The organism is Streptomyces sp. NPDC008137 (genome assembly GCF_042957035.1).
Lineage (GTDB): Bacteria > Actinomycetota > Actinomycetes > Streptomycetales > Streptomycetaceae > Streptomyces.
Map to the genome: position 1 here is coordinate 287,242 of NZ_JBIBHN010000005.1, position 111,651 is coordinate 398,892.

The window sequence follows — 111,651 nt, forward strand, 5'->3', positions numbered from 1 at the left end:
CGACGAGACGGTGGTCTGTCTGACGACCCTCGACGAGTCGTCGCCGGGCCTGGCGATCGGCACGGCACAGGGGGTGGTCAAGCGCGTGGTGCCGGACTATCCGTCCCACAAGGAAGAGCTCGAGGTGATCACCCTCAAGGAGGGCGACCGGATCGTCGGAGCGGTGGAACTGCGGACCGGCGACGAGGATCTGATCTTCATCTCCGACGACGCCCAGCTGCTGCGCTTCCAGGCCTCGGTGGTCCGTCCCCAGGGCCGGGCGGCGGGCGGCATGGCGGGCATCAAGCTCACGGAGGGCGCGAAGGTCATCTCCTTCACGGCGGTGGATCCGGCGACGGACGCCGTCGTCTTCACCGTCGCGGGCTCGCGCGGCACGCTGGACGACTCCGTCCAGACGACGGCCAAGCTGACCCCGTTCGACCAGTACCCGCGCAAGGGCCGTGCCACGGGCGGCGTCCGCTGCCAGCGGTTCCTGAAGGGCGAGGACTGCCTGTCCCTGGCCTGGGCGGGCCCGGTCCCGGCCCTCGCGGCACAGAAGAACGGCACTCCGGTCGACCTTCCGGAGATCGACCCGCGGCGGGACGGCTCGGGGGTTTCCCTGACGAAGACCGTGTGGGTGGTGGCGGGCCCGGCCTAGGCGGACTCCGGCGGGTCCGGAACGCGCACCTAGGCAGACTCCCCGAGATCCTCCTCGGTGCCCGGTACGTACCGCAGGACGCCCCACATGCCGTGCTCGTCGGCGTGTGGGGCCCCGCTCCGGCACGTGTCGAGCTGCTTGTCGAGGGCGGCCGTGTCGATCCCGGAACCGATGAGCACCAGCTGGGAGAGGCGTTCGTCGCCGGCCGGCCAGGGCTCCGGGTAGAAGCGCAGGAACCGCCCGACGGCGTGGACGGCGTAGCGGTTTTGGACGTCGTGGGGCCCGAAGTCGACGTACCCCTTGATCCGGTACAGCCCCTCGGGCCGGCTGTCGAGGAACTCCATCAGCCGGCGTGGGTCGAGGGGCTCCCGGGAGACGAACGACAGGCTGTCGTACGCGCTGTGCAGATGCCCGGCATGGCCGTCCGCACCGATCTCGTGCAGGTCGTCGAAGGACAGCTGCCCGACGCGTTCCTCGCTCGGCCGGCAGTCGAAGAGGAACTCTGGGTCGATCCGGCCGTAGGTGGCCAGGACGACGGCCGCGCGGTCGACCAGGGACCGGACCAGCCCGAGGACGCGCTCGCCGTCGGCCGCCCGGTCGGCCTTGTTGACCACGACGAGGTCGGCCAGCGCGAGATGCCGGTCGATCTCGGGATGCCTGGCCCGGGTGTCGTCGAACTCGGCGGCGTCGACGACCTCGACGAGCCCGCCGTACACGATCCGCGGATCCTCGCTCGCGAGCACCATCCGCACGAGTTCCTGCGGCTCGGCGAGACCGCTGGCCTCGATGACGATGACGTCGATACCGAGGGAGGGCTCCGTGAGCCGCTCGAGGTAGAGATCCAGTTCGCCGGCGTCGACGGCGCAGCACAGGCATCCGTTGCCGAGCGAGACGGTCGAATCGCCGAGCGCGCCCGCGACGGCCATCGCGTCGATCTCGATGGCCCCGAAGTCGTTGACGACCGCGCCGATCCGGCTGCCTCCGCTGCGGTGCAGGAGATGATTGAGCAGCGTGGTCTTTCCGGATCCGAGGAAACCGGCCAGGATCACGACCGGGATCTGCCGCGTCGTCGGGCTCGGACTCGGGCTCGGCTGGCTCACCGTGCGACCTCTCTCACGCCGACGCGTGCACCGGCTCGCGTTCTCGGCACAGGGACGAAGAATGAATGCCGAACCAGGATACGAGCCGCAGGAATCGCGCCGAAGTGAACGATTGTTAGCAGCACTTGCGGGGCAGACGTTCGGCAAGGCGCCGGATCGTGCGACCCTCGCTTCCCTCCGTGCGCCGCCTCTCCGCCTCCCCGCCGATCAGAGCCGCTCGGCACTCTGGGGAGACGGCAAGCGCCGCCCACTGCTCGCCGGTCCCCTCCAGTCGACCCGCATCCCGACGACCGGCGGACGGCCGCCTGACCCGGGGGTTGACATGGCCACACGGAATATTGGGATACAGGGACTGCGGTCCGCCGCCGCGGCCGGACTCGGCATGGTGGCCGGTGCTCTCGTCGCCATGGCGGCACAGAAGCAGGCGATGGACACGCTGCACGAACGGCTGGACCAGCTGGAACGGCAGGCCCGTACGCAGCAGCGCTCCAATCTGGCCAGGCAGCAGCGGCAGCACTGGGAACTGCTGAGCAAGGCGATCGACGACCCCGAACTCGCCGAGGTCCTGGACATCTTCGAGAGGCCCGTCACCCCTGAGCGGCGCCGGCAGTACCTCTTCGCCAATGCGCTGTACACCAACCTGCTCTGCTACTACCGCATCGGCAACATGGGAAGGGACGAGTTCTTCAAGCACGTCCGTGGCATCTTCCAGAACCCGATCGTCAGGGAGTACTGGTACGCGACCCAGCAACAGCGCGCGAGCCTTACGGGCACCGAGGAGGCGGAACTCGGCCGGCTCGTCGACGACCTGCTCCTGCAACTCGATGAGGCGGACACCGATGAGTGGTGGGTGGTCGGCGAGCCTCCCACCGACCCATGACGGAAGGAGCCGACCCGCACGGCATCGCACCGAGACGGGCCCGGCTCCTTCACGACCACTCCTTCACGACCACGACATCGTCAGGCGTCGGGGATGTCCTTCTTCGCCTTGACCAGCGTCTCCCGGGTGATGACGACGATGCGTTCGTAGTCGGCGCGTCCGGCGTCGTCGGGCAGTTGGGTGTCGAGGGAGTCGGTGACATCCGTGCCGATGACCGCGAAGTTCCCGTCGGCCAATTCAAAGATGTCGGGACATGTCCCGCCACCGGCACTGCCTCGATAGCGGGGAGCGACACCAAGGCGGCGGATGATCTGACTCACTGTTGAATTCCCTCTGTTCTCAAGGCACAAGCGCCTGCGCCCGCGGCCGCGCGAGCGGTGGCATCCTCGCAGGCCCGAGCCTTGGCCGCCGCGCGACACGCACACGGCCCGCCCCCGCGCCCCAAGGAAGCAAGGCATCTTCGCGGCCCTGTTTTATCACCCGCGAGGGTGGGGCCACTCGCGTTCCTGAAGAACATCCGCAAGAGTGACGGAAGGCAGTGAAGAATCGATCATCATCCCGTTTAAGACGGTTGTGACTTTTACGCAGTCGGCACCGATTACGCAGTCGGTACCGACTCGGGCGCCGGTGGCCCGACATACCGCGCCACCGGCCTGATGATCTTCGTGTCCTCCGCCTGTTCCAGGATGTTGGCGCTCCAGCCCACCGCTCGCGCCGCGGCGAAGGTCGGAGTGAACATCTCTCGGGGCAGGCCGCACAGTTCCATGACCACGCCCGCGTAGTACTCGACGTTGGTGTGGAGCTCACGGCCGGGCTTCAGCTCCGCCAGGATCGCCTCGACGTGACGCTCGACCTCCACGGCGAAGTCCACGCGCGGCCCGCCGAACGCCTGGGCGACCTCGCGCAGCATCCTGGACCGCGGGTCCTCCGTGCGGTAGATCGCGTGCCCGAAGCCCATGATGCGGTCCCCCGCGAGCACCCGCTGACGCACCCAGGAGTCGATCCGGTCCGGGGTGCCGATCGCGTCCAGGGTGTCCAAGGCGCGGCTGGGCGCACCTCCGTGCAGGGGCCCGGACAGCGCCGCCACCGCACCGGCGAGGCATGCCGCCACGTCCGCGCCGGTCGACGCGATGACCCGGGCCGTGAAGGTTGACGCATTGAATCCGTGATCAATGGTTGAGATCAGGTATTGCTCGATCGCCCGCGCGTGCTGCTCGGTCGGTACCGAGCCGGTCAGCATGTAGAGGTAGTTCGCCGCGTACGACAGATCCTCGCGCGGCTCCACGGGCTCGAGCCCCTGCCCGAGCCGGTGCAGCGCGGTGAGCAATGTGGGTACGGCGGCGGCCGCCTCGAGCGTGTCCCGCAGGCGCTGCCCGGCATCGACGTCGTACACGGGACGGAACCCCTTCGCGGCACCCAGCAGCGACAGTGCCGTACGCATCCCGGCGAGCGGGCCGGAGCGCCCGCCGGCCGCCGCGATGGTCGGCAGAGCGGCTCGCACCTCGTCGGGGAGCCGCCGCAGCGCGGCGGTCTCGGCCGCGAAGGCGGCGCTCCGCCCGGCGTCCGGCAGTTCGCCGTGCACGAGCAGGTGCCAGACGTCCTCGAAGCCGCGGGCCCGCGCGAGGTCGACGGCCGAGTACTGCCGGTAGTGGTAGAAGCCCTCGAGACCGCGGACGTCACCGATCCGGGTGTCGGTGACGACGACCCCGGCGAGTCCCCGTGGCGCGTCGAGAAGAGTGGCTGCGGACCTGTTGACGGACATGTCTTCCTCCCTGGACTTGATTCGACTGTCCATGATTGACTTTAGCGGTGTCAATATTGATTCAATCAATGCATCAATCAATGAGCCGCTAGGCGGATACGGTGACCCCCATGCGCGATCAAGAACCCGTCCCCCGCGATGCGGACATGCGGCTGAGCACCAAGGAGGCCGCCGAGCTGCTCGGCGTGAAGCCGGAGACCGTGTACGCGTATGTGAGCCGCGGCCAGCTCAGCAGCCGGCGGGTGACCGGCGGCCGGGGCAGCACCTTCGACGCCGGGGAGGTCGAGGCGCTCGCCCGGCGCAGCAGGCGGGAGAGCGCGGCCGGTTCCGGATCCGGCGGCGAGCTGTCCGTGCGGACGCGCATCACGCTCATCGAGAGCGACCGCTACTACTTCCGCGGTGTCGACGCGGCCGAGCTGGTCGCACAGCACACCTACGAGGAGGTCGCCGAGTGGCTGTGGACCGGCCGGATGCACCCGGGCGGCACGTTCACCGCGCCCCCCGCCTCTGTGGCCGTGGCCCGCCGCGCCGTCGACGCACTGCCCGAGCACGCCGCGCCCACCGACCTGCTGCGCGTCGCGACGATCGCCGCGGCGACCGCCGACCCGCTGCGGTTCGACCTGTCCGAGGAGGCCGTGCTCGGCACGGCGCGCACGCTCATTCCCACGCTCGTCGCCGCGCTGCCACCCAAGAGGCACGACCGCCGCGACGAGGGGCCCCTGGCCCACCGCCTGTGGGACCGGCTGTCCGGGCAGGACGCCGACGAGGCCTCCCTGCGCGCCCTGGACGCCGCCCTCGCCCTCCTCGTCGACCACGACCTGGCCGCCTCCACGCTCGCGGTGCGCGTCGCCGCGTCGGCCCGTGCCCACGCCTACGCGGCGGTCTCGGCGGGGCTGGGCGTGATCGAGGGCCCGCTGCACGGCGCGGCCAGCGGGCTCGCCCACCGGCTGCTCCTCGACGTGCTCGACCAGGGCGACGCGGCGCCCGTGATCGCGGACGAACTGCGCGCCGGCCGCCGTATCCCCGGACTCGGCCATCGGCTCTACCCCGGCGAGGACCCACGCGCGCGTGCCCTGTTCACCTTCCTGGAACAGATCCCACGCGCGGAGCCTGCCCTGCTCGCGGCCCGCGACATCGTCGAGACCACCGCCCGCCACGCCCCGCTGCACGCGAACGTCGACCTGGCGCTCGCCGTGCTCACCACGTCCTTCGGCATGCCCGCGACGGCCGGTGAGACGATCTTCGCCGTGGCCCGTACGGCGGGCTGGATCGCCCACGCCCTGGAGGAGTACGGCGAACGCCCTCTGCGCATGCGCCCGAGCGGTCTCTACGCGGGTCCGAAGCCGCCTCAGCCACTGCCGGAGTAGGGCAGGGCGGGCCCGGCCGCCGCCGCACGCCAACTCAGGTTAGGCTCACCTGTGTGAGTACGTGCACGAGCGTCTCCCGGGACTTCGACGAGCCCGTTTCGGCGACCGCCGCCACCGCGAGGACCTGGCTGTTGCTGGAACAGCCCGGTCCGTGGGGTGCCAAGGCGCTCACCTCCAGCCATCTGGACCCCGCGCTGGGCCGCGCCCTGGAAGCCGCGGCGAAGGACACGGGCGTGCGGATCGCGCTCATCCGCCGCCCCGGGCGCCACGCGGACCGCCGTATGCCCGCCTCGCGCCGGGTGTACGCGGCCCACACCGTGCCAGGAAACGTGTGGCTGCACGGCGCGACGACCTCGGACCCGGAGTCCCTGCTCGATCTCGACTTCGCCGCGCTCGGCCGGGGCGACCACCACACGTTCGACGGGGTGCTGGGCGGCCGGCCCCACGACGGTGATCCGCTCGCCCTCGTCTGCACCAACGGCAAGCGGGACCGCTGCTGCGCCCTCCTGGGCCGGCCCCTCGCGGCCGAACTCGCCACGTCGGGGGTCGAGGGCGTCTGGGAGGTCACCCATCTGGGTGGTCACCGCTTCTCCCCGACCGTACTCGTGCTGCCGTACGGATACGCGTACGGCCGGGCCGAGGCCCACACCCTCAAGGAGGTCCTGCACGGCGCCGGAGAGGGGCGGATCGTCGTGGCGGGCTGCCGGGGCAGCTCGGCCTGGGAACGGCCCGGTCAGGCGGCCGAGCTCGCCGTGCGCACCCGGACCGGCGAGTATGCCGCGGAGGCCCTGAGCGTCGTACGGACATCGGGCGCCGCCCCGCGCTGGGAGGTTACCGTCGCCCATACCGACGGACGCCAATGGCAGGTCGAGGTCGCCCAGGGCGCTGCCCTGCCGCCCCGCCCGGAGAGCTGCGGGGCGTCCGTGCTCGGTTCGCCCGCGCGGATGGACGTCGTGGCCATCCGCGAGATGCGGGTGACGACGGCACTGGCGAGCTGACCGGCCGTCCCCGTCCCCGTCCTTGCCCCCCTCAACCATTGATGTCACCCTCGCTCGGCCCCACTCCGGGCAAGCATTGATCAAGAGATCCACGCCACACCCGTTACGGCAGGTAGCCGGCCGCACGTACCGTCTTGGGTATGAGCCCCACTCCCTCCGCCCGCCGCCTGCGCCTCGGCCTCCCGCGGCGGGTGTTCTCGCAGGTGCTGCTGATGCAGGTGGCGATCGCCGCGGGAGTCGCGGTCCTCGCGACCGGGCTGTTCCTCGCGCCTCTGAGCAACCAGCTGGACGACCAGGCGATGCGCCGGGCGCTTGCGATCGCGCAGACGACCGCCCAGCAGCCGGATCTCGCGCAGGACCTGAGGGACACCCCGCCCTCCCCGAACGGTCCGGTGCAGCGGGAGGCGGAGCGGATCCGGAAGGCCACCCAGGCCGAGTACATCGTGGTCATGGACTGGCGCGGTGTGCGCTGGTCGCACACCGACAGGAAGCAGATCGGCGGCATCGTCTCGACCGATCCCGGCCAGGCCCTGGCCGGCAAGGAGGTCATGGAGATCGACAGCGGCACCCTGGGCCGCTCCGCCCGGGGCAAGGTGCCGCTGCGCGACAGCGACGGTTCGGTCGTCGGCGCCGTCTCGGTGGGCATCGCCTACGACAGCGTCCGGGCCCGGCTGATCCACGCCATCCCGGGGCTGCTCGCGTACGCCGGCGGTGCCCTGGCCGTCGGTGCGCTCGCCGCGTGGCTCATCTCCCGGCGGGTACACAGGCAGACCCGGGACTTGGCCTTCTCCGACATCGCGGCGCTCCTGTCGGAACGCGAGGCGATGCTGCACGGCATCAGGGAGGGCGTCGTCGCCCTGGACCGCACCGGCCGCATCCGTCTCCTCAACGACGAGGCGCAGCGGCTGCTGAGCATCGACGACGCGGCGGTGGGGCGTTCCCCGGACGAGGCACTGGGCGCGGGCCGCACGGCCGATGTACTGGCCGGGCGCGTGACCGGCACGGACCTGCTCACCGTGCGCGGTCAGCGCGTGCTGGTCGCCAACCGCATGCCCACCGACGACGGCGGCGCCGTGGCCACCCTGCGCGACCGCACCGAGCTGGAGCAGCTGGGCCGCGAACTCGACTCCACCCGTGGTCTGATCGACGCCCTGCGCGCCCAGGACCACGAACACGCCAACCGGATGCACACGCTCCTGGGGCTGCTCGAACTGGAGATGTACGACGACGCCGTCGAGTTCGTCGGCGAGGTCGTCGGGGATCACCGGGCCACCGCGGAGCAGGTCACCGAGCGGATCGAGGACCCGCTGCTCGCCGCCCTGCTGGTCGGCAAGGCGACCGTCGCGGCCGAGCGGGGCGTCGCCCTGGGGGTGTCGGACCGGACCCGGCTGCCCGACCGGTTGATCGACCCCCAGGGGCTCGTGACCGTCGTCGGCAATCTGGTGGACAACGCCCTCGACGCGGTGGCGGGCAAGCCGCACGCGCGCGTGGAGGTCGAACTGCGCGCCGAAGGGCGTACGGCGATCCTCCGGGTGCGGGACACGGGCCCGGGAATCCCTCCGGAGCACCGGGAGTTGATCTTCACTGCCGGATGGTCCACGAAGAAGCCTCCGGCGCACCGCGAGCGGGGCATCGGCCTCTCCCTGGTGCGCAGGCTCGCCGAGCGGCAGGGGGGCAGCGCGACCGTCGACGAGGCCTACGGCGGGGGCGCGGAGTTCACCGTCGTCCTGCCCGAGGCGCTCACCGAGCCGGGCCCCGAACCCGCCCTGACCGCGCCGTCAGCTCCGCAGACCGCCAAGAAGGAGTCGTGATGATCGAGGTCCTGGTCGTGGACGACGACACGAGAGTCGCGCGGGTCAACGCCGCCTACGTCGAGAAGGTGCCGGGCTTCCATGTCGCCGGCGCGGCCCACAGCGCAGCCGAGGCGCTGCTCCAGCTGGAGACGCTGCCCCGGCTGGACCTGGTGCTCCTGGACCACTACCTGCCCGACGAGACGGGTCTGCAGGTCGTCCAGGAGATGCGGCGTCGCGGCCACCAGACCGACGTGATCATGGTGACGGCGGCCCGGGACGTGTCCACCGTGCAGGCGGCCATGCGGCAGGGCGCGCTGCAGTACCTGGTCAAGCCGTTCGCCTTCGCCGGCCTGCGCGCCAAGCTGGAGGCGTACGCGGAGCTGCGCCGCACCCTCGACGGCGGCGGGGAGGCCGAGCAGGCCGAGGTGGACCGCATCTTCGGGGCGCTGTCGACCCCGTCGGAGCCCGATCTGCCCAAAGGGCACTCCCCCACCACCGCGGAGCTGGTCCGTCAGTCCCTGATGCACGCCGACGGGCCCCTGTCCGCCCAGGAGATCGCCGAGCGCACCGGGGTGAGCCGCCAGACCGCCCAGCGCTATCTGAAGCTCCTGGAGCGCACGGGACGGGCCAGACTGACCCTCAAGTACGGGGACGCGGGCCGCCCGGAACACCGCTACGTGTGGGCGACCCGCGCCTAGCCCGAAGGGCAGGCCGTGGAAGGCACCGCCCCTACGCCGCTCCCGCCCCGGTCAACGACCGCACCTCGGTCTCGGCGTGCTTGGCCTCGTCCGGGGCGTCCGCCGAGGTGACCGTGCCCAGCCAGCCCGCGAAGAAGCCCAGCGGGATCGAGACCAGGCCCGGGTTCCGCAGCGGGAAGTACTGGAGGTCGACGCCCGGGAACAGCGAGTCCGGGCTGCCCGAGACCACGGGCGACAGCACCACGAGCACCACGGCCGGGACGAGACCGCCGTAGACGGCCCACACGGCGCCACGTGTCGTGAAGCCGCGCCAGAACAGGGAGTAGAGCAGCACCGGGAGGTTCGCCGACGCGGCCACGGCGAAGGCGAGACCCACCAGGAACGCCACGTTGAGATCCCGCGCCAGCAGGCTGAGGGCGATCGCCACCACCCCCACTCCGACGGCCGCGACGCGGGCCACCGCGACCTCGCTGCGCGGCTTGCCGCCCCTGCGCCGCAAGGACGCGTACAGGTCGTGCGCCACCGAGGCCGAGGACGCGAGCGTGATGCCGGCGACCACGGCGAGGATCGTGGCGAACGCGACCGCGGCGACGATCGCGAAGAGCACCGTTCCCCCCGTGGTCCCGGCACCGCCGCCCAGATCGAGCGCGAGCAGCGGAACCGCCGTGTTCCCGGCCGCGTTCGACCCGCGGACGGCATCCGGCCCCACGATGGCGGCGGCGCCGAAGCCGAGCACGATCGTCATCAGGTAGAAGCCGCCGATGAGTCCGACGGCCCAGACGACGGAGCGGCGTGCGGCGCGGGCGGTGGGCACCGTGTAGAAGCGGGACAGGATGTGCGGCAGCCCGGCCGTACCCAGCACCAGGGCCAGTCCCAGACTGATGAAGTCGAAGCGAGCGGTCCAGTCCCCGCCGTACTTCAGCCCGGGCGCCAGGAACGCCGCCCCGTGACCGCTGCGCTCGGCCGCCGTGAGCAGCAGCCGGTCCAGGTCACCGTGGAAGCGCATCAGGACGAGCACCGTCAGCGCGATGGTGCCGCCGAGCAGCAGAACGGCCTTGACGATCTGGATCCACGTGGTCGCCCGCATCCCTCCCAACGACACATAGATCACCATGAGCGCGCCCACACCGATGACGGTCCAGGACCGCGCCGCCTCGCTCGTACCTCCCAGCAGCAGCGCCACCAGGCTGCCCGCGCCGACCATCTGCGCCACCAGATACAGCACGGACACGGTGACCGAGGAGGTTCCCGCCGCGATCCGCACCGGCCGCTCCCGCATCCGCGCCGCCACGACGTCGGCGAGCGTGAACCGGCCGCAGTTGCGGACCAGCTCGGCGGCGAGGAACAGCACCACCAGCCAGGCCACGAGGAACCCGACGACATAGAGCAGCCCGTCGTAGCCGAACAGCGCGATGAGCCCGGTGACCCCCAGGAAGGAGGCGGCCGACATGTAGTCGCCCGCGAGGGCAAAACCATTCTCCATCGGTGAGAAGAGCCGCCCGCCCGCGTAGAACTCCTCCGCCGAACCACGCCGTTTGCGGCTCACCCACGTCGTGATCGCCAGCGTGACCGCGACGAACGCGCTGAACAGCAGCAGGGCCAGCGTCTGGTGTTCGCCCGTCACGAGACACCGCCGTTCGCGCCGCGCGTCAGTTCCTGTGTGTCCCAGCGCAGTTCGAGCGCCGCCCGGTCCCTGCGCAGCCGCGCGTGCCGGGCGTACGCCCAGGTGAGCAGGAACGTGGTGAGGAACTGCCCGAGCCCCGCGGCCATCGCCACGTTGGCCGCTCCCGCCACGGGCCGGGCCATCAGCTCCGGCGCGGTCGTGGCGGCGACGACGTAGCCCACGTACCAGGCGAAGAAGGCCACGAAGGCCGGCACCACGAACCTCCGGTACCGCCGCCGCACCTCCTGAAAGGCGGCGCTGCGCTGCACCTCCAGGTACACCTCGGCCGACGCGGCCCCGGTCTCGCCCTCCCCTCGCGCCGCCGGCACCATCGCCGCAGCGGGCTCCCCGGCACCGGCCGACTCGCCCCAGCCGGAGGCGAGGGCGTCGTACCAGGGGTCGTCGTACCTGAGATGCCCGGCCTCCTCGGCCGGGACCGGGTCATGAGCGTCGAGAGTCTCGACCCAACTGTCCTGCCCGGCCCCGCTGTCATGGGGACGGTCCTTGCTTGGCTGCATGCCCAAGGATGGACAGAACGGGAAGATCCCCGACTCTTCTTCCCCTCCCGCTTCACCCCTTCAGGTGACTCGACCCGCTGGTGGCCGCACCGGACCCTGTCCCTTGGCGTAACGCATCGCCTGGTCAGGGTCCTTGGCCCCCGGCTCGGTGCGGCGGCTACGCGTCGATCCGCGACCGGTCCAGCGTCGCCGCCGAGTTGGAGATGAACTCCTTGCGCGGTGCCACGTCGTTGCCCATCAGCAGATCGAAGACCTGCTCGGCCGACTCCAGGTCGGTGAGGTTGATACGGCGCAGGGTGCGGTGGCGCGGATCCATGGTCGTCTCGGCCAGCTGGTCGGCGTCCATCTCGCCGAGACCCTTGTAGCGCTGGATCGAGTCCTTGTAGCGGATGCCCTTGCTCTGGAACTCCATGAGCTTGTCGCGCAGTTCCCGGTCCGAGTACGTGTAGACGTACTTGTCCTGGCCCTTCTTCGGCTGGACGACCTCGAGGCGATGCAAGGGCGGCACCGCCGCGAAGACCCGGCCGGCCTCGACCATGGGCCGCATGTAGCGGTGGAACAAGGTCAGGAGCAGGGTGCGGATGTGCGAGCCGTCGACGTCGGCGTCGGTCATCATGATGATCTTGCCGTAGCGAGCCGTGTCGATGTCGAACGTCCGGCCCGATCCGGCTCCTATGACCTGGATGATCGCGCCGCACTCGGCGTTCTTCAGCATGTCCGACACGGACGACTTCTGGACGTTGAGGATCTTGCCCCGGATCGGCAGCAGGGCCTGGAACTCGGAGTTCCGGGCGAGCTTCGCCGTACCGAGCGCGGAGTCACCCTCGACGATGAAGAGTTCACTGCGGTCGACGTCGTCGCTGCGGCAGTCGGCGAGCTTGGCCGGCAGCGAGGAGGACTCCAGGGCCGTCTTGCGCCGCTGCGCGTCCTTGTGCTGGCGCGCGGCGATACGCGTACGGGCCGCGGCGACGGCCTTCTCCAGCACGACCCTGGCCTGCTGGGCGGCGTCCCGCTTCGTGGAGGTCAGGAACGCCTTGAGCTCCTTGGTGACCACGTTGTTCACGATCCGGCGGGCCGCCGAGGTGCCGAGCACCTCCTTGGTCTGGCCCTCGAACTGGGGCTCGGCGAGACGCACGGTGACGACCGCGGTGAGGCCTTCCAGAGCGTCGTCCTTGACGATGTCGTCCTCGGCGACGCGCAGGAGCTTCTTGGTACGCAGCACCTCGTTCATCGTCTTGGCGACGGCCTGCTCGAAACCGGCGACGTGCGTACCGCCCTTGGGGGTGGCGATGATGTTCACGAACGACTTGAGCGTCGTGTCGTAACCCGTGCCCCAGCGCAGCGCGACGTCGACGCCGAGTTCGCGAGTGACCTCGGTGGGCGTCATCTGGCCGTGGTCGTCCAGGACGGGGACCGTCTCCTTGAAGGAGCCCTGCCCGGAGAAGCGGAGGACGTCGCAGACCGGCTTGTCGTTCGCCAGGTACTCGCAGAACTCGCTGATTCCGCCGTCGAAGCGGAAGGACTCCTCGCCCTTGCTGCCGCCCTCGCCGAGCCCGTACTCGTCGCGCACGACGATGGTCAGGCCGGGCACCAGGAACGCGGTCTGGCGGGCGCGCTGGTGCAGCGTCTCCAGGGCGAGCTTGGCGTCCTTGAGGAAGATCTGGCGGTCGGCCCAGTAGCGCACACGCGTGCCGGTGCGGCTCTTCGGGATCTTCCTGGCCTTGCGCAGCCCGCCCTTGGCCTCGAACTTGGCGTCCGGGCCGTTCCCGGCGAAGGCGCCCGGGACGCCGCGCCGGAAGCTGATGGCGTGGGTGTGCCCGCCGCGGTCCACCTCGATGTCCAGGCGGGCGGAGAGGGCGTTCACCACGGAGGCGCCGACGCCGTGCAGGCCGCCGGAGGCGGCGTACGAGCCGCCGCCGAACTTGCCGCCGGCGTGCAGCTTGGTCATGACGACCTCGACACCGGAGAGGCCGGTCTTGGGCTCGACGTCGACCGGGATGCCCCGGCCGTTGTCGCGGACCTCGACGGACCCGTCGTCCTGGAGGATGACCTCGATGTGGTCACAGTAGTTGCCCAGGGCCTCGTCGACGGAGTTGTCGATGATCTCCCAGAGGCAGTGCATGAGACCACGGCTGTCGGTCGACCCGATATACATGCCCGGGCGCTTCCGCACGGCCTCGAGCCCCTCAAGGACGAGCAGGTGCCGCGCGGTGTAGTTGGAACCGTCCCGGTCTGCTCCTGCCAGCAGAGCTGTGGACGGCACGGACGTTTCGGCGGTCACGCGGTTCGCTCCTCGCTGAATTTCAGATGGGGCCCTCATGGGTAAGGGCGCGGCTTCAGTCACCGGTGAGAGGGTACCGAGGCCTGGTAGAGCCGTTGTAACGCCACCCTCGTCAGAGACTCAGACTAGTCCAGGCTCGCATGCGTGTTCGATCCCTCGATGGAGTGAAGTACACATCACGTTCCCTTCCAGGCATGAACCATTTAGGCTCCGGGCACGTCCTCATGAACAACCGGCAACCCAGCCGGGAGGACCGACCACCGATACAACGCGAAGCCCCGTAAGACACATAGACACGCAATACGGCACATTCGCCGCCAACCGGCAGCAGACAGCCGCCTCGCAAGATTTTTTCGAGGAAAAGCCACGAGCGGGAACGTTTTATGGCTGGTTGGATGTTGACCCTGGTACGACAGCTCGTCGAGCTAGAGAAGAGGCGACGTGACTACTGTTCTGACCCCCGCGAGCCCGTTGACGGCCGCTGATCGCTGCGACCGCTGCGGCGCCCAGGCGTACCTGCGCGTCGTCCTGCTCAGCGGCGGAGAACTGCTCTTCTGCGCCCACCACGGTCGCAAGTTCGAGCCGGAACTCAAGAAGATCGCCGCTGAGATACAGGACGAGACGGAGCGGCTCACGACCGTTCCCGCGACCGCCTCCGAAGAAGAGCGCTGAGACCTCGCGTCCGACGACGAGCCAGCACGGCACAGGCCGGTGAACGGGCGGCTGCCTCTGAAGAGCAGAGGCAGCCGCCCGTCCTCGTCCCCACAAGCCCCGCTCAGGCTCCATCGGACGCCCTCCGAGTCCCTTCGGCTCCCCTCACCCCCGTGTCCAGCCGAGCGTCCGCATGACCTCGGACACACGCGTGTACACCCCGGGGCTGCCGGCCCGCCCGCAGCCGATCCCCCAGGACACGAGCCCGATCACCCGCCCCCGGGCCACCAGCGGCCCCCCGCTGTCGCCCTGGCAGGCGTCCCGGCCTCCTTCCCTCTCCCCCGCGCACAGCATGCTCTCCGCTTCGTACGTGCCGTCGGAACCGCCCGGATAGGCGTCCTCGCAGAGATCGTCGGAGAACACGCGCACACGCGCGGCGCGCAGACTGTTCGGGTACTCGCCGGCGCCGGACGTGTCGCCCCACCCGTACACCGTCGCGACCCCGCCCACGGCGTACGCGGGATCACCGTCGGCCGCCATACCGATGACCGAACCCGGGGGCAGAGGTTCGGCCAGAGTGAGTACGGCGTAGTCCCCGAAGTTGCTGACACCGTCGTACGCCGGGTTCACCCAGGACCGCCGCACGGCGATCTCCCGGCCGCTGCGGTCCGAGAGCAGGTCCGTGCGTCCCGCTATGACCTTGAGGTCGCGTACGCGCTCCGGCGCGACGCCCAAGACCTCCTTGTCCAGGCAGTGGGCCGCGGTGAGCACGGTGCTGCGACCGACCGCCACACCGCCACAGAACTGCCCCGCGCGCGTACCCCCGAACCGGTCACGGCTGGACAGGGCGACCGTCCACGGACTCTCGGACACATCGACCGGGAATCCGCCTATGACCACGCTGTCGGCGGCCACAGGGGTGCTGGAGGCCACTGATATGGCGAACGCCGCGGCGGCCAGGGCCAGCGATCGGGCCAGGGCCCGGGCAAGGCGACGACGCATACGTACTCCTCACTCTGGGTGTTCACTGAACACCCAGAGTGATTCACCCGGCGCCGCGCCGCACCCGCGGAAGGACACGGAGAGACGCGGCACGACGCGGAAGGGCCCGGGCCCCCCGGGGCCCGGGCCTTCCGCGTCGTGCGACCGGCGACTAGTCGAGGTAGTCGCGCAGCACCTGCGAACGGGACGGGTGACGCAGCTTCGACATGGTCTTGGACTCGATCTGGCGGATCCGCTCGCGCGTGACGCCGTAGACCTTGCCGATCTCGTCGAGGGTCTTCGGCTGACCGTCGGTGAGACCGAAGCGCATGGAGACGACGCCCGCCTCGCGCTCGGAGAGCGTGTCCAGGACGGAGTGCAGCTGCTCCTGGAGGAGCGTGAAGCTGACCGCGTCGGCCGGGACGACCGCCTCGGAGTCCTCGATGAGGTCACCGAACTCGCTGTCGCCGTCCTCGCCCAGCGGGGTGTGCAGCGAGATGGGCTCGCGGCCGTACTTCTGGACCTCGATGACCTTCTCGGGGGTCATGTCGAGTTCCTTGGCCAGCTCCTCCGGGGTGGGCTCGCGGCCCAGGTCCTGGAGCATCTGGCGCTGCACACGCGCGAGCTTGTTGATGACCTCGACCATGTGCACCGGGATACGGATGGTGCGGGCCTGGTCGGCCATGGCGCGGGTGATCGCCTGACGGATCCACCAGGTGGCGTACGTGGAGAACTTGTAGCCCTTGGTGTAGTCGAACTTCTCGACCGCGCGGATCAGACCGAGGTTGCCCTCCTGGATCAGGTCCAGGAAGAGCATGCCGCGGCCGGTGTAGCGCTTGGCCAGGGACACCACCAGACGGAGGTTGGCCTCCAGGAGGTGGTTCTTGGCGCGGCGGCCGTCCTCGGCGATGATCTCCAGCTCGCGCTTGAGCTTGGGGGCGAGCTTGTCGGCGTTGGCCAGCTTGTCCTCGGCGAACAGACCGGCCTCGATGCGCTTGGCGAGCTCGACCTCCTGCTCGGCGTTGAGCAGCGGGACCTTGCCGATCTGCTTGAGGTAGTCCTTGACCGGGTCGGCGGTGGCACCGGCGGCCGCGACCTGCTGTGCGGGCGCGTCATCCTCGTCCTCGTCGGACAGTACGAAGCCCGCGTTCTCCGGCGTGCCCTCGGGCTCCTCGCCGGGCTTGCCGGGGGCTGCCTCCTCGAGCACCTCCTCTTCGAGGAGTTCGGCGTCGTCCTTCTTGGCGCTGGTCTTCTTGGCCGCCGTCTTCTTGGCGACGGTCTTCTTCGCGGCCGCCTTCTTGGCGGTCGTCTTCTTGGCGGCCGCCTTCTTGGCGGGCGCCTCTTCCTCAGCGGCGGGCTCGGCTGCGGGCGCCGCCGGCGTGGCGGTGGCAGTGGCCTTCCTGGTGGTCACCGCCTTGGCCGCGACCGTCTTGGTGGCGGTGCGCTTGGCGGGACTCTTCGCTGCGACGCTCTTTCGGGTGCGCTTGGGCTCTGCGGCACTGACCATCAGCGTCACACCCTCTTCCTCGAGGATCTGGTTGAGGCTGCGCAGTACGTTCTTCCACTGAGTGGCCGGAATCTGGTCAGCTTCGAAGGCCCGACGCACGTCATCGCCGGCGATCTGCCCCTCAGCCTTTCCCCGCTCAATGAGCGCCATGACAGAGACGGACTCGGCGATCTCCGGCGGGAGCGTACGGGATGTGCTGGCCGACACGAACAACCTCTCGGAACGTTGGAAAACGGCTTCCGGCCCCGTCCACAGTGGACAGGAGCCGACCGCCGGCTTGGGGATGGGCCGACGGCGCGGGCGGGGGCCGGGAAGATGCACAGCGCCGTGAACGGCGTCCGTATTCCCTCCGCGGCTGTCACCTCTTAGGTCATCGCGTTCTTCCCGCGAGCGTTACGCCCAATCCGCGTGGCCCGAGTCACACCCCGTAAGCGGATAAAAACGGTCAGATACGGATAGAGGCTGTCACTCCTGGACGTGATCTTACCGCTGCTGCGGATGGGCGACCCCTTCGCGCCGTCGGACCCCGCGGGATCGCGAAGATCCCGCGGGGTCCGACGGGAGGCGGTTCATCGATCGGGCGCTGCCACAGGAGGGGGGTGGCACACCCGGCCGCGCCGCCCGCGGAACGCGGTCAGTGCTCGCGCGGGGCGGGCACCACCCGTTCCACCTCGGGGTGGACCGTGAAAAGTTGCCGCATCGCCGTCTCGGCCGCGGCTCCGTCACCGGCGGCGAGGGCGTCACAGATGCGTCCGTGATGCGCCAGCGACGTCTCGTTCGGCCGGTCACAGCCCGTGACCGGACCGCCCGAGACCTGGAGGGCCGCGGAGACGATCCCCGACAGGTGCTCCAGCATGCGGTTGCCCGCGACCTGGATGAGCAGCGAGTGGAACTCGGAGTCGGCTCGGGAGAACGTGAGCGCATCACCCTGGGCCATCGCGTGCCCCATGATCTCGACCATGTCCACGAGGCGCTGCTGGACGTCCTCGCGCCCGTGGCCGGCTGCCAGGCGGGCGGCGAGCGGCTCGATCGTCCAGCGCAGCTCGCTCAGCTCGCGGCGCTGGTCGTCGCGCTGCGGCCCGAAGGCCCGCCACTCGATGATGTCCGGGTCGAGGAGGTTCCAGTCGCCGACCGGGCGCACGCGCGTGCCGACGTTCGGTCGGGCGCTCACCAGGCCCTTGGCCTCCAGGACGCGGAGCGACTCGCGGACGACGGTGCGGGAGACCTCGAAGCGCTGGCCGATCTCCTCGGGCACCAGCGGGCGGTCGGCGCCCAGGTCGCCGGAGACGATCATCTGACCCAGTTGCTGGACGAGTTGGCCGTGCAGCCCGCGTCCGCGGCTGCCCGCGGCACGTCGGCCCACACGGCCCAGCTCAGGGTCCGCGCCGTCCCAGGCAGAGGCCCCGACGCGGTCGACGGCGGGCGCCTCGGCGTACGGGTAGCGGTCGAGTTCGCCCGGGCTCGCGAGGCCGGAGTCAGCGGAGCGGGCGGCGGTCATCATGGTGTGCGCAAGGGTACTCACGCATCCTTTGTCGGCGCCGTCTCCAACTCCCTTGAGGTCTTTGGTGAAAAGCACACGAAAGGGTGATCGCTCACCCCGTCGCAATTGACGCCTTATCGGAAAGAAATGGGCGTTCTGCGGGGAGTTGTGGGCATGGCTGGACGGGGGGTTACGGACAGTCGTCAGCGGAACCTGCTCCGGAGGGTGGTGAGCAGGTACGCGCAGAGCAGCGCGGCCAGCGACAACGTCATTGCGCCACCGACAGGTTGGGACAGCACGCCGAGCGCGGCTTCCAGGTAGCGCTCTCCCCCGAAGGGCCAACGCGGCACGAGGGCCTCGCGCAGTCGCAGCGGCAGTCCGGCCGCGGTTCGAACGGACGGTCCGTCCAGGACCTTGTGAACGACAGGTACGACGAGTAGGGGCACGGCGGCCACCGCGGCGAGGCCGGCCGTGGTGGACCGGAAGACACCGGCGGCCAGTACGCCGGCCCAGGCACAGCCGACGACGAGACCGACCCAACTCGCACTCAGGGGCAGCCAGTCGGCGGAAACCTGCGCGAGTTCCCGTCCGTAGACGAGATAGAGCACCTCGGCGTCGCAGCCGACGGTGAGGACGGCCAGTGCCAGCGCGGCGGCTGACGAGACGAGCAGTTTGGCGACCAGCAGCCCCAGCCGGCGGGGCACGGTGCCGCGGTCCGCGGCCAGGGCGGGGTGGCGGAACTCGTCACCGAAGGACAGCGCGCCGAGCAGTCCCGCGCCGAGGGCAGCGGGCGGCAGGGGCAGCTCCCGCGGCCACGCCGCCAGCAGGCGCGGCTGCGGGGTGTGCCCGATGCGCGCGAGCACGACGGCGGTCACGGCGGACACGACGAGTACGACGGCCCCGGTGACAAAGCCGGTGCCGATCCCGGCGGCTCGGCGGATCTCGTAGCGGAGGGGGCGGAGGGGACTGGGGGCTGGGCGGACGGAGATGGGAGGCGGCAGAGGGGGCAGCGCGTCGAGGGTGCGAGCCGCGCCGCGGGCTTCGACGGGGTGCGGCTCGGGGGCTGGGGAGGAGGCGGACCGGGGAGGGGCCGTGGCATGGCCCGAGTGGTCGGCCGCGGACGCGTCCGGGCACTCGTGGGACTCGACGACCGGCTGCGCATCGCCGGAAGCGGGCAGCAGCTCGTCGGCGACCGGTTCCGGGGGATCAGCCGTGGGCTGCGGCGCGAGGGTGGGTTTCAGCTCCCGGGAAGGTTCGGCCTGGACAAGGGCCGCCGCATCGCCCGAGTGGTCGGCCGCGGACGCGTCCGGGCACTCGTGGGGCTCGATGGCGGGCTGCGCATCGCCGGAAGCGGGCAGCGGCTCGTCGGCGACTGGATCCGGGGCGTCAGCGGTGGGCCGCAGCTCGAGGGTGGGGCGCGGCTCAGGGGCGGCGGCCGTGGGGTCCGGCGTGGCCGGTGCCGACACGTCCAGCGAGGGCTCCGGCTCACCGGCCCGGGGCACGGCGGTTGGGGAGAGGGCGTTGGTGATGCATGCCGGCTGGGCCGGGACTCGCTCCGGCTCGGCGCCGGCTCCGTCCTGCTCGACGCTGCCGTCTTCCGGCTCGACCCTGTCGCGATCCGGCTTGTCGGCGGAGGCGCGCGCCGTGTCAGCCCACTGCCGCTCCTCGCCCGCCGGCTGCCTCGATCCGGCAAGGCCCTCATCCAGACAGCCGTGTCGATCACCTGGCTGCGAGACTCCTGCCCCAGGGCCCATGTCGCCGATCTCGTCGGCGAGTTGGTGGACGACGATGTCGTGGCGGAACGCGGTCTCCCCGACGTCCGCGCAGGTACTGCCGTACACGGAGAGGCGGTTGTCGCCCTCTCGTACGACTTCGACGGAGCGCTGGGCGGTGCGGGCCTGCTTGGTGAGGAGAGCGCCGAGACGGGCCGCGTGGGGGCTGCGTACGGCCACACGGGGGCGCAGGCGGGTGCGTGAGAACTCCACGGCCTCCTGGTCGGCCACGAGCCTGCCCTGCTCCAGCGTGACCACACGGTCGGCGGTGCGCGCGGCCTCCTTGGGGTCGGCCGTGGTGAACAGGACCGTGCCGCCATGACCGGCGTGCGCGCGAAGCATGCCGTGCAACCAGCCGCCCTCGCGGACGGAGAGCCCGTCGGCCGGGTCGTCGAGGACCAGGGTGTGCGGGTCGGCCAGGAGGACACAGGCAAGTCCGAGACGGCGGTCCATGCCGCGCGAGAGGGCACCGAGGCGTTCGTCGCGCAGACTCACGAGCCCGACCGCCTCGAGGACTTCGTCCGCACGCCGGACCGGAACCCCCGCGGCGGCACACAGCATGCGCAGATGGCCGCGGACCGTGCGGGCCGGGTGCCCCGGCACGTCACCCAGCAGCACGCCGACCTCGCGTGAGGGATGGGCGATCCGGTGCAGGGGGCGGCCCCGGAAGTAGGTGATGCCACGACCCTGTTGGAGCTCGAGCATGAGCCTGAGGACTGTCGTCTTGCCGGCACCCGGGGCTCCGAGCAGTGCGGTGACGCGGCCCGCTCGCGCCTCGAAGGAGACGTCGTCGGCCGCGGGCGGAAGCTCTTTGCGAGGGTTGCTGGTCAGTCCGAAGGCCTGGATCACTCGCAGCAAGATAGCGCGCTATGTCCGTTTTTCCGGGCAGCGCAAGGCCGTCTCGGGTGGGGCAATCACCCGTGCTCGGGCTGCGGGCGGATCGCGTTCCAGGCCCGGCGTCACACCTCGGGGCGCAGCATCGGAGGGTTGAGCAGCGTCGCGCCACCCGCCCGGAAGAGCTGTGCGGGGCGGCCGCCCTGGCGGGTGGTCGTCCCACCGGTGGGTACGAGGAAACCCGGGGTGCCCGTGACCTTGCGGTGGAAGTTGCGCGGGTCGAGCGCCACCCCCCACACCGCCTCGTAGACACGACGCAGTTCTCCGACCGTGAACTCGGGCGGGCAGAAGGCTGTGGCCAGCGACGAGTACTCGATCTTGGAGCGGGCTCGCTCCACTCCGTCCGCCAGAATCTGCGCGTGGTCGAAGGCGAGCGGGGCGACCGGCTCGGCGTCACGCCCGTAACCGCCCTGCTGCAGCAGTTCCTCGACCGGAGCCCAGCGCGCGTTGCTGGCGTCGCCGCCGGCTCTGGGCGCGGGCAGGTCGGGAGCGAGGGCGAGGTGAGCGACACTGACCACCCGCATCCTGGGGTCCCGTTTGGGGTCGCCGTAGGTGGCGAGCTGCTCCAGATGTGCGCCGTTGTCCTGGGCGGGGACAGCCGGGTCGTGGACGCGCAGCCCCGTCTCCTCGGCCAGCTCGCGCGCCGCGGCCTGGGCCAGGTCCTCGTCGGCCCGTACAAAACCGCCGGGAAGTGCCCAACGCCCCTGGAACGGTGGTTCGCCCCTGCGTACCGCCAGCGCGCACAGGGCATGGCGACGCACGGTCAGTACGACCAGGTCCACGGTGACGGCGAAGGGCGGAAACGCTGACGGGTCGTAGGGCATGCGGCGATCATAGTCGTCTGCCTGACGATAAACACTCCCTTCTCGGCTCGCTTCGCTTATTGATCCACTTCGGTCGGGTATCGGCTTCGGAGTCGATCCCCGGTGATCCGGCGATGTTCTGTCTTGGCAGGTCAAGCCCCCAGCTGCAGTCCGTCGGCCGCCTCCTCGACCATGACGAGGCCGAGCCGGCTGACCCGCACGGAGAACGGGGCGCCCGCCACACGCAGTCCCGTGAAGCCGACCTCGCCCAGGGGTGCGCTGCGCACAGGGCGCAAGGTGACGGTCCCGGCCGGGGCGTCGGGGCGGATGCCGGCGAGCGTGGTGAGCAGCAGGATTCCGGCCCCCGCCGGGGTCGCCGCGGGGCGGCAGGCCGCCGGGTGCGGGAGGGGAGCGCTTCCCTCCGTACGCTGTTCCCCCGCGTACATCTCGGGCAGGCGATGGGCGAAGCTCTCGGCGGCCTCGAGTACGCCGCGCAGCAGCGAGCTCGCCTCCTTCTCGTAGCCCGCCGCGGCCAGACCGGCGACGGCGAGTGCCGTCTCCTGGATCCGTACGGCGCCGGCGCGGTGGCCGAACGGATTGAATCCCGGTTCCTTCGCGCCCAGTCCACGCAGGCCCCAGCCCGAGTCCATGACCGGGCTGCCGAGCAGCCGGGCGAGCTTCTCGGTCTGGACCTTGTCGAGCAGACCGGGTGCCACCGTGCCCCCGCCCAGCAGCCCGGTGTCGAGAAGATGGACGGCGGACGCACCCAGGTGAGGCACGGGCCTGCCGTCCGGGGCACGGGCTGCCGCGGGCCTGCCGCCCCCGCGGTCGTCGAGCCAGAAGTCCTCCCGGAACGCGGGCCGTAAGGCCTGCGCCCACTCCCGGAGTGCCGCTCCGCCGGTACGGCCGCAGGCGTCGAGCAGCTCGGCACCGAGCAGTGCGGCACGGTGGGCGTGGGCCTGTGTCTCGCAGCGGATGGGGCCGCCGGGGTGTGGGTCGCCCAGATACGTGCTGTCGCCCACGGTGGTCCGCAGCCAGGTCAGGCAGCGCTCGGCGGCGGGCAGCAGTTCCTCCGTCTCCTGCTCGCCGAGCCCCCAGCGTCGGGCTTCGGCGAGCAGTACGGGGAAGAGCAGCGTTGCCTCCGTACCGGTGCACTGCGGCGGCAGGTACGGCCCGGCGTCCCGTCTCGGGCCGGGGATCATCCCGGACTGCGGCCCCGGTCCGGTGAGTTGGGTCCGGGCGAGGATCCGGAGCGTGCCGGCTGCCAGGCCCGTGCCGAGCGGTAGGGCCATCCGGGCGGCGACGAGCGCATCGGCGGGTGCCAGGCCGCAGCGCCAGGGTGCCCCGGCGGCGAGATGGGTGTCGGCGGGGTTCGCGGAGTCGCGCAGCAAGAGGGCCTGAAGGTCCTCGATACTCGTCCGCAGGAGGGCGGAAACTCCGGGGTCGTCGCCTTCCGCACTCGCCGCGGCCAGAGGGCTGGTCGCGGCGCGGCCCACAGCTCGGACAGGCCCCGCGCCGTCCGGCCGCACCCGCAGTTCCACGCTTCTGCTTCCGCCCGGCGGCAGGTCGAGCTCCCACCGCAGCAGTCCGGCCGAGGCCAGGGCGTCCGAGGGAGGCGGTTCGGCCGTCACGGACGCGTTGCCGGTGGGGCTGGACCAGCGCAGGCCGGAGCCGCAAACGCTGGCGGGGAGTTCGGGTCCCGCGGTTCCCGAAGCGATCGAGCCGAGGTCGGCCAGGTCCGTGCCCAGGACCACCTCGACCGGCAGGCGCACCGGGCGGGGAGCCGCATTGTGCAGAGTGATCCGCTCAGTGCCGTCCGCGAAGCGGTTGCGTTCCACGACCACATCCGGGTCCGGACCGGCCTGCGGGGACGTACGGAGCGTGCCCACGAACCTGGCGCGGTCAGCCGAGGCCATGCGGGCCTGCACGGCGAGGGGTTCCCGTCCGCCCACGCGGATCTCGCACCGGGAGAGCACGCGCCGGCCGCCGCGATAGAAGCCCTCCAGCCCCTGGCCGGTCATCTGCCCTTCCTCCGTCGAGATGGCCAAACCGGGAAGGGCGACGCAGATCATCGCTGTGTGGGCGGGCGGCAGGTCTGCGGACCAGCGCAGTCCGGGGATCGTGGCACCCCGGGGTGGGGGCGGGGGCGCGTGTTCGGTGGGCGACGCCGCCCTGCCAGGAGCCGAGGGCGATGCGGGTGAGCCGTGCCCCGACGTGGATCCGGGGCGACGGCTCTGGCCGGCCCACCGGGGCGACGAGCGGCCCGGGCCCGGCGGCGAGGGGGTGCGGGAGTCCGGGCCGGTGGGCGACGAGCCATGTGAGGCCCCTGCGGGGAACCTGGGCCCGTAACCGTCGACCCGCGCCACTGGCCGAGGAGGGGCATCCCGGCCCCCCGACCCCGGTGCCCCGGACAGGCCGAGGCCCGGCACGAAGGGCGGCAGAGGCCTGTCTGCGGAGCGGCGGTCGCCGGCAGCGGAGGAGGGCGGAGTCGGCTGATGCATGGGGAGGCTTCCTCTGCGCTCTGTGCGCCTCGGTCGGGTTCGGCGCGGGTGCCGGAGGGCTCCGACGGGACAGGGGCAGTGCGGCGTCACACCCCGTTCGGGCGTTCCGCCACTCAGGTGAACGCCGTGGGCGTCCTCCGGGTCACGCCCGCGCCCCGGCCCTTGTGCGTCAAGGCCACCCGGCGGCTGAGGGGGGCGGCGAATCACTCCTCCCCCTCCGTACCGTGGCCGGGCTGCGCACCGTCCTGCCCCGCGTCCGGGCAGGGCATGGCCGCTTGCCGTGAGACACGCGCACGTGTGCCGCCCCCGCGCGAGCTGCCGGACCGCGCGGGCCCCGTCGTCGCACGCGCGGGAGGCGTGCCGGCTTCCGCGGCACCCGCCGGGCGCCTGGCATCCGGCTGCTTACGCCCGAGCGAGACAGGCCCGCTCGCCTCGCGGCCGGCACGGGTACGGCCGGAGGAGGTGTCGGGAGCAACGGCGGAACGAGAGCGGCGGCGTCGGCGTGAGGGAGCCGCTGTGGGCGTGGGCCCGGGGTCGGTCTGTGGCACCGCAGTCTCCCGCCCGGCAGCCTCGGCGACGTGCGCACGAATCATGGCGTGGTCGACCACCGATCGCCCACGGCCTTCGCGCTCGGCTCGCAGGCAGGTGCGGATCGACTCCGGGTCGAGGCCCTCATTGCAAGCCTGGTGCAGGAGACGGGCGAAGAGGTAGTCGGGATCCGCGCCCAGGGCCATGGCGAGGGCCTCCCGGGCCTCCAGTTCGTCACCGGTCGACCAGGCGACCCAGCCCGCGAGGGTGAGCGGCGCGGCGGCATGTTCGCCGTAGGGGCCGACGCAGCGGCGGGCCAGCGTCCGCCAGAGACGAAGGGCACGCGCGGCCTCGTCGCCCTCCATCCACTCGGCCGCGCGGTCGCGGGTCGCGCGGTCCTGGAGACCGAGGATCAGCCGGGCGGCCTCGTCGTGCCCGAGAAGTTCGTCGTCGCGGAGGTCGGCCAGGAGCATGCCGGAGACGGGCCTCGCCTCGGCGAGGCGGTCCAGGATCCTCCCGGCCAGTTCCAGTGTCTCGTCGGCCACGCAGGCGCGGCCCACCTCGTCCAGGAGCCTCGGTACCAGCGTCATACCGGCGGTGTCGAGGGCGGCCTCCTGTTCGAGGGCGGCGGCGTTCTCCCAGGGCAGCAGCCGGGCCCGAAGCTCCCGCAGCGTGCCGCGTACCTGGATGCCCGCGTAGGTGGCCGCGGCGGCCAGCACGGAGGTGCCGGGCAGGCCCATGGGGGCTCCCTCGGGCGAGCAGCATGCCGCGTTGTCACAGCAGTACGACCAGTAGCGACCCTCCGAGATGCACAGGGCCTCGACCACCACCACGTCCCGGGAACCGCACTCGACGCGCAGCCTCTGGGCCAGTGGCCTCAGCCGCTCCATGACCTGCTGTCCGGACTCGCCCTTCCGCGGTTCCTGGCAGAGGAAGGCGACCATCGACTCGGGCCTGGCTCCTCGGCGCTCGCTGCCCGTCACCAGGCCGTGGGCCAGTTGTCCGGCCGCGGACGGCCAGTCGTCCGCGTTGGCCGGGATGCCGAGCCTGGCCCGCCCCCCGAACCGTCCGCGGCCGTCCCTGTCATGCAGGGCGACGAGGACGATACTGTCCTCGGGGCGGTACCCGAGCAGGTACGGCAGGGCGTCGGCCAGTTCGGCCGGGGTGCGCAGCGTGACCTGATGCTCGCCGCCGTGACCGTCGTGCGCGGGGCCGGGAATGGGCGGTCCGGGCGGGCCGTCCTCGTTCGCCTGCCGCTTCTGCTGCCCACCGTCCTTGTGCCTGCCGGGTGCGTCGGGTCCGGTGATGTCGCCGCTCTCAGGGGATCCAGTGGCTTCGCTGTGGTTCGTCATGTGGAGACGATCTCGCGGAATCCGCAGCTCCGCTTTGCCCTGTGGATAACTCCAATCAGGGGCATGTCACCAGGAACCTCCCGGCTCTCGCGTCTCCCCGGGCACCGCTCCCGTTGTCACTGCCGTCCTGTTTCATGGAACGCATGGAGCACACGAGCAACGCGGATCTCCGGGCGGCGGCCGACACGGTCCTCGCCCGTCTCGTCGGGGACGTCTCAGGGGCGGCCCGGCTGCGCGAGGACCAGTGGCGGGCGATCGAGGCACTGGTCGCCGACAGACGACGTGCCCTGGTCGTCCAGCGCACGGGCTGGGGCAAGTCCGCGGTCTATTTCGTGGCGACCTCGCTCCTGCGGGCGCGGGGCAGCGGTCCGACAGTGATCGTCTCCCCGCTGCTCGCCCTCATGCGCAACCAGGTCGAGGCGGCGGCCCGGGCCGGCATCCACGCCCGGACCATCAACTCCTCGAACACCGAGGAGTGGGAGGCCGTTCAGGAGGAGATCGCCGCGGGTGAGGTGGATGTCCTGCTGGTCAGTCCGGAGCGGCTCAACAATCCGGACTTCCGGGACCAGGTGCTGCCCCGGCTCGCGGCCGCCACCGGGCTCCTGGTGGTGGACGAGGCGCACTGCATCTCCGACTGGGGTCACGACTTCCGGCCGGACTACCGCCGGCTGCGCACCATGCTCGCCGACCTTCCGCCCGGTGTGCCGGTGCTCGCGACCACCGCCACCGCCAACGCGCGCGTGACGGCCGATGTCGCGGAGCAGCTCGGCACCGGCGGCAGCTCGGACGCCCTCGTGCTGCGGGGCCCGCTGGACCGCGACAGCCTGAGTCTGAGCGTGCTGCGGCTTCCGGACGCCGCGCATCGGATGGCCTGGCTCGCCGAGCACCTCGACGATCTGCCGGGGTCCGGGATCATCTACACGCTCACCGTGGCCGCCGCCGAGGAGGTCACCGCGTTCCTCCGGCAGCGCGGGCACACGGTCTCGTCGTACACGGGCAAGACGGAGAACGCGGATCGTCAGCAGGCCGAGGAGGATCTGCTCGCCAACAAGGTGAAGGCGCTGGTCGCCACCTCCGCGCTCGGCATGGGCTTCGACAAGCCCGATCTGGGATTCGTGGTGCACCTCGGCTCGCCCTCCTCTCCCATCGCCTACTACCAGCAGGTGGGCCGCGCGGGACGCGGTGTGGAGCACGCCGAGGTGCTCCTGCTCCCGGGGAGGGAGGACGAGGCGATCTGGAAGTACTTCGCGTCACTCGCCTTCCCCTCGGAGGACCTGGTGCGCCGCACGCTCGATCTCCTCGCGCACGCGGAGAAGCCCTTGTCGCTGCCCGCTCTGGAGCCCTTGGTGGAACTGCGACGGTCCCGTCTGGAGACCATGCTCAAGGTCCTCGACGTGGACGGCGCGGTCCGGCGGGTCAAGGGCGGCTGGGTCTCGACCGGGCAGCCGTGGACGTACGACGCCGAGCGGTACGCGTGGGTGGCGCGCCAGCGGGAGACCGAACAGCAGGCCATGCGTGCGTACGCGTCGACGACAGACTGCCGCATGGAGTTTCTGCAGCGTCAGCTAGACGACGAGGCCGCCAAGCCGTGCGGTCGCTGCGACAACTGCACGGGTCCCCGCTTCGTCGCCGACACGTCCGATGAGGCACTCGACGCGGCACGCGTGGACCTGGGCCGGGCGGGGGTCGAGGTGGAGCCGCGCCGCATGTGGCCGACAGGGCTGCCGGCGATCGGGGTGGACCTCAAGGGACGTATCCCGGTCGGCGAACAGGCCGCGTCGGGACGCGCCTTGGGCCGTCTGTCGGACATCGGCTGGGGCAACCGGCTACGGCCCCTGTTCGCACCCCAGGCCCCCGACGGGCCCGTTCCGGACGATGTGGCGAAGGCCGTGGTGGGGGTGCTGGCCGACTGGGCCAAGGGTCCCGGCGGCTGGGCTTCCGGCGCATCGGACGCCCAGCCGCGCCCGGTCGGCGTCGTCACTGTGGCGTCCCGCAGCCGCCCCGCGTTGATCCACTCCCTGGGAGCGCGCATCGCGGAAGTCGGCCGGCTGCCGCTGCTGGGTGCCATCGAGTACACCGACGACGCGCACCCGGGTTCCCGGAGCAACAGCGCCCAGCGGCTGAAGACGCTCGACGGCGCTCTGACCGTGCCGCCCGCCCTCGCCTCCGCTCTGGCCGAGGCCCAGGGCCCGGTCCTCCTCGTGGACGACTACACGGAGACGGGGTGGACCCTCGCGGTCGCGGCCCGCTCGCTCCGACGCTCCGGCGCGCAGGGGGTGTTGCCGCTCGTACTGGCCTTGCAGGGGTGACGACCGAGTCTCCGGTGCGAGGTGTCGGCACCGGAGTACAGGGCACGCGCCATCTGGTACCCCGGCGGAGCGAGTCGCGCACCCCTCTGGACGCCGCACACCCCTGTGACGTACGAACGTGTCGTGCTCGAACGCCCCATGGGTGGCCCGGCGGCGCACTGGGTAGGGATATTAGCCGCGCATCATCTGATAACGGTCGACGCCCTCAATTGCTCGTTGCCGCATTCAAGTTCGACAGGAAGAATTGAAGTCCGCTCCCGCACGGCGCGCCCGCCGATCCGGTAGGGCTTCGCTGCGGTGCGCGCTCCCAGGAATCCGACCTCGCCCGCAGTGTGGGCGCGTAGCCGAAGGGAGGACCGTGACCTTCGGATTCGCTCCGGCATCGGCAGCGGCGTCGACGTCCGCCGCTTCCGCCAACCGCTTGCTCGAACCCGCGGAATGGGCCGCCGCCGGGATCCCACTGTTGCGCGACCCCCGTGAGGTCGTCAGCGGACTGCACGCCCGGCACCACCCGCAGCCGGCGACCGCTGTCGTCGCCGTGCTCGACCCGGACGAGCGGCTGCGGGCGAGCGCCTCGTTCGTACGCCGCCCGGCCCCGGCCGACGGCTGGATGTTCCGCAACGTGCTGCTCGCGCAGCTGCGCCGGGTCATCCCGCACGATCTGCGGCGTCGCACTCCGGTGCGGACCGCGGTGCTGCTCTACTGCCGTGAGGGTGACGCCCGTTGGACGGAGGAGGACGGCGCGTGGATGTGGGGCCTGCGCGACGCCTGCACCCTGCACGGGCTGCGCTGCGGGGCGTACATCACGCTGACGCGTGACGGCTGGCAGGTCCTCGGCGAAGGCCGCGGCGGACGCCGCCCCCACTCGGCTTCGGCACCGGAGCCGTTCGCCACGTCCGAGGCGGCGCCACCCCTGCCGCGCACCGGTGGCGCCGCCTCGGAGGTCCTGCGCCGCGCGGCGGCGGCACGCTGAAGCCCTCTGGCCCGGCTGTTTCGCGCGGGTGCTGTGCCGTTCCCTCGGGGGCTGTGCCCTCAAGGCGCGGCATACGAGCCCGTGTACAGACCGGCGCAGGGCCGCCGTGCGCGTCTCCCAACCCTGCGGAGCACGCACGCAGCCACGGCGTCCGGTCCTCCGGGCACGCGAAACCGCACACCCCGCGGCGCCGCCGTAGCGGCGCCTGAAGCCCTCCCCAGCGCCCGGCCGGACGCCGGGGAAGCGGCTCAGACTCCCGCGCCCAGCACCGAGTTGATCTGCTGCGGGTCGCCGCAGACGATCAGCAGGGTGCCCGCCCGGGAGTGGGCCAGGGACAGCGCGCTCGCGGCCGCGGCCTCGGAACCGCCGTTGACGGCGACCACGACCACCGGACGCGACGTGGCGCGGGCCGCGATGGTGGCGTCCGTGTAGAAGACGTCGTCGAGGGCGTCGTGCTGGGCCCAGTAGGAGGCTTCACCGAAGGACAGCTCGTGGGTGGCCCACGGGTGCTGTTCGCCGGTCGTGATCACCAGGACATCACTGGGGGCGCGACCTGAGTCCAGGAGCAGGTCCACGGCCTCCTCCGCGGCGTCGAGCGCGCCCTGCGCCGAAGCCGGGATCAGCTGGATCTGCGGGGCGGCCGGAGCGGCGGCACCGACGGCGGGCCCGGACGGGCCGGGCTTGGCGGCTGCGTCACGCGGCGTACGTTGCACCGGAGGCGCGGGCCGGAGCGGGCCTGGACGACCGGGACGCGACGGAGCCGCGGGACGGGGGCCGGGTACGGGACGGGGGGTCGGCGCGGTGCGGCCGCTGGCCGGAGTGGCGCGGGGACCCTGGGCACTCTCGTGAATCTGAGGCTCCTCGGGAATGAGAGGCATGAGTTGATATCTATCAAACGTTGGTACGGCCCGCGTCGGCGGGTAGCGCATGAGTGCGAACGAAACTGTCAGAAATCGAAGCCGAGCTGACCCTCGATTTCCGGAACACTGCCGTCCGCCCAGCTGCGGACCTTCTTGAGGTGCCGCCACTGGGGCAGCGCATCAAGATACGCCCATGACAACCGGTGGTAGGGGGTGGGGCCCCGCTCCGCCAGTGCGGCCTTGTGCACAGGGGATGGATACCCGGCGTTGTCCGCAAAACCGAAGTCTGCATGGTCGACACCCAGTTCGGCCATCATTTTGTCGCGCTGAACCTTGGCGATCACCGATGCCGCCGCCACCGCCACGCAGGACTGGTCGCCCTTGATCACCGTACGGACCCGCCAGGGCGCACCGAGGTAGTCGTGCTTGCCATCGAGGATGACCGCGTCCGGGCGGACCGGCAGGGCATCCAGCGCACGCCCCGCCGCGAGGCGCAGCGCGGCCGTCATCCCCAGTTCGTCTATCTCCTCCGGGGAGGCATGACCCAGGGCGTACGACGTCACCCACGTCCGCAGTGTCTCGGCGAGTTGGGTGCGTCGCTTGATGGTGAGCAGCTTCGAGTCCGTCAGACCCTCGGGCGGCCTGCGCAGTCCGGTGATCGCCGCGCAGACAGTGACAGGGCCGGCCCACGCGCCGCGCCCCACCTCGTCGACACCTGCAACGATCTTCGCCCCGGTCGTGGCTCGAAGGGAGCGCTCGACGGTGTGAGTAGGTGGTTCGTACGGCATGGCGCCCCTAGGTTACGCCGCCCGGAAGCGCCCGCGACACCCCGGCCCGCCCTCGCGGCGTCACACCCGTCGCGAGTCCCCGGCGGGAGCCGCGCGGCCGCTGCAGCGGAACCGTCAACTGGTCGATGATCTCCTCGATTTCATGATCCTGCCATTCGCAGCCGCACACCTTGGAGCGGTGGGAATCAGCATCGCCGGGACGACCTCAAGGGCAGGGCCGTTCGCGGCGCCGGAACACATCTGCCCTCGCCGAATTCCCCGCCGATGACCCCTCGCATGATCTCGATGGCGGGCTCCCCGACCCCTGAAGATCACGACATGAACCGCCCTGCCGACCTCGTATCGCATTAGCGAATCACTGAGCGAAGCGCGACACCGGGGCGGACGAACGAGCGGGCAATTACGGAGCGTTCCTGCCGTCCACTGTGAGTTCTCGAAGAGACGGAAGGGCTCTCGCGGCTAGACCGAGGCGGGCACCCAGTCCGGGAGCGGTTCCGTCCGCCCTACCCACTCGGCGGGCGGCGCCCCGGCCTTGCCCGCGGCGATCACGCCGCCGACGATGGCACAGGTGGTGTCGACATCCCCGCCGACCTGCGCGGTCGTCCAGAAAGCCTGCTCGTAGTCACTGAGGCTCCTCGCCGCCGACCAGAGGGCGAAGGGCACGGTGTCGTGGGCGGTCGTGCGCCGGCCGCATCCCAGTACCGCCGCGACCGTGGCCGGGTCGCCGTAGTCGAGCATGTCCCGGGCCCGGCGCAGCCCCGCACCCACGGCGCTCTTCGGCACGAGGTCGATGACCCCGTCGAGGAGGGCCCCGGCACCGGGCGGCCCGCCGGGGGCGGCCGCGAAGGCTGCGGCCGCGGCGACGGCCATCGCACCGACGACCGCCTCACGGTGCTGGTGGGTGGTGTAGGCCGAGATCTCCGCCTGGTGGGTCGCCTGCTCCGGGTCGCCCGCGTACCAGGCACCCAGCGGGGCGATCCGCATCGCGGCGCCGTTGCCCCAGGATCCCTGTCCGTTGAAGAGTGCCGCGGCGAGTTCGCGCCAGTCCCCGCCCTCCCGGACGAGTCGCAGCAGCCGGTTGACCGCGGGGCCGTAGCCGCGGTCGAAGTCGTGGTGCTCGGCGAAGGAGCGGGCCAGGGCGTCCTGGTCGACGCGGTGGTGGGCGGCCAGGACGGCGACGACGGAACCGGCCATCTCTGTGTCGTCGGTCCACTGCCACGGCCCGGAGGGCACCTCGCGGCGCTTCAGCAGCGGGTAGTTCACCGGCACGAAGTACTGGGAGCCCAGGGCGTCTCCGACGGACAGTCCGCGCAGACTGGCCAGGGCGCGGTCCAGACGCCCTTCGGGGGAGGAGTCAGCGGTCATCGCCCTGCCACTCTATCCGGTGATCCCGTAGGGTTCGGGATCTCGCCAGCGGTCGAACGGCCGGTCAAGCGTGTACTTGCCGTCCTCTCCCAGAACGAGCATCCGCACCTCGCCGTTCCCCGGGTTCGACAGCGATTCGAACTCCGCGACCGTCCAGTGGAACCACCGCATGCAGAACAGTCGCATGGCCAGACCGTGGGTCACGATGAGGACGTTCGGCGGATGATCGGGGTCCTCGAAACTGCGGAACAGACTCTCCAGGAAACCGCCGACCCGGTCGTAGACGTCGGCGCCGGACTCGCCCTGGGCGAAACGGTAGAAGAAGTGGCCGTACGCGTCCCGGTAGGCCTTCTGGAGACGGACCTCGTCCCGGTCCTGCCAGTTGCCCCAGTCCTGCTCGCGCAGCCGGGGCTCCTCACGTACGCGTATGAGATCGGGGTCGAGATGGAAGGAGCGCAGCGTCTCGTGCGTACGGCGGTACGGGGAGACGTACACACTGACGCGCTCACCACCGAACCGATCACGCAGCCGCTCTCCCGTCGCCTCCGCCTGCCGCCGGCCCTTTTCGGTCAGCGACAGGGCGTGGTCGGGTACACGCTCGTACACGGAGTCATCAACATTGCCCGTTGACTCGCCGTGCCGGACAAGGACGATGCGCCGTGGTCGTGCCATGCCAAGACCCTAGATCGGGTGAGCGCTTGCGCAGCACTCATACCCCACCCATACAGCGTAGGTCACACTGATCCCGCACCACAGGTCACACAGATCAGGCCTGTCGCCGACCGCAACCAATCCGAACGAATCATGCCGAAGCAGCCTGTTCCGAATCAGGGCGTCCGGGCCGTCCGAGTCAGGGCGTCCGGGCCGTCCGAGTCAGACGGTCCAGCCCGGTTCCATGCCCACGATGTCCCCGGTGAGCGCCGCCACGTCCGCCTCCGTCTGGGCCCTCAGGGCGAGCCGCTCCACGCGCTCGGTGCGGTACTTGCCGTGTTCGGCGTCGGAGCGCCACATCGACAGCACCAGGAACTCGTGCCCGGGCGCCTCGCCGAACAGCCCGCGCACCATGCCGGGAGAGCCGGCCATGGCCGGGTTCCAGACCTTCTCCTGCATCAGCACGAAATGCTCGGCCCGCTCCTCGTGGACACGGCAGAGCGCCACCCGCAGCAGGTCGGCGTCCGTGAAGCGCGGTTCGAAGCCGGTCTTCACGTCGAAGCGGTAATCGAAGAGCCTGACCTGGGCATCCTTGAAGGTGCCCGACTGGGCCGACGCCAGCCGGTCGTGGGACCGCGCCATGAAGGAGTCATAGAAGGCACGGCTCTCCCAGAACGCGAAGATGTGCGCCACATCCGGCCGCCCCCGGCTCCAGCCACCCCCCTGCCCGCGAAACCCCGGCTCCCCCAGAAGCCCCGCCCACTTCCGCTGCCCCCGCTCGAAACCGCGGCGGTCCACCACGGTGCAGCGAATCCACTTGACCAGCACCGCGCCATGGTAAGGCCACGGAGCGTGGCCCCGGTCACTCTCGGCCGGACCGCTCCTCCGCGCGCGCACCCGCTCCCGTGGCAGGATGGACAAACAGTCGCAAGCGCCCGGCAGTTGGGGCGAACAGGCGGGTCGGTACGGGGAAGGGGACTCTGGTGGACGGGCTCAACAAGGGACTGAGCAAGATCGAGATCGCGATGAGGTGGGATCCCAGTCCGGCGGGGCAGCCGTCCACCGATCTGGACCTCGTCGCGGCGACGTATCCGGCGGACGACCCGCACGGCGACCCCGCCTATGTGGTGCACTTCGACAGCCGCTCCCCCGACGGCACCATCTACCTCAACCGGGACAGCAAGGACGGCCAGGGCTTCGGCTACGACGAGGTCATGACGCTGGAACTCGGCCGGCTCGCCGACCGGTACGCGCGCGTGGTGGTCGGTGTCGTCATCCAGCAGCGCCCGGCGGAGCGCACCTTCGTCAGCGTGATCAACCCCGGCCTGCGGATCCGCGAGGGGTACACGGTCCTCGCGGAGGACGACTTCGGCGGTGTCCTCGGCGCCACGGCGGCGACGGTCGCGGAGTTCGTCCGGGACGGCTCGGGTCCATGGGAGTACCGCCGCGGTCTGCACGGCTTCGAGGGCGACCCGTCCGACTTCGCCCGGACGATGGGCGCCGCACGCCGGCCCTGAGCTTCTCGCCGACCCTGAGCTTCTCCGGCGGCCGCACACGGTCCGCCGCGCCCGCGACCGGGATCCGCCGCCGACGCACGACAAGAGGGGCACCGCCCGAAGGCGGTGCCCCTCCGTCATCGGCTCAGGCGCTCGGCGTCAGCTGCAGCCGCTGGTCGAGCCGCAGCCCTCGCAGATGTAGCACGAACCCGCGCGCTGCATCTTCGTACCGCAGGAGAAGCACAGCGGGGCGTCGGCCTGGATGCCCAGCTGCATCTCCACCAGTTCGGCACTGGTGTGGGCCTGCTGCGGTGCGGGCTGGGGCGCCACTTCGTTCTTCGGAGCGGTGACGGCCTTCAGCTCCTGGGCGCGCGGCGCCGACTGGGCCAGACCCTCGACGTCGACCTCGTCCTCGTTCGGCTCGTACGAACCCGTCTCCAGGTGACGCTGGCGCTCATCGGCGGAGTGGATACCGAGCGCGGAGCGCGTCTCGAAGGGCAGGAAGTCCAGCGCCAGACGGCGGAAGATGTAGTCGACGATCGACTGCGCCATCCGCACGTCCGGGTCGTCCGTCATACCGGCCGGCTCGAAGCGCATGTTCGTGAACTTCGAGACGTACGTCTCCAGGGGGACGCCGTACTGGAGGCCGACGGAGACCGCGATGGAGAAGGCGTCCATCATGCCCGCGAGGGTCGAGCCCTGCTTGGACATCTTCAGGAAGACCTCGCCCAGACCGTCGTCCGGGTAGGAGTTGGCGGTCATGTAGCCCTCGGCGCCGCCGACAGTGAAGGACGTGGTGATGCCGGGACGTCCCTTCGGGAGGCGCTTGCGGACCGGGCGGTACTCGACCACCTTCTCGACCTTGGCCTCGACGGCCGCGGGCTCCTCAGCCTTCTCCTTCTCCTCCCACTTCTTGGCGGAGAGCGGCTGGCCGACCTTGCAGTTGTCGCGGTAGATCGCGAGCGCCTTGACGCCCAGCTTCCAGGCCTCGAAGTAGATCTCCTCGACCTCCTCGACGGTCGCCGACTCCGGCATGTTGACCGTCTTGGAGATGGCGCCGGAGATCCACGGCTGGATCGCGGCCATCATGCGGACGTGGCCCATCGCGGAGATGGCCCGCTCGCCCATGGCGCAGTCGAACACCTCGTAGTGCTCGGGCTTGAGGCTCGGGGCGTCGATCACATTGCCGTGGTCGGCGATGTGGGCGACGATCGCCTCGATCTGCTCTTCCAGGTAGCCCAGGCGACGCAGGGCCTGCGGGACGGTGCCGTTGACGATCTGCATCGAGCCGCCGCCGACCAGCTTCTTGAACTTGACCAGCGCGAGGTCGGGCTCGACACCGGTGGTGTCGCAGGACATCGCCAGGCCGATGGTGCCGGTCGGGGCGAGCACCGAAGCCTGGGAGTTACGGAAACCGTTCTTCTCGCCGAGGCGGACCACGTCCTGCCAGGCCTCGCTGGCCGCGGCCCACACCGGGGTGTCCAGGTCGTCCATGCGGACGGCCTTGTCGTTGGCGTCCGAGTGCTGCTTCATGACGCGCTTGTGGGCGTCGGCGTTGCGGGCGTAGCCGTCGTACGGGCCGACGACCGCGGCGAGTTCGGCGGAGCGCCGGTACGCCGTACCGGTCATCAGCGAGGTGATGGAGCCCGCGAGGGCGCGGCCGCCGTCGGAGTCGTAGGCGTGTCCGGTCGCCATCAGCAGGGCGCCGAGGTTGGCGTAGCCGATGCCGAGCTGGCGGAACGCGCGCGTGTTGTCGCCGATCTTCTGGGTCGGGAAGTCGGCGAAGCAGATCGAGATGTCCATCGCGGTGATGACCAGCTCGACGACCTTCTGGAAGCGCTCGGCCTCGAAGGACTGGTTGCCCTCGCCGTCGTCCTTCAGGAACTTCATCAGGTTCAGCGAGGCCAGGTTGCAGGACGTGTTGTCCAGGTGCATGTACTCGCTGCACGGGTTCGACGCGGTGATCCGGCCGGACTCGGGGCAGGTGTGCCAGTTGTTGATGGTGCCGTCGTACTGGATGCCGGGGTCGGCGCAGGCCCACGCGGCCTCGGCGATCTTGCGGAAGAGCGCCTTGGCGTCGACCTCCTCGATGACCTCACCGGTCATCCGGCCGCGCAGCCCGAACTGGCCGCCCTGCTCGACCGCTGTCATGAACTCGTCGTTCACACGGACCGAGTTGTTGGCGTTCTGGTACTGGACGGACGCGATGTCGTCGCCGCCCAGGTCCATGTCGAAGCCCGCGTCCCGCAGGATGCGGATCTTCTCCTCTTCCTTGACCTTGGTCTCGATGAAGTCCTCGATGTCCGGGTGGTCCACGTCGAGGACGACCATCTTGGCGGCACGGCGGGTGGCGCCACCGGACTTGATGGTTCCCGCGGAGGCGTCCGCGCCGCGCATGAAGGAGACCGGGCCGGAGGCGTTGCCACCGGAGGACAGGAGTTCCTTGGAGGAGCGGATCCGGGAGAGGTTCAGGCCGGCGCCGGAGCCGCCCTTGAAGATCATGCCCTCTTCCTTGTACCAGTCGAGGATCGACTCCATGGAGTCGTCGACGGCCAGGATGAAGCAGGCGGAGACCTGCTGGGGCTGCTTGGTACCGACGTTGAACCAGACAGGGCTGTTGAAGCTGAAGATCTGGTGCAGGAGGGCGTACGCCAGCTCGTGCTCGAAGATCTCGGCGTCCGCGGGCGAGGCGAAGTACTTGTGGTCCTCGCCGGCCTTCCGGTACGTCTTCACAATGCGGTCGATGAGCTGCTTCAGGCTCACCTCACGCTGCGGGGTGCCTACGGCACCGCGGAAGTACTTGCTGGTGACGATGTTGACCGCGTTCACCGACCAGAACTCGGGGAACTCGACGCCACGCTGCTCGAAGTTGACCGAGCCGTCGCGCCAGTTGGTCATGACGACGTCACGGCTCTCCCACGCCACCTCGTCATAGGGGTGGACCCCAGGGGTGGTGTGGATGCGCTCGATACGCAGGCCCTTGTTCGCCTTGGTGCCCTTGGCGCGGGAACTCCGTGCCGGACCGCTCGCCGTCTCTGTCATGCCGCCTCCCTGTACGGGCGAAAACGCCCTGAAGTGCCCCGTTGTTCCCGTGGCACGGTGTTTCTGTCTGGTGCTGCGGGCACCTACTCGCATCGCCCGCAACAGGTCTTCACGTCGCCGCCGCCCGGCCGGGCCCGGAGCTGCCTTCCGGGTCCGGCCCGCCGGTCAGTCGGCGGTGGCCGCGGGCTCGGGGACCTTCGCCGTCCCTCCGGGCCCGCGATCGTCTTCCTGGCCCCCCGCACCCGTGCCCTCGCGGTCGTCGTCGTCCGCGTCGGCGCGTCCCGTCTCTTCCCTCAGTTCCGCGATGGCCGCCTCGAAGTCCTCGAGCGAGTCGAACGCCCGGTAGACGGAGGCGAATCGCAGATAAGCGACCAGATCGAGCTCCTGCAACGGGCCGAGAATGGCCAGCCCCAGGTCATGCGTGGTCAGCTCGGCGCTTCCGGTGGCCCGCACCGCCTCCTCGACCCGCTGGCCGAGCTGGGCGAGCGCGTCCTCGGTGACGGGCCGTCCCTGGCACGCCTTGCGCACACCGGTGATGACCTTGGTGCGACTGAAGGGTTCGGTGACTCCGGACCGCTTGACCACCATGAGCGAGCACGTCTCCACGGTCGTGAAACGACGGGAGCAGTCCGGGCACTGGCGGCGCCTGCGGATCGACGTGCCGTCGTCGGTCGTACGACTGTCGACGACACGGCTGTCGGGGTGCCTGCAGAAGGGGCAGTGCATGAACTCCCAACCCTCCTCACAGCAGACTCAATGGCCTCGCCGGGCATCTTGCGCCCCACGAAGCAGTCCCAAGCATAGGCGATGACCATGGGCACCGAGACCCGGGGGACCACAACTTGTGGGCTACTGCTGCAATCCAACCACTAGATGTGGGGATTGGCTCATACATCCACGGCGTCCACGCGTGTCGCGCGCGTAGGCGCAGGTGAGACGGACAGGCCGACCCGCACCTGCCTCCGCCGCACACCACGACCCCGCTTCCGGCGCGCGAACGAACGCGCCACGCGCGCGTGGCCGCACCAGTTCACGCACGGCCGTATCGCTGCGGCGCATGCGGAGATACGGTGAGCGCCGCGAGGAGGGGGCGTGGGACTCCCGCACAGATGACCGCCGGTCCCAGGGCGGGGGGATACCGGATGACAGACTGGGCAACAGTCCACGAGGCGATCACCCCGGCGGTGAAGAGTACAGCAATGAGCCCTTTTGCCCGCCGGGAAACGCGGCAGCCAATACACGCGGACACCTGATCGCGTCAGTCGATTCGCGATTTTTCACTCGAACGTGTGTTTGGCGCAACCTTTCGAAACCAACTACCGTTGTCCAGCAGGGAGACCATCGAGAGGGGCCGACGTGACCACCACCGCAGACAGTGCCACCATCACTGCCCAGGACCGCTCCCAGGGCCGACTCGAGCCGGTGCACGCGATGAACGAAGTTACGAACCCGGAGGGGCACAAGCGCTCCTTGCCGGGACGACCTCCCGGCATCCGGGCCGACAGCTCGGGACTCACCGACCGCCAACGCCGCGTGATCGAGGTCATCAGGGACTCAGTGCAGCGGCGCGGCTACCCGCCGTCGATGCGGGAGATCGGTCAGGCCGTCGGCCTGTCCAGCACCTCCTCCGTCGCACACCAGCTGATGGCGCTGGAGCGCAAGGGCTTCCTGCGCCGCGACCCGCACCGTCCGCGCGCGTACGAGGTGCGCGGCTCGGACCAGGCCGCCTCCGTGCAGCCCACGGACACCGCGGGCAAGCCGGCCGCGTCGTACGTCCCGCTGGTCGGCCGCATTGCCGCCGGTGGCCCGATTCTCGCCGAGGAGTCCGTCGAGGACGTCTTCCCTCTCCCCCGCCAGCTCGTCGGCGACGGTGAGCTGTTCGTCCTGAAGGTCGTCGGCGACTCGATGATCGAGGCCGCGATCTGCGACGGCGACTGGGTGACGGTCCGCCGCCAGCCGGTCGCGGAGAACGGCGACATCGTGGCCGCGATGCTCGACGGAGAGGCCACCGTCAAGCGCTTCAAGCGCGAGGACGGCCATGTCTGGCTCCTGCCGCACAACGCGGCCTACGAGCCGATCCCCGGTGACGACGCGACCATCCTCGGCAAGGTGGTGGCCGTGCTGCGCCGCGTCTGACGCCACGCACCGCGTCAGGTGGGCCCATCGGCCCGCCCTCTGACCGGGCCCCGGGACCCCTGCGCCGGTTCCGGGGCCCTGTGCTGTCCGGGCCCGATGGCCGGCTCGAAGGTCAGCCGAGGCTGAGGTACGCGGCGGGGGTCGGCGTCTGGCTCCGCGGCCGCGGACCGACCCCCGAGACTCATCCGGCTTCCGTCTGCTGCGCCGCCGCGTCGATCGCCGCCAGCGACTTCCGCACCTGATTGCGGTCGGCCGTGAACCAGAAGTCGGGCATCGACGCCTTCAGATAGCCGCCGTACCGGGCCGTCGCGAGCCGCTGGTCCAGCACGGCGACCACACCGCGGTCGCCCGACGCCCGTACGAGACGGCCGGCGCCCTGGGCCATGAGGAGCGCGGCGTGGGTGGCGGCGACCGCCATGAAGCCGTTGCCGCCCGCGTCCTCCACGGCCTTCTGGCGGGCGCTCATCAGGGGGTCGTCGGGGCGCGGGAACGGGATCTTGTCCATCACGACCAGCTGGCAGCTGGGACCGGGCACGTCCACGCCCTGCCACAACGACAGCGTGCCGAACAGGCAGGTCTTCGGGTCCGCCGCGAAGTTCTTGATGAGCTCGCCGAGCGTCTCCTCGCCCTGGAGGAGGATCGGGAACTCAGGGATCCGGGAGCGCAGTTCCTCAGCGGCCAGCTGGGCCCCCCGCATGGAGGAGAACAGGCCTAGAGTTCGGCCGCCCGCCGCCTGGATGAGCTCCGTGAGCTCGTCGAGCATGTCCGCACGATCGCCGTCCCGCGCCGGGCGTGCCAGGTGCTTGGCGACGTACAGGATGCCCTGCTTGCGGTAGTCGAAGGGCGAGCCGACGTCGATGCCCTTCCACTGGGGGAGGTCGTCGCCCTCGGTGCCCTCGGGGGCGAGGCCGAGGGAGGCACCGACGCCGTTGAAGTCGCCGCCCAGCTTCAGCGTCGCGGACGTCAGCACCACCGAGCGGTCCGCGAAGAGCTTCTCCCGCAGGAGGCCCGACACGGACATGGGGGCGACGCGCAGGGAGGCGCCGAAGCGGTCGTGGCGCTCGTACCAGACCACGTCCCATTCGGAGCCGTTCGTGATCCGCTCCGCCACGTCGTGCACGTTCTCCACGGACGCCAGTGCCTGTTTGCGGATCGCGTCCTCGTCCTGGACGGACTTGTCGCGGGTCGCGCCGATCGCGGAGATGACGGTGCGGCACGCGTCACGCAATGCCATGAGCGCGTAGCCGAGATCCTCGGGGATCTCCTCGAGCCGGCCCGGCAGGGCCAGCTCCATCAGCCGCTCGAACCCCTCGGAGGCGGTCTGGAGCTGGTCCGCCGCCTTCTCGTTGACGAGCTTCGCGGCGCGGCGCACCGCGCGGTTGACCTGGCCGGGGGTCAGCTCGCCCGTGGCGACTCCGGTGACCCGTGAGACCAGCTCATGGGCCTCGTCGACGATCAGCACCTCGTGCTGCGGGAGAACCGGGGCGCCCTCGATGGCGTCGATGGCGAGCAGCGCGTGGTTGGTGACGACGACGTCGGAGAGTTTGGCCCGCTCGCGGGCCATCTCGGCGAAGCACTCCGCTCCGTACGCGCACTTCGAGGCACCCAGGCATTCCCTGGACGACACCGACACCTGAGCCCAGGCCCGGTCCGAGATACCGGGCGTGAGGTTGTCACGGTCCCCGGTCTCGGTCTCGTCGGCCCAGTCGCGCACCCGCAGCAGGTCCTGACCCAGTTTGCTGGTGGGCGCGGCCGCCTCGAACTGGTCGAAGAGGCCTTCTTCCTCGTCCTGCGGGACACCCTCGTGCAGACGGTGCAGGCACAGGTAGTTCGACCGGCCCTTGAGCATCGCGAACTCCGGGCGGCGGCGCAGCAGGGGGTGCAGCGACTCGACCGTCCTCGGCAGGTCGCGCTCCACCAGCTGGCGCTGCAGGGCCAGGGTGGCCGTCGCGACGACCACACGCTCCCCGTGCGCGAGCGCGGGCACCAGGTAGCCCAGCGACTTGCCGGTGCCGGTGCCGGCCTGGACCAGCAGGTGGGAGCCGCCGTCGATCGCTTCCGCGACGGATTCGGCCATGGTCACCTGACCGGGGCGCTCCGTACCGCCGACGGCAGTGACGGCAGCATGCAGGAGTTCGGGGAGTGAGGGCTTCGTCATAGCGCGACCACCCTACGACCCGGCACTGACAATCGGGTGATCAAGGCGGGGGCGGGGGACGGGATCAAGACCTTGGGCTCCTCGGCGGGGTGGGTGCTCGTGGGAACTACAGCGTCACGCGCCGCGTTCAATGAGTGATGGCGCGGTGACACAGTGCTACAGCGAATGCCGGAGAGACCGGTCTCGGACCATGAGGGCGGCCCGCTTCTCGGGCAGGTCGACCTCGGCGGAGAACCGGAAGCCGGCGGTCAGAAATGCGGCGATCGAGGGGGTGTTGCGAATGTCGGGTTCCGCGACGACGCGTGCGCAGGAGGACCGGTGCGAGAGAGCGAGATCGGACACGGCTCTCAACAGCAGACCGCCCAGGCCGCGCCCCCGGTCGGCGACAGCACCGACGAGGAGATGGATTCCCGTGTCATGAGGCCGGGCGGGATAGTGGCGGGCCAGCGGGTCGAGGTCCGCCCGGTAGATCTCCCAGTAACTCATCGGCGTCCCGTCCAGCACGCCGATACAGGGGACGCTGCGTCCGTCGCCGGCGAGCTGTGTCCGAAGGTGCTTCTCGGTCACCTCCTGTGGTCCGGACAGCTCCCAGAACGCCGCGCCAGGGTCGTTCATCCATCGGCTGATGAGCGGAAGGTCACGGCCGACGCGCACGGGGACGAGGTGGAAGACGCCGGCGGAGGTCTCGGCCCGGCCCCAGTCGGCGACGCGGTCGAGGAGGTCCGCCGTGAGGGGAACAGCGGTACCGGGGTCGGTGGTGGGGTCGGTGAAGGGCACCGGACGCTCCTCTCGGTAAAGGAGGTGGGGCATGTCCACAGGGGTGAAGGAGGTCGGTCGTGGTCAGGGACGGTCAGGGTGATCAGGAGTGCAGGGGGTTGGCGATGGTGACGTAGACGGACTGGGTGTCGACCGGGCCGACGAGTTCGTCGAGGCCGTGCAGCCGGGTCAGCAGGTTGGCCTTGCAGCGCAGCACCGGTGAGTCGAGCAGGCGGGCGGGCAGCGACGTGCGCAGCCGGGCCGGACCGGAGGCGACGTTTCCGAGGAAGCAGCGGAAGGCGGCGAGCAGCAGCCGCTCGTCGGCAAGTCCCTGGGAGCCGAACGCGCCGATGAGGCCGAGCACGTTGTTGACGGCGAGGTAGTACGCGAAGCGCTCGTCGACGACCTCGTCACGGACGAACGTGTCGCTCTGTTCTCCGATGCCGGGCAGCCGGTCCTCGAGCTCCGTGCGCCGGGACTCGCGGAAGTAGTAGCCCTGGTTGTCACGGTAGCGGCCGCCCGTGGGCCAGCCTTCGGCATTCAGCACAATCAGGGTGTTCTGCTGGTGCGCTTCCAGGGCGATGCCGGCCTCGGCGTCCAGCCACAGTACGGGGCGCACGACGTGCTGGAGGTAGCGCAGGAACCACTCGGCGGCTACGGCTCCGTGCGGCCGGCCGGTCCGGCGGGCGAGACGTGTGACGACCTCGGCCAGCCTGGACCGAAACACTGGGCGATGGGTCTCCGGGCGGTCCGGAACGGCCTCGGGCCGGGCAGGCCGGCTCGGGCGCGGCGAGACGAGTCCGGCCACGCAGGACACGTCGTCGGAGGAGGTGAACGGGTTGTGGCGGATCACCACGTCCAGTCCGGGCAAGGGAGCACCGTCGGGATCGTCTACAGCCAGCCAGGCCGGGTCACGCACGATGTCGAAGCCCGGGTGCACAGCACTCCACCGCTGGGCGAGTCCGCCGCGGAGCAGGCGGTGGACCTCGACGCCCCGGTGTAGTTCCTTACGGAGGTTCTCGCGGCGGGAGTTGGTGATGCAGAGGCCGAGCGACAGTTTGAGCATCGCGGGGGCATTGGTCCGGTAGACGGTGCGTACGGAGGAGGTGGGATGCCAGGGAGTGCCGTGAGTGCCGAGGTCACGGAGCAGCCCCGAGTCCAGCAGGGCGGCCGTCTCCGGACGGTGCCGGACCTCGCACGCCTGCCAGGGGTGCAGGGGCAGCAGGGCGTACCCGTCCGGCAGTGGCAGGGCGGTGCCGGCCAGTCGTGGGGTGAGCCGGGCGGCGGGGACGGGGCGGCCGCGTTCGGTCCAGGCGGAGTCGGTGGCGAGGACGGAAGGAGCGACAGCCAGCCAGTGCAGGGAGAAGGAGCCGCGCGACTCGGGTGAGTAGTGCCGGGCTTCGGTCTCGGAGAGGCCCTCGCGGCTCTTCGGGGACGGATGCAAGGGGTGTCCGAGGACGAGCGCCTGCTCTGCCGCGAGGAAGAGGTCAGGGCCGTCGGCCGGACGTTCCCGGCGGTCGCTGACGAAGGCGGCGACACGGCGGAGGGAGTCGGCGACGCCCGCGACCAGTGGGACGCCGCCGAGGCCGTCGCAGGCAGCGACACCGACGGTGGAGTTGTGGGCGCCGGTGAGCCCGGGGCCCGGGGCGGGGCTGACGCAGGGGCCCGTGTCGGTGTCGGTATCGGTGTCCGCGCTTTCGGCGAACGTCTCTCTGGTGAGCAGGGCAGCGACCGTGACGGCGTCGGCCGGCGGGGCGTTGTCGGGGGCGTCGGCCAGTTGCGGCAGGCCGAAGCGGTGCCAGCCCGTCGGGGACCAGTAGCGGACCGGGGCGATAAGGGCGGTGCCGCTGGCGGGAAGGGGGATGCGAAGGATTCCGTCGGCGGGGGCGGGCTGGTCGTTCTCGCGCACCCAGCAGCGCAGCAGGTTCTCCACGGCGGCCGCCTGGGCGGCGATGTGCGGGTCGGGGTGGTCCAGAAGTTCGGTGACAGGTCCGGGGTTCAGCTCCCCGGCGGGCAGCGCGCCGGGCCGCTGGCCAGGAACCGCCGACTCCAGGCACGGACCCGGCAGTCGGGCGTCTACATAACCCGTTCCCCGCGTCGCGGCGTGTCCATTGGGCTCGGGAAGGGCGTTCAACACGGTTACCTCGTGGGGTGGTTCAGGGACGCGCGGTCGGGGCGTACGAGCCGAGAAGTTCACTCTGCTTACTGGTTGGAGTCCGAGGGCTCACGGCGTATACGGCGCCGCTGCCGCGTCCGCCTGGCGCCGGGCGGCCGCTCGCACGGCGTCGGCCAGGCGGTCCAGCACGGCGGTCGCCTGTTCGTCGGTGATCGTCAGCGGCGGCAGCAGACGTACGACGCTCGTGTGACGGCCGCCGAGTCCGACGATGAGGCCGCGCCGCAGGCACTCCCGCTGGACCACGGCGGCGAGTTCGGGGGCGGCGGGAAGGGGCCGGCGCGCTCGGTCCGGGATCACCGGTGCCGCCGGAACGGCGGATGCCTCCACCGCGCGGTCCCGGCAGCGTCCCCCAGTCCCATCGGCGCCCGAGTCACCACGTACCGCTTCCCGGGGAATCCGCCCGACTCCCGCGACTTCCCCGTTCTCCCGGGCCTCCCCGTCGGGATCCACGAACTCCACCCCGATCATCAGGCCCCTCCCCCGCACTTCCCCTACGCAGGTGAACTCCCCTGCCAGCGAGCGAAGTTGGCTCAGCATGCGCGCGCCGAGAGCCGCCGCACGCTCGGCGAGGCTGTGCTCCCGGACATGGGCGAGGGTTGCCGTGCCGGCGGCCATGGCGAGCTGGTTGCCGCGGAAGGTGCCGGTGGGGGCGCCGGATTCGCCGGTGTCGAGGTCGTCGCGGTGGACGACGACGGCCAGGGGCAGACTGCCCCCGATGGCCTTGGAGAGGACCATCACGTCGGGGGTCACTCCGCTGTGTTGCACGGCCCAGAAGGCGCCGGTGCGCCCGACGCCCGTCTGGATCTCGTCGGCGATCAGCGGAACGGACCGGTCGGCCGTGAGCTGCCGCATGCGCCGCAGCCACACGTCCGGTGCGGGAATCACCCCGCCCTCGCCCTGGACGGGCTCGACGATCATCCCGGCGGGAAGTGGCACGCCCGACGTGGGATCGCCGAGGACGGACTCGGTCCAGCGGGCGGCGAGGTCGGCCCCGGCCTCACCACCGACTCCGAACGGGCAGCGGTAGTCCTGCGGGTAGGGCAGGCGGGTGATCCGTACGTCGTGGGCGACGGTGGACGCGGCGGGCGGCCCGGCTGCCCTACCGTGGCAGGCGCCGGTGAACGCGATGAGGCCGGTCCGCCCGGTCGCCGCGCGGACGAGTTCACCGGCGGTCTCCACGGCGTCGCCGCCGGCCGGGCCGCAGAAGCGCACCCTGGCCCGGTCTGCGAGGCCTGGCGGCAGGGTGTGGAACAACTCGGTGATGAAGGCGTCCTTGACGGGGGTGGCCAGGTCGAGGACGTTCAGGGGCGCCCCGGAGTCGAGGACCTTGCGGATGGCCTCCAGGACGACGGGGTGGTTGTGCCCGAGCGCGAGCGCGCCGGCGCCCGAGAGGCAGTCCAGGTATCGGCGACCGTCAGCGCCCTCGATGGTCATCCCTCGCGCCCGCACCGGGACGATCGGCAGGGCCCGGGCATAGGTCCGGGCCGCGGGCTCGCGCGCGGCCTGGCGGCGCAAGATGCCCTCCTGTGCGGCGCGCGTTCCTGGTGCCGTGCCGTCGTCGACCGCACCACCCGGGAGGGTTCTCACCGGCGTACGCCCCACAGCGGCCTCCTCTGACGCACATCCCCCACGGGTGGATTCCGCCACGACTTCCCTGACCTCCCACTGGGCACGGGCACAGAGGACCGCACGCAGACAGCAGACCCCCCACCGCTACCAACCCCCGACCGCTCACCTGGTTACGGGTTGCTTCAAGATCCTTTCCGTGACGGAACTGTTGCGGTTCCGTCGGACCGCCCCCACAGCCACCGCATAGTGTGTGGTGCCGTTCCCGGGCGCCGGGAGGCCGGCCCGAACTCCCCGCGAGTTCGACGGACACCGCACCCGAGGCGCCGGTTCGTCCCAGTTCGCCACATCAGGGGGAGTCAGATCATGCGATCCATACGGCCGTCGTCCACCACCAGCCGAGGGGGGTGGACGCGCCGCAGGAACTCCCCCGTGCTGGCCGCCGCCGTCCTCGCCTCGGCGCTCGCGCTGACCGCCACCGCCTGCGAGTCGGGCGACGCCGCGGCGGGCGGTGAGGCCTCCGCAACCGCCTCCGCCTCCGACGACGGCAAGCTCAAGATCCCGGACGACATCAGGGACCGGCTCCGCGAGCACGGGATCGACGTCGACAAGTGGAAGAACGGCGCCTGGAAGAACTGGGACCGGGACGACTGGCTGCGCGAGGCCAACGAGTACGTCAACCCGATCATCGAAGGCCTCTGGAACCCGGACCGCATGCGGGAGGCCGAGGAGCCCGACCAGGGCGTGGACGACAGCGACCTCTCCGGTGACCAGGGCGTCACCGACCCCACGCCCGAGCCCGTCGAGGCGCAGGCCGTGCCGCCGTCCTACCACGCCAACGCCCCCACGGCCGGGAAGGTGTTCTTCGACTCCCCCAAGGGCTCGGCCGTCTGCTCGGCGACGGTGGTGAAGGACCCCGCCCACCCGGGCAAGTCCAACCTGGTGTGGACGGCGGGCCACTGCGTGCACGCGGGCAAGAAGGGCGGCTGGTACCGCAACATCGCGTTCGTACCGTCGTACAACGACGACGGCAAGCCGGTCGCGGAACTGGAGAACGCCACCCGGGAGGATGTGGCACCCTACGGCGTCTGGTGGGGCGACTGGGCGCAGACCTCGGACCAGTGGATCGAGCAGGGCGGTTCGACGGGCGGTGACGGCGCTCCGTACGACTTCGCGGTCATCCATGTGACGCCGGAGAAGGGCAGCGGCGGCAAGTCGCTGGAGGAGATGGTCGGTTCGGCGCTGCCGGTCGACTTCAAGGCTCCCGCCGTGCCGAAGACGAAGAGCGTCACGGCGATCGGCTACCCGGCCGCGCCGCCGTTCGACGGGCAGAAGCTGTACCGGTGCCAGGACCGTCCCGGTCGGCTGTCGGTCACGGCGTCGGATCCGACGATGTACCGCATCGGCTGCACCATGACCGGCGGTTCGTCGGGCGGCGGCTGGATCGGGACAGGATCGGACGGCAAGCCGGCGCTGGTGTCCAACACCTCGATCGGCCCGGTGACGTCGGGCTGGCTGGCCGGACCGCGCCTGGGCGACGCGGCCAAGGGCGTGTACGACTCGGTGAGCAAGAAGTTCGCGGGCCGCTGACGGCAGGCTGATCAGCGCGGTGGTGGCGCCGGGGACTCACGGAAACCTTCACCGGCCCACCGCCGTTCGCCCCCAACTCCACGGGCATAGTGGGGAGTCACGCATCGGAGGCCACACGGCGGCCTCTGCGTGACAAGCACATGACATTCAAGCGCGGCAGCATCTTTCTGCGCGCACCAACGGGGGTCATCGCACCATGCGTTCCACACGTACGCCTGCGGCACCGAGCCGCGGGCGGCGCACCGTCCTCGCCGCCACCGGGCTCGTCGCCGCCCTGGCACTGACGGCCACCGCCTGTGACGGTTCGGCGGACTCGGCGAGCGACAAGCCAGACGCCACCACCTCGCAGGCCGCGGACGGCGGCGGCAAGGTCCGCATCCCGGCCGAACTCGCCGGCAGGCTCGAGGAGCACGGGATCGACGCCGGCCGGTGGAAGGACGGGGGCTGGAAGGACTGGGACAGGGACAAGTGGCTCAGTGACGCCAAGGACTTCGTCAACCCGGTGATCGAGGGCCTCTGGAAGCCGGACCGGATGCAGTCCGCGAAGGAGGCCGACAAGACGGTCACCACGAAGGACGCGTCGGCCGGTCAGGGCGCCAGCGACCCGGATCCGGCGCCGGTCCGGGCACAGGCGGAGAAGACGCCGTACCACCGGAACGCGGCGCCGGTCGGCAAGGTCTTCTTCGACTCCCCCGACGGCCCGGCAGTCTGCTCCGGCACGGTCGTCAAGGACGTCAACCACCCGGGCAAGTCCAACCTGGTGTGGACGGCGGGCCACTGCGTGCACGCCGGAGGCGACGGCGGCTGGTACCGCAACATCACCTTCGTCCCCGCCTACAACGACTACGGCAAGTCGGAGTCGGAGCTGACCAACGCGAACCCGGCCGAGATCGCCCCCTACGGCAACTGGTGGGCGGACTGGGCCTCGTCCTCGAACCAGTGGATCAAGGGCGGCTCGGAGACCGGCGGCGAGGGAGCCGCGTACGACTACGCCGTGCTGCATGTGAAGCCCGAGCGGGGCGGCAAGTCCCTGGAGGAGACGGTCGGCGCCGCGCTGGATGTGGACTTCTCCGCGCCCTCCGCGGCCGAGGCGCGCAAGATGGGCGCCTGGGGATACCCGGCCGCGCCGCCCTACAACGGCCTGAAGATGTTCAAGTGCGTCGACGTCCCCGGCCGGTTCTCACTCAGCCCGACCCTGCCGACGATGTACCGCATCGGCTGCACCATGACCGGCGGTTCGTCCGGCGGCGGCTGGTTCCGGGTGCGGGACGGCAAGTCCGTGCTGGTGTCCAACACCTCGATCGGCCCGGCCGACAACACCTGGCTGGCGGGCCCGCGGCTGGGTCGCGACGCCGAGGCGCTCTACCAGAACATGAGCAAGACGTACGGCGGTCGCTGACCGCACCACGCCGAAGGCCCGCTCCCCGCGGACGGGGAGCGGGCCTTCGGCGTGCTCGAGCGCTTGCGCTTACGTCAGAGCGCCGGCGCCGGGGCGTACGGAGCGAGTTCCGCCGCCAGTTCCTCGTGCACCCGCACCTTGAGCAGGGTGCCCTCCGGGGTGTGCTCCTCGGAGATCACCTCGCCCTCGTCGTGGGCGCGGGCGACCAGCTTGCCGTGCGTGTACGGCACGAGCGCCTCGACCTCGACCGAGGGGCGCGGCAGCTCGTTGTCGATGAGCGCGAGCAGCGTGTCGATGCCCTGGCCGGTGCGGGCCGATACGGCGATGGACCGCTTCTCGACACGCAGCAGCCGCTGCAGCGTGAGCGGGTCGGCCGCGTCGGCCTTGTTGATCACGACGATCTCGGGTACGTCGGTGGCGCCGACGTCCCTGATCACCTCGCGCACGGCGGCCAGCTGCTCCTCCGGGAACGGGTGCGAACCGTCCACCACGTGCAGGATCATGTCGGACTCGCCGACCTCCTCCATCGTGGAGCGGAACGCCTCGACCAGGTGGTGCGGCAGATGGCGCACGAAGCCGACGGTGTCGGCCAGCGTGTACAGCCGCCCGCTCGGGGTCTCGGCCCGGCGCACGGTCGGGTCGAGGGTCGCGAACAGGGCGTTCTCGACCAGCACGCCCGCGCCCGTGAGGCGGTTGAGCAGCGAGGACTTGCCGGCGTTGGTGTAGCCCGCGATGGCGACCGAGGGCACCTTGTTGCGCTTGCGCTCCTGGCGCTTGATCTCGCGGCCGGTCTTCATCTCCGCGATCTCCCGGCGCATCTTCGCCATCTTCTCGCGGATCCGCCGCCGGTCCGTCTCGATCTTGGTCTCACCGGGACCACGGGTGGCGAGGCCGCCGCCCTTGCCGCCGCCCATCTGACGGGACAGCGACTGACCCCAGCCGCGCAGCCTCGGCAGCATGTACTGCATCTGCGCGAGCGCGACCTGTGCCTTGCCCTCTCGGGACTTGGCGTGCTGGGCGAAGATGTCCAGGATCAGGGCCGTACGGTCGATGACCTTGACCTTGACGACGTCCTCGAGGTGGATGAGCTGGCCCGGGCTGAGCTCACCGTCGCAGATGACGGTGTCCGCTCCGGACTCCAGGACGATGTCCCGCAGTTCCTGGGCCTTGCCGGAGCCGATGTACGTGGCCGCGTCGGGCTTGTCGCGGCGCTGGGTGACACCGTCGAGCACGAGCGCGCCCGCCGTCTCCGCGAGGGCGGCGAGCTCCGCGAGGGAGTTGTCCGCGTCCTCGATGGTTCCCGAGGTCCAGACGCCGACGAGGACGACCCGCTCCAGGCGGAGCTGGCGGTACTCGACCTCGGTGACGTCCTCGAGCTCGGTGGAGAGGCCCACCACACGGCGCAGGGCCGCGCGGTCGGAACGGTCGAACTGTTCGCCGTCCCGCTCTCCGTCGATCTCGTGGCTCCAGGCGACGTCCTCTTCCATCAGGGCATCGGCCCGAAGACCCTCGGGGTGGCTCTGCGTGAAGCGCTTGGTGTCCTGGGAGGGGGAAGAAGAGGAGGTCATTGGATCCTTACGTAGCTGGGAAGCCGGTCAATGTTCAGAACGCACGAGCACTCCGGGAGATTCCCGGCGCTCCCGTGCCGCGCCGACCTGTCGATAGTCGCACGGCACGGGGCGTCTCGTCACCGTGTTATCGGGCGGCTCCCGGGGCGGGTGCGGCCTGCTTCGCGGGGGCGGCCTGCTTAGCGGGGGCGGCCTGCTTGGCAGGTGCCTGAGGCTTCCAGTCCGAGTGGCCCGGCATCGGCGGGGTCTTCTCGCCGTACAGCCAGTCCTTGAAGAAGCCGTTCAGGTCGCGCCCGGAGATCTCGGCGGCGAGCCGGACGTAGTCCTGCGTCGAGGCCGTGCCGTCCTGGTGACGGCCGACCCAGGCGCGCTGCAGGCGGTCGAAGGCCGGGCTGCCGATCTCCTGGCGCAAGGCGTAGAGGACGAGCGCCGCGCCCTCGTACACGTTGTGCCGGAAGATACCGGTCTTGCGGCCGGGCTCGGGGGCCTTCGGCGCGGCCGGCGGGCCGCCGACCGTCCGCCAGCCGTCGGAGGAGGCGTAGGCGGCCTTCATCCGGTCCCGCATCGGCTTGCCGCCCCGCGCCTCGGCGTACAAGGCCTCGTACCAGGTGGCGTATCCCTCGTTGAGCCACAGGTCCGACCAGGTGCGGGGGCTCACGCTGTCGCCGAACCACTGGTGGGCCAGCTCATGGACCATGATCGACTCGACGTACCAGTCCGGGTAGGCGGACTGGGTGAAGAGCTCACGCTCGAAGAGGGAGAGCGTCTGGGTCTCGAGTTCGAAGCCGGTGGAGGCGTCCGCCACGAGCATGCCGTACGTCTCGAAGGGGTAGCGGCCGAGCTTCCTCTCCATCCAGGCCATCTGGGCGGGGGTCTTCCTGAGCCAGGGTTCGAGCACCTTGCGGTCCCGGGTCGGTACGACGTCCCGCAGGGGCAGCCCGTGCGGGCCGGTGCGGTGCAGCACGGTGGAGCGGCCGATGGAGACCTGGGCGAGCTCGGTGGCCATGGGGTGATGGGTGCGGTAGGTCCACGTGGTCGAACCGTTGTTCTTGGCCACACCGGCGGGCAGGCCGTTGGCGACGGCGGTGAGGCCCTTGGGCGCGGTGACCCGGATGGTGAACATCGCCTTGTCGGAGGGGTGGTCGTTGCAGGGGAACACCCGGTGCGCGGCATCGGCCTGGTTGGCCATGGCGAGGCCGTCCGTGGTGCGCACCCAGCCGCTCTCGAGGCCCTTGGCGGACACGGGGTCGCTGGTGTGCCGCACGGTGATCCGCATCCAGTCGCCGTCCGGCACGGCTTCCTGGGGCGTGATCACCAGGTCCTCGCCGGCGGTGCTGAACCCGGCGGGCTCGCCGTCGACCTCGACCGAGTCGACCGTGCCGTGGGAGAAGTCGAGATTGACGCGGTCCAGGTCGGCGGTCGTCCGGGCCTTGATCGTGGTGACGGCCCGCAGCGGCCGGCTGTTGCTGCCGGGATAGGTGAAGGAGAGGTCGTACGACGCGACGTCGTAGCCGGGGTTGCCCAGGTACGGGAAGAGGCGGTCGCCGACGCCGAGGGGGACGACGGGGGCACTCGCGGCGACGAGGCAGACGGAGACGGCCGAGGCGAGCAGCGCCGCCGCCGTTCTCCGACGGCGCGAACGGGGGGCCTGGGTCTGGGGGGTGAGGAGCATGCCCCACGGCTATCAGCGCAGGCGAGCGCGGTGGGGACGGCGCGCGTCCGGCCCGCCCGGGGCTCACCCGCCCGGCCGTCCGTCCGTACCTGCTCAGCCGCCCTGAGGCTGCGGCTGCGCCCGGCTGACGTCGTACACCCCGGCCACGTCGCGCATCGCGCGCATGAGGGCGGGCAGGCGGGCCGCGTCCGGGAGTTCCACTGTGTACGTGTGCCGCACCTGCTGCTGGGTCGGGGGCTCGACGGTCGCGGAGACGATCTCGGCGCCTTCGAGGGCCATGGCCTCGGTGAGGTCCGCGAGGAGATGGGGCCGGACGAACGATTCGGCGGTGAGCGTGACCCGGCACTCGGTGGTGTCGCCCCAGCGCACGCCGACCTCCCCACGCCCCGCGTCCTTCATACGGGCCACGGCGGCGCATTCGACGCGGTGCACGGTGACCGCTCCGCCGCGTACGGAGAAGCCGGTGATCCCGTCGGGCGGTACGGGCGTACAGCAGCCGGCGAGCCGGACGGCCGCGTCGGGCAGGTCGGAGAGGACGTGGCCGGTGGCGGGGCGGACGGACGTCTGCTCGGTGGGCGCACCGTCCGGGCCGGAGGTGTCGCCGCCGGAGGGCCGGGGAGCCGCCGCGCGTTCCTCGGCCCGGCGGTCCTCCCGGGTCTCGGTCCGCTGGGCCTCGGCCTGTGCCGGGTGCGCGGTCAGCCACCGCTGGATGGCGATCCGGGCCGCGGGTGTGTGGGCGTGCTCCAGCCACTCCCGGGACGGCTCGGACGCCGGGTCCTGGCCCATGAGGAGCTGGACCGTGTCGCCGTCCTTGAGGACGGTGCTCAGCGTCGCCAGTCGGCCGTTGACCCGGGCGCCGATGCACGCGTGCGCGTCCTCGCCGTACTGCGCGTACGCGGCGTCCACACAGGTCGCCCCGTCGGGCAGGCCGATCGTGCCGCCGTCGGGCCGGAACACGGTGATCTCGCGGTCCTGGGCGAGGTCCTCGCGCAGCGTCGACCAGAAATGGTCCGGGTCGGGTGCCGCCTCCTGCCAGTCGAGGAGCCGGGAGAGCCAGCCGGGGCGGGTGGGGTCGATGCGCTCGCCGTCGGCCGGGTCGTCGGGGGCCGGTGCGTAGGGGTTGCCGAGCGCGACCACTCCGGCCTCGGCGACCTTGTGCATCTGGTGCGTACGGATGAGGACTTCGACGACTTGGCCGTTCTCCTGGGCGACGGCCGTGTGCAAGGACTGGTACAGGTTGAACTTCGGTACGGCGATGAAGTCCTTGAACTCCGAGACCACCGGCGTCATACAGGTGTGGAGTTCGCCCAGGACGCCGTAGCAGTCGGCGTCCTCGTTCACCAGTACCAGGACCCGGCCGAAATCGGAGCCGCGGAGCCGGCCGCGTTTGCGGGAGACCCGGTGCACGGAGACGAAGTGACGGGGCCGGATGAGGACTTCGGCCGGGATGTCCGCCTCGCGCAGCACGGTCCGCACCTCGTCGGCGACCTCCGCGAGCGGGTCGTCCGCGCGGGCGGCGTTGCGGACGATCAGCTCCCTGGTCTGCGCGTACTCCTCGGGGTGGAGGATCGCGAAGACCAGGTCCTCCAGTTCGGTCTTGAGCGCCTGGACGCCGAGCCGTTCGGCGAGCGGGATGAGCACGTCACGTGTCACCTTGGCGATGCGCTCCTGTTTCTCGGGGCGCATGACGCCGAGGGTGCGCATGTTGTGCAGCCGGTCGGCGAGTTTGATCGACATGACGCGGACGTCGTTGCCGGTGGCGACGAGCATCTTGCGGAAGGTCTCGGACTCGGCGGCGGCGCCGTAGTCGACCTTCTCCAGTTTGGTGACGCCGTCGACGAGATAGCGGACCTCCTCGCCGAACTGGTCTCGGACCTGGTCGAGCGTCACGTCCGTGTCTTCGACGGTGTCGTGGAGCAGGGACGCGGTCAACGTCGTCGTCTCGGCGCCGAGTTCGGCGAGGATCAGGGTCACCGCGAGCGGGTGTGTGATGTACGGCTCGCCGCTCTTGCGCATCTGCCCGCGATGCGAGGACTCGGCCAGGACGTAGGCGTGGCGCAGGGGTTCGAGGTCGGCGTCGGGGTGGTGCGCCCGGTGGGCCTCCACGACGTGGCTGATGGCGTCGGGCAGCCGGTCGCGCGCGGCGGAGCCGAGGAGCGCGGCTCTGCCCAGACGGCGCAGGTCGATCCGGGGACGGGCCTTTCTGCGCGGGGCCGTCGGCGTCACCGTGGACGCCACCGCGCCCGGCATCGGGCCTGGGGTCACGGAATTCGTGGCCTCCGCACTCATGGGCACCTCCGGCTGCGTGGACCGGCGGACGGGTGCCCCTGGGCGGACACGGCTCACGGGGCGGCTTCGGTCCCCCGTCCGGGCCGGTGCTTGATGCTACCGAGCCCACCATGCCCGGCTGACCGCCTCTCGCCGAGCGTGAAACTGATCACCCATTCGAGGGATGAATGTGAGGTTTGTGCCCCGTTACGTCGCGACCGCGACGGCTACTTTCCGCCAAGTGGCCGATTTCCACGGCGGTTTCGAGTCGAGTGGCCGAGGGCGAGCGGCTGTTTCGGGCCGATCGCCCCCTGCTCACGCGCCGGTGGCGGTTTCCAGCCAGACCGAGTCGATCTCGCCCTCGGCCACGATCACGGCGGGGCCGGTCATCTCGATCTCGCCGTCGGGCCGCTCGGTGATCACCAGAGTGCCGCCGGGGACGTCCACGGTGTACGTCGCCGGGGTGCCGGTGGCCGCCGGGTCGGCGCCGTCGCGCCGGGCGGTGGCCACGGCGACCGCGCACGCGCCCGTCCCGCAGGAACGGGTCTCGCCGGAACCCCGCTCGTGCACGCGCATCGCGACGTGCCCAGGGCCTCGGTCGATCACGAACTCGACATTCACACCGTCCGGGTAGGCGGCGGCCGGGCTGAAGGGCGGCGGGGAGAGCAGATCGCCCGCGTGGGACAGATCGTCCACGAAGGCGACCGCGTGCGGGTTGCCCATGTTGACGTTCCGCGCGGGCCAGCTGCGCTCCCCGACGCTCACCGTGACGTCGCCCTCGGGGAGCAGCGCCCTGCCCATGCCCACGGTGACGTCACCGTCCTTGGCGATGTGCACGGCCTTCACGCCCCCGCGCGTGGCGACGGCGATGTCTCCTTCGGTCACATGTCCGGCGCGCTGGAGGTAGCGCGCGAAGACCCGCACGCCGTTGCCGCACATCTCCGCGATCGAGCCGTCGCCGTTGCGGTAGTCCATGAACCACTCCGCCTCGGCCGCCAGGTGCCGGGCCTCGGGGTGCGCGGCGGAGCGCACCACGTGCAGCAGTCCGTCACCGCCGATGCCCGCGCGGCGGTCGCACAGGGCGGCGACGGTGGCCGGGGGCAGGTCGATGGTGTTCTCGGGGTCCGGGACGATCACGAAGTCGTTCTCGGTGCCTTGGCCCTTGAGGAAGGCGATCCGCGTGCGCGTGCTCATTCCTCGATCGTACGGGGCGCTCCGCGGGGAGAGCCGGATCGGGGAGGTGCGGTCCCAGTGCGGTCCGTCGCGGGCTGCGGGTGCGTCGTGGCCTGTCGCGCAGTTCCCCGCGCCCCTTTGGGGCGCGTGCCCTAGCGGAGCCTTGCCACTCGCCAGACGGCGAGGATCACGACGACCGCCACTACCAGGGCGTACGCGAGGACGACGCGCCAGTCCGGTCTGCGGCCGGAGTCGCGGGGCGGGAGGCCCGGCCAGGTGTGGCCGACGCGGCGGGCGGCCATCATGCCCCAGCCGGCCGCGCACGAGCAGATCAGCAGGCCGAGCATGGCGATGACGGCTCCGCTGTCGCCGAAGTCGAAGGCGAGCGGGAACGCGAACATCAGGGAGCCGAGTGCGGCGAGGCCCACGATGGGCGCGAGCTGCCAGATGCGCATCCGGCGCTGCGGGCGCAGCTCGACCTCGACCTCCTCCGCGAACATCTCGTCGGGCTCGGGGCCGTCGTCCGTCACACCCTGCGTCTCGTCGTCGGGCCCGTCGGAGCTGAGACGGTCCGTCTCCTGCTCGGGTCCGTCCCGGCGCTCCGGTCCGTCCAGACGCCCCGGTTCATCCCGGTCGGCGGTGATGTGATCGGTGCTATGTGCGGTGTCGCGAGGGCCGGCCTCCATCGCCACGCGCCCTCCCAACTAGGACTCACTCGGTCGATCGAAGCTCGATGATGGCACGCCGCCGGAGGCCCGGATGACGGCCTGGGCGTCCCGATGCCATGACGTGATCAGGCTGTAACCGGTCGTTCGACCAAGGACAGCGCGAGCTGCGGAAGTTCTGTGAGATCGGCCGCGGCCCCACTCAACCAGTGCACCCGCGGATCGCGCCTGAACCAGGAATCCTGACGGCGCGCGAAGCGCTTGGTGGCACGCACGGTCTCGGTCCGCGCTTCCTCGATCGTGCACTCCCCGGCAAGCGCCGCGAGGACCTGCTGGTAGCCGAGCGCGCGCGAGGCCGTACGCCCTTCTCGCAACCCCTGCGCCTCCAGTGCGCGCACCTCGTCCACGAGGCCGGCGTCCCACATGCGGTCGACCCGGCGTGCGATGCGCTCGTCCAGCTCGGGGCGGGCCACGTCGACGCCGATCTGGAGGGTGTCGTAGACGGAGTCGTGGCCGGGGAGGTTGGCGGTGAAGGGCCTTCCGGTGATCTCGATCACCTCGAGGGCCCGGACCACCCGGCGGCCGTTGCTCGGCAGGATCGCGCGACCGGCCTCGGGGTCGGCGGCGGCCAGGCGGGCGTGCAGCGCGCCCGAGCCGCGCAGCGTGAGTTCGTCCTCCAGGCGGGCGCGGACCTCGGGGTCGGTGCCGGGGAACTCCATCTTGTCGACGGCCCCGCGCACATACAGTCCGGAGCCGCCGACCAGGACCGGCCAGCGCCCCTCGGCGAGCAGGGCCTCGATGCGCTCCCGGGCGAGACGCTGGTACTCGGCGACGGACGCCGTGACGGTCACGTCCCAGATGTCCATGAGGTGGTGCGGGACGCCGCCGCGCTCCTCGGGCGTCAGCTTGGCGGTGCCGATGTCCATCCCTCGGTAGAGCTGCATGGAGTCGGCGTTGACGACCTCGCCACCGAGACGCTGGGCCAGGAAAACGCCCAGATCGGACTTTCCGGCCGCGGTTGGTCCGACGACGGCGATGACGCGGGGGGCGGTGGGTGCACTGCTCACCGACACAGTCTCGCAAACCTGGAACCCCGCTCTCGAACGAGTTACGTGACGCCGCAACTCCGGGGTCGTTGCCCGTTGCGAGGTTCCTGCCGCCGGATCGCGGAGGCGGTGGCCCTGGTCGCGCAAACGGACGCACCGGGCAACGCGGGATTTCGCCCGCATGAGTAATGTATGGAGTGGATATGGGCGTTTTTGCACGACTTCTCCGACGATCGAAGGCCACGCCTGAGGCGCCTGCCGCCGAGGCTCAGTCAGATACGGCGAAGGCCGGGTCCGAGGCGGAGGAGGCGGCCGAGTCCCCGGAGGCGAAGGGGGCTGACGGAGCCACGGAAACGGCCGAGGCGAGTGCCGAGGCCGGCGAGGGCGAAGGCGTCGACATCCCCAAGCAGCAGTCCACCGACAAGGCGGCCGACAACGAGGCCGGCGAGGGCGCCCGTACGTGACCGCCCCGCGTGAGGGAAGGTGAAGCGATGGGTCTCCTGGACAACGTGAAGGCCAAGCTGGGCCCGGCCAAGGGCAAGGTCTCGGACCTCGCGCAGCGGCACGAGGGCAAGGTCCACCACGGTCTCGAGAAGGCCGCGCATGCCGTCGACAAGAGGACCAAGGGCAAGTACAGCCACAAGATCCAGTCGGGCACGGGCAAGGCCAAGGACGCCATGGGCCGACTCGCGCACCAGGGCGACCACGGACCGGACGCGGCGGACACGACACCGCCGCGGGACGCGGGTGGCACGACGCCGCCGCCGGCCGCGGGCGGCACCACGCCGCCGGACGGGCCACCGCCCACTTCCTGACGGGCACGGGAAACGGCGGACGGCCGCGGAGCACGAGGGCTCCCGGCCGTCCGCCGTTTCCCGTGCCGTGCTGTCCGGTCTACGACCAGGTGGCCACGACATACCCCACGCCGTACGGCGCGTCCTCGAACAGCAGTGATCCGCCGAGGTCCGTGCCCTCGGCCGCACCCGCCAAGACCTGCCAAGGCGCCCGGCCGGACGCCTTGAGCTCGTGCGCCAGCCGCGTGTCCAGCGCCGTGAGGGCGGCCAGGTCCGCCACGCCGAGCGCTCGCCCGACTTCGGCGTCGAAGGGCGCCGCCCGTTCGTCCAGATAGCCCGGGGCCTTGAGAGTCCGGCACGCACTGGCGTCCCCCATCACCAGCAGCGCGACCCGCTCGGCCCGTGCGGCGATGTCCCGTCCGGTGCGGACACATCTCTCGGGCGTGAGGGATTCCCCCACCCCGAGCCCCTCGACCGGGGAGTCGGACCACCCGGTCCGCTCCAGCAGCCAGGCGGCCACCGCCAGCGAGTACGGCAGCCGCTGTCCTCCTCGCGTGCCCTCGGCCGGTCCCAGCCGTACGTCGAGATCGACGCCGAAGCTCCGGAACGAGCCCCGTGTCCCCTCCGGGTAGGTCTCGGGCCCGGCGCTCCCCGCCGGCCCGACGGCCACGACCCGGTCGGGGCGGGCGGCGGCGAGCACACCCAGGGCGTCCGTGCACGCCGCCCGCGCGGGGTCCAGCTCCGGTGCGGCGCCCGCGGCGACCTCGGGGACCAGAAGGGGCGGGCAGGGGCAGACAGCGGCGGCGACAAGCATGATCGGCAGGGTAACCCCGGGAACCCACGCGCGCGCATCCCGCATCCCGCATCCCGCATCCCGCATCCGGCGAACCGGCTGGGGCCCTCCGCCGGGCGGACCGACGGCGGAAGCCGGGCAGGAACCTGCCCACGACGCGGGGCTGGGAGTTCCCGGGCGGGCCCCGCCCGGCAGACCGCAGACCAGGGAACCCCCGGGCGGGCCCCGCCTGGCAGACCGCCGACCAGGGAACCCCGGGCAGGAACCCAACCACGACACCGGCCGGAAAACCCGGTCCTGACCCGCCCGGCAGGGTCTGCGGTCAGGAGCCCTGAGGTAAGGGCCCGTCCGCCTCACCGGCCAGCGCCGGGGGACCCCGTAGAGAACTGGTCAGTCCAAGGCGCAGCCGCTCGTCGCCGCCGGGAGCGGCTCGGGGACGCCGATCTTCGGGAGGCCGAGGAGGACGCCGGCCGGCTGGGCCGGCTTGCCCGTCTTCTCGGCGTTGCGCTTCTCCCAGGCGTCGCCCGCGCGTGTGCGGCGCACGTCGAGCACGGCGCCCTCGGCGAGGAGGTGGTGCGGAGCGGCGTAGGTGATCTCGACGGTCACCACGTCACCGGGGCGGACCTCCTGGTCCGGCTTGGTGAAGTGGACGAGGCGGTTGTCGGGGGCGCGGCCGGACAGGCGGTGTGTGGTGTCGTCCTTGCGGCCCTCGCCCTCGGCGACCATCAGCTCCAGCGTGCGGCCGACCTGCTTCTTGTTCTCCTCCCAGGAGATCTCCTCCTGGAGGGCGACGAGACGCTCGTACCGCGCCTGGACGACCTTCTTGGGGATCTGGCCGTCCATGTCGGCGGCGGGTGTGCCGGGGCGCTTGGAGTACTGGAAGGTGAAGGCCTGGGCGAAGCGGGCCTCGCGCACCACGTGCAGCGTCTGCTCGAAGTCCTCCTCGGTCTCGCCGGGGAAGCCCACGATGATGTCGGTGCTGATCGCCGCGTGCGGGATGGCGGAGCGGACCTTCTCGATGATCCCGAGGAAGCGCTCCTGGCGGTAGGAGCGGCGCATGGCCTTGAGGACCGGGTCCGAGCCGGACTGCAGCGGCATGTGCAGCTGCGGCATCACGTTCGGCGTCTCGGCCATCGCGGCGATGACGTCGTCGGTGAAGTCGCGCGGGTGCGGGGAGGTGAAGCGGACGCGCTCCAGGCCGTCGATCTTCCCGCAGGCGCGCAGCAGCTTGCTGAACGCCTCGCGGTCGCCGATGTCCGAGCCGTACGCGTTGACGTTCTGGCCGAGCAGCGTGATCTCACAGACGCCCTCGCCGACCAGGGCCTCGATCTCGGCGAGGATGTCGCCGGGGCGGCGGTCCTTCTCCTTGCCGCGCAGGGCCGGGACGATGCAGAAGGTGCAGGTGTTGTTGCAGCCGACGGAGATCGACACCCAGGCCGCGTACGCGCTCTCGCGGCGCGTCGGCAGCGTCGAGGGGAACTCCTCCAGCGACTCGGCGATCTCGACCTGCGCCTCCTCCTGCACGCGGGCGCGCTCCAGCAGGACGGGCAGCTTGCCGATGTTGTGCGTGCCGAAGACGACGTCCACCCAGGGCGCCCGCTTCACGATGGTGTCGCGGTCCTTCTGCGCCAGACAACCGCCGACCGCGATCTGCATGCCGGGGCGGCTCGCCTTCTTCGGCGCGAGGTGGCCCAGGTTGCCGTACAGCTTGTTGTCGGCGTTCTCCCGCACGGCACACGTGTTGAAGACGACGACGTCCGCCTCGCCGTCGGAGCCCTCGGGGGCGCGCACATAGCCCGCGTCCTCCAGCAGACCGGACAATCGCTCGGAGTCGTGGACGTTCATCTGACATCCGTAGGTGCGAACTTCATATGTCCTGGATGTCTGCTCATCCACTGCCGGGCTCCGGTCGCTGCTGATGGTCATGGCTCAAGGGTAGGCGCTCCCGGCCGACGGCCGCGTACGGCCGGTTCAGGACGCCTGCAGGACCGAGGGCCCTTCCTCGGCGACGCGCTCGACGATCGCGGGCGGCAGACGGTCGTCGGTCACGATGGTGTCGAGCCCGTTGAGGGGGGTCACGTTGAACCGCTCGACGATGCCCCACTTCGTGCTGTCGGCGAGCAGGGCGACCGAGGCCGCCGCCCGCATCACGGTCTGCTTGAGCAGCACCTTGTCGGTCGAGGGACTGGTCACGCCGTGGGCCAGATCCCAGGAGCCCGCGCTCAGGAAGCAGAGGTCGATGTTCAGCGCCCCGATGGCGTGGGCGGCGAGCGGCCCGCTGCTCGATCCGCTCGACACGTCGATCTCGCCCCCGGTGTGAATGGCGCGGATCTCCGGGAGGCCGCAGAGCGCGATCGCGGCGTGGAAGTCGTTGGTGACGACGGTGAGGTCCTTGCGGCCGGCCAGGAACGGGACGGTGGACTGGCAGGTCGTGCCCGCGTCGAGGAAGACCGCCATGCCGTCCTCGACGAGGCCCGCCGCGGTCTCGGCGATGGCCTGCTTGCGGGGCAGTTCCAGCTGGGCCCGGGACGCCCTCTCGCGGGGCGGGGCGTGGCCCGTCCAGTCCGCCAGCCTGACACCGCCCTGGACCGACACCACCTGGCCGCTCTTCTCCAGGGCGGCGATGTCACGGCGCACGGTCATGTGGGAGACGTCCAGCCGCGTCATGAGCTCGCGGATGCTCAGCACCCCGGTGCTCCGCAGCAGGCGCAGCAGTTCCTGGTGCCGCTGTTCCGGAATCAGCGGTGCCCTGACCATCACGTCTCCTCCAGACCGGTACCGAGGGAGATCAGATTAACTTCCCGTTCCCGACCTAGTGACAATATGTGAATTCATGTTCTAGCGTGTTCCGCCATGGTAACGAAGTTTCAATCCCTTGACGCGATCGTCCGCACCGGAGCCCTGCTGATCGTCCGGCTGGACAGCGCGGAAGAGGCCCTGGCCGTGTCCGAGGCCGCGATCGAGGGCGGTGTGCGCGCACTGGAGATCACGCTCTCGGTGCCGGGCGCATTGGATGTCATCTCGAAGCTGTCCGAGCGCTACGGCAAGGACGGCGTGGTCATCGGCGCCGGGACGGTCCTGGACGGGCAAGCGGCCCACGCCTGCGTCTCGGCCGGGGCGAACCTGCTGGTCAGCCCCAACCTGAACCCGGCGATGATCGCGGCCGCCAATCGGTATCAGGCGGTCACCGTCAGCGGTGCCTTCACCCCGACGGAGATCGTCGACACGATGCAGGCGGGCGCCGACATCGTGAAGCTCTTCCCCGCCGAGTTCATGGGCCCCGAGTACGTCCGGACCGTCAAGGCTCCCCTCCCCCAGGCACCGCTCATGCCCGCGGGCGGTGTCTCGCCCGACAACGTGAAGGCGTGGTTCGACGCCGGTGTCGTCGCGGTCGGCGTCGGCAGCTCCGTGACCAAGGCCGCCCGGCCCGACGGTGACTACCGCCGGGTGACCGAAGCGGCCCGGACCGTCCTGCGGTCCATCGAAGACGCCCGGGCCTGACGCCCGGGCACCCCGACTCCGCCCACCCCCCACTCCTGACCCTTGCGGTGTCCCGTCCCCCTCCCCAACCCTTGTGGTGATCCCCCCAGGAGCCCCCCATGTCCCAACCGCTCCCTTCAGTCGAGGTTCCCGAGAGAGCCGACACCGATACCCCGCGGTCGATCAGGATCCGCTGGGTGCTGGTCGCCCTGCTGGTGATCGGCGGCGTGGTCAACTACCTCGACCGCTCCAACCTGAGCGTCGCCAACACGACCGTCGCCAAGGAGTTCGATCTGAGCTCCACCCAGATGGGGCTCCTGCTCGCGGCGTTCGCCTGGCCCTACGCCCTGGCCAACCTCCCGGCCGGCTACCTCGTCGACCGCTTCGGGCCCAAGCGCATGTACGCCTGGGCGGCCGCACTGTGGTCACTGGTGTCGATGCTCTCCGCGACCGCGAGTTCGTACGGCTTCATGTACGCGGCCCGGGTGGCTCTCGGTGTCGCCGAGGCCCCCTTCTTCACCGCCAGCCTGAAGGTCAACCAGCGGTGGTTCGCCCAGCACGAGCGCGCGCTGCCGATCTCGATCGTCAACACGGGCTCGCAGATAGCCAACGCGATCGCCCCGCCGCTGCTCACCATGCTGATGCTGCTGCTCGGGTGGCGCGGCATGTTCGTCACCATCGGCGCGCTGGGCGTCGTGCTGGTGCTCGTGTGGCTGCGTGTCTACCGTGACCCGACGGTGCGCGAGCAGGCGGCCATCCTGGGCGAGGCGTCCGCGCCCCCGGCGCCCGAGGCCGAGTCTGCGGCGAAGGCCGGGTGGGGGCAGCTGTTCCGGCAGCGGAACACGTACTTCATGATCCTCGGCGCTTTCGGCATCTTCTACACGGTGTGGGTGTACCTCACCTGGCTGCCCAGCTATCTGGAGACCTCCCGCGGCTTCAGCCTCACCGCGACGGGCTGGCTGGCGTCCCTGCCGTTCCTGTGCGGTATCGCGGGCGTGCTCTTCGGCGGTTTCCTCTCCGGGCGCCTGATCAGCCGCGGGGTCTCCGCCGTCACCTCGCGCAAGATCCCGATCGCCGGCGGCGCCGCCTTGGCGGCCGCGGCCGTACTTCCCGTGGCCTACGTCGAGAGCACCCCGCTCGCGATGGTGCTGCTGTCGGTGGGCTACTTCGCCGCGCAGGTGCCGATCGGCTGTCTGTGGACCCTGGCGTCCGACGTCGCGGAGCCGCACCAGGTGGCCTCGCTGGGGGCCATCCAGAACTTCGGCGGATTCCTCGGCGCGACACTGGCTCCGATCGTCACCGGGAGCATCCTGGATGCCACCGGGGGAAGCTACAACCTCGTGTTCCTGGTCGGCGGAGTGCTGCTGCTGGTCGGCGGCTCCTCGTACCTGTTCTTCGTCAAGGACCGCAGGGCCCCGAAGGAGAGCCTCACATGACCGTTCCACGGGCCTACTTCGTGATCGGGCCGGCCGGGTCGGGAAAGAGCACCGTGGCCAGGCTGCTCGCTCGGCTGACCGGGGCGGCCTACATCGACAAGGACACCGCCTGCACCCGCTTCACGGAGGCGCTCCTGGAACTCGCCGGCACCGACCCGTCCGAGCGGGACCTCAACCCGTATTACCAGTCGGCGGTGATGGACCTGGAGTACCTGACCATCCTGGATCTGGCGCGCGACAACCTCGCGGTGGGCCGGCCGGTCGTCCTGGACGCCCCCTTCGGCCGGTACTTCTCCCGCCCGGACTACCTCGCCGAAGTGGCCGAACGTCACTCCTGGCCCCGCCACGCCGAACCGGTGGTGGTGCGGGTCGAGAGCGATTCCGACACCGCCCGGGCCCGCGTCCGGGCCCGCGGCTGCGCACGGGACCTGTCCAAGCTCGCCGACTGGGACGCCTTCTGGCAGAAGTCCCAGGACAACACGTGCCGATGGTCGAGCCGTCACAGCCTGGTGTTCGACAACCGGGCCGACGGTGTCACCCCGGAAGCGGTCGCTCGCGCGCTGGGCGGACTCGCCGAGGACGACGCGAGAGAGCCCGGACTCACGGCTCGATGAGCCCGGCCCGGATCGCGTACCGGGTCAGCTCCAGGCGGTCGCGCATGCCGAGCTTCTGGAGGAGGTTGGCGCGGTGGCGTTCGACCGTCTTGGCGCTGATGAAGAGGAGTTCGCCGATCTCCTTCGAGGTGTGGCCCTCGGCGACCAGCTTGAGGATCTCCTCCTCGCGTTCGGTGATGGCCCGTTCCGGCAGGCCGTCGCCCCGGTGCAGCCGCTCCAGGTAGGAGCGGACGAGTGCCCGCTCGGCGCCCGGGTAGATGAACGGCTCGTCGCGCACGGCCGCCCGGCAGGCCTCGACCAGGTCGCGGTCGGCGACGGACTTGAGGACATAGCCGCTGGCTCCGGCCCTGAGCGCCTCGAAGAAGTACTCCTCGTTGTCGTACATCGTCAGGATCAGGATGTGCAGGCCGGGGAGCCGGCGGGAGAGTTCGCGGGCCGCCTGGAGGCCGGTCATGCGGGGCATGGCGACGTCGAGGACGGCCAGGTCCACGGCAGTGTCGCGGGCCCGGGAGACGGCCTCGGCACCGTCCCCGGCCTCGGCGACGACCGTCAGGTCCGGCTCGCCGTCCAGGATGAGGCGCACTCCCCGGCGTACGAGGGTGTGGTCGTCGGCGAGCAGGACACGGATGGGATTCCGGTCCGTCGTCCTCGTCACCGGTGCGGACATCAGTGAGCTCCTTCCGTCACCGGTACAAGCAGGCGTACGTCGGTGCCTCGGCCGGGGGCAGGCTCGACGGTGAGGGCGGCGCCGATCAGGAGGGCGCGTTCGCGCATGCCCGTGATGCCGGCGCCCTCCGGGACGTCGCCGACGCCCGTGCCGTTGTCGCGTACGAGGAGTTCGACGCCGCCGGGTACCTGCTGGAGGCGGAGTTCGGCGCGGTCGGCGCCGGCATGGCGGGCGGTGTTGGTCAAGCCTTCCTGGGCGACCCGGTAGACGACGAGTTCCGCTTCCGGGCTCAGGGCGGGGAGGTCCCCGGTGACGTGGTGGCGCACGGTCAGCCCGTGGGTCGTGAACTCGGTGGTGAGCGAGCGCAGGGCACTGGCCAGCCCGAGTTCCTCCAGGACACCGGGGCGCAGCCGACGGGCGATCCGGCGGATCTCGTCCAGACCGGCCCGGGTCGCCTCCTGCGCCTGGCCCACCTCCTCGCGCAGATCCTCGGGCGCCCGGTCGGCGACGCGCTTGAGCTGGAGCAGGACGGCGGTCAGGGTCTGCCCGACCTCGTCGTGGAGCTCGCGGGCGATCCGGTGCCGTTCGCTCTCCTGTGCGGACAGGGCCCGGGCGGCACCCGCGGCCCGCTCGGCCTCCAGCCGGTCGAGCATCGTGTTGTACGTCGTGATCAGCGCGGCCGTCTCCGCCGGTCCGGCGACCACCGGGCGGGTTCCCGGGCGCAGCAGGTCGGCGGTGGCCATGGAAGTGCCGAGCCGCTGCAGGGGCGCGAGGCCGAAGCGCAGTACGAGCGCGTTGCCCGCCAGCAGCAGCACCAGCCCGACGAGCAGGACGAATGCCTCGCCCGCCAGGACGGGGGTGGACACGGTGACCGGGCCGAGCAGCAACGCGGTGGCCACGACCAGGCCCGCGGCGTTGAGCGAGAAGATCCGCCAGAACAACGACACGTTCCTGGATCCGCCCCTTCCGGCCTTCGCGTACGGCACCTCCCGCTCCACCCTCTCCGGCGACCGGCCGCTGTGTATATCCGTCACAACACCCATGTCGTCACCGTACGGGTGGATGGCAGCATGCGGACTTGACCCGTCCGTTGATCTACAGCGTTCACGACACCGACACAGCAACACCAACAAGACAAACAAACCAAACAAGACGAAAAAGGGGAAGCAACGTGTCAGCTCCGCGCCTGAGGGCGACGCCGCTGCCGGGTATCGGGGTCCAGTACGACCTGGAGACCCGGGACCACCGCCATCTGTCGGTGGTGGCGCACCGCGACGGCACGCGCACGGTGAACGTGTACCGGGCCGACGATCCCGACTCCTGCGCGCATTCGCTGCGGCTGACCAGCTCGGAGGCGGGTTCGCTGATCGACGCGCTGAAGCCGTCCCACCACAGCCCGAGCCTGCTGTACACCACCGATCTGGGGCTGGTGGCCGAGCGGATCGAGGTGGCCGCGACCTCGCGCTGGAACGGGCGGGTGCTGGGCGACATGAAGATGCGGACGGAGACCGGCGCCTCGGTCGTGGCGGTGCTGCGCCGGGCCGAGGCCATCCCGTCGCCCGCGCCGGACTTCCGGCTGGCGGGCGGTGACACGCTGATCGTCGTCGGGACCCGTGAGGGCGTGGACGCCGCCGCGTCGATTCTCGGGCGGGAGTGAACCGGTGCACTCCGCGGTCCTGCTCATAGAGTTCGGTTCCATCATCCTCGGCCTCGGCCTGCTCGGGCGGTTCGCCGCCCGTTTCCGGCTCTCGCCGATCCCGCTGTACCTCCTGGCCGGTCTGGCCTTCGGCGAGGGCGGGCTGCTGCCGCTGGGCGCGAGCGAGGAGTTCATCGCCACGGGCGCCGAGATCGGCGTCATCCTGCTCCTGCTGATGCTGGGGCTGGAGTACACGGCGAGCGATCTCGTCTCCAACCTCAAGACGCACTACCCGTCCGGTCTGGTCGACTGCGCGCTCAACGCGCTGCCGGGCGCGGCGGTGGCGCTGCTGCTCGGCTGGGGGCCGGTGGCCGCCGTCGTCCTGGCCGGTGTCACCTGGATCTCGTCGTCCGGCGTGATCGCGAAGGTGCTCGGCGACCTGGGCCGGGTCGGCAACCGGGAGACACCCGTCATCCTCAGCGTGCTGGTGCTGGAGGATCTGGCGATGGCCGTGTACCTGCCCATCGTCACGGCACTGGTGGCGGGTGTCGGGCTGATGGCCGGCAGTGTGACCCTGGCGATCGCGCTGGGCGCCGCCGGGCTGGTGCTCTTCCTGGCCCTGCGCTACGGCCGGCTCATCTCGCGGTTCGTCTCCAGCGACGATCCGGAGAAGCTGCTGCTGGTGGTGCTGGGCCTGACGATCCTGGTCGCGGGTGTCGCGCAGCAGCTCCAGGTGTCCGCTGCGGTGGGCGCCTTCCTGGTGGGCATCGCGCTGTCGGGCGAGGTGGCGGAGGGTGCGCACACCCTCCTCAGCCCCCTGCGGGACCTGTTCGCGGCGGTCTTCTTCGTCTTCTTCGGACTGCACACCGACCCGTCCAGCATCCCGCCCGTCCTGCTGCCCGCCCTCGCGCTGGCCCTCGTCACGGCCCTGACGAAGATCGCCACCGGGTACTGGGCGGCCCGGCGCGCCGGGATCTCCGTCAAGGGCCGCTGGCGGGCGGGCGGTGCGCTGGTGGCCCGCGGCGAGTTCTCGATCGTCATCGCCGGTCTGGCGGTCTCGGCCGGCATCGAACCGTCCCTCGGCCCCCTGGCCACGGCCTACGTCCTCATCCTGGTCGTCCTCGGCCCCCTCACCGCGCGCTACACCGAGCCGGTGGCGATGTGGTGGAGCGGACGCCGCGTGGCCCGTCGGAAAACCCCGGAACCCGCGCCCCGGAAGGCCGAGGCGGAGGCGCAGGTGGGCGACTGAGGAAGGGTGGGCCACCCCGGGAACCTTGGGTCACCCGGGGGGCCCTTACTCACCGCCCGAAGCCCACCCCTGCCTCCGCAGCACGCCCGGCACATCCGGTGCCTCGTAGTGCTCGCCCTTGAGGACCTTGCCGTCCTCGCGCCGGGAGACCGAGCCGTCGGGGCCGATCTTGGTCATGTTGGAGCGGTGGATCTCGGTGAGTACCGCGTCGAGATCGATGCCGTGGACGAGGGCGGTGCCGTACGCGACGTAGACGACGTCCGCCAGTTCGTGGGCGAGCTTGTCGAGCGGGCCCCGGACCGACACCTCGGCGACCTCCGCGGCCTCCTCCGCGAGCAGTTCGCCGCGGTGGGCGGCGAGTTCCGGGGAGACCTCCGTCGGGGTACTGCGGGCGTCCAGGCCGAAGGCGAGGTGGAATTCACGGACCAGGTCAGCGGGCGAGGAGCTCATGGGGACGACAGTATCGGCCGCCACTGACAGTCCTCCCCGCCCCGGCGCCGACCGCCGCCCCTGGTCAGCGGGGCACCAAGGCTGGCAGGATCTCGCGCATGTCCAAGATGTTCCCCCGTATCGGCAGGCGCCTGGCCCTGCAGGGCGGCGCCGCCTCCCTCCTGGTCCTCGGGCTGCTGCTGGCGTGGCTGCGCCCCTGGGCCGAGGAGCCTCCCGGCGGGGCGATCACGTTCAGCACGGGCACGCGCGCCGGGGTCTACCACGAGTACGGCGAACTGCTGCGCGCCGAGATCGACCAGGACATGCCGGACCTGGGGGTGCGCCTGCTGACCAGCGCCGGGTCGCAGGAGAACGTCTCGGACGTGGCGACGGGCAAGGCCGACTTCGCGATCGCGGCGGCGGACGCGGTCGCCACGTACAAGCTCGACCACGGCGCGGGTGCCGACCGTCTGCGCGGCATGGCCCGCCTGTACGACGACTACCTGCAGCTCGTCGTACCGCCGGACTCGGACATCCGCTCCGTCGCGGACCTGCGGGGCAAACGCGTGGCCATAGGGCTGCCGAACTCCGGCGTGCGACTGATCGCGAACGGGGTCCTCAAGGCGGCCGGGATCGATCCGGAGAAGGACATCAAGCCCTCCTCCGACGGCATCGACACCGGGCCGCGACGGCTGGGGCACGGCCTGGACGCCTTCTTCTGGTCGGGCGGACTGCCCACGGACGGGCTCAGCCGCCTCGCCAAGAAGTCGTCCTCCGCCTTCCGGTTCGTCCCGATCGACGCCGGGCTCGTCGCCAAGCTGCACGACCAGGGCGGTGCGACGCGGTACTACCGCGCCACCAAGATGCCCGAGTCGGCCTACCCCACCATCCAGCGCGGTGACCCGGTGCCGACCCTGGCGGTGTCCAACCTGCTGGTCACGCGCAGCGACATGGACCCCAGGCTCACCGAGTGGCTGACCCGTACCGTGATCGACAGCCGGGACGGAATCGGCGCGACCGTCCACTCCGCCCAGCTGGTCGACGTCCGCACCGCGATCTACACCGACCCGCTCCAGCTCCATCGCGGCGCCCAGCGCTACTACCAGTCCGTCAAGCCGTAGGCCCCGACCTCGGCACTGCCACCGTCACCCGCAGCCCGTGCGGCTCGTGACGGCCGTACGTGATCGAACCGCCGCCCGCCGCGAGCAGCGCCCGCGAGATGGACAGCCCGAGGCCCGAGCCCTTGATGTTCTGGTGGCGGCCGCTACGCCAGAAACGGTCGCCGACCCGGGCCAGCTCCTCGTCGGTGAGGCCGGGGCCGTGGTCGGTGACGACGATGGTGGAGGTGTCCCCGTTGGAGGCGACGGCCACCTCGACGGTCTGGTCCTCGGGCGTGAACTTCACCGCGTTGTCGATGACCGCGTCCAGCGCGCTGGACAGCGCGACCGGGTCGGCCCACGCGGTCGTGGGCGGGCAGTCGCCGACCAGGCGTACGCCCTTGGCCTCGGCGGTCGGGGCCCAGGCCGCGAGGCGTTCGGCGGCGAGCTCGCCGATGTCGGTGATCCGCAGGTCCGCCTCGGTGTGCTCGGCCAGCGCCAGATCCAGCAGATCGTCCAGGACCTGCGCGAGGCGCTTGCCCTCGGCCTGCACGGAGGCGATCTCCTTGTTGCCCTCGGGCAGTTCGAAGGAGAGCAGCTCGATGCGCAGCAGCAGCGCCGCGAGCGGGTTGCGCAGCTGGTGCGAGGCGTCGGCGACAAAGGCGCGCTGCTGCTCCAGCACGTCCTCGACGTTGTCCGCCATCTCGTTGAACGACCTGGCCAGCCGCCTGAGCTCCGGCGGACCGCCGGCGGCGGCGACCCTGGACTTGAGCCGCCCGGTGGCGATGTCGTGGGTGGTGGCGTCCAGGACACGTACGGGCTTGAGCACCCAGCCGGTCAGCCGCAGGGCGGCGCCGACGGCCAGCAGCATCGCGGCGGCCTCGCCCGCGCCGATGACCAGCCAGCCGTGCAGGGTGCGCGAGCGCATCTGCCCGGTGGGCGAGTCGGTGACGACGACCGCGACGACATCCCCGTCCCGGATGACCGGCGAGGCGACCACGAGGTTGTTCCGCTGCCAGGGCCAGACCTGCTTCGGGTCGTGGCTGCGGCGGCTGAGCAGCGCCTCGTCGAAGGCGTCGCGCACCTCGCCCTCTTCCGGCAGGGACCACTTGGCCGGTGCGTGAGCCATGGCACTGCCGCTGCGGTAGAAGACGCCGGCGCGGATGCCGTAGACGTCGTAGTAGCTGTCGAGTTCGCTGCTGAGCGTGGCCAGGCGTTCGTTCTCGAACGCGCCGGCCGTGCCGGTGGGCGAGTCGGTGACGAACTGGGCGAGGGCGGCGAAGCGCGCGGTGTCGTCGATCCGGTCGACGACGACCTTCTGCTGCTGCGCCCCGGCCAGACTGACGGCGAGCGGGACCCCGAGCGCGAGCAGCACGGCCGCCATCAGGATGATCAGCAGCGGGAGCAGACGAGTGCGCACCCGGCCCCGCTAACCGGCGGGCGCGACGAGCCGGTAGCCGACCCCGCGTACGGTCTCGATGAGCGCCGGCATGCGCAGCTTGGCGCGCAGGGACGCGACATGCACCTCCAGGGTGCGCCCGGTCCCCTCCCAGCTCGTCCGCCACACCTCACTGATGATCTGCTCCCGGCGGAAGACCACCCCGGGCCGCTGCGCGAGCAGGGCCAGCAGATCGAACTCCTTGCGGGTCAGCTGGACCACCGACCCGTCGACGCTCACCCGGCGGGTGGGCAGCTCTATGTGCACGGGCCCGAGGCGCAGCTCGGTCTCGATGCCGCTGGAGGTGTCCTCGTGGGAGGTGCGCCGGCTCACGGCGTGGATGCGTGCGAGCAGCTCCCCGGTGTCGTACGGCTTCACCACGTAGTCGTCGGCGCCCAGGTTGAGGCCGTGGATGCGGGAGCGGACGTCGGAGCGGGCGGTGACCATGATCACCGGGGTGGCGGTGCGTTTGCGGATCTTGCCGCAGACCTCGTAACCGTCCTGGTCGGGCAGGCCGAGGTCGAGGAGGACGACACCGAAGCAGTCGCTCTCGGGAACGAGTGCCTGGAGGGCCTCCTCACCGCTGCGCGCGTGCGTGACGTCGAACCCGTGCCGCGCCAGGACCGCCGAAAGGGCGGCGGCGACGTGGTTGTCGTCCTCGACGAGCAGCAGTCTCATCCGGGCCCCCTTCGGTTCACTGGCCGTACGATCGATCTGTGTACAAAAACGCGTGCACGCGCGCGTGCACGCCTTGCAGTCACGCTGATGGATGAGGACGACGTCAAGAGGGTTCCGGTTGCGGAGAGCTTCCGTTACCCGGCCGATATGAGCGCTGCTCACAAGTGCTACGACACGTGTCCGATTGCTATCGGATCGTGATGCTCAGATTCCCCTCAGATGTAATGACGCAGGTCGTAGAGGTAACTACTGTCCTCCGAAACCGAGGAGGACGGAGCCTGAGAGCGATGACCGAAGTATCGGTGGCCAAGGAAGATGTGGCCGCGACCGGCGAACTGGTCGTCCTGAAGAGCGTCAACAAGCACTTCGGCGCGTTGCACGTACTCCAGGACATCGACCTGACGATCGCCCGCGGCGAAGTCGTCGTGGTCATCGGACCCTCCGGGTCCGGTAAGTCCACCCTGTGCCGCACCATCAACCGCCTGGAGACGACCGACTCCGGCTCGATCACGATCGACGGCAAGCCGCTGCCCCACGAGGGCAGGGAGCTGGCCAAGCTCCGGGCCGACGTCGGAATGGTCTTCCAGTCCTTCAACCTCTTCGCGCACAAGACCGTGCTCGAGAACGTGATGCTCGGCCAGATCAAGGTCCGCAAGAAGGACAAGAAGGCGGCCGAGGAGCGGGCTCGGGCCCTGCTCGACCGGGTCGGCGTGGGCGCGCAGGCCGAGAAGTACCCCGCACAGCTCTCCGGCGGTCAGCAGCAGCGCGTCGCGATCGCGCGGGCGCTGGCCATGGAGCCGAAGGTCATGCTCTTCGACGAGCCGACCTCCGCGCTCGACCCCGAGATGATCAACGAGGTGCTGGAGGTCATGCAGCAGCTCGCCCGCGACGGCATGACCATGATCGTCGTCACCCATGAGATGGGTTTCGCGCGATCGGCCGCAAACCGCGTGGTGTTCATGGCGGACGGCCGCATCGTCGAGGAGGCTGCGCCCGAACAGTTCTTCAGCAACCCGCGCAGTGATCGTGCCAAGGACTTCCTGTCGAAGATCCTGCATCACTGACGGCGTACTCCGCGCGCCACTCGACCGGCGCCGCCGCCCTGACGGCCCGCATCTCTTCATCAGCCAAAGGATGTTCATCATGAAGCTCCGCAAGGTCACCGCCGCCTCGGCCACCGTCTTCGCTCTCGCTCTGACCGCCACCGCGTGCGGCGGCGACAACAGCACGGGCGGCGACTCCGGCTCCGACGGCGGCGGCAAGTCGATCACGGTCGGCATCAAGTTCGACCAGCCCGGCCTCGGCCAGAAGACGCCGCAGGGTTACGCCGGCTTCGACGTCGACGTCGCCACGTACGTCGCGAAGAAGCTGGGTTACAACGCGGACCAGATCGAGTGGAAGGAGGCGAAGAGCGCCGACCGCGAGACCATGCTGCAGCGTGGTGACGTCGACTTCATCGCCGCGACCTACTCGATCACCCCGGAGCGCCAGGAGAAGGTCGACTTCGCCGGTCCTTACCTGCTGGCTCACCAGGATGTGCTGGTCCGTGCCGACGACAACAAGATCAAGTCGCCGAAGGACCTGAACAACGCCAAGCTCTGCTCGGTGACCGGCTCCACCTCGGCGCAGAACGTCAAGGACAAGCTGGCGCCGAAGGCTCAGCTCCAGCCGTACCCGACGTACTCCGCCTGTCTGCCCGGCCTGCAGAACGGTGCCGTCGACGCGCTGACCACCGACGACTCCATCCTCGCCGGTTACGCCGCCCAGTCGCAGTTCAAGGGCAAGTTCAAGCTCGGCGGCTTCAAGCTGACCAACGAGAACTACGGCATCGGCGTCAAGAAGGGCAGCGACCTCAAGGCCGACATCAACAAGGCCCTCGAGACCATGGTCGCCGACGGCGACTGGCAGAAGGCCGTGGACAAGAACCTCGGCCCGGCCAACTACAAGAACGAGCCCGCGCCGAAGATCGGCGACATCAAGAGCTGAGGCAACGCCTGACGGGTGCGCCGCCCCCCGGGGCGGCGCACCGGGGCATCCCTATACGCGGAAGCGCGGGAGATCGTGTTCGACTTTCTTGAAGGTTACGACCTGCTGGGGGCCTTCTGGACGACAGTGCAGCTCGCTGTGCTGTCCGCCGTGGGCTCTCTCATCTGGGGCACCCTGCTGGCCGCGATGCGCGTCGGCCCGGTGCCGTTGATGCGCGGCTTCGGGACCGCGTACGTGAACATCGTGCGGAACATCCCGCTGACCGTCATCATCCTGTTCACGTCGCTGGGCCTGAACCAGACGCTGGGTGTCTCCCTCGGCGCCGATGACGTCGAGACGATCAACTTCCGGCTGGCGGTCCTCGGCCTGATCTTCTACACCTCGTCCTTCGTGTGCGAGGCGCTGCGCTCCGGCATCAACACGGTGCCGGTCGGGCAGGCGGAGGCGGCCCGGGCGATCGGTCTCAGCTTCAACCAGGTGCTGGGGCTGGTCGTGCTGCCGCAGGCATTCCGTTCGGCCGTCGTCCCGCTGGCGAACGTGCTGATCGCCCTGATCAAGAACACCACGGTGGCCGCCGCCATCGGTGTCGCCGAGGCGGCGGTGCTGATGAAGGAGATGATCGAGAACGAGGCTCAGCTGCTGTTGATCTCCGCGATCATCGCGTTCGGATTCGTGGTCCTGACGCTGCCGACCGGTCTGGTCCTCGGCTGGGTGGGCAAGAAGGTGGCGGTGAAGCGATGAGTTCCGTTCTGTACGACGCCCAGGGCCCTCGCGCCAAGCGGCGCAACGTCGTCCTCACGGTGGTCTTCCTGGTCGCTGTCGCGGCTCTGCTGTGGTGGGTGTTCAAGGCCCTCAAGGACAAGGGTCAGCTGGAGTGGGTCCTGTGGGAGCCGTTCTTCTCCGGCAGCGAGGCCTGGACCACGTACATCTGGCCCGGTCTGCAGAACACGCTGAAGGCCGCGGCCCTGGCGATGATCATCGCGCTGCCGCTCGGCGCGGTTCTCGGCATCGCCCGCCTGTCGGACCATGCCTGGGTCAGGATTCCGGCCGCGATAGTGGTCGAGTTCTTCAGGTCCATCCCCGTGCTGGTCCTGATGATCTTCGGTCTCGCCCTGTTCGCCGAGTACACCGACGTGAGCTCCGACGACCGTCCGCTGTACGCGGTCGTCACCGGTCTGGTGCTGTACAACGCCTCCGTCCTCGCCGAGATCGTCCGGGCGGGCATCCTGGCCCTGCCCAAGGGTCAGTCCGAGGCGGCGATGGCGATCGGCCTGCGCAAGGGGCAGCTGATGCGCCTCATCCTGCTGCCGCAGGCGGTCACGGCGATGCTTCCGGCGATCGTGAGTCAGCTCGTCGTCATCGTGAAGGACACCGCGCTCGGCGGCGCGGTCCTGACCTACGCGGAGTTGCTCGCCGCTGCCGGCACGATGAGCGGCTACTACGGCGGGAACATCATCCAAAGCCTCATCGTCGTGTCCGTGATTTTCATCGTGCTCAACTTCGCCCTCACCTCGTTCGCGAGCTGGCTGGAGCGCCGGCTGCGCCGGGCCAAGAAGTCCACAGGCGCGGTCGTGGGCGCGGACAACGCGCAGATCCCCGGAACGACTGGGACCGGCGCCGGAGGCACCGTCTGACACTCGGTCAACCCGGATGACATACTCAGGGGCAGTGGCATGATCGCCACTGCCCCTGGTCACTTGACGCAAGCACCGGCAATGGGTTGCATACGTTCTGTGATCGTGCACCCTGCTCCAACTTCGTGTTCACCTACGTCCCTCGGGACGTCACCACGGGCAGGGGGCGCCGCGCCGTGGACCCGGTGATCGTCGTGGGAGCGGGGCCCGTCGGGCTCACGCTCGCCCTGGCGCTGGCGCGTCAGGAGGTGCCGTGCGTGGTCCTCGACGAGGGGCCGGGCAAGGACGAGCCCCGTGCGTCGCGCACCGTGGTTCTCCGCGAGGACACCACCGCCCTCATCGAACGGCTGTCCGGCGTCCCCCTGGACCGGATCGGCGCCCACTGGGCCGGATGGCGGTCGGTGCGGCGCAAGCAGGTGATGCGCGAGGTCTTTTTCGACGGCACGGAGCCCGTCCCGCTGCACATCGCCCAGCACGAGCTGACCGGCGCCCTGCGCGTGGCGCTCGCGGGCGAGCCGCTCGTCAAGATCGCGGTGGAGAGCCGGCTCGACGGCATAGAGCAGGAGTCCTCGGGCGTCACGGCCCACACGCGCGGGCCCAAGGGCACATGGTGGCGCGGCAGTTACCTGGTCGGCTGCGACGGCCCCCGCTCGACCGTACGCAAGCTCCAGGACATCCGCTTCCCGGGCCGTACGGCGGTGGAACGTCACGCCGTGGCGGCACTGCGGACGGAACTGCCCTGGTACAACGAGGCGTTGCTGCACCGCATGCCGCCGTGGCGCATGTCGGGCCCCTCGGCCGGCGAGGTCACCGCGCGTCCCCTGCCGGACGGTGTCTGGCGTCTGGACTGGCTCCTGCCGCCCGGCAAGGACCTGGTCACACCCGAACTGCTGCTGACGCGCATCCGGGAGACCCTGGCGGGTTGGTCGGGCGGCACGACCCCGCCGTACGAGCTCCTGGACACCGGTGTGCACACCGTCCACCACCGTCTCGCCCGCCGCTGGCGCGCCGACCGTGTCTTCCTGGCGGGAGACGCGGCGCACCTCCTCGGCTCCCTGGGCACACACGGGCTGGACGAGGGTCTGCGGGACGCCGACAACCTCGCCTGGAAACTGGCCCTGGCCTGGCACCACGGGCCGCACGAGGCGCTCCTCGACAGCTACCAGACCGAACGCCGGGCGATCGTGGCGGCCCGGCTCCGCGCGGCCGATCAGGCCCTGCCGCTGCTGCGCGGCGGCGGAGGCCTGCGCTCCTACGTCCCCGGCTCGGCCCGGGGCCATGACTCGCTCCTCACGGACGGCCACTTGGGGCACGGGCAGCTGGGCGCACCGGGGGCGTACGCCGACTCGCCGCTCGCGCCCCCACCCCTCGAAGGAGAGGTCCCGGTCCGGACATCGCCCGGCTCGTCGGTCATCGACGTACGGGTCACCGCGGAGGACGGCACCTTCGTCCGGCTGCGGGACCGGCTCGGCCGCGGCGCGCTGCTCGTCGTGCTGATCGCCCCGGGCACGGGCGTGTGGGAGCGCAGGCACTGGGTGAGCGCCGGCATCATGCCTCAGCTCGCCGCCGCGGTCACGGCATTGCCGCACCACGCCGAGCTGCTGGTCGCCGAGAGCTATCCGGGCGCCGCCGCGCACACGGTGCTCCTGGTACGCCCCGACGGACATCTCGTGACCGCGCTGAGCGGAGTGCGCCCGGCCGATCTGTACACGGCGGCCGAGGCGGCGGTGGGCGGACCTGTCAAGGCGCAGGCGGAGGCCGGTGCCGCGGCCGGTTCTCGCTGACCTCAGGCCTCGCACGGGTAGCGGTCGGGCATCCGAGGGACGTGCTCTCTGTCACAGTGCGTCCGCATGGTGACAGTGAGTTGACCGACCCGGACGGCCGTGGTGTACTCCGGTGCGTGACCGACACCTGTGTGCGCCTGTGGCGGAGGGTCCATATGGACCTCCTCCGCTATGCGGGCTGCGTGTGTCGCCCGTCCTGCTGACGTCGCATCCTTCTTCTCTCCGCGCGCGCCGCGCTCTCCATGCCGGCTGACGCGCCTCCCCATGCGAACCCGCATCAGGACTTCCAGGACGGCACCCGTGTCTGTATCCCCCTCCGCATCCCCTTCCCCTGTCTCCACGTCCGTCACCTCCGCCTCTTCCGGGCCCACTCAGGCCGACCTCTTCGACTTCGTCCGGCGCACGGCCGCCGACACGGAGCTGATCGACTCCCTGCCGCTCGACCCGGAAGGCCGTACCTGGGTGCGGCTGGAGGGGCCCGGCGGCAGCGAGGCCTGGCTGATCGGCTGGCCGCCCGGCTCGGGCACCGGCTGGCACGACCACGCCGAATCCGTCGGGGCCTTTCTGACCGCGTCGGGCGAGCTCAAGGAGAACTCGCTCGCCGCCCGGCTGCCCACCGACGGCTGGAAGACCCTGGAGCTCTCCGAGGGTGTGGACCGGGAGCGCCGGCTGTCGTCCGGCCAGGGCCGCGCCTTCGGCCGGCACCACGTCCACGAGGTGCTCAACGAGTCCGCCGAGCGGCACGCGATCTCCGTCCACGCCTACTACCCGCCCCTGCCGCAGATCCGCCGCTACAGCCGCAGCGGGCCGATCCTCCGGCTCGAGCAGGTGGAGCGGCCGGAGGACTGGCAGTGAGCGCCGGAACGCACGAGCCGGTGAGCGGCAGCGGCAGCGGCAGCGGCAGCGGCAGCGGCAGCGATGTGCAACCTCCCGTCGGCATCGATGAGTTGCTGGAGCGTGTACGCGCGGGCTACGAGCGGATGGAGCCGCAGGAGGCCTACGCGGCCGCCGAGGCGGGTGACGCGCTGCTGGTGGACATCCGCTACGCGGCGCTGCGCGAGCGCGACGGCCTCATCCCCGGCGCGCTCGTCGTCGAGCGCAACGAACTGGAGTGGCGTCTCGACCCGCAGGGCAGCCACCGTGCCGCCGAGGCCACGAGTCACTCCCTGCGTGTCGTCGTGATCTGCAACGAGGGATACGCCTCCAGCCTGGCGGCTCAGTCCCTGCACCAGCTGGGCCTGTACCGGGCCACCGACCTGGTCGGCGGGTTCCAGGCGTGGAAGGCGTCGGGGCTTCCGGTCGTGTGATCACACCGGAGCATCCGAACGGCCCGTTGCGGAAGCGCAGGTCTCAGAACGGCTCGTACCCGAGAAGGTCCGTGTCCTCGCCCTCCTCCTCCAGCGCCTGCCGGACCACGCGCAGGGCCATGCCCTCGGAGTAGCCCTTGCGGGCGAGCATGCCCGCGAGACGGCGGAGCCGCTTGTCGCGGTCGAGCCCCCGGGTGGAGCGAAGCTTGCGCGCGACGAGCTCACGCGCGGTCGCCTCTTCCTGCTCGGGCTCCAGCTGGGAGACGGCCTCGTCGATCAGCGTGGAATCGACGCCCTTGGTCCGCAGCTCCCGGGCGAGCGCACGCCGCGCCAGCCCCCGGCCGTGGTGGCGGGACTCCACCCAGGCGTCCGCGAAGGCGCTGTCGTTGATGAGGCCGACCTCTTCGAACCTCGACAGCACCTCCTCGGCGGCGTCGTCCGGGATCTGCCGCTTGCGCAGGGCGTCGGCGAGTTGCTTTCGGGTCCGCGGGGTCCCGGTGAGCAGGCGCAGGCAGATCGCCCGAGCCTGCTCGACCGGGTCCCCTGGAGGTTCCCCCTGCTCGGCCCTCGACGAGGAGGAGGAACCTCCGTCTTCGGTAATCACCTCACCGAAGCCCTGCCGGCGACGCCCACGCCCACGACGCGCCCCGCCGTCACGTGTCCCGCCGTCACGCGAGCCGTCCCTGCGTGAACCACTCCTGGGTGAAACGCCGCCGCGGGCGCCCGCGCCGGGGGAGTCGCTGTCCTGGGAGCCGCCCCCGTACGGCCCCTCGCCCTCCCCGTACGGCCCGGCGGAGCACGGCCCGTCGGTCCCGTACTCGCCGTCACCGTCCACGGCCGAGCCCTCGTCGCCTCCGGTGCCCCTCCCCCGTGGGGCACCGGAGGCGGCGTACTCGTACTCCGCCCAGTCGGTTCGTCGTGTCACGGGTCAGCTCTTGGCTGTGGCGGCCTTGGACTTGGCGGTCTTGGCCGCTGCCGGGGCGGGCACCGCGGGCGCGGCGTCGGCCGGAGCGGCGGAGACCGCGGCGTCCGTGCCCGGCTCGGCGGCCGGCTCCTCGGGACGCACGCCGACGCCCAGCTTCTCCTTGATCTTCTTCTCGATCTCGTTGGCCAGGTCGGGGTTGTCCTTCAGGAAGTTGCGCGCGTTCTCCTTGCCCTGGCCGAGCTGGTCGCCCTCGTACGTGTACCAGGCGCCGGCCTTGCGGACGAAGCCGTGCTCCACGCCCATGTCGATCAGGCCGCCCTCGCGGCTGATGCCCTGGCCGTAGAGGATGTCGAACTCGGCCTGCTTGAAGGGCGGCGCGACCTTGTTCTTGACGACCTTGCAGCGGGTGCGGTTGCCGACCGCCTCCGTGCCGTCCTTCAGGGTTTCGATGCGGCGGATGTCGATGCGCACCGAGGCGTAGAACTTCAGCGCCCGGCCACCGGTCGTGGTCTCCGGGGAGCCGAACATCACGCCGATCTTCTCGCGGAGCTGGTTGATGAAGATCGCGGTGGTCTTGGACTGGTTGAGCGCGCTGGTGATCTTCCGCAGGGCCTGGCTCATCAGACGGGCCTGCAGACCCACGTGGCTGTCGCCCATCTCGCCCTCGATCTCCGCGCGCGGGACGAGCGCGGCGACGGAGTCGATGACGATGAGGTCGAGGGCTCCGGAGCGGACCAGCATGTCCACGATCTCCAGGGCCTGCTCGCCGTTGTCCGGCTGGGACAGGATCAGGTTGTCGATGTCGACGCCGAGCTTCTTCGCGTACTCGGGGTCGAGGGCGTGCTCGGCGTCGACGAAGGCGACCTGGCCTCCGGACTTCTGCGCGTTCGCCACCGCGTGCAGGGTCAGGGTCGTCTTGCCCGAGGACTCCGGGCCGTAGATCTCCACGACACGGCCGCGCGGCAGGCCGCCGACGCCGAGGGCCACGTCGAGGGCGGTCGACCCGGTCGAGATGACCTCGATGGGCTCCTTCGTCCGGTCACCCATGCGCATGACCGCGCCCTTGCCGAACTGCCGTTCAATCTGTGCGAGCGCGGCATCCAGGGCCTTCTCGCGGTCGGTTCCTGCCATGGGTTCCACCCGATTTGCTTGAGTCGATCGCTTCACGTCAAAGACGCTAACGCCTGCCACTGACAATGCGCCCCGACGCACGTCCGGCCTGTGGATAACTCGGGCACCTATCTACCCAAAGTACGTCGAAATGCTCGCCGTTGAGCCTGGCCGGAGACTCCATAAGAATGGATGTTCGATTTTCGTGTCAAGCGCGCCGCGCGACGGCGGCCGGTGCCGTGTCGTGGCTCGGTCCACGGACGACGAGATCAGGCGGAACCCTGCCCGGGCCCTCCGTCCTGCGGTCGCTCCGGACCCTTTGGGCCCTCAGTTCGCTCCGGACCTTCCGCACCCGGCCGCCGTGCCCACAGCTGCCGCGTCCGCGCTATCAGGCCCGGCCCCGCCCCGCGCCAGCGATGGCCGTGCACGCGCGGGTCGTCCGTGACGTCGTATCGCTTCACATACGCCCCCAGGAAGGCCTGGAGCGTGGCGATGGCGGGGATGGCGATCAGCGCGCCGACGGCGCCGAGGAGCGCGGTGCCCGCGATGACCGAGCCGAAGGCGACCGCGGGGTGGATGTCGACGGTCTTCGAGGTCAGCTTGGGCTGCAGCACGTAGTTCTCGAACTGCTGGTAGACCACGACGAAGATCAGCACCCACAGCGCGTACCAGGGATCCACCGTGAACGCGATCAGCATGGGCAGGGCGCCCGCGAGATACGTGCCGATGGTGGGGATGAACTGCGACACCAGGCCCACCCACACGGCGAGCACAGGCGCGTACGGCACGTCCAGCATCTGCAGCAGGACGAAGTGCGCCGCGCCGGAGATCAGCGCCATCAGCCCCCGCGAGTAGATGTAGCCGCCGGTCTTGATAACGGCGATCTCCCAGGCACGCAGCACCTCGGCCTGCCGGGCGGGCGGCAGGACGGAGCAGAGCGCCCGGCGCAGTCGCGGGCCGTCCGCGGCGAAGTAGAACGAGAACAGCCCGATCGTCAGCAGCTGGAAGAGGCCGCCGAGGACCTGGGCGGACACGTCCAGGACACCCGTGGCGCTGTTCTGCACGTAGTTGCGCAGCCAGTCGGAGCGGAGCACGCCCTCCTGGATGTCCACACGCTTCAGGTCGGTCTTGAAGTGTGTGTTGATCCAGTTGATGACGGAGTCGAGGTACTCCGGGAAGCCCTCGATCATCTTGATGATCTGGTCCGCGAGGATGGAGCCGAGCAGGGTGACGAAGCCCGCCGACACGATCACCACGCCGATGAAGACGATGAACGCGGCCAGTCCCCTGCGGATGCCGCGCGAGGCCATCCAGCCCACCGCCGGTTCGATGGCGAGCGCCAGGAAGAACGCGATGAGGATGTTGATCAGCAGGCCGGTGACCTGGTGGAAGGCCCAGCTGCCCAGCTGGAAGGCGGCGACGAGGGCGAGCGCGAGCACCATGGCGCGCGGCAGCCAGCGCGGCATACGGCCGTTCGGCCCGGCGGTTCCGCCTGCGGGGGGCCCGGTCGGCGGCGTCGTACCGAACGGGGAGGACTGCCGGGCTTCCTGCCCGCTCTCGTCAATGGGTGCCACGGACCAAGTCTCACCCACGCCACCGACAGCCGTCTGCCCGCCTGCGATCTTCGTGCCCCGTCAGCGACCCGCGCGATCGCTCAACCGTCTGCCCCGGCCGCTCGACGCTCTCCGCACCCGGCCGGTCAGCGCCTCTCCCGGGGCACGTCCATCACCGAGCAGACCACCTGCCAGACTTCCTTGGCATCCCAGCCGGCGTCCAGTGCCTCGTGCACGGTGCGCCCGCCGAGCTCCGTCATCACGTGATCACGCGCGAAGGTGTCGGCGTAGCCCGCACCGAAGTGCTCCGCCATCCGCTGCCAGAAGACCGTCAACCGCATGCCTCCAGTATCCCGCCCCTGGGGTGGCCCTGAGCCAGGACCGCCTGCCGGCGCCGCTTTCCGCCCTACGGTCTGACCCATGGCCGAAACAGGAGCTTCCACACTCCCCCCGACGCCGCACAGCCCTGTCACGCGCGCGGAGCGCTTCGTCTGGCTCACCGCGCGCGTGCTGGAGCAGCGCCTCTTCGCCCACCGCTTCCGCGGCGCCGCCGCAGACCCGGTGGAGACGGCGCTGGACGCCTACCGCAACGAGGACGGCGGGTACGGCCACGCGCTCGACCCCGATCTGCGCGGCCCGGTCAGCCGGCCGCTGCACACCGCCCACGCCCTGCGCGTCCTGGACGCCGTGGCGCGCTGCGCCGGCCAGCGCGTGGAACGCGTGTGCCGCTACCTGACATCCGTCTCCACGCCGGAGGGCGCGCTCCCGGTCGTCCATCCCAGCGGGCGCGGCTACCCGACGGCCCCCTTCGTGCCGGTCGTGGCCGAACCGGCCGGCGACCTCCTGGCCACCGGGCCGGTGGTGGGGCTGCTGCACCGCAACGAGGTGTGGCACGCCTGGCTGTTCCGGGCCACTGACTTCTGCTGGCAGGCGGTCGAGAACCTGGAGAAGTCGCACCCGCACGAGATCGAGGCCGCCGTGACCTTCCTGGACTCCGTCCCCGACCGCCCGCGCGCGGAGGCGGCCGCCGACCGCCTGGGCCGCCTGGTGCGCGCACAGGGCCTCGTGGCCCTGGAGCCCGGCAACCTGGAGGCGTGTCCGGTCTCCCCCGGCTACGCCTCCGGCGGGCACCACTTCCCGTACGACTACGCGAGGACCCCGCGCTCCCTCGCGCGCGCGTGGTTCACGGACGACGAGATGACCCGCTCCCTGGACCACCTCGCCGCCCGGCAGCAGGAGGACGGCGGCTGGCCCGTCCGATGGCGCCATTGGGCCCCGGCCCCCGCCCTGGAGGCCCGGCCGATCGCGACGATCGAGGCGCTGCGCACCCTCAGCGCCTACGGCCGCACCATCGACTGATCACCAGGCCCCCACGGCCCGCACCCCCGCGGTCACCACCACGGCCGCCGCGACGACGAGCAGGAAGGGGGCGCGCAGCACCAGGGCCACGGCCGCCGCCGCGAGCCCGGCGGCCCGTGCGTCCAGTACCAACGCCTGCCCGTCGGCGAAGGTCTGCTGGGCCGTGAGGGCCGCCAGCAGCGCGACGGGCAGCAAGGCGGCAAGGCGCTTGACGACGGGCCGCTCCAGGGCCCCGGCGGGCACCAGCAGTCCGGCCAGTTTGACGGCGTAGCACCCGAGGGCAGTCACACCGATGGCGATCCAGACGTTCACTCGTCGTCCTCCCGGGAAGCAGGCGTACCCCTGCGCCGGCCGTCCGCCCAGAGGACGACCGGCGCCGCCAGCGCGGCCAGCAGCACCGGCACCCCGGCGGGCAGGACGGGCAGCAGCCCGAGCCCCAGCAGGACGGCCAGCCCGGCGACGGCCCGTTCGGTGCCGGTCCTGAGCATCGGCGCGAGCAGGGCCAGGAACACCGCAGGCCCCGCGGCGTCCAGCCCCCACGCGTCGGTGTCCCCGATGGCCTCGGCACCCAGGGCGCCGAGCAGCGTGGTGAGGTTCCACAGGACGTACAGGGTCAGCCCGGTCACGAGGAACCCGATCCGCGCGGCGCGCCGCGTGGGCTGGGCCAGCGAGACGGCGGCCGTCTCGTCGATCACCCACTGGGCGGCGAACGGCCGCACCGCGCGCGGGAGGGCCAGCAACTGCGACAGCCTCAGCCCGTAGAACGCGTTCCGCACGCCCAGGAAGAAGGCCCCGGCAGCCGCCGTGAACGGACTGCCTCCTGCCGCGAGCGCGCCCACCAGGGCGAACTGGGACGCCCCGGTGAACACCAGGAGGCTCAGCGCGCACGTCTGCAGCAGCGTGAGTCCGCCGCCGGCCGACGTCACTCCGAAGGCGAACCCGGACAGCCCGACGGCCACCCCGACGCCCAGTGCGTCCCGTACGACGGCCCGGTCCGCTTTCCCACCGGTCCCTGTATCTCTGAGAGCTGTCCGATCCACCACACCCCGCACGCTACGAGCAGCCGCTACCACGGGTCTTGTACGTTCTTGCGCTCCCGCTGATAGGCACCCGGAGGCACCCCGACCATCCGGCTGAAGTGCCGGTTGAGATGCGGCTGATCGGTGAACCCCACGGCGACGGCGACCTCGGAGGGCGGCGTCCCGAGGTCCAGCAGCCGCCGCGCCCGCCGGACTCGCGCGTCCGTGAGCCACGCGTGCGGGGGCATCCCGTAGGCGTCCCGAAAGGCCCGCAGCAGTGCGAACGGACTGGTCCCGAGATCAGCCGCCAGCTGCTCCAGAGTCGGCGGCGACGCCATCCGCTCCTCCAGCACACCACGCGCGCGTGCCGCGATCCGGGTCCCGGCCGTCCGCACCTCCCGCCGCGGCATGGGTCCGCCGTTCAGCCGCAGCAGCCTCGTCACGGCGACCCGCAGCAGCGTGTCCGCGGCCAGGGCGTTGCCCTCGTCGGCGGCCCGCAGCACCTGGTGCACCAAGGCGACGGCGTACGGATCGTCCACCACCGGGCTGACGAAACCCGGCGTCCCCCGCAGCGCCATCGTCTCCGCCGCGATCTCCGCCACCACGTCGACCGAGGGGTACACGGCCCCGTATTGCCACCCCTCGGGCACACCGGCCCGCCCGGTGTGCGGGGTGTCGGGATTCACCAGCGCGAGAGCCCCTGCCCCGGCGTACTGATCACCACCTCCGTGGTGGAACACCTCCACCCCATCGGCGATGGCGGCGATCACGAAGTTCTCGTGCGTGTGCCGGACGAACGTCTTCCGGACGTACCGGGCCCGCAGCAGATCCACCCCGGGCAGCTCGTCGTACTGCCAGTGCCGCGCGCGCTCTGTCATACGGCCATTGTCCGCCGCCGCGCCGCTGGCTCCCCGGTCACCCGTCTCCACGCTCCGGGCTCCGGGCTCCGCAACGCTCGCGAAGACACCCTGTCCAAGCGGCCCCGGGCCCCGTTGTCAGTGCCGAGGTGCACGATGGACGCATGCCCAGCAATGCGCACCGAGCCCTGGACGGCTTCTCACCCGCGACCCGCGCCTGGTTCACGGGTGCCTTCCCCGCGCCCACCACCGCCCAGGCCGGCGCGTGGCAGGCCATCCACGAGGGCTCGGACGTGCTGGTCGTCGCCCCCACCGGTTCCGGCAAGACCCTGGCCGCCTTCCTGGCCGCCCTGGACCAGCTCGCCTCGACCCCTCACCCCGCCGATCCCAAGAAGCGCTGCCGGGTCCTCTATGTCTCGCCCCTGAAGGCCCTGGCCGTGGACGTCGAGCGCAACCTCCGCAGCCCTCTGACCGGCATCCGCCAGGAATCCGTGCGGATGGGCCTGCCCGAGCCCGAGGTCAAGGTGGGCATCCGCTCGGGCGACACCCCGGCCGCCGAGCGCCGCTCCCTGGCCACCCGCCCGCCGGACATTCTGATCACGACCCCCGAGTCGCTGTTCCTGATGCTGACCTCCGCCACGCGCGACGCGCTGACCGGCATCGAGACGGTGATCCTCGACGAGGTGCACGCGGTCGCCGGCACCAAGCGGGGCGCCCACCTGGCCCTCTCCCTGGAGCGGCTGGACGACCTCCTGCCGAAGCCGGCCCGCCGCATCGGCCTCTCCGCGACGGTCCGCCCGGTCGACGAGGTGGCCCGCTTCCTGTCGCCCCAGCGCAAGGTGGAGATCGTCCAGCCGGAGTCGGGCAAGGAGTTCGACCTGTCCGTGGTCGTCCCGGTCGAGGATCTGGGCGAGCTGGGCGGTTCCCCGGTGGCGGACGGCTCGGAGGGCGCCGAGCGCCCGTCGATCTGGCCGCATGTCGAGGAGCGGATCGCCGACCTCGTCCAGTCCCACCGCTCCACGATCGTCTTCGCGAACTCCCGCCGCCTCGCGGAGCGCCTGTGCAACCGTCTGAACGAGATCGCGTACGAGCGGGCCACCGGGGAGCCTCTGGACGAGCACCACTCCCCCGCGGAGCTGATGGGCGGTTCGGGAGCCGCCCAGGGCGCCCCCCAGGTCATCGCCCGTGCCCACCACGGCTCGGTCTCCAAGGAGCAGCGCGCCCTGGTCGAGGAGGACCTCAAGGCGGGCCGACTGCCCGCGGTGGTCGCCACCTCCAGCCTGGAGCTGGGCATCGACATGGGCGCGGTGGACCTGGTCGTCCAGGTCGAATCGCCACCCTCGGTCGCCTCCGGCCTCCAGCGCGTGGGCCGCGCAGGCCACCAGGTGGGCGCGGTCTCCACCGGTGTCGTCTTCCCCAAGTACCGAGGCGACCTGGTCCAGGCGGCGGTGGTCACCGAGCGCATGCGCACCGGCGCCATCGAGTCCCTCAGGGTCCCCGCCAACCCCCTGGACGTCCTGGCCCAGCAGGTCGTCGCCATGACGGCTCTGGACACCTGGCAGTTCGACGACCTGCTGGCGGCCGTCCGCCGGGCGGCCCCCTTCGCCTCACTGCCCGAGTCGGCCTTCACGGCCGTGCTGGACATGCTCGCCGGCCGCTACCCTTCCGACGCCTTCGCCGAGCTGCGCCCGCGCGTGGTCTGGGACCGCGTCACGGGTGAGATCAGCGGCCGCCCAGGCGCACAGCGCCTCGCCGTCACCTCCGGCGGCACGATCCCCGACCGCGGCCTCTTCGGTGTCTTCCTCGCGGGCGCCGACCCCAAGAAGGGCGGCGGCCGGGTCGGCGAGCTCGACGAGGAGATGGTCTACGAGTCCCGCGTCGGCGACGTGTTCACGCTCGGCACGAGTTCCTGGCGCATCGAGGACATCACCCGCGACCGTGTCCTTGTCTCCCCCGCCCCGGGCGTGCCGGGCCGGCTGCCCTTCTGGAAGGGCGACCAACTGGGCCGCCCGCTCGAACTGGGCCGGGCACTGGGCGCGTTCCTGCGCGAGGTGGGCTCGCTGTCCGAGGACGACGCCCGCCTCCGCCTGCTCGCCGCGGGCCTGGACGCCTGGGCGGCGGACAACGTGCTGTCGTATCTGGCGGAGCAGCGCGAGGCCTGCGGCCATGTCCCGGACGACCGGACAATCGTCGTGGAGCGCTTCCGCGACGAACTCGGCGACTGGCGGGTGGTGGTGCACTCCCCCTTCGGCGCCCAGGTGCACGCCCCTTGGGCGCTCGCGCTCGGCGCCAAGCTCTCCGAGCGCTACGGCATGGACGCGCAGGTCATGCATGCCGACGACGGCATCGTGCTGCGCCTGCCGGACGCGGACCTGATGAGCCTGGACCTGCTGGACCAGGAACCGGTCAGGATGGGCCGGGAGTACGACGCCGATCAGGCCCCCGTGGGCGCCGCCGACGTCGTGTTCGACAAGGGCGAGGTCGACCAGGTCGTCACCGACCAGGTGGGCAGCTCGGCCCTGTTCGCGTCCCGCTTCCGCGAGTGCGCCGCCCGCGCGCTGCTCCTGCCGCGCCGCAACCCGGGCAAGCGCACGCCCCTGTGGCAGCAGCGGCAGCGCGCCTCCCAGCTGCTGCAGGTGGCGAGCGAGTTCGGTTCGTTCCCGATCGTCCTGGAGGCGGTCCGCGAGTGCCTCCAGGACGTCTTCGACGTTCCCGGGCTCGTCGAGCTGATGGGTGACCTGGAGTCCCGCAAGGTGCGCCTCGTCGAGGTCACCACCGCCGAACCGTCTCCCTTCGCGCGTTCCCTCCTCTTCGGCTACGTCGCCCAGTTCCTGTACGAGGGCGACTCGCCGCTCGCCGAGCGCCGCGCCGCCGCCCTGTCGCTGGACTCCCGGCTGCTGGCCGAGCTGCTGGGCCAGGCGGAGCTGCGCGAGCTGCTCGACGCGGAGGTGCTGACCGAGCTGGAGCGCGAGCTGCGGTGGCTCACCGAGGACCGCCGCGTCAAGGACGCCGAAGGCGTCGCGGACCTCCTCCGCCTCCTCGGCCCGCTCACGGACGCGGAACTGGCCGAGCGGGGTGCCGAACCCCAGTGGGCTCAGGAGCTGGCCGGTGCCCGCCGTGCCATCCGGGTCCGGATCGCGGGCGGGGACCACTGGGCGGCGATCGAGGACGCGGGCCGCCTGCGCGACGCCCTGGGCACGGCCCTGCCGGTCGGTGTCCCGGAAGCGTTCACGGAGCCCGTCAAGGACCCGCTCGGCGATCTCCTGGCGCGCTACGCCCGCACCCACGGCCCGTTCACCTCGGCCACGGCGGCGGCCCGCTTCGGCCTGGGCGTGGCCGTCACCGAGGGCGCCCTCCATCGGCTCAGCGCGGCGGGCCGGATCGTCCAGGGCGAGTTCCACCCGGCCGGGATCGGCCAGGAGTGGTGCGACGCGGCCGTGCTGCGCCGGCTCCGCCGCCGCTCCCTGGCCGCCCTGCGGCACGAGCTGGAGCCGGTGGCGCCCGCCGCGCTCGCCCAGTTCCTCCCCCAGTGGCAGCACATCGGCAAGGGGCACTCCCTGCGCGGCATCGACGGGCTGGTGCGCGCCATCGAGCAGGTGCAGGGCGCGTCGGTACCGGCCTCCGCCCTGGAGAAGCTCGTCCTGCCCTCCCGGGTCGTGAACTACACCCCAGGGATGCTGGACGAGCTCACCGCCGCGGGCGAGGTCGTGTGGGCCGGGGCCGGTTCACTCCCCGGCAAGGACGGCTGGGTCTCCCTCTACCTGGCGGACGCGGCCCCCCTGCTCCTGCCGCCCCCGCACCCCTTGGAGCTGACCGCCCTCCACCAGTCCGTCCTGGACACCCTCTCCGGCGGCTACGGCCTGTTCTTCCGCCAGATCGCCGACCAGGTCCGCGCCACCACCCACCCCGACGCCACCGACCCCCAGCTGGCCGACGTGCTCTGGGACCTGGCCTGGTCCGGCCGCCTGACGAACGACACGCTCACCCCCATGCGCTCCCTGCTCGGCTCGGGCCGTACCGCAGGCTCCACGGCCCACCGCGCCAAGCGGACCGTCCCGCGCGGCCGCTACGGCTCCCTGACGGCCGCGGCCCGCCCCGCGGCGTCCCGCTCCGGTCCGCCGACCGTCGCCGGCCGCTGGTCCCTGCTCCCGTCGCCCGAGCCGGACCCCACAGTGCGCGCCCACGCACTCGCCCGCACCCTCCTCGACCGGCACGGCGTGGTGACCAGGGGCGCCGTGTCGGCGGAGGGCGTCGAGGGCGGGTTCTCGGCGACGTACCGCGTCCTGTCCGTCTTCGAGGAGAGCGGTCAGGCCCGCCGCGGCTATGTGGTGGAGGGGCTCGGCGCGGCTCAGTTCGCGATGGACGGCGCCGTGGACCGTCTGCGCGCGGTGTCCAACGCCCGCGACCGCGGCGAAGACCTGCCCGGGCCTCCTCCGGGCCCCGACCTCGATCCGTTCCCGTCCCATGACTTCGCCGAGCCGGACGACGCGCCCCGCTCCCACGACCACACCGACGACCCGGGCCCCGACGGCTTCCCTGACTTCGGCCCCACCTATGACGCCCCGGCACTCCAGCCGTCCCCGGACGACTACGTCTCGCCTCGCGACTACCCCCCGCAGGCCGCCCCGCCCTGGCAGAACGGCGGACGCGCGGCGTACGACGCCGGCTTCCCGGGCCGCCGTGCCCGCCCGGACGCCGCGTCCCGGGCCGTCGTCCTCGCCGCCGCTGATCCCGCGAACGCGTACGGCGCCGCCCTGGCCTGGCCCGAGCCCCCGACCGGCGCCGGGCACAAGCCGGGCCGCAAGGCGGGCTCCCTGGTGGTGCTCGTCGAGGGCGAACTGACGCTCTACATGGAGCGCGGCGGCAAGACCCTGCTGGCCTGGGCCGCCGACCCGGACGGCGCCCCCTCCGACGACCCCCGTCTGCGCACCGCGGCGGAGGCACTCGCCGCAGCCGCCCGCGCGGGCTCCCTCGGCACGGTCACCGTGGAGCGGGTCAACGGCACGCAAGCCCTGACCTCCCCCATCGGCACCCTCCTGGAAGGAGCGGGCTTCATCGCCACACCCCGCGGCCTCCGCCTCCGCGCCTGACGTCCACCACCCCCGGCGCACCCGCGCACACCCGTGCCACCCTTGACCCATGCCCGAAGGCGACACGGTCTGGCAGACCGCGAAGCGGCTGCACGGCGCCCTCGCGGGCAAAGTGCTGACCCGCAGCGACCTGCGCGTGCCCAGGTTCGCCACGGCCGACCTCACAGGACGTGCGGTCCTCGACGTCACCCCGCGCGGCAAGCACCTCCTCACCCGCGTGGAGGGCGGCCTGACCCTGCACTCCCATCTGCGGATGGACGGCTCCTGGAAGATCTACGCGAACGGCCGACGCTGGACCGGCGGCCCCGGCCACCAGATCCGCGCGATCCTCGCGAACGCCGACAGCACGGCCGTCGGCTACCGCCTCCCCGTCCTGGAACTCCTGCGCACCACCGACGAGCACCGCGCGGTGGGCCACCTCGGCCCAGACCTCCTCGGCCCGGACTGGGACCCCGACCGGGCCCTCGCCCTTGTCCTCCAGGACCCCGCCCGCCTCCTCGGCGAGGCCCTGCTCGACCAGCGCAACCTCGCCGGCATCGGCAATGTCTACAAGAGCGAGCTGTGCTTCCTGCTCGGCGTCACCCCCTGGCTCCCCGTGGGCGACCTCCCCGCCGAACGCGCGGCGAAGCTGCCCGAGCTCGCCAGGAAGCTGCTGGAGACCAACCGCGACCGCCCGGTCCGCAGGACGACGGGCCGCCGCGGCCAGGACCTCTTCGTCTACGGCCGGGCCCCCCGCCCCTGCCTGCGCTGCGGTACCTCCGTCCGCGTCGCCGACCAGGGCGACGGCTCCCGCGAACGCCCCACCTACTGGTGCCCCACCTGCCAGCCGGGCCCTGCCCCGGCCCCCGCAAGACGCATCCGGCCCGCCCCAGGCAATTGACGCCCCGTCAGATTCGCTCGTACGGTCCCTGCATGCCCCTCACTGCGTACGACCTCACCGGCCGCAGCGCGTTCGTCACCGGGGCCGCGAGCGGTATCGGCCGCGCCTCGGCCCTCCTCCTCGCCGAGGCGGGCGCGACCGTGCACTGCGCGGACCGCGACACCGAGGGCCTGCACGAGACGGCGACCCTGATCAAGGACACCGGCGGCACCGCCCACCCACACCCCCTCGACGTCACCGACCGCTCCCAGTTGCGGCAGGCCATCACCTCCTGCGAACGCCTGGACGCCCTGGCCGCGATCGCCGGCGTCATGCACAGCAGCCCCGTGCTGGAGACCCGGGACGAGGACCTCGACCGGGTACTCGACGTGAACTTCAAGGGCGTGCTGTACGCCTGCCAGGAGGCGGCCCGTCTGATGATCGCCACCGGCACCCGGGGCAGCATCGTCACCATGGCCTCGGGCGCCGTCGACACCGGCGGCCCCGGGCTGCTCTGCTACGGCGCGGCGAAGGCGGCGGTGGTCCAGCTGACGAAGACCCTCGCGACGGAGGTCGGCCGGCACGGCATCCGCGTCAACGCGGTGGCCCCCGGCTGGATCCGCACACCGATGACCGACCGCCACGACAGCAAGGCCCAGTCGCACACGGAGTCCGCCATGGCCCGCATGTCACCCCTGGGCAGGGTGGGTGAGCCCGAGGACATCGCGCACGCGGTCCTGCACCTGGCATCCGACGCCTCGGCGTTCACTACAGGCCAGATCCTCCGCCCGAACGGGGGCGTGGCGATGCCGTGGTAGCCCCCGCGCCTGTCCCGTATCCCTCCGCGCCTGCCCCGCGACCACCCCGCACCCCCCAGTCCCTCCACCACCGCCCCGAACCGACCACCACCCCGCCCGCCCGCCCCTTCGGCACACAGTGCACCGGCAACACGCTCAGCCCCCACCCGCCGGCCGCGACCGCCGCCTCCAGCACTCCAGCCCCGGGCACGACCACCAGCCGGAGCACGGCCCACCACCACAGCGCCCCCAGTCCGAGCACGGCCCCCCGGACCCCCCAGTCCCAGACCCCCCAGCGCCCTATCCCCGCCATGGCCGCCACCTCCAGCCCGACGCTATTCGGCCGCCCGGACCTACCGGCAGGGCGCACCAACGGCACACCGGCGCACCGCACACCACCCGAAGCCGGGCGGCATCGCGCCCGGCTTGCTCGTCACCCGGTTCCGTCACCCGTTCTCGGCCTGGAACATCCAGTGATGCTTCTCCAGGTCCGCCGTGATCCCGATGAAGATGTCCTGACTCACCGGATCCGGCTCGCCGGTCGCCTCGACCCGCTCCCGCATCCGCGCGATCACCGCGCCCAGCGCCTCCACGAGCGTCCCCACGGCGGTCGTGTCATCGACCCACCCTTCGGGGGTCACGCCGATTCCGCTGCCGACGGCCACCGTCGCGGCACGCCCGTCGGGCGAGATACCGAGCGCCGCGGAGCGCTCCGCCACGGTGTCGGAGTACCTCCGCGCGGTGTCGACGACCTCGTCGAGCTGGAGATGGACGGAACGGAAGCGCGGTCCCACCACGTTCCAGTGGATCTGCTTCGCCACGAGCGCGAGATCCACCAAGTCGACCAGCGCACCTTGCAGCGCCTCCGACACGGTCTTCAGGCTCGCGTCGGACAACGGGCTCTTCACGACGTACATCCGCACCTCCGTGGACTGCCCCCGCCATCCCCTCAACGATGACCGCCATACGCCACACCGGCAAACGCACACGAAACGGGCGTAAGACGCCGGCTGTCGCCGCACAAGCAAAAACCCCGGGCGGGCACCCCTCCGGATCTCCCGGAGAGGCCCGGCCGGGGCCTCAGCACTTCTCAGCGCCCGATCGGCGCCGTTCGCTTCATACCGCGTGCGCGAAATCGCTCACGCGGCGACGACGTCCACCGCCTCGGCGGGCGCCTTGATGGTCACCCGCTCCGGGGGCACACCGGTCACCGAAACGGAACCCAGCATCGGGCGAACCGGCGTGGGTACAGGCTCGCTGGGGGTGGCCGCAGCAGACTGGGCCAGCTCAGCGAGGGCGAGCTCGTCGCTCACTTCCCGCATGAGCTCGGACATCCGTACGTCCAGCGCGTCGCAGATGGCGGAGAGCAGCTCGGAGGACGCCTCCTTCTGCCCCCGCTCCACCTCGGAGAGATAGCCGAGTGAGACTCGGGCGGACGAGGAGACTTCGCGCAGAGTACGGCCCTGGCGCTGGCGCTGCCGACGCAGCACGTCACCCAGCAGGCGACGGAGCAGAATCATCGGTGGCTCCCTCCTCGGACCGCGTAGCCGCATCCATTACGCCCCACCGTACCGCCTTGCGCCGCGGCCGTGCGGGGAGCGATGTCGTGTTCACTCAGGGCTGCAAACATCAAAACCCCCCGTTCCGTTCCGTATCCTGTGCCCGCTCATTCCCAGTCTGTTCGCCCGCAAGCCCCTTCGGGAGCACTGCGAGTACGCTCCGTACACTCTCTCTACGAATTTCCTCGCGGTCGCCGTTCAACCGCAGAGCCTCCACTTTTCCGCCGCGGGCAGAACCGGAATCGCCTTCGCAGAGCGCGTCCACGGGGCCTGTGAAGCTCTGGGGGCCGATGTGACCTCTGCCGCCGCGACGAGGCCGCCAGTCGAACGACTCCGCGACGACGAGCGTCCCGCTCTTCACCGTGAGTAGTCGCACCACGTCAGTGGCCGTGGAACTCACGCTTCCTTCTCCTCCAACGCGGCCTTGCGCTCGGCGATTCCCCGCCTGCGCAGCACAATGGCCTGTTTCACATAGTCGAGCCCGGTCACCACGGTCAGCACGACCGCAGCGGCCATCACCCACCACCTCAGGGTGGCCAGCCACCCCGTCAGCGCCAGCACATACATGCCCACGGCCACGCCCTGGGTGAGGGTCTTGAGCTTGCCGCCGCGGCTGGCCGGGATGACGCCGTACCGGATGACGATAAAACGCAGGAGGGTGATCCCGAGTTCCCGCCCGAGGATGACACCGGTCACCCACCACGGCAGATCCCCGAGCGCGGACAGACAGATCAGCGCCGCCCCCATGATCGCCTTGTCGGCGATGGGGTCGGCGATCTTCCCGAAGTCGGTGACCAGGTTGTACGTGCGCGCCAGATGACCGTCGAAGATGTCCGTGATCATGGCGATGGCGAAGGCCGCCCAGGCGAGGGCGCGCCACGCCGGGTCGTACCCTCCGTCCGCGAGCATCAGGGCCACGAAGGCCGGCACGAGGACCAGCCGGAGCATGGTCAGCAGGTTGGCGATGTTCCAGACACTGGCCTGGTTGACGGCCGCCGCCGTCAGTTTCCCGCCCCGCGCGCCCTTGTCCTCACCCGGGGCCTCGACGCCGGCCCCGTCCGAGCCCGCACCGACGACAGCCCCACTGCCACTCGCACCGTGCCCCGTACCGGACGTCCCGCCCTCGGCCGACCTCGCGGCCGTACGGCCGACCGCCGACCCGGGCACTCCCGGGGCCGCACCGGCCGCGGGCCTCCTCGCGCCGGAGGCGCCTCCCGCCGCGGCTGCCGGGACACCGGTCATCTGCCCGCCTCCTCACTCCACGCAGGCGACGCGAACGAACCCTGCAGGGGCTCGGCCACCAGGTCGACACCCTCCGTACCGACCACCTTCGCCTCGACCATACGACCGGTGCGGAGCCCCGCGCCGCTCGTGAGCAGCACCTGGCCGTCCGTCTCGGGCGCCTGGTGCTCGGCACGGCCGTACACGCCCTCCTCGTCGACGGACTCGACGAGCACGTGCAGCGTCTGGCCGACGCGCTCCTCCGCACGCTGCGATACGAGTTCCTCGGCCAGCCGCGAGACCCGTGCCAGCCGCTCGGCGACCACGTCCTCGTCGAGCTTGTTCTCGTAGGTCGCCGCCTCGGTGCCCTCCTCGTCGGAGTAGCCGAAGACCCCGATGGCGTCCAGCCGCGCGCCGTTCAGGAACCGCTCCAGCTCGGCGAGGTCGGCCTCGCTCTCGCCGGGGAAGCCGACGATGAAGTTGGAGCGCACGCCGGCCTCGGGCGCCTTGGTCCGGATGGTGTCGAGCAGTTCCAGGAAGCGGTCGGTGTCGCCGAAGCGGCGCATCGCGCGCAGCACGCCGGGTGCGGAGTGCTGGAAGGAGAGGTCGAAGTAGGGCGCGACCTTCGGGGTCGACGTCAGGACGTCGATCAGGCCGGGCCGCATCTCCGCGGGCTGGAGGTAGCTCACCCGGACCCGCTCGATGCCGTCGACCTCGGCGAGCTCGGGCAGCAGCGACTCCAGCAGGCGGATGTCGCCCAGGTCCTTGCCGTAGGAGGTGTTGTTCTCGGAGACCAGCATGATCTCCTTCACGCCCTGCTCGGCCAGCCAGCGCGTCTCGTTCAGCACGTCGCTCGGGCGGCGGGAGATGAAGGAGCCGCGGAAGGACGGGATGGCGCAGAAGGAGCAGCGCCGGTCGCAGCCGGAGGCGAGCTTCACGGAGGCGACCGGGGCGCCGTCCAGGCGGCGGCGCAGAGGCGCGCGGGGACCCGAGGCCGGAGCGAGGCCTTCCGGAAGGTCGGCGGGGGCGTGTCCGGGCAGCGCGACATCGGCTGCGGACTCCTGTCGCTGCGCCGGGCTGATCGGCAGCAGCTTGCGCCGGTCGCGCGGGGTGTGCGAGGCGTGGATGCCGCCGTTGAGGATGGTCTGGAGCCGGTCCGAGATGTCCGTGTAGTCGTCGAAACCGAGCACACCGTCGGCCTCGGGGAGGGCCTCGGCGAGTTCCTTGCCGTACCGCTCGGCCATGCAGCCCACCGCCACCACGGCCTGGGTTCTGCCGTGCCCCTTGAGGTCGTTGGCTTCCAGGAGGGCGTCGACGGAGTCCTTCTTGGCGGCCTCGACGAAGCCGCAGGTGTTCACGACGGCGACGTCCGCGTCCTCGGCGTCCTCCACGAGGTGCCAGCCGTCGGCCTCCAGACGGCCTGCGAGCTCCTCCGAGTCCACCTCGTTACGGGCGCAGCCAAGGGTGACCAGTGCGACGGTACGGCGTTCAGGCATGGGCTCAAGAGTACTTCGTCCCACTGACACCCCACGTCGACGGGGTTGGCCGATCCCGGCCAACCCCGTACGTCGGACACCCCTTGGGCGCGGTCACCCGGCCTCGGGGTCGCCCTTCGTGTACGTGAGACGTTCCACGGACCCCGGCTTGAAGTCGTCCTCGATCTTCTTGCCGTTGACGAAGAGGTCGATCGCGCCGGCGTCCCCGAGGACGAGGTGCACCTTCGAGCTGTCCTGGAAGGTCTTGGAATCGCCCTGCTTGAGGACACCGTCGAAGATCATCCGGCCGTTGTGGTCCTTGGCGGCGATCCAGCTGCGGCCGTCGGCGGCGGCCACCCGGACCGTCACCTTGTCCTGGGGCGCGGCCGCGATGGCGCTGTCGGAGGGTTCGGGCTTGGGTTCGGCGGGCTTCTTGGACTTGGTGGTCGGGGAGACGGAGGCGCCGGGCGTGGAGCCCTCGGCCACATTGGCCTCGCCGGCGCTGTCGTCGCCGCCCTGGAACATGGTGAACCCGACGAAACCGATCACGACGACGATCGCGGCGACCATGGCCGCGGTCCAGTTGGGTCCCCGCCGCTCCGGACGGATGCGTTCCGCCTCGAACAGGGGAGCCGCCGGGGTCGGCGCGGGACGGCCGCCGTGCGTGTCGCCGTACTGGGCGAGCAGCGGCGCGGGGTCGAGATGGACGGCCTTGGCCAGGGTCCTGATGTGCCCGCGGGCGTAGACGTCCCCGCCGCAGGCGGTGAAGTCGTCGGCCTCGATGGCGTGCACGATGTTCATGCGGACCCGGGTGGCGCTACTGATGTCGTCGACGGTCAGTCCGGCGGCGATACGCGCCTGCTGCAGGACACGGCCGATGGAGGGGCGGGCTTCCTCGTGGTCGTCTTCGACGCGCTCGTCTTCGAACGGACGCTCGTCTTCAGGGGAGTTGCCGATGGACACGGGGGCGCCTTTCGAGCGTGTAGCCGCCTGTGCTGGAAGTTCAGTCTAGGGGGGGTAGGAAAGGGTGAGGCAACCGGGCGGAGTCACTTTGTACGCCATCGGAATGGCCCGACATTCCGATGGTGGGGTGGGTGCTTTTCGCCTCCCTCAACTTGACGTACGCCGGTGGGAAACGGTTGCTCAATAACCCCTAACGGGTGAGTCACGATCCGGACACCCGGCCCGGTGGCCGTACACCCCGTGCGGCGACCGCCGCTTCCCTACCCTTCAGACTCCCCCCGGATCAGCGCGAGCACGCCATCCAGCTCATCAGGCTTCACAAGAACGTCACGTGCCTTGGAACCCTCGCTCGGCCCGACGATGTTCCGGGACTCCATCAGGTCCATCAGCCGCCCGGCCTTGGCGAAGCCGACGCGCAGTTTGCGCTGGAGCATGGACGTCGACCCGAACTGCGTGGAGACGACCAGTTCGGCCGCCTGGCACAGCAGGTCGAGGTCGTCGCCGATGTCCTCGTCGATCTCCTTCTTCTGCTTGGTGCCCACGGTGACGTCGTCCCGGAAGACGGGCGCCATCTGGTCCTTGCAGTGCCGCACGACGCCCGCGATCTCCTCCTCGGTCACGAAGGCGCCCTGCATACGGGTCGGCTTGCTGGCCCCCATCGGCAGGAACAGCCCGTCGCCCTTGCCGATGAGCTTCTCGGCACCCGCCTGGTCGAGGATGACGCGCGAGTCCGCCAGCGAGGAGGTGGCGAAGGCGAGCCGCGACGGCACGTTCGCCTTGATCAGACCGGTGACGACGTCGACCGACGGTCGCTGCGTGGCGAGCACCAGGTGGATGCCGGCCGCGCGCGCGAGCTGGGTGATGCGCACGATCGCGTCCTCGACGTCCCGCGGCGCGACCATCATCAGGTCGGCGAGCTCGTCCACGATGACCAGCAGATAGGGGTACGCCTGGAGCTCCCGCTCGCTGCCCTCGGGCGGCTGCACCTTGCCCTCGCGCACGGCCCGGTTGAAGTCGTCGATGTGCCGGTATCCGTAGGCCGCCAGGTCGTCGTAGCGCAGGTCCATCTCGCGTACGACCCACTGGAGCGCCTCGGCGGCCCGTTTGGGGTTGGTGATGATCGGCGTGATCAGGTGCGGGATGCCCTCGTAGGCGGTCAGCTCGACCCGCTTGGGGTCGACGAGGATCATCCGGACGTCCTCGGGGGTCGCCCGCATCATGATCGAGGTGATCAGGCAGTTGATGCAGGACGACTTGCCGGAGCCGGTGGCGCCGGCGACCAGCATGTGCGGCATCTTCGCCAGCGAGTGCATGACGAAGCCGCCCTCGACGTCCTTGCCGAAGGCGACCAGCATCGGGTCGTCGTCCTCCGCGGACTCCGCCAGACGGAGGACGTCACCGAGGTTGACCATCTCCCGGTCGGTGTTCGGGATCTCGATACCCACCGCGGACTTGCCGGGGATCGGGCTGATGATCCGCACGTCCGGGGAGGCGACGGCGTAGGCGATGTTCTTGGTCAGCGCGGTGATCCGCTCGACCTTCACGGCGGGGCCGAGCTCGACCTCGTAGCGCGTGACCGTCGGTCCGCGGGTGAAGCCGGTGACGCTGGCGTCCACCTTGAACTCGGTGAAGACGGTGGTCAGCGACTCGACGATGGCGTCGTTGGCGGCGCTGCGGGCCTTGCCCGGGCCGCCGCGCTCCAGCAGGTCGAGCGACGGCAGGGAGTACGTGATGTCGCCGGAGAGCTGCAACTGCTCCGCACGCGCGGGCAGGTCGCGGGGCTCGGCGGGCGGGGCCTTGGTGAGGTCCCGGACGCCCGCCTTCGGCTTCTCCCGCTCGGGCTCGTCCTGCTTGAGCATGTCCTGCTTGGGCTTGGCCTTGTCCCGCTGGGGACGTGCGGCCGGGACGGGCGTCGGCGTGGTCGCCTCACGGTCCCCCACCGTCACGCCCTGGGTGAGGTCGGCGACGATCGGCGAGGGCGGCATCCCGTGCATGACTGCACCGTCGAGCGCCGCGGCGGCCGCGGCGGCCACGTCCACGGCGTCCATGGACCGGTTCATGTCCGGCTGCGGCACGGCGGACCGCCGGGGACGGCCGCGGCGCCGGGAGAGGGCCTCCTGCTCGGCGCTGTCGGGGTCGTACCCCGCGGGCGCCGGCGTGCGCCTGCCGCGCGGCCGGGCGGGCAGCGCCTCCCGCCACTGCTCCTCGTAGCGCTCGTCGTCCTCGCCGAACTCGTCGAACTCGTCCTCGGCCGGATCGCGGACGATCCCGAGCCGCACCCCGAGCAGCCGCAGCCGCTGCGGAATGGCGTTGACGGGCGTGGCCGTGACGACCAGCAGCCCGAAGACCGTCAGCAGTACGAGCAGCGGCACGGCGAGCACATGGCCCATGGCGTACGACAGCGGCGTCGCCATGGCCCAGCCGATGAGCCCGCCGGCGTCCCTTATGGCCTGCATGCCGGCGCCGCGCGCGGGCGAGCCGCAGGCGATGTGGACCTGGCCGAGCACGCCGATGACGAGCGCGGACAGGCCGATGACGATGCGTCCGTTGGCCTCGGGCTTCTCCGGGTGACGGATGAACCGCACCGCGACGACGGCCAGCAGTATCGGCACGAGCAGGTCGAGCCGGCCGAAGGCGCCGGTCACCAGGATCTCGACCAGATCGCCCACGGGGCCCTTCAGATCGGCCCAGGTGCCCGCGGCGACGATCAGTGCGATGCCGAGCAGCAGCAGTGCGACACCGTCCTTGCGGTGTGCCGGGTCGAGATTCCTGGCGCCCTGCCCTATGCCGCGGAACACGGCGCCGACGGCGTGCGCGACGCCGAGCCACACGGCACGCACGAGCCGGTAAATGCCTCCGGTCGGGCTGGGTGCCGGTTTGGGCGCGGGCTTCTTCGCCGCGGCCTTCTTGGCGGGCGCCTTCTTCGCGGGAGCCTTTTTGGCAGCGGCCTTCTTCGCCGGAGCCTTCGCTGAAGCGGCCGCCTTCTTCGCGGGCGGCTTCTTGGCTGCGGAGGAACGTGAGGCCATGGGTGTGAGGTTACCGGTGGAGACGACAAGGGACACGTGTGCCTACGGCTTCACCCGTTCGTGTCGCTCCGGGAGAGGCGCGAAACTGACGCGCGTTCATGGGCAGGCAACCAGGCCCGCCCGCGCGTCAGTTCTGTGAGGAGACCGACGGCGTGCTCCCGGTGCCCGGCTCCAGCGCGTCCAGCGCCCGCCGCAACCCCGTGAGCTTGCGCTCCAGATGAGCCGCCGTGGCGACCGCGGCAGCGTCCGTCGACTCGTCGTTCAGCTGCTTGGTCAGTGCCTCGGCCTGCTCCTCGACGGCCGCGAGCCGCGCCGAAAGCTCCGCGAGCAGCCCGGCCGACTCCTTGGCCTCACCGCCCGCGCTATTGTCGCCGCCCTCCAACTGGAGCCGCAGCAGCGACGCCTGCTCACGCAGCTGGCAGTTCTTCATGTACAGCTCGACGAAGACGGAGACCTTCGCGCGCAGCACCCAGGGGTCGAACGGCTTGGAGATGTAGTCGACCGCGCCCGCCGCGTAACCCCGGAAGGTGTGGTGCGGGCCGTGGTTGATCGCCGTGAGGAAGATGATCGGGATGTCCCGAGTCCGCTCACGTCGCTTGATGTGCGCCGCTGTCTCGAAGCCGTCCATGCCCGGCATCTGGACGTCCAGCAGAATGACCGCGAAGTCGTCCGTGAGCAGCGCTTTGAGTGCTTCCTCCCCGGACGATGCCCGCACCAGCGTCTGATCGAGCGCAGAGAGGATCGCCTCCAGCGCCAGCAGATTCTCCGGCCGGTCATCGACCAGGAGGATCTTGGCCTTCTGCACCATGGCCCGCCCTCCTCGCCCCGGCGTGGGGCCTCCCCTGTCCGCAGGACCTGGGGACGCACCGGTCGGTGCCGCCCCAGGGGACGACTCCCTTACGTCGCCCGTCCTTGTGCCGGTCATCGTAGCCGCACCCTGCCTGTCGCCACACCCTGTCACCGTGATGTCACTGTGCACGTAGCGGAAACGCAGCAGGAGACCAGAAGGTTCCCCAGATCTTGTACTTCTACACGACTATGCGTACATCGAGTCGGCAACTCCGTGTGAACACCGAACCTTCCCCGCACGGTTGCGCGACGACCCGACGTTCCCCTCATTCTCCTCGCATCCACTGATCCATCACCGCGAGCAGGTGATCCGGGTCGACCGGCTTCGTGACGTAGTCGGAGGCACCCGACTCGATCGCCTTCTCCCGGTCGCCCTTCATCGCCTTCGCTGTCAGCGCGATGATCGGCAGTCCGGAGAACTGCGGCATCCTGCGGATCGCCGTGGTCGTCGCGTATCCGTCCATCTCGGGCATCATGATGTCCATCAGGACGACCGCCACATCGTCGTGCTGCTCCAGCACCTCGATGCCCTCGCGGCCGTTCTCGGCGTACAGCACGGACAGGCCGTGCTGCTCCAGGACGCTGGTCAGGGCGAAGACGTTGCGGATGTCGTCGTCGACGATGAGGACCTTCTGGCCGCCGAACCGGATGCCGCGGTGCGTCTTCGGCGCGAGTTCCCGCTCGGAGGGCGTCCACTGCTCAGGCGGCGCGGGGCGCGCCTCCAGCTCGGGCATCCTGCGGCGCCGCCGGAACAGGGCCGCCGGTCCGTTCTGCGTGTCGCGGTACGACTTCACCTCCGCGGGAGTGTCGACCTCCACCTCGGACAGCTCCGACTGGTCGGGCGACGACGTCACCAGGTCACCGGCCTCCAGGGCGGGCAGTTGCTGCTGGTAGCCCTGCGGCGGCAGTTCGCTGGGGTGCAGCGGCAGGTACAGCGTGAACGTCGAGCCGCGGCCCGTCTCGCTCTGGGCGTAGATCTCACCGCCGAGCAGCTGGGCGATCTCCCGCGAGATGGACAGCCCCAGGCCCGTACCGCCGTACTTGCGGCTGGTCGTGCCGTCGGCCTGCTTGAACGCCTCGAAGATCACCCGCATCTTGCTGGAGGCGATACCGATCCCGGTGTCCGTCACGGAGAACGCGATCAGCTCCGCGTCCGCGTCGGTCAGCGACCCGGTCTCCAGCAGCTGCTCCCGGATCCGCTGCGGAACGTCGTCCCGCGCCGGCCTGATGACCAGCTCCACCGACCCCGAGTCGGTGAACTTCACCGCGTTCGACAGCAGGTTGCGCAGCACCTGCAGCAGCCGCTGCTCGTCGGTGTGCAGCGTGGCGGGCAGCTCCGGCGACACCCGTACGGACAGGTCCAGGCCCTTCTCCGCGGTCAGCGGGCGGAACGTGGCCTCCACGTAGTCCACGAGCTGGACGAGCGCGATACGCGTCGGGGAGACGTCCATCTTGCCCGCCTCGACCTTCGACAGGTCGAGGATGTCGTTGATGAGCTGGAGCAGGTCGGAACCGGCCCCGTGGATGGTCTCGGCGAACTCGACCTGCTTCGGGGAGAGGTTCCCCTCGGCGTTGTCGGCGAGCAGCTTGGCCAGGATCAGCAGCGAGTTGAGCGGCGTACGCAGCTCGTGCGACATGTTCGCCAGGAACTCGCTCTTGTAGCGCATCGACACGGCGAGCTGCTCGGCGCGCTCCTCCAGGACCTGCCGCGCCTCCTCGATCTCGGTGTTCTTCACCTCGATGTCGCGGTTCTGCTGGGCCAGCAGCTCGGCCTTCTCCTCCAGTTCGGCGTTGGACGCCTGGAGGGCCTTCTGCCGCTGCTCCAACTCCGCCGACCGCTCACGCAGTTGCTCGGTCAGCTCCTGCGACTGCGCCAGCAGCAGCTCGGTCTTGGTGTTGACCGAGATGGTGTTGACACTCGTCGCGATCATCTCGGCGATCTGGTTGAGGAAATCCTTCTGGATCTGCGTAAAGGGAGTGAAGGAGGCCAACTCGATGACCCCGAGCACCTTGCCCTCGAACAGCACCGGCAGCACGATCACCTGCGCGGGCGGCGCCTCACCGAGCCCCGAGGAGATCCTCAGATAGCCGCTGGGCGCGTTCTCCACGAGGATCGTGCGCTTCTCCGTGGCGGCCGTCCCGATGAGCGCCTCACCGGGCTGGAACGACGTCGGCATGGAGCCCATCGAGTAGCCGTACGAGCCGAGCATGCGCAGCTCGTACTGGTCGTCGCCCGCTGGGTTCTTGTCCTCGCCGTCGACCAGCGGCATCGCCAGGAAGAACGCGCCGTGCTGCGCGGACACCACCGGCGTCAGCTCGCTCATGATCAGCGAGGCCACGTCCTCCAGGTCGCGGCGGCCCTGCATCAGCGCGGAGATCCGGGCCAGGTTGCCCTTGAGCCAGTCCTGCTCCTTGTTGGCGATCGTGGTGTCGCGCAGGTTGGCGATCATCTTGTTGATGTAGTCCTGGAGTTCCTGGATCTCCCCGGACGCATCCACGTCGATCTTCAGGTTCAGATCGCCACGGGTCACCGCGGTCGCCACGCGCGCGATGGCACGCACCTGCCGGGTCAGGTTCCCGGCCATCTCGTTCACGGACTCGGTGAGGTCGCGCCACGTCCCGTCGACGTCACGCACGCGTGCCTGCCCGCCGAGCTGCCCTTCCGTACCCACCTCGCGGGCCACCCGGGTGACCTCCTCGGCGAAGGACGACAGCTGGTCGACCATCGTGTTGATGGTCGTCTTCAGCTCCAGGATCTCGCCGCGCGCGTCGATGTCGATCTTCTTCGTCAGGTCACCCTTGGCGATGGCCGTGGTCACCATGGCGATGTTGCGCACTTGGCCGGTGAGGTTGGACGCCATGCCGTTCACGGACTCGGTCAGGTCCTTCCACGTACCGGCCACACCCGGCACATGCGCCTGCCCGCCCAGAATGCCGTCCGTGCCCACCTCACGGGCCACCTTGGTGACCTGCTCGGCGAACGAACTCAGCGTCTTCACCATCGTGTTGATGGTGTCGGCGAGCTGCGCGACCTCGCCCCGCGCCTCGATCGTGACCTGCCGTGTGAGGTCACCGTTGGCGACCGCCGCCGAGACCTGGGAGATGTTCCGCACCTGTGTGGTGAGGTTCTTGGCCATCAGGTTGACGTTGTCGCTCAGGTCCTTCCAGATGCCCGTGACACCCGGCACGTGCGCCTGGCCGCCCAGGATGCCCTCGGTGCCCACCTCACGGGCGACCCGGGTCACCTGCTCGGCGAAGGAGGAGAGCTGGTCCACCATCGTGTTGACGGTCGTGACCAGTTCCAGGATCTCGCCCTTGGCGTCGACGGTGATCTTCTTCGACAGATCGCCGCGGGCGACCGCCGTCGTGACCTCGGCGATGTTGCGCACCTGGATGGTCAGGTTGTTCGCCATGCCGTTCACGGACTGGGTGAGGTCCTTCCAGGTGCCGGAGACACCCTGCACCTCGGCCTGGCCGCCCAGGATGCCCTCCGTACCCACCTCACGGGCCACACGCGTGACCTCTTCGGCGAACGACGAGAGCTGGTCCACCATCGTGTTCAGGGTGTTCTTCAGCTCCAGGATCTCCCCGCGCGCGTCCACGGTGATCTTCTGGGACAGGTCACCCCGGGCCACCGCCGTGGCCACCTGCGCGATGTTGCGCACCTGGCCGGTCAGGTTGGACGCCATGCCGTTCACGGAGTCGGTCAGGTCGCGCCACACACCGGCGACGCCGGGCACTTGCGCCTGACCGCCCAGCCGGCCGTCCGTACCCACCTCGCGCGCGACCCGGGTCACCTGGTCGGCGAAGGCCGAGAGCTGGTCGACCATCGTGTTGATGGTGTTCTTCAGCTCGAGGATCTCCCCGCGCGCGTCGACGTCGATCTTCTGAGACAGGTCGCCACGGGCGACGGCCGTCGTCACCTGCGCGATGTTGCGCACCTGTGAGGTGAGGTTGCCGGCCATGGAGTTGACGGAGTCGGTGAGCTCCTTCCACGTGCCCGACACGCCGTCCACCTGGGCCTGACCACCCAGGCGGCCCTCCGTACCCACGTCCCGGGCCATCCGGGTCACCTGGTCGGCGAAGGACGACAGCTGGTCCACCATCGTGTTCACGGTGTTCTTCAGCTTGAGCATCTCGCCGGAGACGTCGACCGTGACCTTCTGCGACAGATCACCGTTGGCGACCGCCGTCGTCACCTGCGCGATGTTCCGCACCTGGCCGGTGAGGTTCCGGAACGCCGTGTTGACGGAGTCCGTCAGGTCCTTCCACGTGCCGGCCGCTCCCGGCACCTGCGCCTGACCGCCCAGCTCACCCTCGACGCCGACCTCCCGGGCCACGCGCGTGACCTCGGCGCCGAACGCGGACAGCTGGTCCACCATCCCGTTGACGGTGTTCTTCAGCTCCAGCATCTCGCCGGCCACATCGACGGTGACCTTCTGCGACAGATCACCGTTGGCCACCGCAGTCGTCACGGCGGCGATGTCCCGCACCTGGGTGGTCAGGTTCCGGAAGACGGTGTTGACGGAGTCCGTGAGGTCCTTCCAGGTCCCCGCCGCGCCCGGCACGTTCGCCTGTCCGCCGAGCTGCCCCTCGGCCCCGACCTCGTTGGCCACGCGCGTGACCTCGTCGGCGAAGATCCGCAGCGTCTCGGTCATCTGGTTGATCGTGTCGGCGAGCTGCGCGACCTCACCGCGCGCCTGCACCGTCACCTTCCGCGACAGGTCACCGTTGGCGACCGCCGTCGTCACCTCCGCGATCCCGCGCACCTGGGCCGTGAGGTTCCCGGCCATGGTGTTCACCGAATCGGTGAGTTCCTTCCACACACCGGCGACCCCGGGCACCTGCGCCTGTCCGCCCAGCGCGCCCTCGGTACCCACCTCACGGGCCACCCGGGTCACCTCGGAGGAGAACGCCGACAGCTGGTCCACCATCGTGTTGACGGTGTTCTTCAGCTCCAGCATCTCGCCGGCCACCTGGACCGTGACCTTCCGGGACAGATCACCCTTGGCGACCGCCGTGGTCACCAGCGCGATGTCCCGCACCTGGGCCGTCAGCCGGTTCGCCATCGTGTTGACGGAGTCCGTGAGGTCCCGCCACGAACCGGACATGCCACGCACGCGTGCCTGCCCGCCCAGCTTGCCCTCGGTGCCCACCTCACTGGCCACACGCGTGACCTCGTCGGTGAACGTCGACAGCTGGTCGACCAGGTTGTTGACCGTCCGCCCGACCTTCAGGAACTCACCGCGCAGCGGATGCCCGTTCCCGTCCGGGGCCTGCGTCCGCAACTCCATACGAGGCGACAGATCACCCTCGGCCACCGCGGACAGCACCCGGCTGACCTCGGAAACCGGCCGCACCAGGTCGTCCACCAGGGCGTTCGAGTTGTCGATCGCCGTAGACCACGAGCCCTCGCAGGCCCCGGTCTCCAACCGCTCCGTCAGCTTGCCCTCACGGCCCACCATCCGCCGCACCCGGGCCAGCTCGCCCGTCAGATGCAGATTGCGGTCGGCCACTTCGTTGAAGACCGCCGCGATCTCGGCCATCACGCCGTCCCCGGACACCGTGAGCCGCTTGCGGAAGTTCCCGTCCCGCATCGACACCAGGGCCGCCATCAGACGGTTCAGGGCCGCCGCATCCACCTCGGTGGTGCCATTGCGCGCTTTGCCCTGGTTACCCGGGGGCCGTTTGCCCTGGTTGCTCGGGGACTGTCCGCCTTTCGCGCGCGTCTTCGTGCCACGCGTCGCTGCGCCAGACTCCACTGTGTCCCTCCCGCAGGGGTCGACCGTCACTGCTGTGCTCGGGTACCGCGCTCGGCGTACCAGTTACTACTGCGTATTCTCTGCCCTGCATATCAGGCTCTTGCCAGAGGGCTGCTGCCCGCCGTACGCCTTGGGCACTCAGCCTGCCCGGACCTTCACAAGAAGCTTGCCCAGTGTTTCACCCCGGCCGAACCAGGCCATAACAGTTCGGCAGCTTCGCACATCGTCCGCACACCCTCCGGACGGAAACACTGCAGACCGGCATCCGAATGGACCGCGAAGGTAAGTAACCTTGCATCCGGCTGTCCAGCCGCGCCGGTCCGTCCGGCCTGGGCGGTGGCACGAAGACGAGCGGGCATCGGAGGGGCGGCCGCACACATGACCACCGGACTGATCCCGGGGGGACAGCCCCCGGACCCCCGGCCGACGGGCAGCCTGCCGCAACAGCGGCGCGAGCCGGTCGGCCACGCAGCCCAGCACGTCGAGAACCGGTCAAGGAGTTCTGTGATCACCGCGCGCGCGGCCGCCAGTTTCGAGCCCGTCGGGCGCTCGGTCGCGAGCGCCCGCTCCTTCGTTCGCGACACCCTCCAGGGCTGGGGCTTCGCCGACATCGTCGACGACGCCGTGGTTCTCACGAGCGAACTGGTGACCAACGCCGTCGTCCACGCCGGCACCTCCGCCGACCTGCTGTGCCTGCGCAGCGACGAGGGCGTGCGCATCGAGGTGGCGGACCGGTATCCCGAGCGCGAGATCCCGCTCCAGGGCATGGCCATCAACATGGGCAGCCCCGACCGCGAGGGCGGCCGCGGCCTGCAGCTCTGCGCGGCCCTGGCCGGCCGTTGGGGCGTCGAGTACACCCCCACGCACAAGACCGTCTGGTTCCAACTCGACCTGCCCGCACGCGCGGTCGGCACCCGAGCGGCCGGTCCTGCCCTCCCCGCCGACCTCCTCCCCCTCGCCGACGGCCGGGTCCGCGTGGCCGTCATCCAGATCGACCGCACCGGCCACATCACCGCCTGGAGCGAGGACGCCGAGGAACTCTTCGGCTACCCGGCCGAGCAGGTCACCGGCAAGCCCCTCACCGACCTCGCGGCCTGGCCGCACACCCCGGGCACGAGCACCGGCATCGCCGAGGCGCTCCAGCTCTCCCGCTGGGAGGGCAGCTACGGCATCCGCGCCGCCACCGGCCGCGTCACCCCGGTCTACGCCTCCCACCTGCGCGTCCGCGACACCGGCGGCGAGCCGTCAACCGTGTGCCTCCTGGTACGGGACCACGAACGGGCAGTTCTGCAGACTCCCCTGCGCGTCGCCGCCTCCGACACCTCCACCACGTCCGAGGGCCAGAGCACCGACCCCTTCGAGGTGTTCATCGGATACCCCGCCCCGGACGACCTGGACGGCCTCCTGCAGCGCACGGTGGAACGCGCGCGTGACATGCTCGACGGCGACTCCGCGTTCCTCCTGCTGGCCACCGACGACGAGACGGAACTCGAAGTTCGCGCCTCCACGGGCCTGCCCTCCGCCCGACAGCGCTTCGCCCGCGTCCCTGTCGAGGCAGGCTCCGGCCGCTACGGGTCCGCCCGTATGCCGGCCGTCCACGACGACCTGACGGCGGTCCCCGGCGCGGTACCGCTGCTGAACGGCACGGGCATGCGCTCGGTCGTCACCGTCCCACTGAAGGTCGAGGGCCGCCTCACCGGCTCCCTGGGCGTCGCCGCAGAGGCCTCCGGCAGATACTCCAACGAGGAAGCCCTGCGCCTCCAGTTCGCCGCAGACCGCATCGCCCTCGCCGTCGAATCGGCCCGCCTGGGTGAACTGGAGCGCCTGCGCCGCGGCTCCCTGAACTTCCTGGTCGAGGCATCCGACCTGCTCGCCGGAACCCTGGACCGCGACCAGACCCTCGCCCTCATGGCCCAGATGACGGTCCCCACCCTCGCCACCTGGTGTGCCGTCTACACGATCGCCCACCAGGCCTCCGAGCCCTACCTCTCCTACGTCCTGCACGAGGACGAGGAACTCATCGACGGCATCAAGTCCCTGCTGTCGAAGGTCCCCCCGCCCGACCCGGTCCCCACCCCCGGCGCCCGCGTCTGGACGGCCCCAGGCGAAGTGGCCCACCAGGCGGCCCTGCGCAGTTCCATGCGCAGCCTCGGCCTCAGCGGCGGCCCCACCCGCCAGGTCACCCCCGGCATCGCCCCGACCCTCGCCACTGCCTCCGCCGTCGGCGGCGAGACGGTCGTCCTCCCTCTGGTCGCCCGCAACCGCGTCATCGGCATGCTGACCCTCGGCAAGCCCACCGACGAACACTTCCGCCAGGAGATCCTGGAACTCGCCGAGGACCTCTCCCGCCGAGCCGCCCTGGCCCTGGACAACGCCCGCCTCTACTCGGAGCGCACGGCGATCAGCCAGTCCCTCCAGCGCAGTCTCCTGCCCCCGGAACTCCCCGTCATCGCAGGCGTCGAGGTCGAGGTCATCTACCGCGCCGCCGGCGAGGGCAACGAGGTCGGCGGTGACTTCTACGACGTCTTCCCCATCAGCGACGGCGCCTACGGCTTCGCCATCGGCGACGTCTGCGGTACGGGCCCGAACGCGGCGGCGGTCACCGGCCTGGCCCGCCACGCCCTGCGCCTCCTGGCCCGCGAGGGCCTCAGCGGCCCGGCGGTCCTGGAACGCCTCAACTCCGCGATCCTCGACGAGGGCGCCCGTAGCCGCTTCCTCACCCTCCTCTACGGCGAGATGCGGCCCCAAGAGGACGGCAGCGCGGAACTGAAAGTCGTCTGCGCGGGTCACCCGCTCCCGCTGCGCCTGCGCCAGGACGGCTCGGTCGAACCGGCAGCCGAACCTCAGCCGCTTCTCGGTGTCATCGAGGACCTGGAGCTCTACGAGCAGACGGTCACTCTCGACCCGGGCGACGTTCTCCTGTGCGTCACCGACGGCGTCACCGAACGCCGCGAAGGCGCACGCATGCTGGGCGACGACGGACTCGCGGACGTCCTCACGACCTGCACGGGCCTGACAGCCGGAGCGGTAGCGGCCCGCATCATGCGCGCGGTGGAACGCTTCGCGTCGGACGCCCCGTCGGACGACATGGCGATCCTGGCCATGCGCGTCCCGGGCCTCCACAAGGACTAGGACATGCGAAAGGCCCCACCCGTGAGGGTGGGGCCTTTTCTGCTGGAGCCCCCAAGCGGAATCGAACCGCTGACCTTCTCCTTACCATGGAGACGCTCTACCGACTGAGCTATAGGGGCCTGTCGCCTTGCGGTTTCCCGCGCGGCAACGGAATAGATCATACCCCGAACAGACCCGTGCTCCCAACCGCGTCAGAAGGCGGGCTGCAGCAGCCCTCCAAGGGCGTTGCAGGCGGACACGATCCGCTGCATGTCCCGTTTGGTCAGCGTCGCGTCGACGGGCAGCGCAAGCGTCTCGTCAGCGGCTCGCTCTGTCTCCGGGAGAGAAACACACCGACGGAATTCGGGCAGCCGATGCACCGGGGTCTTCACCGGCACCCGGCATTCAACTCCCTTGGCCCGCACGGCCCGCGCGAACGCGTCCCGGTCCGGTCGCCCGTTGCCCGGAACTCGCACGACGTACTGCTGGTAGGTGTGCCCGTCACCGTCGTCCGGTGTCCGCACGCCCCTCAGCTTCGCGTCGAGATAGCCGGCACGCTCCCTGCGCTGGGCTATCTCGTCGTACGGCGCCTCGGACTCTCCCTGCTCCAGCACGAGCAGTCCGTGCCGGGCTCCCAGCGTGTGCAACCGCGCGAGGTCGGCGAGCCGTCCAAAGCGGTGCACGACAACCACGGCCGCGGTGCGCGGAGTTACCGCCGCTTCCACAGCGGCGGCGTCGAGGCAGTAGGTGACGGGATCTATGTCGGCGAACACCGGCATCGCCCCGGCCATGGCAACGGCCTCGGCGACCTCGACGTTCCCGAAGGCCGGCACGACGACCTCGTCACCGAGTCCGACTCCGGCGGCCCTGAGCATTGCAGCAGTACCCATGCTTTGGATGCTGAGCGCGCAACGTGAACTTCAAGTGACGCGCAACAAAAAAGGGTTGGTCCCGTAACCGAAGTTACGGGACCAACCCATTCAATGATTGTTCGGCGGCGTCCTACTCTCCCACAGGGTCCCCCCTGCAGTACCATCGGCGCTGAAAGGCTTAGCTTCCGGGTTCGGAATGTAACCGGGCGTTTCCCTAACGCTAAAACCACCGAAACACTATGAAACTGTAAACTGCCGCACCATACCGTGACCTGGCATGGGGCTGTTCGTGGTTTCAGAACCAACACAGTGGACGCGAGCAACTGAGGACAAGCCCTCGGCCTATTAGTACCGGTCAACTCCACACGTTACCGTGCTTCCATATCCGGCCTATCAACC

89 protein-coding genes, 1 tRNA gene, 2 rRNA genes and 1 pseudogene (1 of these 93 only partly in view) are annotated in these 111,651 nt (G+C 70.8%); 34 read left to right on the top strand and 59 right to left on the bottom strand.

The annotated features are described in order from the left end of the window. Positions 1–637 carry the 3' portion of a DNA topoisomerase (ATP-hydrolyzing) gene (locus ACFZBT_RS11185; RefSeq protein WP_391101269.1) on the top strand. The gene continues 1,820 nt to the left of window position 1, outside the view, so only the last 637 of its 2,457 coding nucleotides appear in the window; its start codon lies off the left edge, out of view; its stop codon occupies positions 635–637. Positions 638–666: 29 nt separating this feature from the next. Here ACFZBT_RS11185 and ACFZBT_RS11190 read toward each other — a convergent pair whose 3' ends face one another. Next, entirely contained in the window at positions 667–1,737 is a 1,071-nt protein-coding gene (locus ACFZBT_RS11190; RefSeq protein ID WP_391101271.1) for a GTP-binding protein, read from the bottom strand. A gap of 322 nt (positions 1,738–2,059) precedes the next feature. On the opposite strand from ACFZBT_RS11190, the gene ACFZBT_RS11195 reads away from it, so the two are divergent. Next, a complete protein-coding gene (locus ACFZBT_RS11195) occupies positions 2,060–2,617 on the top strand; it encodes a DUF6082 family protein (protein WP_391101274.1) in 558 nt (185 codons plus the stop codon). An 80-nt stretch (positions 2,618–2,697) separates the two neighbouring features. Here ACFZBT_RS11195 and ACFZBT_RS11200 read toward each other — a convergent pair whose 3' ends face one another. Continuing rightward, the gene (locus tag ACFZBT_RS11200; protein ID WP_184589726.1) at positions 2,698–2,937 is read right to left on the bottom strand and encodes a hypothetical protein; all 240 of its coding nucleotides are present in this window, start codon (positions 2,935–2,937) and stop codon (positions 2,698–2,700) included. 278 nt (positions 2,938–3,215) lie between these two features. After that, positions 3,216–4,379, bottom strand: coding sequence for a citrate synthase (locus tag ACFZBT_RS11205; protein WP_391101278.1), 1,164 nt, complete (start codon positions 4,377–4,379; stop codon positions 3,216–3,218). A 110-nt stretch (positions 4,380–4,489) separates the two neighbouring features. Here ACFZBT_RS11205 and ACFZBT_RS11210 point away from each other — a divergent pair, with 110 nt between their 5' ends. From ACFZBT_RS11210 to ACFZBT_RS11225, 4 genes are all read left to right on the top strand, one after another. After that, positions 4,490–5,746 carry a citrate/2-methylcitrate synthase gene (locus tag ACFZBT_RS11210; RefSeq protein ID WP_391101280.1) on the top strand — a complete coding sequence of 419 codons (1,257 nt, stop codon included), beginning with the start codon at positions 4,490–4,492 and terminating at the stop codon, positions 5,744–5,746. A 53-nt stretch (positions 5,747–5,799) separates the two neighbouring features. After that, positions 5,800–6,744 (top strand): sucrase ferredoxin, encoded by a 945-nt coding sequence (locus tag ACFZBT_RS11215; protein ID WP_391101282.1) that lies wholly within the window; start codon positions 5,800–5,802, stop codon positions 6,742–6,744. A 140-nt stretch (positions 6,745–6,884) separates the two neighbouring features. Further along, complete coding sequence (locus tag ACFZBT_RS11220; RefSeq protein WP_391101284.1) at positions 6,885–8,555, top strand: ATP-binding protein; 1,671 nt, start codon at positions 6,885–6,887, stop codon at positions 8,553–8,555. Beyond that, positions 8,555–9,235: a response regulator gene (locus ACFZBT_RS11225; RefSeq protein ID WP_391101286.1), complete on the top strand. Its 681-nt coding sequence runs from the start codon at positions 8,555–8,557 to the stop codon at positions 9,233–9,235. The genes ACFZBT_RS11220 and ACFZBT_RS11225 overlap by 1 nt, the downstream gene beginning before the upstream one ends. A 31-nt stretch (positions 9,236–9,266) precedes the next feature. On the opposite strand, the gene ACFZBT_RS11230 is transcribed toward ACFZBT_RS11225, so the two are convergent. The 3 genes from ACFZBT_RS11230 to ACFZBT_RS11240 all read right to left on the bottom strand — a co-directional run bounded on the left by ACFZBT_RS11230 (position 9,267) and on the right by ACFZBT_RS11240 (position 13,697). Further along, positions 9,267–10,859 carry a cation acetate symporter gene (locus tag ACFZBT_RS11230; RefSeq protein ID WP_391101289.1) on the bottom strand — a complete coding sequence of 531 codons (1,593 nt, stop codon included), beginning with the start codon at positions 10,857–10,859 and terminating at the stop codon, positions 9,267–9,269. Next, the gene (locus ACFZBT_RS11235) at positions 10,856–11,416 is read right to left on the bottom strand and encodes a DUF485 domain-containing protein (protein ID WP_391101291.1); all 561 of its coding nucleotides are present in this window, start codon (positions 11,414–11,416) and stop codon (positions 10,856–10,858) included. The genes ACFZBT_RS11230 and ACFZBT_RS11235 overlap by 4 nt, the downstream gene beginning before the upstream one ends. A 157-nt stretch (positions 11,417–11,573) precedes the next feature. After that, positions 11,574–13,697: a DNA gyrase subunit B gene (locus ACFZBT_RS11240; protein WP_391101293.1), complete on the bottom strand. Its 2,124-nt coding sequence runs from the start codon at positions 13,695–13,697 to the stop codon at positions 11,574–11,576. A 441-nt stretch (positions 13,698–14,138) separates the two neighbouring features. On the opposite strand from ACFZBT_RS11240, the gene ACFZBT_RS11245 reads away from it, so the two are divergent. Continuing rightward, positions 14,139–14,369 carry a hypothetical protein gene (locus ACFZBT_RS11245; protein ID WP_184589764.1) on the top strand — a complete coding sequence of 77 codons (231 nt, stop codon included), beginning with the start codon at positions 14,139–14,141 and terminating at the stop codon, positions 14,367–14,369. Positions 14,370–14,513: 144 nt separating this feature from the next. Here the strand turns inward: ACFZBT_RS11245 and ACFZBT_RS11250 are convergent, their stop codons facing one another. The 7 genes from ACFZBT_RS11250 to ACFZBT_RS11280 all read right to left on the bottom strand — a co-directional run bounded on the left by ACFZBT_RS11250 (position 14,514) and on the right by ACFZBT_RS11280 (position 26,166). Further along, positions 14,514–15,350, bottom strand: a complete 837-nt coding sequence (locus tag ACFZBT_RS11250) for a trypsin-like serine protease (protein WP_391101297.1) — start codon at positions 15,348–15,350, stop codon at positions 14,514–14,516. 151 nt (positions 15,351–15,501) lie between these two features. Then, positions 15,502–17,043, bottom strand: coding sequence for an RNA polymerase sigma factor (locus ACFZBT_RS11255; protein ID WP_391101299.1), 1,542 nt, complete (start codon positions 17,041–17,043; stop codon positions 15,502–15,504). Between the two features lie 427 nt (positions 17,044–17,470). Next, positions 17,471–18,358 carry an FCD domain-containing protein gene (locus ACFZBT_RS11260; RefSeq protein ID WP_391101301.1) on the bottom strand — a complete coding sequence of 296 codons (888 nt, stop codon included), beginning with the start codon at positions 18,356–18,358 and terminating at the stop codon, positions 17,471–17,473. 161 nt (positions 18,359–18,519) lie between these two features. Next, positions 18,520–20,937: an ATP-binding cassette domain-containing protein gene (locus ACFZBT_RS11265; RefSeq protein WP_391101484.1), complete on the bottom strand. Its 2,418-nt coding sequence runs from the start codon at positions 20,935–20,937 to the stop codon at positions 18,520–18,522. A gap of 110 nt (positions 20,938–21,047) precedes the next feature. Next, on the bottom strand, positions 21,048–21,806 hold the full coding sequence (locus ACFZBT_RS11270) for an NUDIX domain-containing protein (protein ID WP_184589838.1): 759 nt from the start codon (positions 21,804–21,806) through the stop codon (positions 21,048–21,050). Positions 21,807–21,937: 131 nt separating this feature from the next. Next, positions 21,938–23,806 (bottom strand): glycogen debranching N-terminal domain-containing protein, encoded by a 1,869-nt coding sequence (locus tag ACFZBT_RS11275; RefSeq protein ID WP_391101304.1) that lies wholly within the window; start codon positions 23,804–23,806, stop codon positions 21,938–21,940. A 683-nt stretch (positions 23,807–24,489) separates the two neighbouring features. Continuing rightward, entirely contained in the window at positions 24,490–26,166 is a 1,677-nt protein-coding gene (locus tag ACFZBT_RS11280) for a DUF4192 family protein (protein WP_391101307.1), read from the bottom strand. 143 nt (positions 26,167–26,309) lie between these two features. Here ACFZBT_RS11280 and ACFZBT_RS11285 point away from each other — a divergent pair, with 143 nt between their 5' ends. Next, positions 26,310–28,475, top strand: a complete 2,166-nt coding sequence (locus ACFZBT_RS11285; protein WP_391101309.1) for a RecQ family ATP-dependent DNA helicase — start codon at positions 26,310–26,312, stop codon at positions 28,473–28,475. 358 nt (positions 28,476–28,833) lie between these two features. Next, positions 28,834–29,448, top strand: coding sequence for a hypothetical protein (locus tag ACFZBT_RS11290; RefSeq protein WP_391101311.1), 615 nt, complete (start codon positions 28,834–28,836; stop codon positions 29,446–29,448). Positions 29,449–29,696: 248 nt separating this feature from the next. On the opposite strand, the gene ACFZBT_RS11295 is transcribed toward ACFZBT_RS11290, so the two are convergent. The 5 genes from ACFZBT_RS11295 to ACFZBT_RS11315 form a co-directional block, all read right to left on the bottom strand. Further along, positions 29,697–30,326, bottom strand: a complete 630-nt coding sequence (locus ACFZBT_RS11295) for a hypothetical protein (protein ID WP_391101314.1) — start codon at positions 30,324–30,326, stop codon at positions 29,697–29,699. Positions 30,327–30,394: 68 nt separating this feature from the next. Then, complete coding sequence (locus ACFZBT_RS11300; protein WP_391101317.1) at positions 30,395–31,096, bottom strand: ribonuclease HII; 702 nt, start codon at positions 31,094–31,096, stop codon at positions 30,395–30,397. 459 nt (positions 31,097–31,555) lie between these two features. Then, positions 31,556–32,461, bottom strand: a complete 906-nt coding sequence (locus ACFZBT_RS11305; protein ID WP_391101319.1) for an ADP-ribosylglycohydrolase family protein — start codon at positions 32,459–32,461, stop codon at positions 31,556–31,558. Positions 32,462–32,473: 12 nt separating this feature from the next. After that, the gene (locus ACFZBT_RS11310) at positions 32,474–33,133 is read right to left on the bottom strand and encodes a histidine phosphatase family protein (protein ID WP_391101321.1); all 660 of its coding nucleotides are present in this window, start codon (positions 33,131–33,133) and stop codon (positions 32,474–32,476) included. Positions 33,134–33,334: 201 nt separating this feature from the next. Then, complete coding sequence (locus tag ACFZBT_RS11315) at positions 33,335–33,940, bottom strand: DUF4937 domain-containing protein (protein WP_391101324.1); 606 nt, start codon at positions 33,938–33,940, stop codon at positions 33,335–33,337. 155 nt (positions 33,941–34,095) lie between these two features. On the opposite strand from ACFZBT_RS11315, the gene ACFZBT_RS11320 reads away from it, so the two are divergent. Beyond that, positions 34,096–34,629, top strand: a complete 534-nt coding sequence (locus tag ACFZBT_RS11320; protein WP_391101327.1) for a TerD family protein — start codon at positions 34,096–34,098, stop codon at positions 34,627–34,629. A 138-nt stretch (positions 34,630–34,767) separates the two neighbouring features. On the opposite strand, the gene ACFZBT_RS11325 is transcribed toward ACFZBT_RS11320, so the two are convergent. Both ACFZBT_RS11325 and nrdR read right to left on the bottom strand, forming a co-directional pair. After that, positions 34,768–37,650 (bottom strand): vitamin B12-dependent ribonucleotide reductase, encoded by a 2,883-nt coding sequence (locus ACFZBT_RS11325; RefSeq protein ID WP_391101329.1) that lies wholly within the window; start codon positions 37,648–37,650, stop codon positions 34,768–34,770. Between the two features lie 165 nt (positions 37,651–37,815). Then, the gene (nrdR, locus tag ACFZBT_RS11330) at positions 37,816–38,376 is read right to left on the bottom strand and encodes a transcriptional regulator NrdR (RefSeq protein ID WP_391101331.1); all 561 of its coding nucleotides are present in this window, start codon (positions 38,374–38,376) and stop codon (positions 37,816–37,818) included. A 630-nt stretch (positions 38,377–39,006) separates the two neighbouring features. On the opposite strand from nrdR, the gene lexA reads away from it, so the two are divergent. Then, positions 39,007–39,786, top strand: a complete 780-nt coding sequence (gene lexA, locus ACFZBT_RS11335; protein WP_215118136.1) for a transcriptional repressor LexA — start codon at positions 39,007–39,009, stop codon at positions 39,784–39,786. A gap of 181 nt (positions 39,787–39,967) precedes the next feature. Here the strand turns inward: lexA and ACFZBT_RS11340 are convergent, their stop codons facing one another. The 4 genes from ACFZBT_RS11340 to ACFZBT_RS11355 all read right to left on the bottom strand — a co-directional run bounded on the left by ACFZBT_RS11340 (position 39,968) and on the right by ACFZBT_RS11355 (position 46,463). After that, on the bottom strand, positions 39,968–41,944 hold the full coding sequence (locus ACFZBT_RS11340; RefSeq protein WP_391101334.1) for a helicase C-terminal domain-containing protein: 1,977 nt from the start codon (positions 41,942–41,944) through the stop codon (positions 39,968–39,970). A gap of 156 nt (positions 41,945–42,100) precedes the next feature. After that, entirely contained in the window at positions 42,101–42,754 is a 654-nt protein-coding gene (locus ACFZBT_RS11345; protein ID WP_391101337.1) for a GNAT family N-acetyltransferase, read from the bottom strand. Between the two features lie 49 nt (positions 42,755–42,803). After that, on the bottom strand, positions 42,804–44,834 hold the full coding sequence (locus ACFZBT_RS11350; RefSeq protein ID WP_391101340.1) for an IucA/IucC family protein: 2,031 nt from the start codon (positions 44,832–44,834) through the stop codon (positions 42,804–42,806). Positions 44,835–44,924: 90 nt separating this feature from the next. Continuing rightward, positions 44,925–46,463 carry an aminotransferase class III-fold pyridoxal phosphate-dependent enzyme gene (locus tag ACFZBT_RS11355; protein ID WP_391101342.1) on the bottom strand — a complete coding sequence of 513 codons (1,539 nt, stop codon included), beginning with the start codon at positions 46,461–46,463 and terminating at the stop codon, positions 44,925–44,927. Positions 46,464–46,808: 345 nt separating this feature from the next. Here ACFZBT_RS11355 and ACFZBT_RS11360 point away from each other — a divergent pair, with 345 nt between their 5' ends. After that, complete coding sequence (locus ACFZBT_RS11360; RefSeq protein ID WP_391101345.1) at positions 46,809–48,032, top strand: trypsin-like serine peptidase; 1,224 nt, start codon at positions 46,809–46,811, stop codon at positions 48,030–48,032. 196 nt (positions 48,033–48,228) lie between these two features. Next, positions 48,229–49,431, top strand: a complete 1,203-nt coding sequence (locus tag ACFZBT_RS11365) for a trypsin-like serine peptidase (RefSeq protein WP_391101349.1) — start codon at positions 48,229–48,231, stop codon at positions 49,429–49,431. 74 nt (positions 49,432–49,505) lie between these two features. Here ACFZBT_RS11365 and hflX read toward each other — a convergent pair whose 3' ends face one another. From hflX to miaA, 6 genes are all read right to left on the bottom strand, one after another. Further along, entirely contained in the window at positions 49,506–50,999 is a 1,494-nt protein-coding gene (gene hflX / locus ACFZBT_RS11370) for a GTPase HflX (protein ID WP_391101351.1), read from the bottom strand. A 127-nt stretch (positions 51,000–51,126) separates the two neighbouring features. After that, positions 51,127–52,671 (bottom strand): M1 family aminopeptidase, encoded by a 1,545-nt coding sequence (locus tag ACFZBT_RS11375; protein ID WP_391101354.1) that lies wholly within the window; start codon positions 52,669–52,671, stop codon positions 51,127–51,129. A gap of 93 nt (positions 52,672–52,764) precedes the next feature. Further along, entirely contained in the window at positions 52,765–54,960 is a 2,196-nt protein-coding gene (locus ACFZBT_RS11380) for an HD domain-containing protein (protein WP_391101357.1), read from the bottom strand. A gap of 294 nt (positions 54,961–55,254) precedes the next feature. After that, positions 55,255–56,133 (bottom strand): diaminopimelate epimerase, encoded by an 879-nt coding sequence (gene dapF / locus ACFZBT_RS11385; RefSeq protein WP_391101360.1) that lies wholly within the window; start codon positions 56,131–56,133, stop codon positions 55,255–55,257. Between the two features lie 131 nt (positions 56,134–56,264). Then, the gene (locus ACFZBT_RS11390) at positions 56,265–56,798 is read right to left on the bottom strand and encodes a hypothetical protein (protein WP_391101487.1); all 534 of its coding nucleotides are present in this window, start codon (positions 56,796–56,798) and stop codon (positions 56,265–56,267) included. 107 nt (positions 56,799–56,905) lie between these two features. Further along, positions 56,906–57,844 carry a tRNA (adenosine(37)-N6)-dimethylallyltransferase MiaA gene (gene miaA, locus ACFZBT_RS11395; protein ID WP_391101363.1) on the bottom strand — a complete coding sequence of 313 codons (939 nt, stop codon included), beginning with the start codon at positions 57,842–57,844 and terminating at the stop codon, positions 56,906–56,908. A 182-nt stretch (positions 57,845–58,026) separates the two neighbouring features. On the opposite strand from miaA, the gene ACFZBT_RS11400 reads away from it, so the two are divergent. Together ACFZBT_RS11400 and ACFZBT_RS11405 are read left to right on the top strand one after the other, a co-directional pair. Further along, a complete protein-coding gene (locus tag ACFZBT_RS11400) occupies positions 58,027–58,287 on the top strand; it encodes a hypothetical protein (protein WP_391101366.1) in 261 nt (86 codons plus the stop codon). A 27-nt stretch (positions 58,288–58,314) separates the two neighbouring features. Beyond that, complete coding sequence (locus ACFZBT_RS11405) at positions 58,315–58,638, top strand: Rv0909 family putative TA system antitoxin (RefSeq protein ID WP_391101369.1); 324 nt, start codon at positions 58,315–58,317, stop codon at positions 58,636–58,638. A 79-nt stretch (positions 58,639–58,717) separates the two neighbouring features. Here the strand turns inward: ACFZBT_RS11405 and ACFZBT_RS11410 are convergent, their stop codons facing one another. The 3 genes from ACFZBT_RS11410 to ACFZBT_RS11420 form a co-directional block, all read right to left on the bottom strand. Next, positions 58,718–59,431 carry a class III extradiol dioxygenase subunit B-like domain-containing protein gene (locus tag ACFZBT_RS11410; RefSeq protein ID WP_391101372.1) on the bottom strand — a complete coding sequence of 238 codons (714 nt, stop codon included), beginning with the start codon at positions 59,429–59,431 and terminating at the stop codon, positions 58,718–58,720. A 369-nt stretch (positions 59,432–59,800) separates the two neighbouring features. Then, positions 59,801–61,336, bottom strand: coding sequence for a tRNA (N6-isopentenyl adenosine(37)-C2)-methylthiotransferase MiaB (gene miaB / locus ACFZBT_RS11415; protein WP_391101375.1), 1,536 nt, complete (start codon positions 61,334–61,336; stop codon positions 59,801–59,803). Positions 61,337–61,381: 45 nt separating this feature from the next. After that, positions 61,382–62,167 carry a DeoR family transcriptional regulator gene (locus ACFZBT_RS11420; RefSeq protein ID WP_391101378.1) on the bottom strand — a complete coding sequence of 262 codons (786 nt, stop codon included), beginning with the start codon at positions 62,165–62,167 and terminating at the stop codon, positions 61,382–61,384. Positions 62,168–62,263: 96 nt separating this feature from the next. Here ACFZBT_RS11420 and ACFZBT_RS11425 point away from each other — a divergent pair, with 96 nt between their 5' ends. The 3 genes from ACFZBT_RS11425 (at position 62,264) to ACFZBT_RS11435 (ending at position 64,940) form a co-directional block, all read left to right on the top strand. Then, positions 62,264–62,911: a bifunctional 4-hydroxy-2-oxoglutarate aldolase/2-dehydro-3-deoxy-phosphogluconate aldolase gene (locus ACFZBT_RS11425; RefSeq protein ID WP_391101381.1), complete on the top strand. Its 648-nt coding sequence runs from the start codon at positions 62,264–62,266 to the stop codon at positions 62,909–62,911. Positions 62,912–63,009: 98 nt separating this feature from the next. After that, entirely contained in the window at positions 63,010–64,326 is a 1,317-nt protein-coding gene (locus ACFZBT_RS11430; RefSeq protein WP_391101383.1) for an MFS transporter, read from the top strand. Beyond that, positions 64,323–64,940, top strand: coding sequence for an AAA family ATPase (locus tag ACFZBT_RS11435; protein ID WP_391101386.1), 618 nt, complete (start codon positions 64,323–64,325; stop codon positions 64,938–64,940). The genes ACFZBT_RS11430 and ACFZBT_RS11435 overlap by 4 nt, the downstream gene beginning before the upstream one ends. On the opposite strand, the gene ACFZBT_RS11440 is transcribed toward ACFZBT_RS11435, so the two are convergent. Further along, the gene (locus ACFZBT_RS11440; protein WP_391101388.1) at positions 64,927–65,607 is read right to left on the bottom strand and encodes a response regulator; all 681 of its coding nucleotides are present in this window, start codon (positions 65,605–65,607) and stop codon (positions 64,927–64,929) included. The genes ACFZBT_RS11435 and ACFZBT_RS11440 overlap by 14 nt on opposite strands. Beyond that, on the bottom strand, positions 65,607–66,650 hold the full coding sequence (locus tag ACFZBT_RS11445) for a histidine kinase (protein WP_391101391.1): 1,044 nt from the start codon (positions 66,648–66,650) through the stop codon (positions 65,607–65,609). The genes ACFZBT_RS11440 and ACFZBT_RS11445 overlap by 1 nt, the downstream gene beginning before the upstream one ends. Positions 66,651–66,778: 128 nt before the next feature. On the opposite strand from ACFZBT_RS11445, the gene ACFZBT_RS11450 reads away from it, so the two are divergent. Next, the gene (locus ACFZBT_RS11450) at positions 66,779–67,264 is read left to right on the top strand and encodes a TrkA C-terminal domain-containing protein (RefSeq protein WP_391101394.1); all 486 of its coding nucleotides are present in this window, start codon (positions 66,779–66,781) and stop codon (positions 67,262–67,264) included. 4 nt (positions 67,265–67,268) lie between these two features. Further along, positions 67,269–68,492, top strand: a complete 1,224-nt coding sequence (locus ACFZBT_RS11455) for a cation:proton antiporter (RefSeq protein ID WP_391101397.1) — start codon at positions 67,269–67,271, stop codon at positions 68,490–68,492. A gap of 45 nt (positions 68,493–68,537) precedes the next feature. Here ACFZBT_RS11455 and ACFZBT_RS11460 read toward each other — a convergent pair whose 3' ends face one another. Continuing rightward, the gene (locus ACFZBT_RS11460) at positions 68,538–68,942 is read right to left on the bottom strand and encodes a MazG nucleotide pyrophosphohydrolase domain-containing protein (RefSeq protein WP_391101399.1); all 405 of its coding nucleotides are present in this window, start codon (positions 68,940–68,942) and stop codon (positions 68,538–68,540) included. 98 nt (positions 68,943–69,040) lie between these two features. Between ACFZBT_RS11460 and ACFZBT_RS11465 the strand changes: the two genes are divergently transcribed. After that, on the top strand, positions 69,041–70,042 hold the full coding sequence (locus ACFZBT_RS11465; RefSeq protein WP_391101402.1) for a TAXI family TRAP transporter solute-binding subunit: 1,002 nt from the start codon (positions 69,041–69,043) through the stop codon (positions 70,040–70,042). Here the strand turns inward: ACFZBT_RS11465 and ACFZBT_RS11470 are convergent. Next, the gene (locus ACFZBT_RS11470) at positions 70,032–71,438 is read right to left on the bottom strand and encodes an ATP-binding protein (protein ID WP_391101404.1); all 1,407 of its coding nucleotides are present in this window, start codon (positions 71,436–71,438) and stop codon (positions 70,032–70,034) included. The two genes, ACFZBT_RS11465 and ACFZBT_RS11470, sit on opposite strands and share 11 nt — an antisense overlap. 9 nt (positions 71,439–71,447) lie before the next feature. After that, complete coding sequence (locus ACFZBT_RS11475) at positions 71,448–72,134, bottom strand: response regulator transcription factor (RefSeq protein ID WP_189721866.1); 687 nt, start codon at positions 72,132–72,134, stop codon at positions 71,448–71,450. Between the two features lie 287 nt (positions 72,135–72,421). Here ACFZBT_RS11475 and ACFZBT_RS11480 point away from each other — a divergent pair, with 287 nt between their 5' ends. The 8 genes from ACFZBT_RS11480 (at position 72,422) to ACFZBT_RS11515 (ending at position 78,845) form a co-directional block, all read left to right on the top strand. Next, positions 72,422–73,198: an ATP-binding cassette domain-containing protein gene (locus ACFZBT_RS11480; RefSeq protein WP_391101407.1), complete on the top strand. Its 777-nt coding sequence runs from the start codon at positions 72,422–72,424 to the stop codon at positions 73,196–73,198. A 79-nt stretch (positions 73,199–73,277) separates the two neighbouring features. Continuing rightward, positions 73,278–74,120, top strand: a complete 843-nt coding sequence (locus tag ACFZBT_RS11485; protein WP_391101409.1) for a transporter substrate-binding domain-containing protein — start codon at positions 73,278–73,280, stop codon at positions 74,118–74,120. A 75-nt stretch (positions 74,121–74,195) separates the two neighbouring features. Further along, entirely contained in the window at positions 74,196–74,861 is a 666-nt protein-coding gene (locus tag ACFZBT_RS11490; protein ID WP_391101411.1) for an ABC transporter permease subunit, read from the top strand. Beyond that, on the top strand, positions 74,858–75,754 hold the full coding sequence (locus tag ACFZBT_RS11495) for an ABC transporter permease subunit (RefSeq protein ID WP_391101414.1): 897 nt from the start codon (positions 74,858–74,860) through the stop codon (positions 75,752–75,754). Before ACFZBT_RS11490 ends, ACFZBT_RS11495 begins: the two co-directional genes overlap by 4 nt. A gap of 176 nt (positions 75,755–75,930) precedes the next feature. Beyond that, the gene (locus ACFZBT_RS11500; RefSeq protein WP_391101490.1) at positions 75,931–77,538 is read left to right on the top strand and encodes an FAD-dependent monooxygenase; all 1,608 of its coding nucleotides are present in this window, start codon (positions 75,931–75,933) and stop codon (positions 77,536–77,538) included. A 131-nt stretch (positions 77,539–77,669) separates the two neighbouring features. Further along, a complete protein-coding gene (locus tag ACFZBT_RS11505; RefSeq protein WP_310851512.1) occupies positions 77,670–77,741 on the top strand; it encodes a putative leader peptide in 72 nt (23 codons plus the stop codon). A 97-nt stretch (positions 77,742–77,838) separates the two neighbouring features. Further along, entirely contained in the window at positions 77,839–78,393 is a 555-nt protein-coding gene (locus ACFZBT_RS11510) for a cysteine dioxygenase (RefSeq protein ID WP_391101417.1), read from the top strand. Between the two features lie 20 nt (positions 78,394–78,413). Beyond that, the gene (locus ACFZBT_RS11515; protein ID WP_391101492.1) at positions 78,414–78,845 is read left to right on the top strand and encodes a rhodanese-like domain-containing protein; all 432 of its coding nucleotides are present in this window, start codon (positions 78,414–78,416) and stop codon (positions 78,843–78,845) included. A gap of 43 nt (positions 78,846–78,888) precedes the next feature. On the opposite strand, the gene recX is transcribed toward ACFZBT_RS11515, so the two are convergent. The 4 genes from recX to ACFZBT_RS11535 form a co-directional block, all read right to left on the bottom strand. Beyond that, positions 78,889–79,770 carry a recombination regulator RecX gene (gene recX / locus ACFZBT_RS11520; protein ID WP_391101419.1) on the bottom strand — a complete coding sequence of 294 codons (882 nt, stop codon included), beginning with the start codon at positions 79,768–79,770 and terminating at the stop codon, positions 78,889–78,891. A 3-nt stretch (positions 79,771–79,773) separates the two neighbouring features. Continuing rightward, positions 79,774–80,901 (bottom strand): recombinase RecA, encoded by a 1,128-nt coding sequence (gene recA / locus ACFZBT_RS11525; RefSeq protein WP_391101421.1) that lies wholly within the window; start codon positions 80,899–80,901, stop codon positions 79,774–79,776. Between the two features lie 248 nt (positions 80,902–81,149). Next, complete coding sequence (locus ACFZBT_RS11530; RefSeq protein ID WP_391101423.1) at positions 81,150–82,454, bottom strand: AI-2E family transporter; 1,305 nt, start codon at positions 82,452–82,454, stop codon at positions 81,150–81,152. A 125-nt stretch (positions 82,455–82,579) separates the two neighbouring features. Further along, the gene (locus tag ACFZBT_RS11535) at positions 82,580–82,774 is read right to left on the bottom strand and encodes a DUF3046 domain-containing protein (RefSeq protein ID WP_391101425.1); all 195 of its coding nucleotides are present in this window, start codon (positions 82,772–82,774) and stop codon (positions 82,580–82,582) included. 79 nt (positions 82,775–82,853) lie between these two features. Here ACFZBT_RS11535 and ACFZBT_RS11540 point away from each other — a divergent pair, with 79 nt between their 5' ends. Next, positions 82,854–83,792 (top strand): hypothetical protein, encoded by a 939-nt coding sequence (locus tag ACFZBT_RS11540; protein ID WP_391101428.1) that lies wholly within the window; start codon positions 82,854–82,856, stop codon positions 83,790–83,792. On the opposite strand, the gene ACFZBT_RS11545 is transcribed toward ACFZBT_RS11540, so the two are convergent. The 3 genes from ACFZBT_RS11545 to ACFZBT_RS11555 are packed head-to-tail and all read right to left on the bottom strand — an operon-like array spanning position 83,793 to position 85,689. Then, complete coding sequence (locus ACFZBT_RS11545; RefSeq protein ID WP_391101430.1) at positions 83,793–84,104, bottom strand: AzlD domain-containing protein; 312 nt, start codon at positions 84,102–84,104, stop codon at positions 83,793–83,795. Beyond that, complete coding sequence (locus ACFZBT_RS11550; RefSeq protein ID WP_391101432.1) at positions 84,101–84,835, bottom strand: AzlC family ABC transporter permease; 735 nt, start codon at positions 84,833–84,835, stop codon at positions 84,101–84,103. Before ACFZBT_RS11550 ends, ACFZBT_RS11545 begins: the two co-directional genes overlap by 4 nt. 23 nt (positions 84,836–84,858) lie before the next feature. Continuing rightward, entirely contained in the window at positions 84,859–85,689 is an 831-nt protein-coding gene (locus ACFZBT_RS11555) for an AraC family ligand binding domain-containing protein (protein ID WP_391101435.1), read from the bottom strand. 143 nt (positions 85,690–85,832) lie between these two features. On the opposite strand from ACFZBT_RS11555, the gene ACFZBT_RS11560 reads away from it, so the two are divergent. Genes ACFZBT_RS11560 through ACFZBT_RS11570 form a run of 3 tightly spaced genes read left to right on the top strand, consistent with a single transcriptional unit; the run spans position 85,833 to position 92,435 of the window. Next, positions 85,833–90,758, top strand: a complete 4,926-nt coding sequence (locus ACFZBT_RS11560; protein WP_391101438.1) for an ATP-dependent helicase — start codon at positions 85,833–85,835, stop codon at positions 90,756–90,758. A gap of 49 nt (positions 90,759–90,807) precedes the next feature. Then, the gene (locus tag ACFZBT_RS11565; protein WP_391101441.1) at positions 90,808–91,638 is read left to right on the top strand and encodes a DNA-formamidopyrimidine glycosylase family protein; all 831 of its coding nucleotides are present in this window, start codon (positions 90,808–90,810) and stop codon (positions 91,636–91,638) included. Between the two features lie 32 nt (positions 91,639–91,670). Further along, complete coding sequence (locus ACFZBT_RS11570; protein ID WP_391101443.1) at positions 91,671–92,435, top strand: SDR family oxidoreductase; 765 nt, start codon at positions 91,671–91,673, stop codon at positions 92,433–92,435. Here ACFZBT_RS11570 and ACFZBT_RS11575 read toward each other — a convergent pair. The 10 genes and pseudogenes from ACFZBT_RS11575 to ACFZBT_RS11620 all read right to left on the bottom strand — a co-directional run bounded on the left by ACFZBT_RS11575 (position 92,386) and on the right by ACFZBT_RS11620 (position 107,269). After that, entirely contained in the window at positions 92,386–92,727 is a 342-nt protein-coding gene (locus ACFZBT_RS11575) for a hypothetical protein (protein WP_391101446.1), read from the bottom strand. The genes ACFZBT_RS11570 and ACFZBT_RS11575 overlap by 50 nt on opposite strands. A gap of 133 nt (positions 92,728–92,860) precedes the next feature. Next, positions 92,861–93,331, bottom strand: a complete 471-nt coding sequence (locus tag ACFZBT_RS11580; RefSeq protein WP_391101448.1) for a ferritin-like domain-containing protein — start codon at positions 93,329–93,331, stop codon at positions 92,861–92,863. Between the two features lie 222 nt (positions 93,332–93,553). Next, positions 93,554–93,934, bottom strand: a complete 381-nt coding sequence (locus ACFZBT_RS11585; protein WP_003993396.1) for a helix-turn-helix domain-containing protein — start codon at positions 93,932–93,934, stop codon at positions 93,554–93,556. Between the two features lie 109 nt (positions 93,935–94,043). Continuing rightward, positions 94,044–94,373 (bottom strand): annotated as a pseudogene (locus tag ACFZBT_RS11590) (CinA family protein). Further along, positions 94,370–95,215 carry a CDP-diacylglycerol--glycerol-3-phosphate 3-phosphatidyltransferase gene (gene pgsA / locus ACFZBT_RS11595; RefSeq protein WP_391101450.1) on the bottom strand — a complete coding sequence of 282 codons (846 nt, stop codon included), beginning with the start codon at positions 95,213–95,215 and terminating at the stop codon, positions 94,370–94,372. Before pgsA ends, ACFZBT_RS11590 begins: the two are co-directional and overlap by 4 nt. Continuing rightward, a complete protein-coding gene (rimO, locus tag ACFZBT_RS11600; RefSeq protein WP_391101453.1) occupies positions 95,212–96,690 on the bottom strand; it encodes a 30S ribosomal protein S12 methylthiotransferase RimO in 1,479 nt (492 codons plus the stop codon). Before rimO ends, pgsA begins: the two co-directional genes overlap by 4 nt. 93 nt (positions 96,691–96,783) lie before the next feature. Next, positions 96,784–97,632, bottom strand: a complete 849-nt coding sequence (locus tag ACFZBT_RS11605) for a RodZ domain-containing protein (RefSeq protein ID WP_391101456.1) — start codon at positions 97,630–97,632, stop codon at positions 96,784–96,786. A gap of 260 nt (positions 97,633–97,892) precedes the next feature. Continuing rightward, entirely contained in the window at positions 97,893–100,658 is a 2,766-nt protein-coding gene (locus ACFZBT_RS11610; RefSeq protein ID WP_391101458.1) for a DNA translocase FtsK, read from the bottom strand. 127 nt (positions 100,659–100,785) lie between these two features. After that, positions 100,786–101,466, bottom strand: a complete 681-nt coding sequence (locus tag ACFZBT_RS11615; RefSeq protein WP_391101460.1) for a response regulator — start codon at positions 101,464–101,466, stop codon at positions 100,786–100,788. Between the two features lie 307 nt (positions 101,467–101,773). Next, positions 101,774–107,269: a HAMP domain-containing protein gene (locus ACFZBT_RS11620; protein WP_391101462.1), complete on the bottom strand. Its 5,496-nt coding sequence runs from the start codon at positions 107,267–107,269 to the stop codon at positions 101,774–101,776. Between the two features lie 378 nt (positions 107,270–107,647). Between ACFZBT_RS11620 and ACFZBT_RS11625 the strand changes: the two genes are divergently transcribed. Further along, on the top strand, positions 107,648–110,401 hold the full coding sequence (locus ACFZBT_RS11625) for a SpoIIE family protein phosphatase (protein ID WP_391101465.1): 2,754 nt from the start codon (positions 107,648–107,650) through the stop codon (positions 110,399–110,401). Positions 110,402–110,444: 43 nt separating this feature from the next. On the opposite strand, the gene ACFZBT_RS11630 is transcribed toward ACFZBT_RS11625, so the two are convergent. The 4 genes from ACFZBT_RS11630 to ACFZBT_RS11645 form a co-directional block, all read right to left on the bottom strand. Next, positions 110,445–110,520 (bottom strand) — tRNA-Thr (locus ACFZBT_RS11630). A gap of 72 nt (positions 110,521–110,592) precedes the next feature. Next, positions 110,593–111,255: a DegT/DnrJ/EryC1/StrS family aminotransferase gene (locus ACFZBT_RS11635; RefSeq protein WP_391101494.1), complete on the bottom strand. Its 663-nt coding sequence runs from the start codon at positions 111,253–111,255 to the stop codon at positions 110,593–110,595. A 114-nt stretch (positions 111,256–111,369) separates the two neighbouring features. Further along, positions 111,370–111,486 (bottom strand): 5S ribosomal RNA (gene rrf / locus ACFZBT_RS11640). A 91-nt stretch (positions 111,487–111,577) separates the two neighbouring features. After that, positions 111,578–111,651: ribosomal RNA gene (locus ACFZBT_RS11645) — 23S ribosomal RNA — on the bottom strand; the annotation flags it as partial.

Excerpts from the sequence above, each read along its gene's own strand:
- ACFZBT_RS11195 (WP_391101274.1), top strand. The coding sequence starts at position 2,060 with ATGGCCACACGGAATATTGGGATACAGGGACTGCGGTCCGCCGCCGCG.
- ACFZBT_RS11205 (WP_391101278.1), bottom strand. The coding sequence starts at position 4,379 with ATGTCCGTCAACAGGTCCGCAGCCACTCTTCTCGACGCGCCACGGGGA.
- ACFZBT_RS11210 (WP_391101280.1), top strand. The coding sequence starts at position 4,490 with ATGCGCGATCAAGAACCCGTCCCCCGCGATGCGGACATGCGGCTGAGC.
- ACFZBT_RS11220 (WP_391101284.1), top strand. The coding sequence starts at position 6,885 with ATGAGCCCCACTCCCTCCGCCCGCCGCCTGCGCCTCGGCCTCCCGCGG.
- ACFZBT_RS11225 (WP_391101286.1), top strand. The coding sequence starts at position 8,555 with ATGATCGAGGTCCTGGTCGTGGACGACGACACGAGAGTCGCGCGGGTC.
- ACFZBT_RS11235 (WP_391101291.1), bottom strand. The coding sequence starts at position 11,416 with ATGCAGCCAAGCAAGGACCGTCCCCATGACAGCGGGGCCGGGCAGGAC.
- ACFZBT_RS11250 (WP_391101297.1), bottom strand. The coding sequence starts at position 15,350 with ATGCGTCGTCGCCTTGCCCGGGCCCTGGCCCGATCGCTGGCCCTGGCC.
- ACFZBT_RS11270 (WP_184589838.1), bottom strand. The coding sequence starts at position 21,806 with ATGCCCTACGACCCGTCAGCGTTTCCGCCCTTCGCCGTCACCGTGGAC.
- ACFZBT_RS11275 (WP_391101304.1), bottom strand. The coding sequence starts at position 23,806 with ATGACCGGCCAGGGGCTGGAGGGCTTCTATCGCGGCGGCCGGCGCGTG.
- ACFZBT_RS11280 (WP_391101307.1), bottom strand. The coding sequence starts at position 26,166 with ATGACGAACCACAGCGAAGCCACTGGATCCCCTGAGAGCGGCGACATC.
- ACFZBT_RS11285 (WP_391101309.1), top strand. The coding sequence starts at position 26,310 with ATGGAGCACACGAGCAACGCGGATCTCCGGGCGGCGGCCGACACGGTC.
- ACFZBT_RS11295 (WP_391101314.1), bottom strand. The coding sequence starts at position 30,326 with ATGCCTCTCATTCCCGAGGAGCCTCAGATTCACGAGAGTGCCCAGGGT.
- ACFZBT_RS11300 (WP_391101317.1), bottom strand. The coding sequence starts at position 31,096 with ATGCCGTACGAACCACCTACTCACACCGTCGAGCGCTCCCTTCGAGCC.
- ACFZBT_RS11305 (WP_391101319.1), bottom strand. The coding sequence starts at position 32,461 with ATGACCGCTGACTCCTCCCCCGAAGGGCGTCTGGACCGCGCCCTGGCC.
- ACFZBT_RS11310 (WP_391101321.1), bottom strand. The coding sequence starts at position 33,133 with ATGGCACGACCACGGCGCATCGTCCTTGTCCGGCACGGCGAGTCAACG.
- ACFZBT_RS11325 (WP_391101329.1), bottom strand. The coding sequence starts at position 37,650 with ATGACAGAGACGGCGAGCGGTCCGGCACGGAGTTCCCGCGCCAAGGGC.
- nrdR (WP_391101331.1), bottom strand. The coding sequence starts at position 38,376 with ATGCACTGCCCCTTCTGCAGGCACCCCGACAGCCGTGTCGTCGACAGT.
- ACFZBT_RS11340 (WP_391101334.1), bottom strand. The coding sequence starts at position 41,944 with ATGACGAAGCCCTCACTCCCCGAACTCCTGCATGCTGCCGTCACTGCC.
- ACFZBT_RS11345 (WP_391101337.1), bottom strand. The coding sequence starts at position 42,754 with ATGCCCCACCTCCTTTACCGAGAGGAGCGTCCGGTGCCCTTCACCGAC.
- ACFZBT_RS11360 (WP_391101345.1), top strand. The coding sequence starts at position 46,809 with ATGCGATCCATACGGCCGTCGTCCACCACCAGCCGAGGGGGGTGGACG.
- ACFZBT_RS11365 (WP_391101349.1), top strand. The coding sequence starts at position 48,229 with ATGCGTTCCACACGTACGCCTGCGGCACCGAGCCGCGGGCGGCGCACC.
- hflX (WP_391101351.1), bottom strand. The coding sequence starts at position 50,999 with ATGACCTCCTCTTCTTCCCCCTCCCAGGACACCAAGCGCTTCACGCAG.
- ACFZBT_RS11375 (WP_391101354.1), bottom strand. The coding sequence starts at position 52,671 with ATGCTCCTCACCCCCCAGACCCAGGCCCCCCGTTCGCGCCGTCGGAGA.
- ACFZBT_RS11380 (WP_391101357.1), bottom strand. The coding sequence starts at position 54,960 with ATGAGTGCGGAGGCCACGAATTCCGTGACCCCAGGCCCGATGCCGGGC.
- dapF (WP_391101360.1), bottom strand. The coding sequence starts at position 56,133 with ATGAGCACGCGCACGCGGATCGCCTTCCTCAAGGGCCAAGGCACCGAG.
- ACFZBT_RS11390 (WP_391101487.1), bottom strand. The coding sequence starts at position 56,798 with ATGGAGGCCGGCCCTCGCGACACCGCACATAGCACCGATCACATCACC.
- ACFZBT_RS11400 (WP_391101366.1), top strand. The coding sequence starts at position 58,027 with ATGGGCGTTTTTGCACGACTTCTCCGACGATCGAAGGCCACGCCTGAG.
- ACFZBT_RS11405 (WP_391101369.1), top strand. The coding sequence starts at position 58,315 with ATGGGTCTCCTGGACAACGTGAAGGCCAAGCTGGGCCCGGCCAAGGGC.
- ACFZBT_RS11410 (WP_391101372.1), bottom strand. The coding sequence starts at position 59,431 with ATGCTTGTCGCCGCCGCTGTCTGCCCCTGCCCGCCCCTTCTGGTCCCC.
- miaB (WP_391101375.1), bottom strand. The coding sequence starts at position 61,336 with ATGACCATCAGCAGCGACCGGAGCCCGGCAGTGGATGAGCAGACATCC.
- ACFZBT_RS11420 (WP_391101378.1), bottom strand. The coding sequence starts at position 62,167 with ATGGTCAGGGCACCGCTGATTCCGGAACAGCGGCACCAGGAACTGCTG.
- ACFZBT_RS11425 (WP_391101381.1), top strand. The coding sequence starts at position 62,264 with ATGGTAACGAAGTTTCAATCCCTTGACGCGATCGTCCGCACCGGAGCC.
- ACFZBT_RS11430 (WP_391101383.1), top strand. The coding sequence starts at position 63,010 with ATGTCCCAACCGCTCCCTTCAGTCGAGGTTCCCGAGAGAGCCGACACC.
- ACFZBT_RS11435 (WP_391101386.1), top strand. The coding sequence starts at position 64,323 with ATGACCGTTCCACGGGCCTACTTCGTGATCGGGCCGGCCGGGTCGGGA.
- ACFZBT_RS11440 (WP_391101388.1), bottom strand. The coding sequence starts at position 65,607 with ATGTCCGCACCGGTGACGAGGACGACGGACCGGAATCCCATCCGTGTC.
- ACFZBT_RS11445 (WP_391101391.1), bottom strand. The coding sequence starts at position 66,650 with ATGGGTGTTGTGACGGATATACACAGCGGCCGGTCGCCGGAGAGGGTG.
- ACFZBT_RS11460 (WP_391101399.1), bottom strand. The coding sequence starts at position 68,942 with ATGAGCTCCTCGCCCGCTGACCTGGTCCGTGAATTCCACCTCGCCTTC.
- ACFZBT_RS11465 (WP_391101402.1), top strand. The coding sequence starts at position 69,041 with ATGTCCAAGATGTTCCCCCGTATCGGCAGGCGCCTGGCCCTGCAGGGC.
- ACFZBT_RS11475 (WP_189721866.1), bottom strand. The coding sequence starts at position 72,134 with ATGAGACTGCTGCTCGTCGAGGACGACAACCACGTCGCCGCCGCCCTT.
- ACFZBT_RS11480 (WP_391101407.1), top strand. The coding sequence starts at position 72,422 with ATGACCGAAGTATCGGTGGCCAAGGAAGATGTGGCCGCGACCGGCGAA.
- ACFZBT_RS11485 (WP_391101409.1), top strand. The coding sequence starts at position 73,278 with ATGAAGCTCCGCAAGGTCACCGCCGCCTCGGCCACCGTCTTCGCTCTC.
- ACFZBT_RS11495 (WP_391101414.1), top strand. The coding sequence starts at position 74,858 with ATGAGTTCCGTTCTGTACGACGCCCAGGGCCCTCGCGCCAAGCGGCGC.
- recA (WP_391101421.1), bottom strand. The coding sequence starts at position 80,901 with ATGGCAGGAACCGACCGCGAGAAGGCCCTGGATGCCGCGCTCGCACAG.
- ACFZBT_RS11535 (WP_391101425.1), bottom strand. The coding sequence starts at position 82,774 with ATGCGGTTGACGGTCTTCTGGCAGCGGATGGCGGAGCACTTCGGTGCG.
- ACFZBT_RS11540 (WP_391101428.1), top strand. The coding sequence starts at position 82,854 with ATGGCCGAAACAGGAGCTTCCACACTCCCCCCGACGCCGCACAGCCCT.
- ACFZBT_RS11555 (WP_391101435.1), bottom strand. The coding sequence starts at position 85,689 with ATGACAGAGCGCGCGCGGCACTGGCAGTACGACGAGCTGCCCGGGGTG.
- ACFZBT_RS11560 (WP_391101438.1), top strand. The coding sequence starts at position 85,833 with ATGCCCAGCAATGCGCACCGAGCCCTGGACGGCTTCTCACCCGCGACC.
- ACFZBT_RS11565 (WP_391101441.1), top strand. The coding sequence starts at position 90,808 with ATGCCCGAAGGCGACACGGTCTGGCAGACCGCGAAGCGGCTGCACGGC.
- ACFZBT_RS11570 (WP_391101443.1), top strand. The coding sequence starts at position 91,671 with ATGCCCCTCACTGCGTACGACCTCACCGGCCGCAGCGCGTTCGTCACC.
- ACFZBT_RS11575 (WP_391101446.1), bottom strand. The coding sequence starts at position 92,727 with ATGGCGGGGATAGGGCGCTGGGGGGTCTGGGACTGGGGGGTCCGGGGG.
- ACFZBT_RS11580 (WP_391101448.1), bottom strand. The coding sequence starts at position 93,331 with ATGTACGTCGTGAAGAGCCCGTTGTCCGACGCGAGCCTGAAGACCGTG.
- ACFZBT_RS11585 (WP_003993396.1), bottom strand. The coding sequence starts at position 93,934 with ATGATTCTGCTCCGTCGCCTGCTGGGTGACGTGCTGCGTCGGCAGCGC.
- pgsA (WP_391101450.1), bottom strand. The coding sequence starts at position 95,215 with ATGACCGGTGTCCCGGCAGCCGCGGCGGGAGGCGCCTCCGGCGCGAGG.
- rimO (WP_391101453.1), bottom strand. The coding sequence starts at position 96,690 with ATGCCTGAACGCCGTACCGTCGCACTGGTCACCCTTGGCTGCGCCCGT.
- ACFZBT_RS11610 (WP_391101458.1), bottom strand. The coding sequence starts at position 100,658 with ATGGCCTCACGTTCCTCCGCAGCCAAGAAGCCGCCCGCGAAGAAGGCG.
- ACFZBT_RS11615 (WP_391101460.1), bottom strand. The coding sequence starts at position 101,466 with ATGGTGCAGAAGGCCAAGATCCTCCTGGTCGATGACCGGCCGGAGAAT.
- ACFZBT_RS11625 (WP_391101465.1), top strand. The coding sequence starts at position 107,648 with ATGACCACCGGACTGATCCCGGGGGGACAGCCCCCGGACCCCCGGCCG.
- ACFZBT_RS11635 (WP_391101494.1), bottom strand. The coding sequence starts at position 111,255 with ATGCTCAGGGCCGCCGGAGTCGGACTCGGTGACGAGGTCGTCGTGCCG.